The sequence below is a fragment of the Candidatus Ruminimicrobiellum ovillum genome (genome assembly GCF_002392975.1).
GTDB classification, from domain to species: domain Bacteria; phylum Elusimicrobiota; class Endomicrobiia; order Endomicrobiales; family Endomicrobiaceae; genus Ruminimicrobiellum; species Ruminimicrobiellum ovillum.
Genome location: NZ_DGIC01000002.1, coordinates 115,344 through 230,686, shown reverse-complemented (window position 1 = coordinate 230,686; position 115,343 = coordinate 115,344). Strand labels below are relative to the sequence as shown.

The following is a 115,343-nucleotide window of genomic DNA, read 5'->3' as shown; positions in this document are numbered from 1 at the left end:
AATAGAAATGCATATTGATGCCGTCAATGAGAAAGATAATGTTCTTATAGTAGATGATTTGCTTGCTACCGGCGGAACATCTTATGCAGCCGTAGAATTAATAAGAAAAATGAATGCAAATGTTGCTGCATGTGCTTTTGTTATAGAATTAACATTTTTAAACGGCAAAGACAAATTAAAAGATATACCATACTCCTCGATAGTACAGTATTAATTTATAATTTATAATGTACAATGTATAATGTCGGTAAAAAATTGCTTTGCAATTTTTGTTTTAAATTGTTAATTGTAAATTGTCGTTAAGTGCCCTGATAGCTCAACTGGATAGAGCAGATCCGTCCTAAGGATAAGGTTGGAGGTTCAACTCCTCTTCAGGGCGAACAGAGCAAAATAAAGTATCATCTCGATTATATAATCCAAAATCAATTATTTCACACACTGTAACATTTTCAAAAAATAACAGTCAAAATATTGTATACGAAATTTTTGCAGTAAAAGGAGATTATTATGAAAAAAAGTACAATGTTGTTAAGTTTGGTAATGATGTTAAGTTTAACAGCTTCAACATTTGCAATGCAGCCTAAAGACAAGAATAAAGGTTGTTTTATTCCCCCGCAACCTCAGCAAAGAGAATTTGTTGATGATGAAATAATGAATGCCTGTGATGCAGATATCGATCAGTCGGAATGTGAACCTTGTGATCAAAAATTCGTGGGGCAAAAAAAGTTCTTCAACAAAAAACCATGGGAAAACAAATTTGAAAAATTAAATCTTACGGACAAACAAAAAGAAGACTTGAAGACACTTAAAGACTCCACAAAGAAAGAAATAATTGAACTTAAAACAAAATGTCAGGCAAAAATAAAAGATTTAAATAATGAACTTTTTAAAGAAAAATACAGTTCAAAAGAAGTCAAAAACATATCTAAAGAAATAAAATCAATATCTTCAAAAATAATAGATTTGAAAGTGGCTAAAAAAGAAGGTATGAGAAAGATTTTAACTTCCGAACAATACAATAAACTTTTCAAACCTAAAACAAAATATGATATGTTGGCAAAAAGGTTAGGTTTATCGGATGAACAAAAAGAAAAATTCATAAAAATTCTTGATACAAAAAAAGAAAAAGAATGTAATCTTACACAACAGTTAAGAGAGAAAGAAAGATTACTAAACGAAGAATTTAACAAAGAAAATATCGATACAAATGCCATAACCAAGTTATCAAACGAAATATCAAACATATCTAAAGAATTGTTGGATTTGGATATAAATACAAAAATAGAATTAAAATCCGTTTTAACTGCCGAGCAATATAACAACTATATAAAGCCTCGCCCTAAACCTGTAAAGCCTGTAAAACCTATAATCTATGAACCGACGGATTTTAATAAAAGCATTGACAAAAAGTAGTTGATGGTCTATAAATAAATATGTCGGGTGTTATGGTCACAAATCCTGCGGGAGAAATCACCATAAATCACCCGACATTTTTTTATTTTTTCTTAAATCTTGTATAATAGCTTCTTCTTGAACCGAATTTCTTTTTGTAATGAAAGCCGTGTGAATCGGTATTATGTCTACTCAAGGATTGAGTTATTATAAGTTTCTGTTTCATTCTTGCATTTCTGTCTTTTTCAACAAAAATATCATTACCGTTCAAATCCTGTTCGGTATAATACATAAGCGTAGAAAAGGTTGACGGTGTCGGAGTAAAAACTTGAACCTGTTCGGGACGAAATTTTAAGTTTTGATTTATAAACAACAACAAATCTTCGGTATCATACAAACTGCAACCGGGATGATCTACCATAAAATAACATGTTAAAAATTGATCTAACGGTTGATTTATTCTGTTAAATTCATTCATAAAATCCAAAAATATCGTCTGTTTGGGTTTTCCCATACTTTCCAATACATTATCTGATGTATGTTCCGGAGCAATTTTTAATTGTCCGGATATATTGTTTTTAGAAAGGTATTCCAAATATCTCTTGCCGTTTTGTTTATCTGCCATTATCAAATCGTGTCTTATACCTGAAGACACAAAAACTTTTTTTATTTTATTGTTTTTAGCAACTTCCGATAATAAATCTACTTGCTTATCATGAGAAAAAACAATATTTTCACAAACTTTAGGATATAAGCATCTTTTATTTTTACAATTACCTGTAGTTCCGTGCACTTTGCATGATATTTTATACATATTTCCGGTAGGTCCGCCTATATCGGAAATATAACCTTTAAAATCGGGTTTTTGAACCAGTTTATTAATTTCTTTTATTATAGATTCTTTACTTCTTGATATTACGGATTTCCCCTGATGAACGGCAATCGCACAAAAGTTGCACTCACCGCAACATCCTCTGTGAGATACTACGGAAAACTTTATTGTTTCCTGAGCTTTCACATTGCCTTGTTTTGCATAATACGGATGAACTTCCCTTGTAAAATCCATATCATAAATTTTATCTAATTCTTCTTGTGTCAATTGCGGTTGCGGCGGGTTATGAATTAAATATCTTATATCATGTTTTTGATTTAAACCTTTAGAATTAACATAAGCGGAATTTACATAAAAAGCTTTAAACATTTCTCTAAATAAAGATTTATCTTGAACACATTCTTCATATGACGGTATATTTATATAACTTTCTTTAGGTGTCTTTGATATATAGCACAAACCTTTTATGTCGTGATAATCTTTATTGTCTCTTAAAGCATATGATAATTCAAGCATAGTTTTTTCTGCCATACCGTAAGCCAGAATATCGGCTTTGGCATCAAATATTAAAGATCTTCTCAATTTTTTATCTTTTATATCATAATGCACTACTCGTCTTAAACTTGCTTCAATTCCGCCTAAAACTATAGGCTTTGTATTTTTAAAATATCTTCTTATAAGGTTTGTATAAACCATACAAGCTCTGTCCGGTCTTTTGTTGTTTATTCCGCCGGGAGTTAAATCGTCTTCATTTCTGAATTTTTCGGTAGCCGTATAATTTGCAACCAAAGAGTCCATTGCACCGGCACTTACCGCCCAATATAAAGAAGGTTCCCCTAATCTTGCTATATCATCACTGTTTACATCAGGTTGAGCAATTATCGCGACTTTAAATCCGTGCAATGTTAACCAGTTACCTATAACGGCACTTCCGTTAAAAGGACTGTCAATGTATACATCTCCCGATATAAGTATTATATCCGGCTTTTCCCAATGCAGTTTATTTATTTCTTCTTTAGTTGTAGGCAGAAACATTTATCACCATTTATGAAATATAAAAAATACGGCAAGAACTATAAAAACAAAACCGACAATATAATTCCATTTCATAGATTCATGCAAATATAAAACGGAAAAGAAAGAAAAAACTACCAACGATATTACTTCTTGTATTGTCTTTAATTGTGCGGCATTAAACTGACCATATCCTATTCTGTTGGCAGGAACCATAAAACAATATTCCAAAAAAGCTATCGCCCAACAAATAAGAACCAACTTCCACAGCTTTATATTGTCAAATTTTAAGTGCCAATACCATGCGAAAGTCATAAAAATATTTGAAAAGCACAACAAAACAATCGTTTTCATATCTGTAAAATGATTTAAATTTAAGAATTGAAACTTCCTTGGCGGAGAGAGAGGGATTCGAACCCCCGGTAAGGAAACCCTACGCTAGTTTTCAAGACTAGTGCCATAAACCAACTCGGCCATCTCTCCATATACTATAAATAAATAATGGAATTCATTATACATTTTTTTTGAATTTGTATCAAGCATATTTATTTTATAAAATTAGATTTATGTTGATAAAAAGAAATTTTATTTTTAGTATAGTTATAACTGTTATATTTATCTCTTTATGCACAGTATATTATGAACAACAAAACAAGAAATATACGATTGACGGATTTATTCATAAAGCTACTCACTATTTTAATAATGAAGAATATATTCAATCATTAAGATACTACAAAAAACTTATTTCTATGTCTGTACCCGACGAAAAAGTTTATATAAATGCGGCAACGGCATTAATCAGAACGGGATATTACCAAAAAGCCGTTGACTTATTATCTAAAATGGAAAAAGAACTCCCTCCCTCTTGCGAGATGTATTATTTACTTGCATATTCCAACTACTTAAAAACAGTTAACGATACAGGTAAAAAAGATTTTAGAACTTCTATAGAATATTTACAAAAAAGTATCGTATTGGATTCGAGAAACAAAGATTCATATAAATTGCTGGGCTCCATTTACGAGCAAAAAAGACAATTTGAATTTGCAAGACAATGGTACAAAAAAGCTTCTATGGAAGACATTGATAATTCCGGTGAATTTTACGGATTTATAGCAAATACATATTTTAAGCAAAGAAGATTCGAAGAAGCCACAAAATATTATGAAAAAGCGTTAAAAGAAAATAAAAATTATATATCCGCATATTATAATATTGCGGAAATATACAAAGAAGAAAGTAACTTTGAAAAATCCGAAGAATATTATAAAAAAGCAATAGAAATAAGCCCCGATTACATTTATCCCTACTATCAAATAGGAAATTTATATTTTGAGAATAATGAATATGCTACGGCTATTGAGTGGTACAAAAAAGCATTAAAAATAGAACCTAACGAACAAAATATTAATTTTTTTACGGGAATAGCCTACAAAAAAATTAACGAACCCGAAAAAGCGGAAGAGCATTTAAAAATTGCGGCTTATTCGGGCAATGATGATGCATTAAAAGAATTAAAAGGAGCATTATAAATTAACAACCATGTTTTATAAACACAAATATCTGTTTTTTATAATTCAATTCATATTTTGTATGATTTTGGTTTATTTTATAAGCCAACAAATTTTTTTGGTGGGTATTATCGGTAATTTTTTTATTGATTCTTTTATTTTGTTTTTATTAATTATTTTTTTGTCTTATATTTTATCAAAGATTATCACTCAATTTTATATTCTTTTTGTTCATTTACTGAAATTTAAAACTTACAGACGTTTTTTTTCTTGGTTTTGCTTTACAATTCTTTGCTATATATCGACTTTTATATTATTTGCACTTTCTATTGAATACTAAATTTTTTCTTTAAATGAAAGGTTATCGTTAATATTACAATTTTATACACTATATCACACATTGCAAAAAATAAAACATTTATAACAACATAATTTTGAATTCCGAAAAGCAATACAAAAACCACTAACATTAACTCCGTAAAACTGCCGAGTTTTGAAAAATTCAAAATAAAAGGCTTACCGTGTTTTTTATAAAAGAAAAAAGCGATTATATATACGGCTGTTACTAAAAAGATTAAAAGAAGTATATTCGGAAAAACATCTCCGATTGTTGTTTCATTGCTTAAGAATATCATTAAAGACAAAAGTATTAAAAAAAATCTGTCCGCACAAAGAATAAAAAGATTATTCTTGTAATAATTTAAACTTATAACGATTATATAAAAAAACAAAATCCATAAAAGATATTCGTTTAATACCGTCATTCGGTTAAACAAAAGACTTACAATAAAACACGGTACAAGATATATAGTTAAACTTTTTTTTAACAGTATCCAAATATTATTAATTTTCTTTTCTCCGGTATTTATTTGTCAAATTAAAAATGGTATAATTTTTCCAACTTAATGATATTTTTTTTTGCAAGATTTATCAACATAAATCTTGTGTTATTGTTTTTTATTTTAAATATAATTAAAGGAGTAATATAATGGTAAGTTTTATTCTTCAACTTCTTGCGGTCATTTTCGGCCTGGGCTTTTTGGTGTTTATACATGAACTCGGACATTTTTCCGTTGCAAAATTTTATAAAGTTAAAGTATTAAAATTTACTCTCGGTTTCGGCAGAGAAATATGGGGTTTTACGAAAGGCGAAACCAGATATTCGATTTGTTTATTTCCGTTGGGCGGTATGGTTGCAATGGCGGGAGAAAACCCCGATGAAGCAAAAGGTGAAAAAGATGAGTTTTTATCACTTCCTTTTTACAAAAAAATTATGATAATTTTTGCCGGACCTCTTATGAATTACATTCTTGCCATAGTTATGTTTGCATTCATTTTTTATTTATGGGGAGTAGCAACAATATCCGACAAATCTTATGTCGGAGCATTGGCAGAAACCGGTTGTGCAAAAACGGCAGGTTTGGAAACTAATGATAAAATCACATATATCGACGGCGTTGAAATAAACGATTGGAATGCTTTACTTGAAAATATAAAAGATAAAGCCGAGCAGGAAATTAACTTAAAAGTTTTGAGAGATGATAAAGAATTAGAGTTTAATTTTGTATTGGATAAAAACCCTGTAACGGGATCCGGTATGTTGGGGATACAACCTCTTATCACAAAAGAAAAATTGCCTTTTTTTAAGACAATTTCTTTTGCCGGTTATACTGTAGTATACCAAACAACTTTTACGTTGCAATACCTGTGGGACAAATTAATAAAATGGGAAAAGCCCGAAGTTGCAGGACCGATAGGTGTTATACAATTTATGGCAAACTCCGCCAAATCCGGTTTTGAAAGTTATATAAGACTCTTAGCTGTTATTTCCGTTGCTTTAGGACTTTTCAATTTACTTCCTATTCCTATGGTTGACGGCGGAATGATAGTTTTGTTTTTATTGGAAGGTATTATAAGAAAAAAAATAAGCACGAAAGTAATAGCTATATATAACTACATCGGTTTAGGATTAATATTATTAATATTTTTATTTGCCACATACAGCGATTTAATAAGATTAGGATTAGGAAAATTGTTCAAATAGAAGGTAGAAAATGTTTACAAGAAAAGATACAAAAGTAATAAATGTCGGAGATGTAAAGATAGGCGGAGGAAATCCCGTTGCAATTCAGTCGATGACAAATACAAACACAAGAGATTGGAAAGCGACCGTTAAACAAATAAAAGAATTGCAAGATGCAGGATGTGAAATAATAAGAGTTTCCGTTCCGGATATGGAATGTGCAAAGAATATAAAACTTATAAAGAAAAATATTAAAATTCCGTTGGTTGCCGATATTCATTTCGATCACAGATTAGCGATAGAATCAATAAAACAAGGTGTTGATAAATTAAGAATAAACCCGGGAAATATAGGGTCTAAAGAAAAAGTTATGGAACTTGTAAAAGAAGCAAAAAAAGCTCATATTCCCATAAGAATAGGTGTCAATGCCGGTTCTTTAAAAGAGGTTCATAATTTTTCAACGGTAAAAGATAAAGCTAAAGCACTTGTAAAAGCAGCAATAGAACATGTAAAAATATTGGAAGATTGTGATTTCGGTGATATAGCGGTATCACTTAAAGCTTCGGATGTGGAAACAACTGTTGAAGCATATAAACTTTTTGCTTCAAAAAGAAATTATCCCACGCATTTGGGAATTACCGAGGCAGGCTCTATTTTCAGAGGGACGATAAAATCTTCCGTAGGTTTAGGTATTATGCTTGCTCAAGGTTTGGGAGACACTATAAGAGTATCTCTTACGGCAAACCCGGTAGAAGAAGTCAGAGTTGCTTATCAAATATTACAATCTTTGGGATTAAGATCAACCGGAGTTGAAATAATATCTTGTCCGACATGTTCGAGAACAAAAGTTAATTTAATAAAGATTGTAGATGAACTTGAAGCTGCATTATCAAAAGTTCACAACAAAAACACAAAGAAAAACATTAAAATTGCCGTTATGGGATGTGTCGTAAACGGTCCGGGAGAAGCAAAAGAAGCGGATTTCGGAATAGCCGGAGGAATAGGCGAAGGAATTTTATTTAAAAAAGGTAAAATTATTTGCAAGGTTCCCGAAGATAAATGGGTAAAAAAACTTTTATCAATGTATAAAAAATCAATTTAATTATATTAGGAGAAGAAAATGAGTGAAATTTATTTAACCAGAGAAGGAAGAAATAAATTAATTGAAGAAATAGACAGATTGCAAAAGAGAAAACCGCAAATTCAAGACGAAATTGCGAGAGCAAGAGAGCACGGCGATTTAAGAGAAAATGCGGAATATCATGCAGCAAAAGAAGCATTAACAAATCTTATGCAAAGAATTGCGGAAATAGACTCAAAACTTTCAAGAGCAAAAATTATTGAAGAATTAAATATCGATCCGAACAAAGTATTCATCGGAGTTACCGTTACAATAAAAGACGAAGACGGTGATGAATATGAATACGCTATCGTAGATGAAGAAGAAGCAAACCCTAACGAAATGAAAATTTCTATCGGTTCTCCCCTCGCACAAGGATTGTTGGGACATGTTGCGGGAGATAAAGTTGATGTAGAACTTCCTGCGGGAACAATGAAATTCGAAATAGTAAAAATAACGAGATAAACACTACGGAAGAATAGAAGATTGGAAGATTAGAAGATTTGCAACGGCAAAGAAATCAAACTATAAGCAAAAAAACAGTAAAATGCTTGTTAATTGTCGCTTAGCATTTCTTCGGCATGTTTTATGGCATGTTCCGTTACTTTTTCACCGGAAATGATTTTTGCTATTTCTTCTACTCTTTCTTTATCGTTTAAGACTTTAGCTTTTGTTATATTTCGGCCGTTTTCCGATTCTTTATATATTTTTATATGGTTATCCGCATTTGAAGCAATTTGAGCCAAATGAGATATGGAAATAATTTGCCTTTCTTTTGATAAACTTTTTAATTTTTTACCGATTTTTTCCCCTGTTTTTCCGCTTGTTCCCGTATCAATTTCATCAAAAATAACGGTATCGACATTATAATTATTAGATACCGTTGTAGATAATGCCAACATTACCCTTGATATTTCTCCGCCGGAAGCAACAAGTGATAAAGGATAAAGTTTTTCCCCTTTGTTTGCACTGAACATAAAGTCCAAATCATCAAAACCCGTTCTTGTTATTTCACCTTTTTTTATATCAATTTCAAACTGAGAATTTTTCATATTCAAATCTTCAAGTTCCGATATTATATCCTTTGATATACTCTTTGAAACTTTTTTTCTTTTATCGGAAATTTGTTCACATAAACTTGTAATTTCTTTTAATATTAAATTTATTTCTTTTTGGAGTTTATCCATATTTACTTCATAGTTTTCAAGATTTTTAACTTTATCTTCCAATTGTTTACCGTAGTCGATAATTTCTTGTAATGTTTTACCGTATTTTGATTTTAATTTTTTTATCAACTGCTGTCTTTCCAACATACTATCTAATTTTTCGGGTGCAATATCAATACTGTTCGATAAATCTTCGACTTCTCTGTAAATATCATCTATTTGACTCATTGACGAGGCTAAATTTTTGGAAATATTTTCAACATTTATTCCGTATTTTTCCAACAAATCAACTTGTTTATTTATTATTGAAAGGTTATCCGTGACGGAATGCTCCTGTTTATATAATATCGACAACATTTCACCTGTAACCGTTTTTATTTTCTCGGCATTTTTTAATTTGGGAAGTTCCTGTTCTATTTTTTCTTCTTCGTCAGATATCAAATTTGCTTTATTTATTTCGTTTATTTGATATTTATACAAATCCAATAATCTTTCTCTGTCTGTATTTGCTTTTTCTATTTCTTCTTTCTGCTTTTTTAAACTTTCATATTTATCATATTTAACGGAAAGTTTTTCCAATAAAGAATTGTTGTTTGCTATACTGTCGACAATTTGTTTTTGATAATTTTGTTCAAACAACATATTGCTTTTATGTTGAGCATAAAAATCTACCAAATATTTTCCTATATTTGAAAGAGTATTTATACTAACCGAAATATCGTTAATAAAAGCTTTACTTTTTCCGGAGGAATCTATTTGTCTCCTGATTATTATTTCTTTTTCGAAATCTATTGATAAATCGGAAAGAATACTTTTTACATTTGTATTTTTTGAAATATTAAATTCCGCGGTAATAGTACAAGATTTCGTTCCTGTTCTTATTATGCTTGTGCTTGCTCTTGCACCCAACAATAAATCTATTGAATCTATAATTATAGACTTTCCGGCACCGGTTTCACCTGTTATAACGGTAAGTCCTTTTTCAAAATCTATTGTTATATTTTCTATCAGGGCATAGTTTTTAATAGATAATGCGGTAATCACTTAAAACTACACTCCCCATTTTAATTTTGTTTTCAATGTATCAAAATAAGAATAGTTTCTGTCTCTTATAAGTTTTGCTTTTTTTGAAAACATTTTTATTTTTACTTTTTTATTTTTATCCAATATATAACTTTCCTGTCCGTCGACAGAAACAACCAAATCCGATTTTTTGTTATCGTCGGTGGAAGTAAATTCCAAAACATTATTGCAATCCAAAATCATAGGTCTGTGTGTTAATGTGTGCGGAGATATAGGTGACACGATAAACAATGATAATGTAGGATAAATTATAGGACCTGAAAGAGCTAACGAATATGCCGTAGAACCTGTAGGTGTAGCTATTACTATACCGTCACCTTTATAACTCGACAAAAACTTTTTGTTTATAAAAGAATCTATGGAAGTAAGTCTTCCGTTATATATCGACCTTATAACACAATCGTTTAATGCCGTTGTTTTTACCGTTCCGTTTTTGGTTGTAATTTCGATATCCAACATCATTCTTTCTTCGTATTCAATGCCGTTATTTAAAATATTTTCCAATGAATTAAAAACATTTTTTATATCGGTATCGGTTAAAAACCCCAAAGTTCCCATATTTACACCCATAACCGGAATAGAATATTTCGAAACAAGTCTGCTTATTCTTAACATTGTTCCGTCGCCGCCGAGAGAAATTATAAAATCCACTTTAGGATTTCCGTTAAGTTTATATGAAATATTTTTAACCTTTATATTCTTGTTTTTTAACCAATCGGAAATTTTAGCACAATACTGTTGTGCATTCGGTTTTAAATGATTGTATATTATTCCTATTATCATTTTATTTATGCCTTTTTAATTTTAAATGTGCTATAATTAACTATTATATTAAAATTGTATTTTTTTTAAAATATTTACTACAGGAGAGATTATAAAATGTTTTGGCAAAAAGACATTGAAACGATGGACAGGAAGGATTTAAGGAAATTTCAGTTGGATTGTATCAACAAACAAATCGCTCTCGCAAAAAAATCACAATTCTACAAAGACAAACTCGCAAAAATAGGCGAACTAAAATCATTGGATGAAGTAAGAAAACTTCCTTTCACGACGAAACAAGATTTAAGAGATTCTTTTCCTTACGGCTGTTTGGTAACGGATTTAAAAGATGTAGTAAGAATGCATTCTTCTTCGGGAACTACAGGTAATCCTACAGTTGTGTTCCACACAAAAGACGATATTGCAAATTGGGCCAATATATCTGCAAGATCAATGTATTGCGCAGGTGCAAGAAGCACCGATGTGTTTCAAAATACAATGGGATACGGTTTGTTTTCGGGAGGACTCGGCTTTCATTACGGCGGAGAAAGATTAGGAATGATGACTATTCCTATAGGTCCGGGAAACAGTAAAAGACAACTTTGGTTTATGCAACATTTTAAAACGACTGTTGTCCATATTTTGCCGAGTTATGCATTAAGATTATCCAATACGGTAAAAGAACTCGGAATAGATGTAAAAAAAGATTTGAATTTAAGAATATTTTTTATAGGTGCGGAACCTCACAGTGAAGCAATGAGAAGAAAAATAGAAGAATTATATAATGTTAAAGCTTACAATTCTTACGGATTATCCGAAATATCAGGTCCGGGAATTGCTTTTGAATGTCAATGTCAACAACATTTACATATTTGGGAAGATTATGTATATCCTGAAATCGTAGATCCTAAAACATTCGAGCCTTTACCCGACGGCGAAGAAGGAGAATTGGTATTAACGACATTACAAAGACAGGCAATGCCTCTTATGCGATACAGAACAAAAGATTTAACAAGAATAATATCCGAACCTTGTGCCTGCGGAAGAACACACAGAAGAATCGCAAGAATAACGGCAAGAACGGATGATATGATGATTATTAACGGAGTAAACATTTTCCCAATACAAATAGAAAAAACAATCTTATCGATACCTGAAGCAGGTAAAAATTATGTTATCGAGTTGATTGATCACAATTGTATGGATAAGTTAAGAATAAAGATAGAAATCAACAATGACACTTTCAAAGGAACATTGAAAGATTTGGAAAAATTGCAAAACAAATTAATAAGCGAATTGAAGCAGGAACTCGATGTTACTCCTATAGTTCAATTCGTCGAAGCAGGAAGTTTACCGGTCAGTGAAGGTAAAGCAAAAAGAGTAATAGATTTAAGAGCAAAAAAGTAAAAATCAACAAATCGCGAAGCGATTTCGGAGACCTTAAGATTTGATATGAAACGAAGAATTTGCCGACTGCAGTGTGCAAGAAGTATAGCGGAGCGGCAAGCACATAAGGAAGGCAAATTCAAAGTTACAGAGCAAATATTAAGGCCGATATAAAAAAGAAAAAAGGAGATAAAAATGGCATACCATATATCAGTATTTTTAGAAAACAATCCCGGAAAATTGGAAAAAATAACAACCATTTTATCCGAAAACAACATTAACTTAAGAGCAATGTCTCTTGCAAGTTCGGGTGATTTCGGTGTAATGAAATTGTTGGTTGATGACCCTGATAAAGCTTTTGATGTTTTAAAAGAAAACAAAATAGCCGTAACAAAAAGACAAATTATAGGTGTTGTCGTAGATAATATTCCGGGAAGTTTTAATAAATTATTGTTAACATTAGCTTCAAACAAAATAAATATAGAAGATTGTTACGGATTTTTGTTAAGTAACGGAACAACGGCAGCAATAGTATTGGAAATAGAAAATTATCCCGATACGGCAAAATTCTTGTGCGATAAAGGTTTTGATGTATTAAGTTCCGAAAAGATTTATAAATATTAATTCTTTTTAATATAAAAAAAATAACCGCCGGAACAAAATTCCGACGGTTATTTTTTTATAAGAATTAAATTATATTAACAAAACATAGAAATATATTCTTCATAATCATCGTTATCTATATCATCACTGTCGTAGTAATTGTTATAACCGAAATAATATTCCATACCTGCCGAAGCATAATTGTCACTGTTCTGTTTGTTTATACCTGTTTCATGCATAAAGAAAAAAGATGAAGATGCCACTATAAACAAAAATCCCGCAGCCATTACTATTTTTTTCTTAAAAGAATTAAAGAAAGAACCGAGCATTACAACATTATCATCTTTTTTAACATTTTCACTTTTTATTTTGTTCATAACCGAAGCCGTAAAATCGGAACTCAATTCTTTTTTCGGAGCTTTGGACAAAACCGTTTTTATATTTTTAAGCATAATGTAGTCTTGTTTACATTTATCACATTCTTCAAAATGTTTCAATAATTCGGAAACAGATTGAGCGGATAATTCATTATCTATGTATTGAGAAATTAATTCTTGTGCTTTATTGCAGTTCATTTTAAATTACCCCCTTCCGTTAAAATTTCTTTCAATCTGTTTCTTGCTCTGAAAATCCAAATTTTTACATTTTCTACCGATGCATCCATCATTTTTGCTATCTCTTCGTAAGAATAATCTTCTATATCTCTTAAAGTTAAGACCATTTTATAATTATCTTTCAGTTTTCCAAGAGCTTCTTGTACCATTTTCTGTGTCTCTTTTTGCATCAACTCTCTTTCCGTATTATCATTAGACTTCAAAAAATCAATTAAGTTACTCTTTTCTTCATCTTCGCTGTTATTTATATCTAAAGGAACAACATTATGCTTCTTTTTCTTAGATATCGTTATCGTTTCGTTTATAACTATTCTGTACATCCAAGTAGAGAATTCAGACTCGAATTTGAATTTCGGTAAAGCTTTGAAAATCTTAATAAAAACATTCTGAGCTATATCTTCACAGTCGCTTGTCTGCCCGCAAAACGAATAAATTATGCTAAAGACCTTGTTTTTATACTTGTCTATTATAATACTGAAAAGATCTTCTTGACCTTGAATAATTTTTTCAATCAGCTCTCTGTCTTCCATAAACTATAAATTAGACTCCTTAGTATTAAAAAAAGTTACACCTATTTTTTTGTTACGGTTTTAGTACTCTTTTTAACAGTGTTTGTTGCCGGTTTTTGTGCCGGTTTTGTTGTTTTGTTTGCAGAAGTTCCGACAGGCTTTTTTACGGCACCGTTATTTGCCGGTTTATTAACATTATTTGCTCTTGTTTGCATTGAAGCATTTGGATCTTTATACTTTAACAATTCTTTTATTTTTTCATCCGAAGTTTTTGTATAAGAATATTGATCTTTTTTAGATTTTAAGCCACCTTTAGTATACTTACAAGCGGCATTCCATAATAACCACGTTTTTACACCGCAATCATAACAGGCTTGAATTTGAGCCCTTACCTCTGCAGGACCATAAGGAACACCTTTCATGGAAAAGTCTTGTAACCATGGTCTCAATTTTTCAACAGGAATTCTCTTTTTTGCACCCTGCAATGCAATATAAACCGTTCTGTAAGGTTCTTTGTTCGGATTAGGTATTCCATATTCTCCGTTATTATAATGAGAAGGATATATCATAGGGCTTACATAATCAACCTGTTCCGTCATTTCCACAATTTTTTGTCCTATTCCCATATCCGTTTTTTCCGTAGTTGTAAGACCGAATACATCTATAGATACTTTTACGCCTTTCGGAGCCAATCTTTCTTTTGCTTGTTTTAAAAAGTCTACTATTTTTGCGGATGCTGTCGTAGAAGAGTGCTCAACTCCGTATCTGCAATTTTTCGTATTTCCGTCTGAAGGGAATCTTATATAATCAAACTGTATTTCATCAAATCCCATATCTGCCGTTTTTTCCGCAAGTTCAAGAATATAATCTACGGCTCCCTGTTTATAAGGGTTCAACCAAGTAAGCTGTTTTCTGTCCTGCCAAAGAGAACCGTCGGGATTTTTTACTGCAAGTTCAGGCCTTTTTCTCGGCATAACATTATCTCTGAAAACTACAATTCTTGCTATTGCATACATTCCTTTTTCTTTAACTGCTTTCAAATATGGCAATACACTGGGAACACTCTTGGAATAAGTCACCCCTCCCGCAACATCTTTAACGGAAATATCACCGTCTATTTCTTTTATATCGATAACAACGGCATTCATTTCGGTATTATCCAACAAATCATTTGTTCTTGTTTTATGAAATTGAGAAGCAGCGGCATAAATGGTTAAATGCATACCTTTTGCCTGATCGGCTGAAACCTGTTCTACCTGCGGTTTTTCTTCTTCTTGAGGTTGTTCTTCTTTAATTTGCTCCGTTTTTTGTTCCTGTTCAGAATCAACAATTTTATCTTGTTGAACAAGTATTTCTACAGATTCTATCTCTTGTTCTTGCGCGAAACAGCTTGTTGATATAAAACAAATTGATACAAAAATTGAAAGTAAAAATATTTTTTTCATTTCCTAATTTCCTCTATATTAAGTTTTTTATAACATTTTCAGCTTGTTGCCTTGCCCATAAATCCGCTTTTACATATTTCGATAAATCTTTTGTCTTTATAACTTTATGTTTATTTATTACTTTTTCAACAACAACGGGAATCATATCGAATCCGATTTTTCCGTCAAGAAAATATTTTACGGCTATTTCGTTTGCGGCACTCATTACGGCAGTCATTGTGCCGCCCACTTTCGCACATTTATATGCTATATTCAAACATTTAAACTTCTTAAAATCCGGCTTAAAAAATTCCAACTTTGAAACTTCGGTTAAATCCAATCTTTTTATATAACAATTCGTTCTGTTAGGATAAGATAATGCATACTGTATAGGTAAAGTCATATCTGGATTTGATAATTGTGCCATAACACAACCATCGTTAAATTCCACCATTGAATGAACTACGGATTGAGGATGAATAATAATATCTATTTTATCTATCGGGATATCAAAAAGAACGGATGCTTCTATTGCTTCCAACCCTTTGTTCATCAATGTAGCGGAATCTACGGTTATTTTTTTACCCATTTTCCATGTAGGATGAGCAAGAGCATCTTCTACTGTTATATCTTTAAAATTTTTGTTTGATTTATAAAAAGGACCGCCCGATGCGGTAAGAAGAATTCTTTTTATTGATTTTTTATTTTCTTTTCCTATACACTGAAATATAGCGGAATGTTCACTGTCTACGGGAAGAACGGCAACACCTTTTTCTTTTGCTTTCTTCATTATTATGTTTCCTGCCATAACCAATGCTTCTTTGTTTGCTATGGCAACATCTTTACCGCTGTCAATTGCAGCAAGTAACGGTTCAAGTCCTATGGAACCGACCACCGACGATAAAACCATATCTGCGGCTTTTATCGTAGCAACTTTATTTAATCCTTCTTTACCGCAATAAACTTTTATTTTAAGTTTTTTATCGTTACACCATTTTTGTAATTTTTCTGTATTTTCTTTATCGAATACAGACACAACCGAAGGTTTAAATTTAATTATTTGTTTTTTTAAAAGTTCCGTATTTGAATGAACGGATAATCCGCAAACTTTAAATTCATTTTTTGTTTTTGAAATAAGCTCGAGAGCTTGTGTACCTATAGAACCCGACGACCCCAATATTGAAATATTTTTCATGTTGTTCCTTCAAAAATAAATTTTGTTTATTATACCATTTTATGATTTTATTGTATATTGTTATTTATCTTTATTTTATGAGTATCGGTATAATTTTTAAATATATTTATTGAAATGAACAATAATACCGCTATGGTTATCATTAAATATCTGCTGAAAACGACAAAGCCGAAAATATTCAAAAGTGTATTTGTAAGGACTATTAAGGTAACTATTGCAAAACTTTTGTTCACATATTTACCATATCCGTTGGCAAGGATTGTATTATGAATTTTTATTCCCAGAGGAAAACCTATCATACCGCCTGCCGCAATTATTAAAGACATTATTATTATCGTCCAATCAGGCTTACCGTCGGAAAAAGTGTAATACATACCGCCCGTAAAAGTTGTCACCAGTAAAAGTATTCTTATCGATTTTGCCGTTATCATTTCGGGAACTTTAAAAATATTGGCAAGTGTAGGTCTGAAAAATATCGCGCCGCCTACTCCCATAATAGAACTGCACACTCCAACAACCATACCTATAAAAAATGCTATTATCGATTGTGTATTTGAAATTTTCGGAACATCCGTTTCATATTCCGTAGTTTTACCGAACAGAACAAGTGAACCCAATGTAACCATAAATATACAGAATATTACAAGTAAAGCAATAGAGCCGAACCTTTCATAAAAGAATTTATTCACTATTTTTCCGCTGAATGCAAGTAAAAAAGCTCCTACTCCCAACGGAATAACAAGTTTTACGGCAACGGATTCTTTGTTCCATTCCAAACTTTTTATATCATGAACGGTAGTCATAAGAATTGACGGAACCATTTGCAATAATCCCACACCGACAGCTTCATTCGGAGTAAAACCGAAAATCAGCATGGTAGGAACGATAAGCCAACCGCATCCTACCCCCCAATATCCGCCTGAAAACATTCCTATAAAACCGATTAAAGGCATTAAAAAATAAATATACATAACGGTTGATATTTTACATTTTTATAGAAAAGCATTCAACACGGCAATTTATAATTAACGAAAATAAAATACTTTAAAATTTTCGTTTACAAGCAAGATTAAAGCCGTCTATGAACGCAGAAATTTTTAAAGTAAAAAGCTATAAATTCAAAAAGCTTTTTAGTGCGAACATGATTGAAGATTTTTCCGTTACATTAGGTCGTTAGGAAAAATCAAGTTGGAGCACGGCTTTAAAAATTTCAAGTGAATGGCTTTTTTGCTTGTAAATGAGAAATTTTAAAGAAGTATTTTTTATAGATTGCCACGCTCCGCTCGCAAAGACAAGCTACTTATTTCAGTTTCTAAATAGTGAGTTTAAAGTTTGGTTTTATACGGATATTGTCTATGAAAGAGGTTCCGTAACAAACATCAAAAAATTCTTCTTTAAGTTTTGATGTTATTTTGTTTATAACGGATACATTTTGAGGTAACGAAATGTTTTTATTTTCTTTATCGGAAATATACAAAGTAAATACGGATAAAGGATATTTTTGTTTTAATTCGTTTATTTTATCTATACAAGCATTTATGTTGTTTTTACACTTTATAAATATTTTCGGTTTGGGATGATGGCTCAAATATTCGTTTATATCTTTAGACCAATAATACTTATTTGCAAATTCGCTTAATTTGTTCAATTCTTTTTCAACCGTTAAAGCTTTTTCTTCCAAATTATCATCTTTTCCTATTACTATAGGGTTACCGTAAACGGCAACCGTCTTTGAAAAAGGTAAAGGAACTTTAAATTTATCCCAAGCTTTCTTAAATGTTAAAGAATTTTTTGCTATCGCGGATATAGGTATCAATCTTATACCTATTTTTTGAGACACCAAAAGAAGTCCCGATTTTACTTTATGTATAGGTCCTCTCGGTCCGTCAACGGTAAATGCAACAAAATGTCCTTTTCTTGCATATCTTATTGTTTCAATTAAAGCTCTTTCCGCTCTTTTCGACGAAGAACCTCTTACGGCTATAAAGTCGAAATCTTTTAATACTCCGGCTTGAATTTCCCCGTCTTTAGACATACTGCACATAGCAACAATTTGTCTTCCGGAATTAAGGCACAAAGGAAGAATTTGTTCTCCATGCCAAAGTGCATACACACTTTGTTCTTTAAACCTTCCAACCAAATCTATACTTCTTACTCTTAACGTACTTTTGGTAAAAGCAATATAATAATATGCTATTTTTGATAATATTTTTCTTGAATCCATTTTTGTTTTAAAACCCGATTTTTTTACTTACCGCTCGGTAGACAATATAACATAAAACTACTTTATTGTCAAACTTAAATCTACTCTATATTTCTTTGACTATTCTCGTAAAAAATAATAAAATTTATACTTAAATTATATTATAAAGAAAAGGTATTTTTTAATATGAAAAAATTTATAGTAATATTATTTTGTGCATTTTTTACTTTTAATTCAACTTTGTATGCTGAATATTCTTTAACTTTAACCGAAGCATTAAAGTGTGCTATTGCAAACAACGAATTGATAAATGCTGCGGCAAAAACAAAAGAAGTTTCGGAATATCACTTAAAATCCGCAAGAGGAAAACATTATCCCAATGTTTATGTCGAAGGTTCGGTAAATAAAATAAACGATTCGATATCGTTAAATTTGAATGATGCAAGATCTGCGGTTATAGGTGCAAGCGTAGCATCTTTTCAAACTGCGACAATGTACTCTGAGCATCCACAGCCCGAACAAGTAGTTGCAGGTTTCAAACAACAACTCGAACAGGCAATTCCCGATTTCAGTATGAAATTTCAAGACGATATTTTTTATAAACTTACGGCGGCTGTTGTTTGGCCGTTATATACCGGCGGAAAAATAGCGGCAAACTCTCAAGCAAAAAAGGCTGAACTTGCTATTTCCGAGATGGAATACACAAAGACTCTAAATTCAACTATAACTTCCGTAATAGAAAGCTATTTCAGAGCTAAACTTGCACAAGAAGCAAGAAACATAAGACAAGATTATTTAGATGATATTATCCAACATAAAGATAATGCGGAAAAACTGTTTAAGGTTGGTATGATATCAAAAGCAAACAAATTAAGAGCGGAAGTTGCTCTTGCGGATGCAACAAGAGAATACCAAAAATCAGAAAGAGATTTGGAACTTGCGGTAGTAGTATTATCTAATATAATAGGTGTGGAACTCGACAAAGTAAATCTTTGTACCGATTTCAAAAAAATCGATTATGTCAGAGAAGCGGATTACTTCAAAGATATTGCATACTCAAACAATATAACATTAAAAGATATGCAACAAAAAAAAGATATGCTCAATCAAAAGAAAAAGGCTATCAGAGGTAATTTTTTGCCTACGGTAGCTGCATTCGGAAAATATGAAATATATAAAGATGATCTTACACTTTTTGAACCGGAATGGGTTGCCGGTTTAAATGCAAGACTTGATATTTTTAAAGGCGGAGAAGATTACGGCGAATATAAAGCTTATTCAAAACAAGTTGAAGTTTTAGATTTATATATACAAAATGCAAACAAAATGATTGATACAGCCGTACAGAAATATCATCATGAAGCGCAAGCTGCACTTGAGCAATACGAAAGTTTGAAAAGTTCTCAAGATTTAACCGAAGAGAACTTGAATCTTTATAAAAAATCGTTTAAAGAAGGTCTTGCAACATCAATAGAAGTAATCGATGCCGAACTTGCTTTGGAAAAAGTAAGATTGGAACAGTCTCAGGCCTTATTTGATTTTAATGTTGCTTATGCAAAACTTATGGATATATGTGGTAATTCACAAATACTAATGGATAATATTATAGGAGAAAGTGAAAACAATGAAGAATAAAATTTTATTATTTTTGTTACTGTCTTTAACAACGGTATGCATGGTTTCTTGCTCTAATAGGCAAAAACAAACCATTTCGGGAGAAGTTGATGCCACCGAAATTGATATCGGAGTAAAAGTTCCGGGAAGAATAGCCGAAATATTTATTACCGAAGGACAAACCGTTAAAAAAGGTGATATTTTGGGGAGACTTGAAGGAAAAGAGCTTGATGCAAAATTAAAAACAATTAATGCGGCACTAAAAGAAGCTCAAGATCAATTTTTACTTGCCGAAAAAACTTATAACAGAATAAAAACTCTTTATAATGACGGTATTGTTCCTAAACAGCAATATGATGAAGTTGAATACAAATATAATGCCGCATTACAAAAAATAAATGCAACTCAAGGTCAAAAAAATGAGATTATGGCTTATTACGACGAACTTACGATTGTTGCACCTATCGACGGTGAAGTAACACAAGTAATATCTAATCCGGGAGAACTTGTTGCTACGGGTTATCCTATTATTACATTGCTTAACACAGACGATATGTGGGTTGTATTTAACATAAGAGAAGATCTTTTAAATAATCTTCAAAAAGACAAAGAAATAAAAGTTTATATTCCCGCGATAAAAGAAACATTAAACATGAAAATCAGTTATGTTTCCGCTATGGCAAGTTTTGCTTCATGGAAACCGACTAACCAACAAAACAATTACGATTTAAAAACATTTGAAGTGAGAGCAAAGCCAAACGAAAAAATAGAAAATTTAAGACCGGGAATGACAGCAGTTTTAAAAGATTAGAAGATTGTAATGAGTTATCTTATTGATGTAATCATAAAAGAACTAAAACATATATTTACGAGCAAATATTATTTGTTTTTAATATGTTTGTGGCCGTTTATAGATTTTATTTTCTTGGGCGGAATATATTATTACGGCAATGTTCAGAATATGCCTATTGCCGTAATAGACAAAGACCATTCCAAAATATCAAGAACAGTTTCAAGATTTTTCGATACATCTTATGCTTTTGATGTTAAATACAAATTAGATGATGTGGAAGATTTCAGATATTTGATTGCCGAAAACAAAATATATATGGGTGTTTATATACCTAAAGATACTCAAAAAAATATAAAAAAATCTTTACCTGCGGAAATAAGTTTTTATATAGACGGTTCAAATTATCTTACGGCAAATCTTTCGGAAATCGAAGGTGCAAACATTTTAGGAACAATAAATGCCGGGCTCAAAAACACAATGATGAAAAAGAAAGGTATCCAGTCCAAACAGGCTAAAGCAATGATGTTGCCTATACAGAATGACACCTCAAAGTTATTTAATCCTACGTATCATTACGGATACTTTTTAACCCCGGGATTATGGATTTCAATTTTAGGACAACTCTTTTTAATATTCGGAACTTTAACCATAGGCAGAGAACTCGAACGAAAAGAAAAAATTTCAAACTCCGTATTTTTATTTATATTGGGAAAACTGCTCGTTTATACAGTGATATCGGTTATATATTTTGAAATATTGTTTAGAGCCTTTTTCCCCGCTTTTCAAATTCCTTTCGACGGAAACACTTCAGGTGCAATAATTTTAAGTGTACTGTTTATAATTTCAACAATCTTACTCGGTATGCTTATGCCTGCAGTGACGGGTAACAGACTCGATGCTTTAAAAGGTTGCCTTTTAATAGGTGCTCCCGCATTTTTGTTATCCGGTTATACATGGCCTTTGGAACAAATGCCTATATTAATGTCAACTATTGCAAAATTTATTCCCCTGTCCGCTTATTTGGAAGGTTTCAGAAAAATATTTCAACAAAATATGCAACCAGAATATATAATACCCTTTGCTAAAATATTAATAACATTACTCATTTTATATTTCTTGATTACTTATATATTTTTGAGAATACGAAACAAGACGATAAAAAACAACGGCAAACAGGTTAACGGGTAAAACAAAAGATGAAATTGTTTAAGCAAATATTATTACGGGAATTTAAAAGATTTTTCACATCAAAAGATCTGATTTTGATATGTATTATCGCTCCTATCGTATATTCATTCGGTATAACATACATATATCACAAGCAAAATCCGAGAGATATAAAAATCGCACTTGTAAATCAAGATAATTCCGCAATATCAAGGCAATACGGCAGAATGATAAATTCCACACCGGAACTTAATATTGTCGACTATTTCCCATCTACATATGCGGCATATAATGCTATTTTTACAAACAAAATTGATTTGTTTTATTTTATCCCGAGCGATTTTTCAACGAACTTAAAAAGAGCCAAAAGCACCTTTGCTTTTATCGGTGCAAATGCAAGCAATTTCATGGTTTCAAGTACCGCAATAAAAACGATAGTTATGACTTCACAATTTCTGGCAGCTCAGGTGTCCGCAAGTTTTCTGATAAAGAACGGAATTTCAAAAAATTCGGCGATGCAAATGATACAGCCCATAAAAGGTAATTTTAAGTGGATGTTTAATCCTACAAAGACTTATGCGAACTTTTTTGTTCCCTTTGTTTTATTTGCAATATTTCAACAAATTCTTATAGTAGCCGTTTGTCATACAATGAGTTTGGAAACGCAGGAAAAAACATGGAAAGATTTATATAAAATAACAAACAACAAAATTATGCCTATTCTGTTCGGAAAGGCTATTCCTTATGTATGTGCCGCCCTTTTTATGGTATTATTGTTCATATTTTTTGTTTTCCCGTTCAATTCCATATTTCAAACTTCAATAATAAATCTTTTATTATTATCGTTAATATATTCTTTTGTTATAGTATTTTTTGCCATGTTAATATCCCACTTATTTAAAAGCCCCGTAGTATCTTTATGCGCTTTAACATTTTATTCTATGCCGGTTCTTTTAATTTCGGGTTTTGCCTGGCCGATATATATGTTACCTTCGTATTTAAAGATAGCAGCTTATATTTTTCCTTCCACTTATTTTATAAATATTTTTAGAATTTATTCTTTAAATACCATTTGGATAGGGTATGCGACATATTGTGTATTAAATTTAACCGTCTTCTTTTTGATTTGTCTTATATTAAATTTTGTAATATTCAAGTTTAAAATCGCATATACAAAAAAAACAGACAGATTATAAAAACAATCTGCCTGTAATCAAATGTATTAAAAAATTTATAAACTTTTATTCGGAAAACAAATCTCTTTCGTCGAGAATACCTATCGGTTTTCCTGTTTCATCCACCACAGGTATATTATCTATATTTTTATTCTGTAATATTTTTTCAGCTTCGGCAACAAGCATATCCGGTGATAATGTCGATGGATTTTTCGTCATAACTTCCGATATTTTTTTCTTTAACAAATTATCGTGCAACTGAATTTGTCTTCTTAAATCACCATCGGTAAAAAATCCTGCAAGTTTACCGTTTTCATCTACAACACTTGTTGCACCGACTCTTGTTCCCGTCATAATTAAAAGAGCATCTTGAACGGTAGCATTTTCTTTTACTACAGGGTTTGCTTTACCTTGTCTCATTATTTCTTTAACTTTCATTGTTAATCTCTTGATTTTATTACCTATAGCACCTAAAGGATGAAATATTGCGAAATCTTCTTTTTTAAAACCTTTCCTTTCGGATAAAACAAGCGCCAATGCATCACCCAAAGCAAGTAATGCCGTTGTGGATGATGTCGGTGCCAAATTATAAGGACAAGCTTCTTTTTCCACGGAAGAATCTATAATAACATCACAATTTTTCCATGTAGGAGAATCCGTTTTACCGGTAATTGCTATAATTTTCAAACCCATTTTTTGTAATACAGGTAAAACTTGTTTTATTTCTTCCGTTTCGCCGGAATATGATAACATAACGACAACATCACCTTTCATTATCATACCCAAATCACCATGTAAACATTCTGCAGGATGTAAATATATTGCAGGAACACCTATAGAAGCCATTGTGGCAGCTATTTTTCTGCCGATATGTCCCGATTTTCCAAGTCCTATAATAACAACCCTTCCCGATGATTTTTCTATTAAAGAAACGGCTTTTATAAACTGATCGTCTAAATGTTTTATTTGATCTTTTACGGCTTGTGCTTCCAAATTTAATGTATCTATAGCTCTTTGTATGTTAATTTGTTCCATTATAATTACCTTAAACTGTGAGCATTTTTTATAAAATCTGCCATTTTATTAAAATCTTTTCTTCTTTGTAATCTTTCTATACTCGTGTCGGCTTCAACACCGAACGGTTTTGATTTTTCCATAACTTCGCCGACATTTTCGGAAGAAATATTTCCTGTTATAAAATAAGGAACGGATACTTGTTCAAGTGCGGAAAGAGCATCTAAAGCAAGAATATCGTTACCTTGTTCATCTTTTGTTGAAATATCCAATACAAAATAATCTACGTTACCTGTGTACGGTTGTAACTTTATTACATCGGCAACACTTGTAAATTTCATATATTTAAAAACTTTTATACCTAATGATACCGCTAAAGCTTTACAAAATTCGGGAGTTTCCGAACCGTTTAACTGAACAACTTTTATTCCGGTCTTTTTAACAACTTTTGTTATAGCTTTACTGTCTTGATCTACAAATATTCCCACTGCCAAAACAAAAGGCGGAAGTTTTTCATTAACTTCTTTTAACATTTTATCGGAAACTTTTTTAGGAGAATCTTTTATTATTTGAAAACCTAAATAATCCGCACCCAAATTTGTTGCATTTAAAGCATCATCATAGTTTGTTATACCGCAAATTTTTACTTTTAACATTATATCCTCAAACACTTAAAATAAATTTCGAGATGACAAGAAATGTCGTTTCTATACTTCCATACTTCTATACATCCATGCCTCAAATTTTTGCTTTGCAAAAATTTTTATTTCCCGTAAACTTTTTTTGGATCAAAAACTTTTTTACCTACTATTCTTGTATTTCCCGTAAAAGATAATTTTCTGTAGAAACAACTTCTGTATCCCGTATGACAAGCCGAACCGCCTACCTGAATAACCTTTAACAATATGCAATCGGCATCACAATCATAATAAATTTCTTTTACTTTTTGTATGTTTCCGGATTCTTCACCTTTTACCCAGAATTTTTGTCTTGATCTGCTCCAATATGTAGCTTTTTTTGTTTTTAATGTTTTTTCGAATGATTCCGCATTCATATATGCAACCATCAAAATCACACCGTCGTTATAGTCTTGAACAACAGCCGGTATCAATCCGTTTTTGTCAAACTTTAATTGTTTTGTAATTTCCAACATATTTACTTTCCCCCGCAACTTCTTTTTATTTTTTATTTAAAACTCTTATTGCTTCTTCCAACTTAAAATCTTCAGTGTATAATGCTTTACCAACAATAGCACCGGTTACGCCGTATTTTTCAAGTTTAGCAATTTTTTTAACATCATCCACCGTTGTTACTCCGCCGGAAGCTATAACATTCATTTTACTTGCTTTTGCAATTCTTTTTAATCCGTCGATATTAGGACCTTTTAACATTCCATCTTTTGATATATCGGTATAGATAATTTCGCTGACACCCATATTTTTTAATTTTTCCAACATTTCTTCCGTCGTTACAGGTGTAATTTCTTTCCAACCGCCTATAGCAATTTTCCCCTCATAAACATCAAGAGCAACTATAATTTTTTCCGGACCGTATTTTTCTATTGCTTGTCTTACTATATCGGGATTATAAATTGCAACCGTTCCCAATATTGCATAAGATGCGCCCAAAGTAAAAATATCGTCTATTCTTTTCATGTTTCTTATTCCGCCGCCGACTTCAACCGGAATATCAACACTTAAACAAATATTTCCTATGATTTGATTGTTCGATTGATTACCGGAAAAAGAGCCGTCCAAATCGACGACATGTAATCTTTCCGCACCTTTTGCTTTCCAAAGTTTTGCCATAAAAACAGGGTCTTTGGAATAAATAGTTTCGTCGGCTATTTTTCCCTGTTTAAGCATTACACAATTTCCTTGTCTGATATCTACTGCAGGTATTATTATCATTTTTATCTCATCCTTAAATAGAACCTTTTGTCGAAGGTATCTTATTTTTTATTTTTTTATTTATACTTATTGCTATTGCCAATGCTCTTCCGAAACCTTTGAATATGGATTCGGCAATATGATGGTTGTTCCTTCCTTTCATCATTTTTATATGGAGTGTGATTGCCGCATTGTTAACAAAAGCAATAAAAAATTCCTGTATTAAATCGTAGTTAAAACCTGTTTTTTGAAACTCTATTTTAGCTTCATAACTTAAAAAAGGTCTGCCAGAAATATCGAGAGCAATATAAGCTAAAGCTTCGTCCATAGGCAATAAAAAATGCCCGTATCTTACTATACCCTTTTTATCACCCAATGCCTGTTTAAACACTTGCCCCAAAGTAATACCCATATCTTCAACCAAGTGATGGTCGTCTATTTCCGTGTCACCTTTGGCATTTATTTTAAGATATACTCCGGCATGAGCGGAAAACAATGTAAGCATATGATCCATAAACGGGATTGTTGTATTGATTGAAGATTTTTTGTTTGAATCCAAATTCAACTCAATATCTACATCCGTTTCAAATGTTTTTCTGTGAATGTGTGCTTTTCTCATTTTTTCTCTCTAATTTAAATATTTTGTTTTTTGTGTATCTTTTGTTTCCGTAATACCGTCCAAGTCTTTTAATTTTAAAGCTTGGTCCAATTTTTCCAACAAAATAACTTCGTCAACCGAAAAGTTTAATTTAGCTTTTCCGTCGCTAACTTTAGTTACTTCTTCAGTAAGCATATGTATTATTAGTTCAATTTCCCTTTCGGAAAGTTCTACTTGCATTATATTTTTCTTACCTCTACGGATTTTTTATGATTTACCAACCCTTCGGCTGCAGCAAAATCGGCAATTTGTTTTTTTACCGAAGATGTAACTTTTTTCAGTTCAATATAACTGCTTCTTTTCATAAATGTCATAACGGAAAGTCCGCTTGAATATTTTGCAGATGCATTCGTCGGTAAAACATGCGAAGGACCTGCCCAATAATCTCCTACGGCTGTTGCCGTATTATACCCTACAAAAATTGCTCCGGCATTATAAATTTTTGTTACCGCCTGTTTTGCATTCTTTATTAAAAGCTCCAAATGTTCAGGGGCTATATCGTTAACCATATCTATGGCTTTTTTTGTATCTACATTATAAATTTTTATTTGATTTAATTTTTCTTTATCGAAATTTTTCTTTATATAACTTATAATTTCTTTTGAACTGCACAACAAATATGCTTTTGCCATTGTATCATGTTCTGCTTGTGCCAACAAATCGTATAAAACATAATCTTTATCGGCTCCGCTGTCGGCGATAATTGCAACTTCACTCGGTCCGGCCAACGAATCTATACCAACTTTACCGAAAACAAGTCTTTTAGCTTCGTTTACATAAGCATTTCCCGGACCTACTATCATATTTACAGGTTTTATTGTTTTTGTTCCGTAAGCAAGAACCGCTATTGCCACCGCTCCGCCGATTGTATATATTTCTTTTATTCCGCAAATTTTTGCTGCAAACAAAACTTCATTGCTCATTTTCTTGGGAGGAGTCATCATAACTATTCTTTTAACCCCTGCAACCTTAGCTGCAACAAAATTCATAATAACGGATGACGGGTAAGAAAATCTTCCGCCCGGCACATATATACCTACAGCTTCTATAGGTCTGTATATTTGTCCTACGGATTTTACACTGTCCGTTATTAACCATTGTTTTTTTATGTTTGAATATTCTTTCTTATGAAATGCCAAAACATTGGCATAAGAAGCTTTTATTGCTTTTTTTAAAGCAGGGCTAACCTTTTTAACCGCTTCGTTTATCTGTTTATCGGTAACTCTTAAATCTTTAGCGGATTTAAAAGATACCCCGTCAAACTTTTTAAGATAACCTATTACGGCACTATCCCCTTTAGTTTGTATATTACTTATAATATCCGTAACTGCATTAATTATATCTGTATTCATAGCTTAATAATTTTATCAAAAAGGAAATACCTTTTCAATTAGGAAGTATTAGTTTTAATAAAACTTTCGAAATTTTCTTTTTCAAGCATGATTAAAGCTGTCTATGAACGAAGAAAAATTTAAAGCAAAAAACTATAAATCAAAAAAGTTTTTTAGTGCGAACATGATTGAAGATTTTTCCGTTACATTAGGTCGTTAGGTAAAATCAAGTTGGAGCACGGCTTTAAATTTTTCAAGTGAATGGCTTTTTTGCTTGAAAAAGAGAAATTTTAAAAGACTATTTAGTTGCTAATTTGTTTAAATATTTCGTACAGGATTACTGCACTGGCACAAGAAACATTTAAAGAAGAAATTGTACTTTTTTGTGGTATGGTTATAATAAAATCACACTTTTCTTTTATTTTTTGATGTATTCCAAACCCTTCACTGCCCATAACCAAAACCGCGGGAAACGGAACTTTTGTATCGGTTATTGAATTGTTTCCGTTTTCGGCACCTAATATCCAAAAACCGTCATCTTTTAATTTTAGTATTGCTTGTGATGAGTTTGTAACTCTTGCTATTTTTATGTGTTCTATAGCACCGGCAGATGTTCTTTCCACCGTTTCGTTTATTGTTGCACTTCTCCATTTAGGTATAATTACCCCGTCTACACCGAAACAAACGGCATTTCGTATTATTGCGCCTAAATTGTGCGGATCTTCTATCGAATCAAGAAGGAGTAACAGTCCGTTTTGCTTATTTTTTACCGTATCCATTAAATCTTCAAGTTCAACATAATTTGTTGCGGAAACTTCGGCGACAACACCTTGCGTATTTTCCTGCTCGAATTTATCAAGCTTTTCAGGAGGAACATTGTTTATAACAATACCTTTTGCTTTGGCAAGTTTAATAATTTCACTTATACTGCTGCCGTGAGCGGTTTTAGAAATAAGAATTTTATTTATTGTTCTGTTACCGGACTTTATTGCTTCAAGCACGGCATTTCTACCGAATAGTTTATCCATTAAAAATTACTCCGTAATTTTTTAGTTTATAGTTTATAGTTTAAAGTTTATAGCTTATAGTTTTCGGTAAAATTTTGTTAAACAAAATTTTCTAATTAAATATCAAAAATTCATTTCATGAATTTTTACAACAAACTTTAAACTTTAAGCTTTAAGCTATAAGCTGATTTTTACCTTGCAAAAATCATTATATCTTTTTAACAAGAGTTGAGCTTCCGTCTTTATTATCTATAATTTTGTAACCGAGTTCGGAAAGTTTGTTTCTGCACTCATCGGCAACCGCCCAATTTTTTTCTTTTCTTGCTTGGTTTCTTTTATTTAACAATTCCTGTAAATCGGATGATGCCGATTCTTCCTTCGAAACTCTTACACCTAAAGCACCTTCCAAAATATCTTCAAAAAGCCATTTTGCTTGTTTTAACAAATCCTGTTTATCACCGGATAAGTTGTTTAATATTATGTTTTTAAGCTCGTGCAAATACGATAATGCTCTTTCAAAATTAAAATCGTCGTCCAACGAATCTTTAACTTGTTTTTGTATTTTTATTAAATTTTCGTCTTTTAAATTGTTATCACTGTCTTTAACTATTGCAACAAGTCTTGAATATGCCTCATCAAGTCCTTGCAATGCGGCTTTTGCACTGTTTAAATTGTCGTGTGAAAAGTCGAGCGGTGTTCTGTAATGTTGTGTAAGCAAATAGTATCTTACTACTCTGGGATCATATTGTTCAAAAATATCTTTTAATGTAAAAAAGTTTCCCAAGCTTTTAGACATTTTTTCTTTATTAACCGTAACAAATCCGTTATGTATCCAATAGTTTGCAAATTGTTGTCCCGTGCAACTTTCACTTTGTGCAATTTCGTTTTCGTGGTGCGGGAATATCAAATCTTGTCCGCCGCCGTGAATATCTATAGTGTTACCCAACAATGTCGTAGACATTACCGAACATTCTATATGCCAACCCGGTCTGCCTTTTCCCCAAAAACTGTCCCAGGAAACTTCTTGAGGTTCGTTTTCTTTTGTTTTTTTCCACAATATAAAATCGTAAGGATTCTTTTTCTTGGAATCTTTTTCTACTCTTGCACCTACTCTCATCTCTTCAAATTTTCTTTTTGAAAGTTTTCCGTAATCTTTAAATTTATCTACCGAGAAATAAACATCTCCGTCAACATTGTAAGCATATCCTTTTTCTTCAAGTTTTTTTATAAACTCCACTATTTGAGGTATCATTTTCGTAACTTGCGGATAAGTGTTTGCTTTTATAACATTAAGTTTATCCATTTGCATAAAATAATCGTCAATAAATTGTTTTGCCAAATCTATAGGAGAAATTTGTTTTTCCAATGATCTGTTTATAATTTTATCGTCAACATCGGTAAAATTTTGAACATGGTTAACGGTATACCCGCTTCTCATAAAATGTCTTTTGATAACATCAAAAGTTACATAAGCTCTTGCATGTCCCAAATGACAAACATCGTAAGGTGTAACTCCGCAAATATATATCGATACATTATTTTCTTTTATAGGTTTAAATTCTTCTACTTTGTTTGTTAATGTGTTATAAAATTTTATCATCTTCTTTTCCTTAAAAGCTTATTTTTTCAATGAAGCGACTGCCATTGCACAAATACCTTCGCCTCTGCCGATAAACCCCATTTTTTCGTTAGTGGTTGCTTTTATTGCTATTCTTGCTTTAGATATACCCATTGTTTTTGAAAGAATATCTTTCATTTGGTCTATATAAGGATATATTTTCGGCTTTTCGGCAACAATTGTCATATCAGTATTTATTATTTTAAATTTCTTTTTCTTTAAAGTTTTAACTACAATTTTTAAAAGTTCTATGCTTGATATGCCTTTATATCTGTCATCGTTTGTAGGAAAAAAATGTCCTATATCGTTTTCCCCCGCAGCACCGAGCAAAGAATCCATTAATGCATGAACCAAAACGTCGGCATCACTGTGTCCGTCAAGACCGTTAGTATCCGATATTTTTACTCCGCCTAAAAAGAGTTTTCTTGATTTTTTAAATCTGTGAACATCGTATCCGAATCCTACAAACATTTTTCTATACCTCTATCCCTCAGTAATGCTTCCGCTAACTTAAAATCTATCGGTTGAGTTACTTTAAAATTTTCGTAACCGCCGTCAACCAACATTACTTTTTTACCGAATTTTTCCACAAGTTGTGCATCATCGGTAACATTTTTCGGTATTTTACCCGAATAAACTTTTTTCAATATTTTAGTTTTAAACATCTGCGGAGTCTGAGCCTGCCAAATATTGTTTCTGTCTATAGATTTCGTTATGTTTTTACCGTTTTTGGAAAACTTTATTGTATCTCTTGCAACACTTGCCGCTATTGCTCCGCCGTACTTAACCGCACTGTCGAACACTTCTTTTATTATTTTAGAAGTTATAAGCGGTCTTGCCGCATCGTGAACGGCAACAATATCCATATTATCTTTAACAACTTTTAGTCCGTTCTGAACGGAATTATATCTTTCTTTACCGCCGCATACAACATCAATTTTATATAACTTTTTATACTTTTCCATTTCGGAAAGTTTGTATTCGGGAACAACAAGTATAATTTGTTTACATTCTTTAACTTTTTTAAATGCAAGTATGCTCCATACAAACATTTTCTTTTTGTTTAAAAGCAAAAACTGTTTCGGTTCCTTTGAACCGAATCTTTTACCTGCGCCGCCTGCAACAATAACAGCTGCAAAATTCATATTATAGTTTTCCTTCCAAAATATCTTCGTTCGGTATTTTGCCGAACAACATTTTATTATCGGACGAATGTAACATTGATGTTATTTTTAAGTTAACTCTTTTACCTACAAAATTTTTTCCGTTTTCGGCAACAACTGTTGTACCGTCATCCAAAAAGCCTATCGCCTGATTTTTATCTCTGCCTTCTTTAACCAAGAAAATCGTAATTTTATGTCCGGGCAAAATCGTAGGTTTCAATCTTTCATACATATCGTTCAAGTCTATAACTTTTACTCCCTCTAACACAGACATTTTGTTCAAACTGAAGTTTACCGTTACTATTTTTGCATTCAGAGATTTTGCCAATTTTACTATTTTAAAGTCGGACGACTTTATCTTATAGTAATTTCTGTAAAGAACTTTTACTTTTTTATTTTGTTTTATTTTTTCCAAGTTCTCTTCCAAATGTTTATCTTTTAAACCGTCTATTTTATTTTCTATTTCTCTTATTACAAATCTCGGTAACAAAAACTGTTGGTATACATTGGAATTGATAAAATCTATAATTCTGTCATCGTTTATAACGGTTGTATCAAGCAACACTATTTCTTTTCTGTTGCTTCTTCTTATAAAAATAAAAAGAAGAACCGCTAAACAATAAGAAACGATTATTGCATTTATCGTATTAGATACTAAAAAAAATATAACTGCAGGAAACAATATAAATAAAACTAATAATATTAACAATTTTTTTACCTCATAAATTTTTTGATAAGCGGCAAAGTCTTTTTGGTATCGGGAAATATCCCTGTCCACTTATCAAAAGAAACAGCACCTTGATATATTAACATTCCTTCACCGGAAAAATATTTTATTTTATTTTTTGCGGCAAACTTTTTAAACGGTGTTTCTTTGTTGTATATAATATCATAAAAAACAATTTTTTTATTAAATTCTTTTATTGTGAAAGGAAGTTTATCTTCTTTTTTCATTCCGCAAGTGGAACAGTTAACCAAACAATCTATATCTTTTAAAAAACTTGCAGATACTTTATTGATATCAATAACGGAAATATTTTTATACTTTTCGGCAACAAGTTTGGCTTTATCAAAAGTTCTCGATGTTAAGTAAACATGTTTAACCTTTAATTTTGTTAAAGCATAAAGAATTGCTTTTGCCGCTCCGCCCGCACCCACGACAAATATTGTTTTGTTTTTTAAATTTATATTTTTAGACTTTAAATCGGTAATAAAACCTTGCCAATCTGTATTACAGCCATACAATTTGCCTTTTTTATTAACGATTGTATTTACACTGCCTATAGTTTTTGCGGCATTATCAACACTGTCAATATATTTCATAACCTCAATTTTATGAGGCACGGTAACATTTACACCCGTAATATTTAAACTTCTTATCGATTCCACAGCAGATTTCAAGTTTTCAGGCAAAACATCAAAAGCAACATATAAACAATTCAGTTTATACTTTGCAAACCAATCGTTATGCATTATCGGTGATAGAGAATGGTTAACAGGGTTACCGAAAATGCCTAAAAGTTTTGTATCTGCCGTAACATTTTTACTCATACAATTTCTCTCTAAAAAATAACAGATTTATTTTATTAAATATACACTAAAAAGGCAATAAAACTACAGAAGATTGGATGATTGGAAGATTGGATGATTGGAAGATTGGTTTTATTTTAGTATAATGCTTCTTGTTCAATTTACAATTCTTTAATTTATAAAGGAGCATTTTATGATTTTGATTTTAGATTTCGGTTCACAATATACTCAAGTTATCGCAAGAAAAATAAGAGAATCACATGTTTATTGTGAAATTTTTCCGGGAAACAAGAAACTTGATGAAATAGAGAATTTAAGCACGGTTGAAGCAATAATTCTTTCCGGCGGTCCTGCAAGTGTATACGAAAAAGATGCTCCCAAGCCGGACTCAAAAGTTTGGCAAATGAATGTACCTATTTTAGGTATATGTTACGGTATGCAATTAATTGCTCAACAATTGGGCGGAAAAGTTCAACATTCAAAGAACAGAGAATACGGTTTAGCCGATATCGTTATAAAATCAAAATCATTACTTTATGCAGGTTTAAAGAATAAGATGCCTGTATGGATGAGCCACGGCGACAAATTAACAAAACTTCCTAAAGGATTCAAGGTTGTTGCAAGTTCAAAGAATTGTCCTAATGCAACAATAGTAAACGATAAGGGAACGATATACGGAGTTCAATTCCATCCTGAAGTTCACCATTCACCTTTCGGAAAACAAATATTGGATAATTTCTTGTTCAAAGTTTGTAAAGTAAAACAAGATTGGACAATGAAAAATTATATAAAAGATGAAATTGCAAGAATAAAGAAACAAGTAGGTAAAGGTAAAGTTTTATGTGCATTGTCCGGCGGAGTAGATTCTTCCGTTGCGGCAATAATGATGCACAAAGCCATAGGTAAACAGTTGGTAAGTGTTTATGTTGATCACGGTTTACAGAAACTCGGTGAAACGGAAAGAGTAAGAAAGATATTCGGCAAAAAGTTCGGCAAGAATTTAATAATAGTGGATGCAAAAAAATTATTTTTAAACAAATTAAAAGGTGTTACCGAACCTGAACAAAAAAGAAAAATTATCGGTCACACATTTATAGATGTTTTCGAAAAAGAAGCAAAGAAAGTAAAAAACATCGACTTTTTATTACAAGGCACAATTTATCCTGATGTTATAGAAAGTGCAAAAATAGGCAAAGCCGTAACGATTAAGAGCCATCACAATGTTGGCGGGTTACCTGAAAAAATGAAGATGAAATTGGTTGAACCTTTAAAATCTTTGTTTAAAGATGAAGTAAGACAGTTGGGAAGAGAATTAAACATTCCTAACGAAATTATAGACAGACAACCTTTCCCGGGACCGGGACTTGCAATAAGAACACTCGGCGAAATAACCGAAGAGAAGTTAAGAATAGTTAAAGAAGCGGATGCAATAGTTGATCAAGAAATAAGAAAAGCCGGATTATACGAAAAAATTTGGCAATCTTTTGCAATAATACTTCCCGTAAAAACGGTAGGTGTTATGGGCGATCAAAGAACATATGAACATGTTATCGTTATAAGAGCCGTAAACTCGGTAGATGCAATGACTGCAGATTGGGTAAAATTGCCTTACGAAATTTTAGGTAAAATATCTTCAAGAATAATAAACGAAGTTAAAGGTGCCAACAGAGTTGTTTACGATATTTCTCAAAAGCCGCCTGCGACAATTGAATGGGAATAAAATTTTGCGGAGCAAAATTTTGAAGTATAGATGTATGGAAGTATAGAGGGATTGAAACGACAATTTAACGACAAGATCCCGTATCAAGTACTGGATGACATATAATGAGAGCCAAGGTATAAATTTATACTTTGGCTTTTTTATTGAAGAATAAAAGAGTTATAACAAATAAAGTTACGCCTATACATACACAAGAGTCTGCAACATTGAATGCAGGCCATCTGTAAACTTCTTTATATCCTACATCTATAAAATCTACAACCGCACCTCTGAAAAGTCTGTCTATAAGGTTACCTATTCCCCCCGACAATATCAAAAGCAAAGAGTGTGTTTGTAATTTTGTAAGTTCTTTTTTATTTTTATAAATAAACCATATTAAAAATATTATTACCAATGATACCAATACAATAAAAAATATATTGTTGTTTTGAAACATACTAAATGCTACACCGGTATTAGATACATTTACAATGCTGAAATAATCGTTAATTTTTATGGATGAATAATAAGGTATATTTTTTATAACAAGGAATTTTGTTATATGATCTAATGCCACATAAATTAAAGGTAATAAGAAATACAAATATTTTTTCATGATGATTTATTTTATCAAATTATAACTTTTTTGTCGTTAAAGGCCTTAAGATTTTCAAAATAAAAAATAAATTTTAAGTTTATCAGTTAAATGTAACGAGCAAGAGAAAAACATGCAAATTTATCTTTTAAAATTGCAGAACACCCGTCCTTGTCGTTAAAGACCTTAAGATTTTGTGTTAGAATGAAGAAACTCAGGAATGAAGTGTATATGGATCCCGTAAGGGCATACTCGATTTCCTGAGTTTCAATATTATAACCAAAATATTAAGGTCGCTATATTATCTATTTTACGGCTTCGGCACATCTTTCACACAAGCCGTTTTCTATATGATCAATATGTCTCCAACATCTTTCACATTTGCCGTAAGAAGATTTTCCCGCAACAAAGGAAATTTCTTCCTCATTATCGGATTTTTCCAACTTAATATCCCAACTGCCGAATACAATGTTTATCAAATCGATATCGTTCAATGCTTTCTCATACTTTGAACCATACTTTATTGTTAAACTTGATTCCAAGTTGGAACCGATAATTTTGTCCTTCCTTAATTTTTCGGTTTCCGCCAAAACCTGTTGTTTTATTTTTACAAGAGTTTCCCACTTTGCAAGAACATCTTTTTCCAACTTATATTCTTCGTTTACCGCAGGGAAATCCACCAATGTTACAAATTCAGGTAAATCTTGTTTTATTTTCTTTATTTCTTTCCATGCTTCGTGCATCGTAAATGTTAATATCGGTGACATTACTTCTACCAATGCAGTAACAATTTCAAGCATTGCGGATTGTGCACTTCTTCTTGCTTTACTGTTAACTTTATCGCAATATAAAATATCTTTTAATGCATCAAGATAAAATCCGCTTAAAAATACCGTGCAGAAATCGTTTATAACTTTAACTGTTTTATGGAACTCGTAATTTTCAAAACCGGTTTCAGCCTGTTTTACCACTTCGTTTAATGTCCATAAAGCATATTTATCTATCTCGTTCATATCTGCAAATTTTACTATATCTTCTTTTTTCATATCACTGATATTTCCGAGCATAAATCTTATTGTATTTCTTATCTTTCTGTAGGTGTCGGTATGACCTTTTATAATTTCGTCTGAAATTCTTACATCTTCTCTGTAATCGCAGGATGCAACCCACAATCTTAAAATATCCGCACCGTACTTATTTATTATTTGTAAAGGATCAAGTCCGTTACCCAAAGATTTAGACATCTTTCTGCCTTGACCGTCAACCAAAAATCCGTGAGTAAGAACGGTTTTGTAAGGTGCTCTGCCTTTTATTGCAACTGCAGGAAGCAACGAACTTTGGAACCAACCTCTGTGCTGGTCGCTGCCTTCAAGATATAAATCCGCGGGAAATTCCAAAGAATCATAGTTTCCGCTCGACAATACGGCTTCACTTGATACTCCGGAATCAAACCAAACATCAAGAATATCTTCTTCTTTCTTAAATTCAGTTTTACCGCATTTCGGACATTTTACATCAAAACCTTTAAGCCAATCCTCTGCGGATTTTTCGTACCAAATTCCGGCACCGTGAACTTTGAATTCTTCAACAACTTTATCTATGATTTTTTTATCAAGTATAGGTTCACCGCACTCTTTACAATAGAATATCGGTAACGGAACACCCCACAATCTCTGACGACTCAAACACCAATCGGGTCTTGTTTGTATCATTCCGGTAATTCTGGATTCTCCGTATTTAGGAACCCAATTAACATTCTTAATTTCTTTAAGAAGATTTTGTCTTAAATCGTTCAAATCCACACCCATAAACCATTGAGGAGTTGCTCTGAATATCACAGGTTTCTTACATCTCCAACAATGAGGATAAGAGTGACTTATTTTTATACTTGCAAGAAGTGTTCCTTCTTTCGTAAGTTTTTCGATTATTAAAGGATTTGCTTTAAATACGTTTATTCCTTCAAATTCGGGAACTTCTTTTGTAAATTGTCCTCTGTCATTTAAAGGTGAAATAATATCAAGTTTATATGCTAATCCCGCTTGATAATCTTCTTGTCCGTGTCCCGGAGCAATATGAACTATACCGGAACCGTCTTCCATACTGACATAATCCGCCAAAATACCGAGTGATTTTCTGTCTACTATAGGATTTTGACATTTAATATATTCCAAATCTTTACCGTCAAATTCCGCTTTTACGGTAAAACTTTCCGCAGAGATTTTATTCTTAACATTTTCCGCCAAATCTCTTGCAACAATTATTTTTTCAACTTTACCGTTTAATATATATTCGCAGGCAACATATTTTGCTACAGGCGAAAATGCAAGCGCCACGTTGGACGGTAATGTCCACGGTGTTGTCGTCCATATTAATACGGAATAATCTTTCAAGAAATCTTGTTTGTCTTTTAATGCATCACTCAATTCAACAATTTTAAATTTTACAAATATTGAATCGGATGTAACATCCGCATATTCAACTTCAGCATCCGCGAGAGCTGTTTCGCACGATGAACACCAATAAACAGGTTTTTTCTTTCTGAACAAATAATTTTTTTCTACAAGTTCACCGAAAACTTTTACTATTGATGCTTCATATTTAGGATCCAATGTAAGATAAGGTTTCTCCCAATCTGCAAATACTCCCAATCTTTTAAACCCTTCTCTCTGTATAGAAACGAATCTTTTTGCAAAATCACTTGCCTGTTGTCTGAAAACTTTTTTATCTACTTTATGTTTATCGGTTTTTAATTCTTTTAAACATTGTGTTTCTATAGGAAGTCCGTGACAATCCCAACCGGGTGTGTAAGGAGTGTCAAAACCTTTCATGTTTTTATATTTCAAAATAAAATCTTTTAAAATTTTATTCAAAGCATGTCCGCTGTGCATATTTCCGTTGGCATACGGAGGTCCGTCGTGAAGAATAAATTTTTTCTTACCTTGATTTTTTGCTCTCATCTTCTCGTAAATTTTAGCATCGTATAACTCTTTTAAAAAGTCCGGCTCTCTTTGAGCTAAATTTGCTTTCATTTGAAAGTCTGTTTTAGGTAAATTAACAGTTTTTGAATAATCTTTTTTTTCGTTTTCCATTTTCTTGTTTAACCTTTTTTATATTTTTATTTAATTTTTTTCAGTGTAGAAATTTTGTTTGGCTTGAAAACACCTTTTTCCGTGATAATCATTGTAATGTTTGATGCCGGAGTGATATCAAAACCGGGATGTCTTACCTGTGTACCTTTAGGAGCAATTTCTTTGCCGTTTATTTTTAAAACTTCTTCGGCAGATCTTTCTTCTATTTTTATCTTTGTACCGTACAAAGTTGAAAAATCTATTGTAGAACTCGGGGCCACAACATAAAAAGGTATCTTATGATATTTTGCAAGTATCGACAACGAATAAGTTCCTATTTTATTTGCAACATCACCGTTTGAAGCAATTCTGTCCGCACCGACAATAACGGCATCTATTTTTTCCGTCTTCATTATATATCCTGCCATATTATCGGTAATTAAAGTATACGGAATCTTTTCTTGTTGAAGTTCCCATGCGGTAAGCCTTGCACCCTGCAAATAAGGTCTTGTTTCATCAACAAAAACTTTTTTTATTTTCCCGTTCTTATAACCCGTTCTTATCATTCCGAGTGCCGTTCCGTAACCTGCAGTGGCAAGTGCACCGGCATTACAATGAGTAAGAACTACGGAATTCTTTTTCAATAATCTTGCTCCGAAATCAGCCATAATCTTATTACATTCTATATCTTCGTCGTAAATTTCGTTTGCCGCAGATTCCAAAACAGCAACAAAATTTTCGGGATTTAATTTTAAAGAACTTTCTACAACTACACACATTTTATCTACAGCCCACTTTAAGTTAACGGCTGTAGGCCTTGCTTGTATCATTTCTTCGGAAACTTTTTTAATAAATTTAATTTTTTCCGTGGAAGATAACTTTGCAGCCTTTGTTCCTGCCAGAACCATACCGTAAGCCGCACTCACACCTATAGCCGGAGCACCTCTTACAATCATATTCTTAATCGCTTTTATAACATCGGTATATGTTTTACATTTTCTGTACACAACTTTACTCGGTAATTCCAGTTGGTCCAACAAAAAAAGTGTACCTTTTTCCCAATATAAAGTTTCCGACATTTTATTATTCATATTTTTCTCTTAAAGTCGATTTAATCTCTACGGTATAGTATCTAAAACTTCTTCCAACTCTTCTTCGGTTCTTCCTGTAATTTCTATGGTTTTTTCTCTTCCTCTTTCACCTTTTCTTAAGAGGACATGAGATCTATTAACATCAAAAAAATCAGATAAATATTCGCACAATTCTTCGTTAGCTTTTCCTTCAACGGCAGGAGCAGCAATTTTTACTCTTAAAATAGACCCAATTCTGCTTACAACATCATTTCTTTTTGAATTAGGAATTACTCTTACTTTAATAATCATTACTTTTACCTCTCTACTTATTACTTATTATATATTAAAGTTCTTCCGCTCTTTGTTTAGCTTTTTCAATAGCAGAAAAAACTACTTGTTTAAAATCACTGTTTAAAAATTCTTCCATAGCTTTTTCTGTTGTTCCTCCGGGAGAAGTAACATTCTTTCTTAAAACGGTATCATCAAGTCCGCTTTCTATAAGCATTTTTCCGGAACCGAATATCGTTTGATAAACCAATTCTTTAGCCATATCGGACGGAATACCTAAATTTTCGGCAGCTTGTCTCATAACTTCGGAAAAATAAAATACATAAGCAGGACCGGAACCGGAAACGGCTGTGATTGCATTTATCAATTTTTCTTTTACTACAACAACTCTTCCGATAACGGAGAATAAGTCCGCTATATCGTTAATATTTTCTTTTGTTGCATTTTTTCCGCCGCAAACGGCCATAGCACCTTTTCCTACCAAAGCGGGAGTATTAGGCATAACTCTTATAAGAACGGTTTTCTTTGAAAGATATTTTTCCACAAATTCCGTTGTTATACCGGCAGCAATTGTAACAACCATTTTAGCTTTTCCGATTTGTTTGCCGTATTCTTCCAATACATTTTTAAAAGTTTGCGGTTTTATGGTTAAAAAGACTATATCTGCTTTATTTAAAGCTTCACTTTTATCTTGTTGAGCGGATACCGCATATTTATGAGCCATATATTGTAATCTGTCTCTTGAAATATCGTTACAAACAATATTTGAAGCTTTTACTATATCATATTTTACAAATCCCGATATTATAGCTTCAGCCATATTACCCGAACCGATAAAAACGACCTTTTTGTCGTAAAACTTTTTACTTATCATAATTTCTCTCCCCGAATATGGCTGTTCCTACTCTTACCATATTCGAACCTTCTTGTATTGCAATTTCAAAATCATCGGACATTCCCATTGATAGAATATTGAAATTGGCATCTTTTTTCGTATTTTTTATATTTTCAAATACTTCATAAGCTAATTTAAAATATGGCCTAACCAACTCTTTATCATCAAAAAAAGGTGCTATTGTCATTATTCCGCAAATAGAAATATTCGGACAATTTAAAGCACAATAATCGTATATTTCGTAAACTTTTTCTTTTGATGCACCATACTTTGTTTCTTCGGTTGAAACTTTAAATTCAATTAAACATTTTTGAACTTTGTTTATATCTTTCGCATGTCTGTTTATATCTTTTGCCAAATCTATGCTGTCCAAAGACTGTATCAAATCAAAATTTAATACCGCTTTCTTGGCCTTATTTGACTGCAAATGTCCTATAAAATGTTTATTTATACCGTTTAAACTGTTAGAAAGAACTTCGAATTTAGGTAATGCTTCCTGTATTTTACTTTCGGCAATATCTAAAATTCCCGTATCTATAGCCTGTTTGGCACATTCCGCAGAAAAAGTCTTAGTAACGGCAAGTAATGTTATCTTCCTGCCGTTTGATGCTTTTTCTATTCTCTTTTTTATATCATTAATATTTTCAGCTATAGTATTCACAATTTATCTGTGTATTATACCATATTTTGTGGCAGTTGTTAATAATATTACTAAATATCTACCCTTTTATATAATATTTTTGTATAATATCGGAATGAACTTATCTACGGATATCAAATACATCAAAGGTATAGGTCCTAAAAGAGCTTTGGCATTATCAAAACTTTCTATAAATAATGTTGAAGATCTTATAACTTTTTTTCCGAGAACATACCAAGACAGGACTGTAATAACAAAAATATCAAATATACTTTTCAGTCAGCATTACTGTATATTCGGTAAAATTGTAAACACTTACACAAAAAAGTTATCCATGAATTTATCCGTATTTTCGGCAGAAATAGATGACGGTTCCGGTACCATTACCGCAAATTTTTTCAGGAAAGTTAACCCTTACTCAAAATTTGATATCTTTGCAACAATAAAAAACTCTTTCAAACCAAATTCTTTTGTTTATATATATGGTATATGTGAACTGAAATTCGGACAAAAACAAGTTTCGGTTGAAGATTACGAAACAGTAGAAAACAAAGATTCCGTTAGTGAACAGTTTAATAAACTTGTTCCTGTTTACGATTTAACGGCAGGAATAACACAAAAAACAATTTTATCGGCACTAAAACTTGTTTTAAACGATATGGCAAACATTTATCCCGATATAATATCAACCAACGATAAATACAAAACAAAACTTATGCCGATAAGTCAGGCAATAAAAGCAATACATTTCCCGAAAACATTGCAAGAAGCGGAACTTGCAAGGCAATCTTTTGCTTTACAGGAATTTTTGTTATTACAGATAGTTCTCAGCAAAGCTAAACAAAAAAACACGATAAAACAAAAAACAAGCAAATATAAAATAACAAAAGAATTGTTGACTCCGTTTAAAAATCGTCTTAAATTTGAATTTACAAGAGCACAAAAAAAAGCAATAAACGAAATTTTCAATGATATGATGAGCAAAAAAGCAATGAACAGAATGCTTATGGGTGATGTCGGTTCAGGTAAAACAGTCGTTGCTTTAAGTGCAATTCTTCTTGCCGTAGAAAACGGATATCAAGCTGCTATAGTTGCACCGACGGAAATTCTTGCGGAACAACATTACCTTACATTTAAAAATATGCTTGAAGGTTTAAATGTTAATATTGAACTTGTTACTTCTTCAAGTTTAAAAACAAAAAAGAAACAAACGGAAATTTTGCCTTTAATAGAAAACGGAACCACAAACATTATTGTAGGTACACATTCGGTAATGCAGGAAAGAGTTAAATTTAAAAATTTAAGTTTAGTTATTATAGACGAGCAACACAGATTCGGAGTTTTACAAAAAGCTTCGGCTCTTGCAAAAGGAAACAACCCCGATGTGCTTATGATGACAGCCACCCCTATACCGAGAGGTCTTGCAATGACAATATACGGCGAAATGGCGGTAAGTGTACTTGACGAATTGCCGCCGAACAGAACACCTGTACAAACTTATTGCTTATCGGAAAACATTGCCTACGATTACGCTTTGGAAGAAATAGAAAAAGGTAACCAAATATATATAGTTTATCCCCTTGTAGACGAATCGGATAAAATCGAACTAAAATCCGCAACGCAAGAAGCGGAAAAATTGTCGCAAACTGTTTTCAAAAATAACAAAGTTGCATTATTGCACGGCAAGATGAAACCGAAAGAAAAAAATGATGTAATGTTAAAATTTAAAAATAAAGAATTTGATATTTTGATATCGACAACGGTTATTGAAGTAGGTATAGATGTACCAAATGCAACAATGATAATAATACAACATGCAGACAGATACGGACTTGCGACACTGCACCAATTAAGAGGCAGAGTAGGCAGAGGACAAAAGAAATCTTATTGTATACTTGTTTCAAGTGCAAAAGGTCAAACAGCAAAACAAAGGTTACAAATAATGACAACTACTACCGACGGATTTAAAATAGCATCCGAAGATTTAAAAATGAGAGGGCCCGGTGAATTTACAGGCACTTTACAACACGGTTTTCCCGAATTTAAGGCAGGCGATATAATAAAAGATGTAAAACTTATTGAATATGCAAAGCAAGTTGCCGTTGATATTATCGCAAAAGATCCGGAACTTATTGCCCCGGAACATACAAATATCAACAACTTAATCAACACAAAATATTCTCAACTTTCAAAAATTATTCAAGTCGGATAAAGTTTTATAAACTGATACACTCTATATCTTGAAGTTTATCGTACTCATCAAGAGATTTTAAATATGCAATAACTTTTTCCATATTTGTAAGCAAAGAGCAACCGCACTTAATTGCAGCTTTTCTTATTGTTGCATTTTCCTTTCTTTCCGTAATATCAAATGTTTTATGTATATTTATTACAAAATCAACTTTGCCGTCTTTTATAATATCTATGGCTTTGGGGTTTTCCGTCCAGTTAACCATATGAACATTATAGCCTCTTGATCTTAAATAGTTTGCTGTTCCAGTTGTTGCATATACAGGCACATTTAACTTATATAAATTTTCCACAACTTCCATAAACTTTATTTTATCTCTTTCTCTGCCGGAACTTACCAATATTCCTTTAACCGGTTTTTTTATTTGTGTTGCTTCGAGTGACAATATCATTGCCTGATTAAAATCTTTTCCCAAGCAACCGACTTCACCGGTTGAACCCATTTCCACACCTGTTACAGGGTCTGCACCGTCGAGCCTTTGATAACTGAACATCGATGCTTTCATTCCCACAAAAGGAATTTCGCTTTCGTCTATCATTATTTTACTTATCTTTTCGTTGTTCATAACTTTACAGGATATTTCCGCAAGGTTTTTCCCCGAAACTTTTGAAATAAAAGGGAACGACCTTGACGCTCTTGAATTACATTCTATAACTTTAACATCGTTATCTTTTGCAATAAACTGAATATTGAAAGGTCCGTTAAGATTTAAACCTTTTGCTATTTTTCTGACAATATCTTTTATTGTGTTAACTGTTTTTACATAAAGTTTTTCCGGAGGAAACACAAGTGTAGCATCGCCGCTGTGAATACCCGCGTTTTCAACATGTTCGCTTACCAACGAAATTATTACTTCCCCGTTTTTTGCAACTCCGTCACATTCAACTTCTTTAGCATCAAGAATAAACTTGGAAATTACTACCGGGTAATCATCCGAAATATCTTTTGTTAACGAAAGGAAATAATCCAAACTCTTTTCATCTCCGGCAACATTCATAAGTGTTCCCGACAACACAAAACTCGGTCTTATAAGAACAGGATAACCTACTCTGTTAATAAACTCGTCTATTTCTTTTCTTGATGTTGCCGATATCCATTCCGGTTGATCTATACCCATTTTATCGAGCAGTGCGGAAAATTTGTTCCTGTCTTCCGCCATATCTACGGTTTTTGCGCTGTGTCCCAAAATTTTAACTTTGGCATCATTTAACGACGGTATAAGGTTGTTGGGATTTTGTCCGCCCATACAAGCTATAACACCTTTCGGTTTTTCCATATCTACAATATCCAACACTCTTTCAAAAGAAAGCTCTTCAAAATACAGTCTGTTGGAAGTTGAAAAATCCGTCGATACGGTTTCAGGATTACAATTAATAATTATACTGTCTGCTCTTTTTGTTTTGAAATATTTACTTGTCATTACGGAACACCAATCAAACTCGCAACTGCTGCCGATTCTGTAACTTCCGCTGCCAAGAGTTATAATACCTGAATTTTTCTTTGTTAATTCTATATCGTTGTGTGTTCCGTCGTAAGATAAATACAAATAGTTTGAACTTGTAGGATATTCGGCGGATGTCGTATCTATTTGTTTTACTACGGGAACTATATTTAATTTCTTTCTTAATTTTCTTATTTCAAGTGAAAGTTTTTTTATTTCTTTCTGTGTATGCTTTTTGCCGGGTTCTTTTACGGTAAGGAAAAATTTAACCAATTGATAGTCGGAAAAACCGAGTTTTTTTAAATTTCTTATATATTCTTTACCTAAATTATTAAATGTATCGTAAACTGTTTTTGTTTTACTCTTTTTTATTAACTCAACAAGCTCATTTTCGGTATCGGCAAGATGTTTTACATGTGCTAAAAACCATTTTGAAATTTTTGACAGGTCTGCAATTTTATCTATGGAATAACCTCTTTTAAATGCTTCATATATTGCAAACAATCTTAAATTTGTAGGGTTTGCTATTTCGTATTCAAGTTCTTTTTTAGTTGCATTTTTAAATATACCTACAGTTAATCCTTCATCGTTTTCGTTTACCATTCTTATGGCTTTTTGTGTTATTTCACAAAAGTTTCTGCCGATAGCCATAACTTCACCGACGGATTTCATTTGTGTTCCCAAAAGTTTTGATACACCGGTAAACTTTGTTAAGTCCCATCTCGGAACCTTCAATGTCACATAATCCAACGACGGTTCATAAAATGCGGAAGTTGTTTGTGTTACCGGGTTTTTAAGCTCAAGCAAATTAAACCCCGACACAACTTTTGCGGCAATGTATGCTATAGGATATCCCGTAGCTTTTGATGCAAGCGCCGACGATCTCGAAAGTCTTGCATTTATTTCTATTACATAAAATTCTTTTGTGTAAGGGCTTAATGCAAACTGAACATTACATTCCCCTATTACACCTATATTATGAACAATTTTTATTGCGGTATCTCTTAACATATTGTTTTCTATGTTATCTATCGTTTGGCACGGAGCAACAACTATCGAATCGCCGGTATGTATTCCCATCGGGTCAAAATTTTCCATATTACAAATGGTTATACAATTTCCCTGTCTGTCTCTCATTACTTCATATTCTATTTCTTTCCAACCGTATAATGATTTTTCTATTAAAATTTGAGGAACGCTCATCAATGCCGCAGATGCGAGTTGTTCAAGTTTTTCTTTGTTTTCCGCAAGACCGCTGCCGAGTCCGCCTAAAGCAAATGCTGATCTTGTTATTACCGGATAACCTATTTCTTCTGCAACTTTTAATGCTTCTTTAACGGTAGATACTGCTTTACTTGCAGGAATAGGAACATTTATTTCTTTCATCTTCGCGGCAAACAAATCTCTGTTTTCCGACATTTCAAGAGAATTTACGGATGTTCCCAAAACTTCAACTCCGTATTTTTGTAAAACTCCGCTTTTATAAAGATCTATAACACAGTTAAGTGCGGTTTGTCCGCCGAAACTAGATATTATTCCTACAGGTTTTTCTTTTTCTATAACTTTTGTAACCCAAAACGGTGTTACAGGATACAGATAAACTTTTTTATCGATATCTTTGTTTGTTTGAACGGAAGCTATGTTTGGATTTACTACTATAACTTCAAGATTTTCTTCCTGTAAAGCTTTTACGGCTTGTGAACCGGAATAATCAAATTCTCCGGCTTGACCTATAGATAATGCTCCGGAACCGAGCAGAATTACTTTTTGTTTTTTATTTCCTTTGGTTTTCAAAAAATTTAGTATCATAAAAATTTTCTCCGAAAATTTTTGATGTATGGAAGTATGGAAGTATGGAGTAAAAATTCTACGGAATTTTGATGACCGGAAGGTTGTTTGGATGTATAGAAACGGACTAATTGCACTAAATAACTATATTGCATTCGCAACTTTGTTTTGCCTTTATACCTCTATACCTCTTTCCCTCCATACTCTATACTTCTATTCCTCTATACCTCAAAATTGCCTTTGGCAATTTTATAACTTGTTTATAAATTCCGTAAGTATCCAAGCGGTATCGTTAGGTCCGCTTGATGCTTCGGGATGAAACTGTACCGACATAAACGGTTTTGTTTTATGTTTTATACCTTCAACACCTTTATCGTTTGCATTTTCAAACCATAAAGACCAATCTTTTGCAATTGTTGACGGATCCACAGTATAACTGTGGTTTTGGCTCGTCATAAATGCTTTTTGTTCCGGTATAATAAATACCGGCTGGTTATGACTTCTGTGTCCGTAAGGCATTTTCTTTATTTTTGCACCGCTTGCAAGGGATATTATTTGATGTCCCAAACAAATACCCAAAACAGGTTTATTACCGTTTAATAACTCTTTTACTCTTTCTACAAGGTCCCCTGTATTTCTCGGATCGCCCGGTCCGTTACTTATAAGCCAACCGTCTGCTTCAACGGTTGAAAAATCAGTATCCCAAGGTATCAACTCAATTTGGCAACCTCTGTCTACAAGCATTCTTAATATATTCCATTTTACACCGCAATCTACAACGGCAACTTTTTTCCTGCCTGTTCCGAACACTTTTCTTTCTTTTGCAGATACCGTCGGCATAAGATTAAATTTCGAAGGATCTATATATTCATCTTTTTTAAAATTTTCTATAAAAGGGAATTTCTTTATAGTATTTTCTTTTTTACAACCTTCCGGAACTATCCATCCGAAAAGGTTTCTTGTGTTTCTTATTGTTTGAACCAAATACCTTGTATCTATACCGGCAATTCCAGGAACTTTTTGTTCTATCATCCACTGTTCAAGAGGTATCATACTACCGTAATGATAACTTTCGTCGAATATTTCGGAAACTATAATACCTTGAGTTTTTATGGATGAACTTTCATGACCGAGAGCCGTTAAAAAATCGTCGTTTGTTAATTTAGGAACTCCGTAATTTCCTATAAGGCAAAAACTAAAAACAAGAATTTGACCTATATAAGACGGATCCGACATTGATTCGCTGTAGCCGAGCATTCCGGTATTAAAAACCATTTCCCCGCTTACAGCGGCATCATAACCGATAAGTTTACCTTCAAACTTCATCCCGTTTGAAAGTTCCAGTACCGCCTTTTTCCTTTTTAAATTGTTTATCATAAAATTGCTCCGCAATACATCATTCTTCTTTAAACTTCTCGAATAACTGAATTATTGTCTTTGCTATATCGTTTATTGTTCTGCCCGAATCCATAGCTTTTTTTCTTAAATTGTTATAAGCCGACTCTTCGTCCATATTAAATTTTTTCATTAATATGCCTCTTGCTCTGTCAACATTTTTTCTTTCTTCTATTTGATATTGAAGATTTACAACTTTCTGTTCCATATCACGAAACTTATGAGATAATCTTACGGCAAGTTCGGCAGTATGAATTAAAACTTGTTTATTTACAGGTTTTGTTATACAAAATATATCCAATGAACCTTTTTTCAACTCGTCTATATTATCACTCTGAAAAGAATTTGCAAGAATTATTGTCGGACATATTTTTAATTCTTCTATTTTTACGGCAAGATCGTAACCGGTCATATCTTCCAAAGCATAATCGGTTATAACAATATCAGGCAAAACCTGATTAACTTTTCTTAAAACTTCGTTTCCTGATTTTTCTATATGTGTAATTACAAAATTATTTGCGGATAGTGATAGAAGTGCCTTTAATTCTTCTGCTTGTTTTTGTGAACATACCAACAATAAATTTGTTTCGTTCATAAAGGTACCTCCTTAAACCTTATAAATTACAATTTACAGGTTTAAAACCAAATTTGATATTGTGCTTTTGTAAGAACTTTGGTCTATTCACAGATAAAGGTGCTTAAAGACTTTAGCTTTAAGCACCTTTGCTCAATATCTTTATTTAGTTTTTATCAATTATATTCTTTTTTTTTGTTAGTGTCAATAAAAAAAACAAAAAATATTTATAAAAACACTTAACATTTTTCGTTTTTTATCCTATTTTCAAGAAGATAATCAAACAAGTTTTATCATTAAAGATAACAATTTAAGTTTGTTTGATTAATCGTTTTATATATCAAGAAATTTATTTTTAATAAGAGAAAAACAAACCATTTGACTTTTTATTTTTAAAAAGTTAGAATAATCTAAGAAATTTAAATAAAACTAATAAAATCAATACAATCAAACTTTAAAAAATTATATTGGTATATTGGAGAATTAAGATATGGGAATATTTAAGAAGTTTTTTACCAACTGTGCACATCCTAAAGGGAAAATGGGACGAATAATGTTAACTATGATGAATTTATCCCATGCACCGATTACCAATTGGGGCCTTAAGCTCATAAATTTTCAAGACAGATGGACAATGTTGGATATCGGTTGTGGCGGCGGAGCTACCATTAAAAGATTGCTTAAACATAGTAAAGACTCTCAAGTTTACGGTATTGATATTTCACAAGAAAGTGTAGCAAAAAGCAAAAATAACTGTATAGATATGCTTGATAAACAAGTATTTGTTAATCAAGGTTCTGCAGAAATGTTACCCTATGAAACGGGAAAGTTTGATCTTGTAACGGCAGTAGAAACAATATATTTTTGGCCGAATTTGCAAAGTTGTTTCAAAGAAGTATATCGTGTGCTAAAAACGGGCGGAAGATTCGCAATTATAGTAGAAGCCGCCGATCAAGATTCCATGTGGACAAATATTGTAGAAGGGATGACCACTTATTCTTCCGATCAAATTTTGACTATGCTTCGTAATGCAGGTTTTATCCAAACGGAAACTCATCAAAAAAAACCTATGTATAATTTTATCACGGGAGTAAAAGCATAAGCTAAAATGAATAATTCTTTTGAAGAAATTTTTATAGAACATTGTGCACCTCTTTTAGCGGGAATAAAAACATCTAATTTGTTTTCTGTAAAATGTGAGAACTACCGAGACCTTTATTATAAAGTAAATATGTTAAATAATACTTTAAATAAAAAAGATATATATATAAATATTTTAAAAAATTTTATTTGTTCCGATACTCATTATTTAATTTTTGCATACAGAAAAACAAAATTAGAAAACAGGATAAAAGAAAAACTTATAAACGAATTCCTTAAACAATACGGTTATTCAAACTGTAAAGATTTAAAAGATTATTTATCCGTTTTAAAGAACAAATTAATCTGCTATAAAATTTTTCCCCACGAAATAGGAATTTTTTTAGGATATCCTTTAAACGACGTTAAAGCTTTTATAAAAGAAAAAGGCAGAAATTTTATATCTTGCGGAACGTGGAAAGTTTATTCAAATAAAATTCACTACGAAAAAGTTTTTTCGATATACAAAAAATGTAAAGAGTTATATACCGAACTTTATAAAAACGGTCACTCTATAGAAAAACTTGCTATGGCATCGTAAAAGGTGTTTATATGAAAAAAATTTTATCATTAACATTATCTTTAATTTTTTCTTTAACTACATTACTTCCTCAAAATGTAACGGCGGCACAAATAGCACAAAATATTGTATTATTATTTCCGCAAAATAATATTACCGAACAAATTACTAAAATAAATTCAAATTCTTTATCTGCCGGCTTAATAGATGCCGACATAGTTATGTTTCTTACCGAATATGCAAAAACCTTAAGAGAAACCAACCCGAACTTTTCGGATAAAGATATAGAACAAATTATTAAAACATATCTTAAAACATGGAAAGATACTCACAATAACAACAAAAATGATGAGCCGGATGATAAAGTAAACATTGAAGAAATTGTTTCAAAAACAAAAAAATTCAGCATAAAGGGGCTGTTCTATAAAATCAGAGATTCAATAAAAGCGAAAATTCAACAAGCACAAGATAAAGCCAACAGTAAAGAAAGAATAAGAAAGAATATGGAATCAAATATAAAGTTTTTCCCCTTCATACAATTTATGTTGGGTTTTGAGTTGGCAGAAGCTTTTGCAATGATATATATTATAGGTTCCGGCTATACCGCCGCGTTTCTTACCGCTTTAACGGCTTCTTTGGGTATAATCTCTTTTGCTTCGTCCGCAATAACAGGTTTTATAACATCTAAAGTTTCTAAAAGAACAATTGTCGTAGTTTCTCTTATAGTTCACACTTTGGGAAGTATTTCTTTGGCATTAGTTCCATATTCGACGATATTTGTCGTTCTTTCACAGATATTACCTACAATAGGTGTTGCAGGCCTTGCGGTGAGTTTGTGTCCTTTCTTCTATTCTTCCATGGAAGCATTGGGTGAAGACAGAGAAGTAATAAAAAAGAAGTATAGTGCAAACGATTCTTTCTTTTCTATTGTAATGGCATTTTCTTCTCTTGTAGGCGGTGCCCTTGTTGTTCTGTTTGCACATTTAGGAACGGGCTTTGAAGCAATGGGACAACACATTGTTGTTATTTTGGCTGCAACAATAGACATTTTTGTAACAACGGGAGCATTATTTAAAACGCATAAAGAAGCTGTAGAAACCACCATAGAAGATGACGACGAAGAAACGGCGGCTTTCAGAGAAATGAAATCCAACGAAAAAGGTGTTAAAGCGATAAAATCTTATATCCAAAAGATTTTTGCACCGGTAAAAGATGTCGCAAAAGATAAACAAACTTTTTCTTTTGTTCTTACAAATTTACTTGTAAACAGTGTGTTCTTTGCAATAACAACATTACTTTTACAACCTATAATGAGTATATTAATACCAAGCAACCAAATGTTGGAATTGTATCTTGCAATAATTTATTTTGTAGCAAACGGTTTACAATCCATTTCAAAAAAATTCGCTTTAAAATTAAACCCTGTATTACAAAAACCTATTACAAGAGTGTTCTTCTTTGCCGGTATGGCTGCTCTTGCGGCAGGTTTTTTAATGACCGCAAACCCGTTGTTTTTAATAACATTGTTTGTTTCCGTTAATTTCTTCTACGGAGCTTCTTCCGTATCGGAAATTATGGATGTTCACGATATCTTACCGGACAAAGCAAGACCTCAATGGCTTGCTTTAAAGACTATAATGGGTATACTTGTCGCATCGGGAGTTCAAGCTGTTTCTGCCGGAATGTTAGCAAGCAATATGACGGAAAGCATGGTTGTAGGTATTATTGCAATCGCCGTTTCCGGCGTTGCAACTCTCATTTCCCTTGTTGCAACAGGAGACAAAATAAGACATTTCAATTTTGGAAAAGTAAAAGAAACCGCAGGAAAAGTTATTTATTCTATCGGGCAACAAATACCAAAACCGTTTACTTTTATCTTCACAAGACCTGCAATATTATCTATAATTCCTATTATCGGAGATAACAGAAATAAAGAAGAACAACAACTTATTCCCGAAGATATTAACCTAAATGCGGTGAGAACTCTTCTTGCTTCTGCTTAATAATATGATGATTAAATTGAGAACATATACAATTACTCTTTTTTTTATATTATCTTTTGCGGGTTTTATATATGCGGACTCTGTTGATAACGGCCAAACAAATTTATACAAAATTGTAAAAAATATTCCTTCTTCGTTCGGTAAAGTATTTGAAACAAATATTAACAACGAAGAAAATCCCGACATTATTATCATAAATGATATTCATTCTCAATCTTTTGCACAGAAGAACATTTATTCAATAATAAAGCACATTAAATCCGAAATCGATATTGATAAAATATTGGTGGAAGGTGCGTCTAAAGGTAAAGTAAACTCTTCGGCAATTACGGATATAGACAAAAATACCAGAGAAAAGCTGTTAAATAAAATGTTAAATGAAGGTTTGGTAAGCGGAACGGAATATTTTTGTTATATAACAAATACGGAACTTTACGGAATAGAAGATTCCGTAACATATATGGAAACATTGAAACAAGCATATATGCTTATAAGAAATGAAAATTTTTTTTCCATAAGGTTGGAAAAAGCAAAAAAAGATTTAAAGAAATTAAAAAAAAGATTTTATTCTAAAGATATGTCGGATTTCGAGTATTTGTTTTTTAACAGAACAAATATTGAACCTGAAAAACATTGTAAACTTTTACTTAATATTATAGACACATATTCCATAGACATAAACAAATATTCGGAAATTCATAATTTTATAAATATTACAAATTGTAATATAAAACTTGAACCTTATCAAAAAAACTTTTCAAAAGATTTCGGTTATCTTGTTCAAAAAATGAAAAACTATGCACCGTTCAATGTTTATGAAAAGTTTATTAAAGACTGTAAAACAAAAAACATTGAAGAAAATCTTATAATTTCTTATAAATTCGTTAACAAATTTTTAAGTCAAAAAGAAAACGAATATTTTTCTTATATAGATATATTGGAACAAAAATATAATCTTGTAAGAATTTTCAACATAAACAAATATTTAGACGAAGAAGAAAATTTTTATAATGAAACTTTAGATAAAATTTTTCAAACAAAGCAACAAAAGGATATAGCTTTTATTAATCAAATGATTTTTTTAACGGAAAAATATACGAAATTGAATATAGATTTTTATAGTTTTGATAATTTTTCAAAAAACAAAAATAAATTTATTGAAACATTAAACAATACGGATTTTATAAAAAACAAAGATGAACTGATTGAAATATTAAACAATGAAGAGCTTTCAAATTATTATAACAACAATATCAAAAGAGATTCTATTTTTTTTAATAACATAAACGAATTAATAGAAGAAGGCACGACAAATATTTTAGTTATAGGCGGATTCCATAAAACCCTGTTAGATTTATTTAATGAAAACGGTAAAAAATATATTGTAATTTTTCCGAATGCAAACGGTAATGACAATAATATTTATAAACAACTGATTTTAGATATAGGTTCTTACAATTTCACAACCAAATAAAAATATAACCTCTTGAAAAATTCACAAATTTTATAGATAATAAATAATTATGAAAACAAAACAAATAACAAAAACAAATGCTGATGACGAGCAATTAAAATCGCTTTATCAAACGGCATTCCCTGAAAACGAACAAATTCCTTGGGACGATTTAATTCGTCTTATAGATAAAATGCGTCTTGATTTTACGGCATATTACGAAGATGATAAATTCGTCGGTTTTACCATTGTCTTTCCGCATGAGCCGTTCAATTGGTATTGGTATTTTGCGGTAGTACCGGAATTAAGAGGTCAAGGTAAAGGACAAAAAATACTTAGTGCTCTAATAGAAAAATATAAAGGAAAAACCTGTGTTCTTGACATGGAATCTCCTAAACAAGAATGCGATAATATAGAGCAAAGAAAACGCCGTCATGCTTTTTACCTTCGTAACGGCTTTCGAGATACAAATCTTTACAGAAAATACGACAATCTTGAAATGACAATAATGATTATGGGTGATGCTGTTTTTACCATGCAAGACTGGGATAACATCGTAGCGGAATTAAGAAAATTTTGGACTTGGGATTAGATTGCTTTTTTTTAAAATATCATATCAAATAAATATTTTGAACTACACTTTTGTATTTTAAAATCTTATGTACCGTTTCACTTATGTACACCGCAATTTTAAAATACTTCAGTTCGTTTCAAACTATTTATTCTTTAACAGCATAACGACAAAGAAAAAAAAAGAAAATCTTTAAATTCTTTGAATACCAAACAACAACAAAACAACTATTTTTAATTCCACCTTTTTTGTCAACAATAACAACTTTGTCGTTGCTTGGCAAAACAAGAGTTTCTGAGTTTTTACTGTTTGTCATTTGTTTTTAAGGCCTTAAGATTTTAGGTTAGAATGAAGCAACTAACGAATGAAGTGTATATGGATCCCGTAAGGGCATACTCGATTGAGTTAGTTGCAAAATTATAACCAAAATATTAAGGTCGCCATTAAAGTGTATCTAAAATTACTTGTCAGTAATTTTAGAAGGATATATCCCGTCAAAACAGGCACAACAAAATTTAGTAGTATCATGTTCATCGGTACAACAAGCTTTTTTCATATTGTTAATATCAAGGAATGTTAAACTGTCAACATTTAAAAATTCTTTTATTTCTTCGTTACTTTTCATTGCAGAAATAAGTTTATCTTTGTTTGGTGTATCTATACCATAAAAACAAGGCGATATCACCGGCGGGCAGGACAATGCAAAATGAATTTCTTTTGCTCCTACATCTCTTAAAATTTTAACAATTTTTTGTGCCGTTGTTCCCCTTACCAACGAATCGTCTATAAGAACAATTCTTTTACCGTCAATAACATCTTTTATAGGAAATAATTTTAATCTTGCCGTTACTTCTCTCATTTTTTGTGACGGTTTTATAAAACTTCTGCCTACATAATGGTTTCTTATAAAACCGGTTTGAAATTTTATTCCGGACTCTTCGGAAAAACCTTGTGCCGAAAATATTCCCGTGTCGGGAACAGGAACAATAATATCCGCTTTTATATCTTTCATTTGTTTTGCAAGATATTTTCCCATTTGCACACGTGCATTTTTAACACTTTTGTTACATAACACACTGTCCGGTCTTGAAAAATATACTTGTTCAAAAATACAAAATTTTTCTTTCTCTTTTTTATCAAGATAAATATCTTCTGTAATTTTACCGTTTTCCATTACAATAACTTCACCCGGATTAACATTTCTTATAAAACTTCCCCCTGCAGCATCTATTGCCGATGTTTCCGATGCAAGTATATAAGAATCTCCGTTCTTTCCCAAAACAAGAGGCCTGAAACCAAACGGATCTCTGACACCTACAAGTTTATTACCGATAATAAATATTAACGAGTACGCTCCTTCCAACTTTGATACCGAATTTTTTATAAGGTCTCCTGCGGAAAAGCCCTTACTTTTTGCAACTAAATGTGCAACTATTTCGGTATCGGATGTATGGTTAAAAATTGAACCGCTTTGTGCAAGTTCTTTTTTTATTGTTTCACAATTTGTGATGTTTCCGTTATGAGCAACGGCAATGTTACCATGAATACAATTAAAAACAAAAGGTTGAGCATTTAATAATGTACTTTCGGAATGAGTGGAATATCTTACATGACCTATACAAACTTTACCGGTTAATGTATTTAATATTTTTTCTTTAAATATTTGTGATACAAGTCCCATAGATTTATGTGTAATGTAGTTTATGCCGTCATTGTTAGATGTTATTCCTGCAGACTCTTCTCCTCTATGCTGTAATGTTAAAAGACCTACAAATGTAAACATTGAGGCTGTTTCGTTGTTTTCTATTCCGAATATTCCACACATATCTTTTTCCTCCAAAGAAATGATGACCGCATATTTTAAACTGCACCTTTGTATTTGGCTCCCTTATGTACCAACCGCTACCGCTTTCTTTTTGTACACCGCAGTCACCAAATACTTCGTTTCGTTTTAATATCTGCGGTCTTAACGGCTAAGCGGCAAACCGCTATATAGCGGATTCACCTTCTTCACCGGTTCTGATACGAATTACCCTTTCTACGGGATAAACAAATATTTTCCCGTCGCCGATCTCACCTGTTCTTGCTTTTTTGATTATAACATCTATAACTTTATCAACCATATCATCTTTAACAATAACTTCTATTTTTGCTTTCATGATAAAATTTACACTATATTCTTTACTTCTGTAAATTTCTTTATGTCCGCCCTGTTTTCCGAACCCCTCAACATTGGATTTGGTTAAACCGTTCACTCCTATTTCCGTAAGAGCATTTTTAATATCTTCAACAATGTAAGGTTTTACTATTGCACAGATTTTTTTCATTTTTTCCTCCCTTCTGTTTTCTTTTTTATTGCGATCACATATTTTGAACTACACCTTTGTATTTGACTCCCTTATGTACCAATTCGTTACCACTTTCTTTTTGTACACCGCACTCGCCAAATACTTCGGTTCGTTTCAAACTCTGTGGTCTTAACTACTAAGCGGTAAAAATTGCTTTGTGATTTTTGACATGTTTTTTTACTATTTGTTTTTTCCCATACATCCATATCTCTAATCTTCTATACATCATCGTTTTTTGTCGTTAAACTTATAATCCTATAACCTTATCACCTTATAACCTGCTGTTAAAATCGGTATCCGCTTTCACCGTGTTGCGACAAATCAAGACCTTCCAATTCTTCTCTGTCGGATACCCTTAATCCCATAGTCTTGTCTATAATCTTTAATATAATAAACGATACAACAAAAGCATAAACTATCGTTGCAATAACACTTATTACTTGAATTTTTAAAAGTGTTACTCCGCCGTCTGCACCGTCGGGATTAACCAATGTTGTTGCAAAGATACCGGTAAGTAAAGCTCCTGCAATTCCGCCTACGCCGTGGACACCGATAACATCCAAAGAATCGTCGTAACCGAATCTTTCCTTTAAGTTTACGGCAAAAAAGCATATTGCTCCTCCTGCCAAACCTATAAACAAAGCAGAAACAGGAGTAACAAAACCTGCCGCAGGTGTAATGGCAACAAGTCCGGCAACAGCACCTGATATCGAACCTAAAACCGTCGGTTTACCTCTGTATATCCATTCACTTAAAGACCATGAAATCAGTGCCGCACCTGCCGCAATGTGAGTAACAACAAATGCAGAAACTGCAAGTCCGGATGCAGCTAATGCACTTCCTGCATTAAATCCGAACCAACCTATCCACAATATTGCCGCTCCTATAAATGTCAACGGTAAATTGTGCGGAGGCATAGCTTCGTGATGATATCCTCTTCTTATACCCATTATAAGTATTGCAGCAAATGCAGATGTTCCGGAAGCAATATGAACTACAAGCCCGCCCGCAAAATCGAGTCCTCCTAGATTTTTTATCCATCCGTCTTGTCCCCAAACCCAATGTGCTATAGGGCAATAAACTATTGTAAGCCAAATAACTATAAACAATATAAAAGATTTAAACTTAAACCTTTCCGCAAATGCACCTGTAATAAGAGCAGGTGTTAAAATTGCAAACATCATTTGAAAAGCCATAAATAACTGATGTGGTATTGTTGATGAATATGTCGGATCCGGTTCAAAACCTACTCCGTCAAGAAATGCCCACTTTAAACTGCCTATTACATGACCTATATCAGGACCGAAAGCCAAACTGTATCCGTAAACAAGCCAAATTACCGTTGCAATACCTAAAACAACAAAACTTTGCATTAATGTACCTAAAACATTTTTTCTTCTTACCATACCGCCGTAAAATAGTGCTACTCCCGGTGTCATTATCATAACAAGAGCGGCACAAATAATTATAAATGCAGTATCCGCACCACTGATATTATTTACTTCCTGAACTGCAACTTCTTGTGTTTCTTGTTCAACTTCCTGTGCATATACGGGAGTAAACACAAACAAAGAAATTAAAAGAAAGAACATACTAATTAACAACTTTCTCATTTTCTCCCTCCTTTTTTTTATTTTTATTTTTTTAAAACAGAAAGAAGCCCGAAAGATTTTTCTTTCGGACTTCTTTGCCCTTATGTTTTAAATCTTTAATACATCCGTTTCGCTCAAAAATTTTTAATTTTTCGTATATAATAGGTGGTACGGATTCTTATCCGCAGCAATATATTTCGAAAAATTATCAATATTTATTGCTTTTGTATAATTAAAATATTTCTTATACTGTTTTATATATTTATTCAATATTTTCTTATCCTCGTCGTTCATTTCAACTTTTTTTATTTCTTTTCCCATATTTTTTTTAGGTATGGAACCGTTAATATACATTACTCCGCCATGCATTCCGGTACCAAGATATTTTCCCGTCAAGTTTTCCGCTTTTGTTATTCCTATACCGAGCAATATTATTATTCCTCCGGCCATATACTCACCCAAGAAATCACCTGCGGATGATCCTATAACTATTACCGGTTTCATATCGAGATATTCTTTCATATGAATACCTACTCTATACCCTACACTGTCTTTAACAAATATTTCTCCGCCTCTCATTGCATAACCTGTAGTATCTCCGCAACTTCCGTGCACAATAATTCTTCCTTTGTTCATTGTGTTGCCGATAGCATCCTGAGCATTTGAAAACACTTCAAGTTCGGGACCTGCCATATATGCCCCCAAATCGTTACCGGGAACACCATCTATATTTATTTTAATGTCGTGATCTATTCCACACCCGATATATCTTTGTCCGCATACACCGTGAAGATTTATTTCGTCGTAATTTAAAGCAAATTGTCTTATTTCTTTATTCAAATCTTCGGCTAACTTGTTATTAACCTCTAAATCTATCTGCTTCATTTTATATCCCTCCGAATATCTTATTTTCTCTTATATCTTTAGAAAAAACATTTAATCCTATATTTTGTTTTGTTATATCGTAATTTAAACTGCTTAAAGGTGTTTTATCATTAATTAAAGAAGTGTATATTCCCGCTCTCTCGTTTGTATTTATAAAAACAAATCCTTCAAGTTTATCATCTTTTATTACGAGTTTTTTTAATAAATTTTTATTATCATCTTTTTGGATATAAACTTTATATCCGTCCTGTTTTGTATCAACAATACCTGCAGAAATTAAATGTAGTCCGAAAAATCCTATAGCATTTAAGGGAAAAGCACCTGTAAATTCTTTTGTTACTCCAGCCATATTAGAACCGGCAAGTTTACCTTGAACAAAAGCATTCGGCCATAAAGCAAGAATCTTGTTTTGTTCCGACAAAACATCAAAACTTTCTACACAATCACCTGCAGCATAAATATCTTTTATAGATGTTTGCATATATTTATCTACAACAATACCTCTGTTTATTTTTATGTTTATATCTTTTGCAATAGAAATATTAGGTCTTACACCTACCGCCATTATCAAAACATCAGAATTTAATTCTGTCCCGTCGGCAAGTATTACGGAATTTTCTTTAACTTCTTTTGCCGTATTTGAAAGGTAAAAAGTAACATTATGTTTTTCTATATGGTTTTGAATAACAGATGCCGTATTTTTATCCAACACGGAAGCCATAACTCTGTCTGCCATATCACAAACTTTAACGGATTTAACTTGTTCTGCCAATGCTTCAGCTGCTTTTAAACCTATCAGTCCCGCACCGATAATAACCACATCTGAATTTTTATTAACAACTTTTTGTATATTTCGAACAGATTCAATATTTAAAAAAGTATAAACATTTTTATGTTTTTCTATTCCGTTTACAGGCGGAACAAAAGGAACACTTCCCGTCGCAATAAGAAGTTTATCGTATTTATAAGTTTCTTTGTTTACACAAACAACTTCTTTCTTTGTTGTGTTTATACTTTCTACTTTAGAATTTAATTTAACCGTTATTTTGTTTTTTGTATAAAAATCGTCTTTTTTATACTTTATTATTTCCAAAGTCTGTTTTCCCTGCAGGAAATAAGAAATTAACGGTCTTCCGTAAGCAGGAAAGTTTTCTTCCGACAATATTGTTATATTGCCTTTTTTATCGATGTTTCTGATTTCGGCAGCGCAACTTGTTCCCGCACAGCTGTTTCCGATTATTACATAATTCATTTACTACTCCTATATCGACCAAATTAGTTTTTAAAATTTTCATTTTACAAGAACATTATTTATAGATTGCCACGACAATTTCATTGTCTCGCAATGACCAAAAAAAGAACAACTTACTTCTTCTCTTCCAAATCCATAAACTTTAGGGCACCGTTGGGACAATTCTTTGCACAAGCAGGTTCGTTTCCGTTTTCCGTACACAAATCACATTTTGAAATAACTGTTCCCGATACCGACATTTTTATTGCACCGAACGGACAAGCCATTATACACGACTGACACCCTACACATTTTTCTTTTATGTTTCTGACTATACCGTTTTCATCTTTATACATCGCACCAGAAATACATGCCTGTACACATTTCGGTTCTGCACAATGTCTGCACTGAAGAGCAAAAAAAGTTTTTACTCCGTTCTTTTCTATCTCTTCAATAGTTATTGCAGAATCAACATTTTCTTTTTTATATGTTTTTATGATATCTTTTGATTTTGAATGTGCTGTTCTGCAATAAACTTCGCACAACCCGCACCCTAAACAATTTTTTTCAAAAGCATAAACTTTTTTCATTTCTTTTATTATTCTCCTGCATGTTTTATTCCGAGTATTTCCAATTCTTTAAGGTTAAGACCTACTCCTCTTAACATTAATCTGTTACCTCTTAAACTGTCTATTGCATTTATTCCCATTCCGCCCAACATTTCTTTTATTTCGTTGTTCCACGCAGTAAGTAAATTTATTAATCTTTCATAAGCAATATCGGGATTTAATCTCTTTACAAGTTCGGGATTTTGTGTTGCTATACCCCAATTACATTTACCGGTAGAACAACTTTGACACATGTGGCACCCCATAGCAATTAATGCCGCGGAAGCAATATATACGGCATCCGCACCTAAAGCTATAGCCTTTACTATATCCGCGCTGTTTCTTATTGAACCTGCACATATAACGGAAATATGGTTTCTTATACCTTCATCTCTTAATCTTTGATCCACACTTGCCAATGCAAGTTCTATAGGTATTCCCACATTATCTCTGACTCTTGTAGGGGCTGCTCCCGTTCCGCCCCTGAAACCGTCTATAACAATAGCATCCGCTCCTGCTCTTGCAATACCCGATGCAATGGCTGAAACGTTATGAACCGCAGCAATTTTAACAAAAACGGGCTTTGTATAATTTGTACTTTCTTTTAAAGAAAGGATTAATTGTCTTAAATCTTCTATTGAATATATATCGTGGTGCGGTGCAGGTGATATTGCATCTGAACCTTCCGGTATCATTCTTGTTGCCGAAACATCGGGACCTACTTTTATTCCCGGCAAATGTCCACCTATTCCGGGTTTTGCACCTTGTCCGATTTTAATTTCTATTGCCGCACCTGCATTCAAATAGTCCAAATGAACTCCGAATCTACCTGAAGCAACCTGAACGGTAGTATTTTTACCGTACTTATAAAAATCTTTGTGAAGTCCGCCTTCACCGGTATTATAAAGTATTCCCAACTTTTCTGCGGCTCTTGCAAGAGCTTCATGAGCATTTTTCGATATTGAACCGTAACTCATTGCAGAAAACATTATCGGCATATTTAACTCTATTTGCGGCGGAATTTTTGTTATCATATTACCGTTTTTATCGTACTCTATTTTGTCCGGTTTTCTACCTATCATAACTTTTGTTTCCATAGGTTCTCTTAAAGGATCTATGGACGGGTTTGTTACCTGGCTTGCATTTAACAATATCTTGTCCCAATAAATAGGAAACGGTTTAGGATTTCCCATACTGGATAACAGCATACCGCCCGTTTGTGCCTGTCTGTAAATTTCGTCTATTGCCGTGCCTGTCCAGTTAGCATTTTCTTTAAACTCTAATGTGTTCTTTCTTATTTTAATTGCTTTTGTCGGGCACATTGCAACACATCTGTGACAACATACACATTTTGAATCGTTAGACAAAACAATATTATCTTCTTCATCAAATATATGAACTTCGTTGGAACATTGTTTTACACAAACTTTGCACCTGATACATTTTGTATTATCTCTTAAAACTTCAAATCTGTCCGATACTAAATTTAAACTCATTGTCTTGCCTCCAACTTAACGATTACCGGTTCTCCGCCTTTCGGATGATAAATGTTTTCAGGTTCCGGGCAAATTACTCTTATTGCGCTTTCTTCACTTGCAAAATATACTTTACTTCCTTTTGTTGCACTTACCATTGATCTTAATTTTATTCTGTCGTTTAATGCTATAAGTCCGTCTTCGTATCCTATAAGGATAGAGAAAGGACCGTTTATAAGAGCGGATGAATATACCGTTCTTAACGCTTTTAACTCTTGTGCTTTTTTAGGATTTTCATTTTCAATATCTTTCCAAAAAGGTGCTACCAACACCTGTAAAGCTTTTTCCATAGGGAGTTTATGCTTCCTGACGAGCAAATCAAGCAAATATGTTATTACTTCCGTATCTGTTTGAAGAGAACAATTGTATCCGAACATTTCCACAAATCTTCTGTTGGCATCATAAGAAGATATTTCTCCGTTATGAACTATAGACCAGTCAAGCATAGTGAAAGGATGAGCTCCTCCCCACCATCCGGGAGTGTTTGTAGGAAATCTTCCGTGTGCTGTCCAAATATAACCTTCATAATTTTCAAGCATATAAAAATTCCCTATATCTTCCGGGTAACCTACACCTTTAAATGCGCCCATATTTTTACCGCTTGAAAATACATAAGCACCGCCGAACTCTTTATTTATTCTTATTACACATCTGGCGGTAAATTCGTCTTCGTCCATATTTAAGTTTCTGACTTTATAAATTCTGGGCAGAACAAAATATCTCCATATTAAAGGTTTGTTTTTTATCGACGGAACTTTTCTTGTAGGAATATTTCCCGCACTTTCTATTTCAAAGTGTTCGTTTAAAAATTCTTCCGTTTTAGCTTTTATTTGATTGTTATCATAAAAAATGTGTAAAGCGAAAAAATCTTTATATTGAGGATATATTCCGTATCCTGCAAATCCGCCGCCTAGACCGTTAGATCTTTCATGCATCAATGCAATTGATTTAATAATATCTGTTCCGTTAAATCTGTTACCTTTTTTATCTATGATACCGCTTATTGCACATCCTGCCGGTATTCTTACTTGACCTTCTTTCATGCTTGCTCCTTTGCAACCTATATCGACCGAAATATTTTTACTGCGACCTTGAGTTTTCGAACCTCATGTATGTTTCACCAACTTTATACACTTCGGCTCGAAAACTCTTTTGTCTCGTTTAAAACCTTTCAGTCTTGGAAATCGCTTTGCGATTTTTATTGTATTTTTGTTTCGCAAAAACGCATTAATTTCTAATTGCTAATTTATAATTACTAATTGTAAACTATCAACTTCAGTTAATAGTTCACTAAGTATTCGTCTATTTCCCATTGATGAACTTTCGTTCTGTAATTATCCCATTCTTCAGTCTTTGCCTGTGTATAAAGGTTGAACGAATATTCACCTAAAGTCTGTTTCATTAAATCGCTCTTTTGCATTGCTCTTACCGCATTTATTAAGTTATGCGGTAAATTTTCTATTCCCGCAGCATCTCTTTCTTCTTTTGTCATCTTGAATATGTTCTTATCGGTAGAATGTTTTACTTTAAGTTTATTCTTTATTCCGTCAAGACCTGCAGCCAAACATGCGGAAAGCAAGAAATACGGATTTGCTGCCGGATCCGGACATCTTAACTCTATTCTTGTAGATGCTCCTCTTGCAGCAGGTATTCTTATCAACGGACTTCTGTTACTTGCAGACCATGCAATATATACTGGAGCTTCATATCCTGGAACCAATCTCTTATAAGAATTTACAAGCGGGTTGGATATTGCAGCCATTGATTTTATATGTTTCATTATACCTGCAATGTAACTGTATGCTGTTTTTGAAAGGCCTATTGAATCTTTAGGATCATAAAATGCATTTTTACCGTCTTTAAACAATGACTGGTTTGTATGCATACCCGAACCGTTTATACCGAAAATAGGTTTAGGCATAAATGTTGCATGAAGTCCGTGTTTTTGTGCTATTGTTTTTGCTACCAACTTAAATGTATTGATATTATCTGCAGTTTTAAGTGCTTCCGCATATTTAAAATCTATTTCGTGTTGTCCTCTTGCAACTTCATGGTGAGAAGCTTCAATTTCAAATCCCATTTGTTCAAGAGTTAAGCACATATCTCTTCTTACACTTTCACCTAAATCTATAGGTGCCAAATCAAAGTATCCAGCATCATCGTGTGTTACTGTTGTAGGTTTACCTTTTTCGTCGGTATGGAATAAAAAGAATTCAAGTTCGGGACCGACATTAAATGTGTATCCGAGTTTTGCCGCTGCTTTTAAATTTCTTTTTAAAATATTTCTCGGGCAACCTTCAAAAGGTTTTCCGTCGGGCTTATAAATATCGCAGATTAATCTTGCAACTTTACCTGTTTGCGGTCTCCAAGGGAAAATTACAAATGTGTCCGGATCCGGATAAAGATACATATCACTTTCTTCAATTCTTGTAAAACCTTCAATTGAAGAACCGTCAAGCATACATTTGTTGTCTAAAGCTTTTTCTATTTGGCTTGCCGTTATTGCAACATTTTTTAATTGACCGAAAATATCGGTGAACTGCAACCTTATAAACTGTACATCCTGCTCCTTAACAATTTTGATAATGTCTTGTTTTGTATACATTTTTTTCTCCTTTTTTTATAGCAGTCGGCTTTGCCTTTTTGCTTACAGCTTCGAATTTGCATCCTTCATGTGCCGGTCACTCCGCTATTACTTCAGCACACTACAGTCTGCAAATTCTTTGCTTCAGCTGAAAAATCAAAGCCTTTAACGGCTATAAAGTATTTTTTTTGCTTCGCAAAATTTTATATTTTCAAAGAAAAAGAGGCTAAAAAGATTTTAAAATCTCATTAGCCTCTTTGCTAAATACTTATTTATCTATTTAAATTTACTTAATAAAAAAGGTGCTTAAAGATTACAGTTGAATCTTTAAGCACCTTTGCTTAACTCTTATTTAGTTTTACTGCTTTAATTCTGTTCTTCTAATTTTCTAAAACTTGCAATTTTTTATTCTTGCTAGTGCTTCCTTAATTCTCGGAACCGGGACCGTCAATGCAAATCTGACATACCCTTCACCGCTTTTTCCCATACCGTTACCGGGAGTACAAACTATTGCACATTCATCCAAAAGTTTTGAAACCACTTCAGACGATTTATATCCTTTTGGCACTTTTGCCCAAACATAAAATGATGCTTTCGGTTTTGTTACGTTCCAACCGAGCGCATTTAATCCATCACACAAAGCATCTCTTCTTGCTTTATACATTTTTCTCATTTCTTCTACACATTCTTGTGAACTTGTTAATGCCGTAATTCCGGCTTCCTGTACTGCTTGAAAAACTCCGGAATCATAATTATCTTTTACTTTTGCAATTGCTGCAACAATATCTTTGTTACCGCAAACCCAACCTAATCTCCAACCGGTCATATTGCAAGTTTTTGATAACGAATGAAATTCCACACCGACTTCTTTTGCTCCTTCAAATTCCAAAAAACTCATAGGTTTTTCGTTGTCATCATAATAAATTTCGGAATATGCATTATCATAAGCAACTATAATGTTATACTTTTTGGCAAATTGTATAAGTTTAACATAAAATTCTTTAGGTGCAATTGCTGCCGTAGGGTTGTTGGGATAATTAACAAATATTATCTTTGCTTTTTTAGCAACATCTTCAGGAATTGCATCTAAATCGGGCAAAAAGCCGTTTTTTTCAAGCAAAGGCATAAAATAGGGGATACCATCGGTAAATATTGTTCCCGTGTTATAAACGGGATATCCCGGCTCGGGAATTAAAACTACATCACCCGGGTTAACAAAAGCCAAATGCATGTGTCCTATACCTTCTTTTGAACCTATCAAAGCACAAACTTCATTGTCAGGGTTCAAATCTACGTTAAATTTCTTCTTATACCAACCTGCGACCGCTTTTCTGAAAGAAAGCATACCTGCACCGAACGGATACTGATGGTTTTGCGGTTTTGCCAATGCTTTTTGCCCTGCTTCAACAATATGCTTTGGTGTAGGCATATCAGGATCACCGACACCCAACGATATTATATCTGCACCTCTCTCTATTGCTTCTTTTTTCTTTCTGTCTATTTCTATAAAAAGATACGGTGGCAACTTCTTTAATTTTTCACTCGTTTCAATCTTCATTTTTATTCCTCATTATAGTTTAAAAACAACTGCGAGATCCCGTATCAAGTACGGGATGACACAAACTCTTGTGCCTTTGTCGTTTCCATACATCTATACATCTATCCATCTATACCTCTGCTTCTCCGGTAAATGCAACGACTGCCGGTCCTTCCAAATATACTTCAGAAATATTTTGTCCTTCTGTTTTACAACTTACATAAAGGTTATCTTTACCTCTTGTAATTACATGTACCGGTGATTTAACTTTGTTTAACAAAACGGAAATTATAGACGATGCAGTTACTCCAGTTCCGCAAGCTAAAGTTTCTCCTTCCACACCTCTTTCATAAGTTCTTACAAGTATTGTGTTATCTTTATCCACTTTAACAAAATTTACATTTGTTCCTGCAGGTTCAAAATGTTTATGAAACCTTATAATGTTTCCATACTTTTGAACACTTACTTTTTCTATATCGTCAACATAAACTACTGCATGAGGAACACCCGTATTTAAAGAATGAATCGTCCAAATATTTCCTTCAACATCAATTTCTTCGTTAAGAGCCAAATCTTTCGGATTATACAATGCAAGTTTTACAACAGTGTCACTTTTTATTTCTGCCGTAACCAAGCCTGCATCTGTTTCAAATTTCATGTTTTTGCCTGCAATACCTAACTTATAAGCAAACATTGCAATTGATCTTCCGCCGTTACCGCACATACTTGCAAAAGATCCGTCCGAATTATAATATCTCATTCTAAAATCGGCTTTTGAAGACTTTTCCAAAAGGATAAGTCCGTCTCCGCCTATAGAATATCTTCTGTCGCAAAGTTTTGCGGCAAGTTTTGAATGTATATTTTCAGGAACAATGTTTTCTCTGTTATCTATTAAAACGAAATCGTTTCCCGCTGCTGTTAACTTATAAAAGCTTAAATTCATTTAATTTCCTTAAAGACTACATGTTTTTTGTTTTACAAAAAATCTAATATTAAAATAAAAAAAGAGTGCTAAAAAGATTTTTGTCTTTTTAGCACCCTTGCTAAAAGTTTGTTGCTGTATTGTTGTGCTTTAATTGTATAACAAAAAATTTTTTTTGTCAACTACAAAAATTATCGACGATAATTTTTAGTTTATAGTTTGTGGTTTATGGTTTAATGATAACAACGAGATCCCGCATCAAGTGCGGGATGACAAGTTTGTTGAATGGTTGAATGTTTTAAGGATTTAAAGTTCGTTGTCGTTTAAGGCCTTAAGATTTTAGGTTAATAAAGCGTTTACCACAGAATGTAAGGACAGAGAAAAAACTGCAAAGTTTGTGACGAAAAGAAGAAACTCGCAAATGCATACATTTCAAAAAATGCAAAAATATCAATTGCATTTTTTGACAAGACTAGAAAGGTTTTAGATACAAAGAAAAAACGCAAGAGTGCGGTGTACAAACCCGTAAGGGGTACATAAACTCTTGCGTTTCAAAGTTGTAGCTAAAATATTTCGGTCGCTATAAGTCGTTAAAATTTGTATTTGATACCCAAGTTTCCTGAAAATCCGTTTCTTCCACCGCTTCTGCCGGTAACCTGCGCATAACAACTCCATACCGTTCCGATGAAATCTTTATTTACACCTGCTCCGTATTCTACATAACCGTCTATACTGTCAAGTTCTAGTTCTACACCTTCAGCTTTTACCGTCGGTTTACTGCCTAAATTTGCCGAATATCCCAAAAGTCCATACGGTTGCCATCCGTTTCCGATTTCAAATTTCGCTTTTACTTGCGGTTCTACCGATATATTATTTACACTTTGGCTATCTATTTGAGCTCCCTGCGATGTTTCATATTCTTGACTGTTTACTACTCCGTATACCAATGTTAAGTTAGGTTCCAATACAAAATTATCACTTATGTTAAAATTATATCCTGCTTTTGCACCGATACTAAACATATTCATATCTACATCATCTGTTCCGAAATCAGTATCTATTGATGCTTTATTAAACATTACATTTGCCGTTAATCCCGTATACCAATTATCTTTTATCATCATTCCGGTTGCACCCAATACATATCCGGTTTGATTGGATTTTACATCTTCTACTTCCTGTTTGCTTCCCGCATATCCTAAATAAAATGATACTTGTTTATCTTGTCCTAACGGAAAATCTATTCCGGCAAGTGTTCCGTACAAATTATTATCTACATCGGCATCACCGATTTTTACCGTTTCTTGTGACATAAACGGTTTTAACCATAACCCTCTTTCTATTTTTCCACTGTTATCAAACACTTGGTCTCCTGCGGAAACATATAAATTGGAAGGATCTATACTTGCTTTTTTACTGCTTGACACTTTTCCGTCCATACTTGCAAATACTTGGTTTGCCACCAAAGATTGTGTTGCCGCACCGCCTGCACTTGCTGATACTGCACTTGCTGCGGTTCCCATATTTTTTGTTGAAGCCCCATTTATAAATCTAAAATATCCTGTATTTTCATCGTATTTAACTCTATAATTATACAATACTGAACTCGCTTTATTTACAGATTCAACTTTTCTTTTTAATACATCATCTGCAAATGCTATTTCTACCATTTCATTTTTATCAATATCACTTAATATATTTATTCCCTTTACTTTTATTTTCCCGGAAGAATTTCCAAAATTTGATGCAGATATTGTATCCATTTCACCATTTGCCAAATCGGCATCAACATTCAAATTCAAACTATTATTTATTGTTAAATTATTAAAATTGTGTTCGGAAATAACATCGTTTGCCATATTTATTACAGGTGAATTCGAAACTGTCAAATCTCCACCGAACCATTTTCCAGCTGATTTTAATTCTATTGTTCCATTATAAAAATTCACGGTTCCTTTATATCCGCTCATATCTGCATTCAAATTTATTATACCATTTGTGGGAAGTGTTCCGGATGATTGATTTATATTTATTACACTTAAATCATCTCCTTCTATTTTATCATTAAACATCATATATGTCTTTTCACTGACCCACAAGTTTGTTGTTCCACCATCACTGCATATTGCAATCGGATCACCGCCGCTCGTGTTTCCGGTAAATTCCACATAGCATGTATCCGCTACAAAATTCAAAGTGCCGTTATTTAAAATTGCTCCGGCCTCACCAATTTCTGAAGTGTTGTCTCTAAATATTGCTCCATCGGTAAAGGTTATTGTTCCATTATTCTCAATTGCTCCGGCAAAATTTGATGCGTTACCGGTAAACATTACATTTTTATCTATCCTAATTGTTCCTGTATTATCATTATATATTGCTCCACCGCCATCTTCGGACAAATTATTTATAAATTTTCCATTATTCTCTAATATAATGGAACCTGTATTATATATTGCTCCACCTTTACCGTTTGTTGCAACATTAGAAGAAAATATAGCATTAGATGCGATAGTGATTTTTCCATATGTATTTGAAAAACTGTCGTTATATATTGCCCCACCTTTTTCTTTAGCAATATTCCCATAAAAATTTGCAGAATATGAAATTACAAGATCTCCGGCAAAATTTGCTATTGCGCCACCGGAACCATTACTTACCACATTCGAAGAAAACTTCACATCTCTACCGATACCAAAACCACCATTCGTAATTGATATTGCTCCGCCGTAATCACCTGCTGAATTTTTCATAAAAGAAACATTCTCTCCGAGTGTAAAACTATCGTCGGTATCGGAATGTATAGCACCGCCTCTGCTTTTTGCTGCATTGTTTGTAAAGCTTGCTCCGGCATTTATCTCCATTGTTGATATATTATCTCTGTCCGCATGTTTAATTGCACCGCCTTCTCCGGCTGTATTACCGTCAAAAACAGCATTAGTACCTATTTTCATTTTACAATCATAGTTATATATTGCACCGCCGCTGTTATTCTCGGATGCCTTATTGTTATTAAAAGCCGCATTACTACCTATTACAGATATGTCTGTTGAAGAAGAATGATTATAAATTGCTCCACCGCCATTACTTGATGTGTTAGAATAAAACTTAACTTGGTCACCAAGATTAAGTGTTCCGGCATTAGTATTATATATTGCACCACCTTCTACAGCAGAATTTTCATTAAACATAACAGATTTACCAAGTGTAACAGAACCGTTATTATTGTATATTGCACCGCCTCTGCCATTTCTCGTGTCTGTACACTTATTTGAATTAAAACTTGTATATAATTCAATTATAAGTTCTCCTGAATTACATATTGCTCCGCCATAATACTTCGTTTTATTTCCCAGGAATTCTGCATTCTCATCAACACTCATATATCCATCATTATATATTGCTCCCCCTCTACTCTCAGTTGAATTATCAATAAACTTTGAACTTTTTCCAATATTAACTTCACCGTCATTTTCGTTATAAATTGCTCCGCCTGAACCCTTTGCCGTGTTTGTTGAAAAAAACACACGAAGGTTTGAATCTATTCCGATATTTACTTCACCGCCTTTTTTGTTATAAATTGCTCCGCCATTTTGGTTCGCAATATTTTCAAAAAAAGATGAACCGCCATCCAATATTACTTCTCCTCCATAATTATAAATAGCACCACCGTCTCCTTCTGTAGAATTTTTCACAAATTTTGACCGGGACTCGATATAAATTGTTCCGTTTGTATCAAGAAATTTGTCGTTATGTATTGCACCGCCGCTTTCTTTGGCAGTATTTTCGTTAAAATTTGCATCTGTTCCAACCATAAAAGCACCACCGAAATTAGCTATTGCTCCTCCGGATTTATTTGTAGCTGTATTAGAAAAAAATTCTACTCCGTCACCTACAATAAAATTTCCTCCGTTTTCTATTGCACCGCCGTAATCACCTGCGGAATTATTTGTAAAATCTGCATTTTTACCAAGTATAAATGTATCATTTGTATCTGAACTTATAGCGCCGCCTCTACTTGCTGCAGTATTATTTATAAATCGTGAACTGTCTCCTATTATCATTGCTGATACATTATCTCTGTCTCCATGTGCAATTGCACCGCCATATCCGGCACTATTATCTTCAAAAACAGCCCTATTACCTATTTCCATTTTAGAATCATAATTATATATTGCTCCTCCGGAGTTATTTACGGATGCCTTATTATTATAAAAACTTGCATCATTACCTATTGTGAAAGTAGACGTTGAAGAAGCATGATTATATATCGCTCCGCCGGCAGTACCTGCTGTGTTAGAAGAAAATTCAACTGAAGAACCAATATTAAATTTCCCGCCGTTAGTATTATATATTGCTCCGCCTTCTCGTGCAGTATTTTCATTAAATTCTATAGAACTATCAAGAGTAACAGAACCATTATAATTATATATTGCTCCGCCTTTACCATTACTCGTATCTGTACTCTTATTTAAACTAAAAATCGTATAGCTGCTAATTGTAAGTTTACCTGTAGTATTATGTATCGCTCCACCGGAATACCTTGTTTGGTTTCCTTGAAAATTTGTGAACGCACCTATGCTCATATTTCCTTTATTGTATATTGCTCCACCCATACTCCCGGAAGAATTATCAATAAATTTCGAATAATTATCGATTTCAACTTTACCATTCTGCCCGTTATAAATCGCTCCGCCAAAAGTCTTTGCCGTATTTGTTGAAAAGTTTATATATTGGCCAATTTCAGTTCCGGCATTATCACAATTATATATTGCTCCGCCGGCTGTTCCTGCCCTATTAAGACGAAAAGATATTGTTCCTTTATCTGTTTCTGTACCAATTATAAGATATTTACTGTTATTATATATTGCACCACCTTCTTCGGTACTGACATTGGCGCCGAAATCAGTTTTTTCTGGTCCAGATGAGTGTATACTTACAAATCCGGTTGATATATATATCGCTCCACCATCAATTGCAGAATTAGCAGAAAAATATGTGTCAGTAAAATAATCCTGCAAATAATGGAATTTTGTTATTGCTACTGCTCCACCGTTTTGTGCAGCAGAGTTTCCGTAAAAGCTCACCCATCGTGTATGAAGGCTCATATTGTTATGCTCTACAAGAATAGCACCTCCACTCCCGCTATTCTCGTGATAATTGTCTATATTATGATAGTGACTACTATCATTACCCTTAAGATAAACGTAGTTGTTCCCACTTCCATTTGCATAATTCTCGTCAATTGTCATATACCTTCCGGTTGCAAATGCAGATACATTTAATAACATTACAGACAACATCACAGAAAAAACTTTCATAAACAACTTGTTTAAATTTGTCATAAATACCCCTTACAACAATAATTTATAATTTAAATTTTATAATTAACGAATGAACTGTGATTAGAAATTAGTAATCAGTAATTTTGGAAAGCATACGGACTAATTTCTATAAAATTCATATATACTTTTTGATATAGAACTCTTTTATTTTAATTTTGTCTTTTAACTCTTTTTGTTGTTATTTCAAATTGTACTAAAATTTTATACATTTTTCGATGCTTCATATAAAAACTTGTGCATTTCAACTAATGCAAGAGTATCTTGCTCGCAATATTTTAAAAGGTTTTGTTTTGTTTCTTTTACTTTTTCGTCGTCGTATAAACCCATAGCCATATATGCAAATGCAGACAATGCAACATCTCCTTCACCTATTTCCAATTCGCTATAATTCATTTGCGGTATCATTACCGGCAAAACTTTTTTTATTGATGTTCTGCCGTGAAACCGTTTATCGTAATAGTTTGTTCTGAGTATTTGTTCAAAATCTACAATTCTTTCCGTTATTGCTTCCAACTGTTGTGCAAGTTCAGGATAAAGAACAGCAAGTTTTTCTATTATTTGTTTTTCTGCGGAAGAATAAGTAATAATGCTGCCTTGCGTTCCCAATATTTCTATAAGTTTTTTTGCAATTTGTTTTCTGCAATCCTGTTTGTGGTCGGCAATATATTCGAAATGGTCAATAATATGTTCTATTGCATCACACTTATGTATTGAATATTGTGTTAAAACCTGAGTATGCGGAGCAATATTGTTATATAAAGGATATATCGTCATAACAGATTCGAAATCCAAGTAATAACACGGAAACACTATTTTTTCAAGTTCCGTTTTTAAATCGAAACTTACATATATTTTATCGTTAATAACACAATCTTTTACAACTTTTTGCATTTGTGTCAGTTCTATGTCTTCGGGTAAATTTTTGATATCGTATATTTTATTTTCACATAACTTATTAAAAACAAGTTGAGAAAGTCTCGGTAAATCAAAAATATGATATTCTATCCCTTCTCCCGTGCATTGCTTAAACAAAGAACAATTTTTGCAAGGCATTTTAAGTTTTTTCTTTTTCGGAGCTTCGGCGAACAAAACATCTTTTACGGTATCCAACAAAATGGAATAATCTTCCGCTTTGGTAAACACATCGAAACTGCAATCCACTTCATTAAAAAGTTCCTCAATTGAATTTCCCAACCTGAAATCTTTTGATAATAAATATAAAGTTGCCTTTGATATCGACGGGATTGTTTTTGATGCAATTAAACTTATATAAGCTGTATCGGATATATATTTATGTTTCCACTTATTTCCCGACTTAACTTCTATTATTTCCCATAGATTATTTCCCGTTCTGTGCAAAATATCCGCTTTTGCGACAAAACCGTCGTATTCGAAAACAGGTTCGAAAATTGTTTTTACTGTTTTATCTTTGATTAAATCTTTTGTTTGCTGCAATGCTTCTTCGAATTTTCCCGAAACTTGTATTCCGTCGGGGAACAACATTTTTGCCATATCGTGAATTTTTTTCGCTTCCATTATTAAAAAATCGTCGGTTAAAGAATTATCTTTAGGAACAAGCCCGCGATACAAATGCCATGCAAACACGGGACATTCCAAAGTTTTTAAAAAAAGATTTTTGTTTATAGATTTCATAACTATATGATTAACACCTACAGAAGTGTACTGTTTTTTTCTTCTATTTGTCTTTTCTTTGCTTCCAATGCTTCCAAAACGGTGTAAGGAACTTTCATTTTTCCGATTAGAGGAGCAGCATTTTTACCGTAAGCTCCGTGACAATCCGAACCGCCGGTCGCTATCAAATTCATCTCATCCGCGATTGATAAAAATTTCTTAACGATATGCGGAGGATGACTTGTATGCCATGCTTCTATTCCCATAAGACCGTCATTGATAAGTCCTTTAAAAATATTTTTGTTGCTGTAATGTCCGTAATAAGGATGTGCCAATACGGGAATACCGCCTGCTCTTATAATAAGAGAGATTGCATCTTTAGGTGATATATAATGTTTCGGAACATAAGCGGGTTTATCCAACCCTAAATATTTTTGAAAAGCTTCCGATATGGAAGAAACATAATTTTTTTCAAGCATTGCTTTGGCAAAATGAAGTCTACCGATAACCTTATCACCCACACCTGAAATTAATCCTTCCGGATCCAACTCAATATTTAATTTCTTTAATTTCTCGAAGATATCTTTTGCTCTTTGAATTCTTACTTTTTTAAATACGGAAAGTGCTTCATTAAAAGATTTTGATTTCCAATTTACATAATATCCCAAAATATGCATTTCGGTTTTGGTTACATTATCCAATTCGGCAGACAACTCTATACCGGATATAACTTCCATCCCGTATTTTTTGCCTGCATCAACGGCCTCTTGTACTCCGTCAACCGTATCATGATCGGTAATACTTATTGCCGAAAGTCCGACTCTTGAAGCATATTCTACTACTTGTTCCGGTGTAAAAATTCCATCTGAAAAACATGTATGTATGTGCAAATCAACAAAATATTCTTTTTGAGACATTTTTTATAACAACTCCGATGACAATGCAGCAAGGACACTTCTTTCACTCTTAGAGAACATTAAGTGCCCGAATACCGATTGTCCTTTAAATCTGTCAACCAAGTAAGTTAACCCGTTAGATGATGCATCCAAATAAGGGCTATCTATTTGGTAAGGATCTCCCGTTAAAACTATCTTAGTTCCGTTACCTGCTCTTGAAATAATTGTTTTTACTTCATGAGGCGTTAAATTTTGAGCATCATCTATTATTATATATTGTTTCGGTAAAGATCTTCCTCTTATGTATGTAAGAGAATCCACTTCTATCTGCCCCGACTCAAACAAATAATCTATCTTTTCATCTACCTTAGAATCTTCGTGACCTTTATCCATTAAGAATTCAAGATTATCGTTTATTGCACCCATCCAAGAAGAAAGTTTTTCTTCTTTTGTTCCGGGCAAGAAACCGATATCTTTACCCATAGGAATTATAGGTCTTGCGATATAAAGTCTTCTGAATTGTCTTTCTTCAACCGTTTTTTGAAGACCTGCAGCAAGTGCAAGCAAAGTTTTTCCCGCACCGGGCAAACCTATAAGAGTAACCAACGAAATATCGTCGCATAACAAAAGCTCAAAAGCAAATCTTTGTTCGATATTTAACGGTTTTAATCCCCAAGGTTGAGAATTTATATGAAATAAAGGTTGTATAATTTTTTTATCGGCAACATATTTACCTAAAGCACTTTTTGATGTTCCGTTTTCGTCTTTTAAATATACAAATTCGTTTGCATAAAATTCTACATTTTTAGGAACATCAACTTTACCGTTTTTATAAAATTTATCTATTTTTTCAGGCGAAACCTGAATTTCTTTCCAGCCTCTGTAAATTTCATCTATTTTAACTTTAGATTTTTCGTAATCTTGTGTTACAATATCCAAAATTTCGGCTTTTATTCTTAAATTGATATCTTTTGTTATGAATATAACATTTTCGCCTTTTTGTTTAAGGTATAATGCTATAGACAATATTTGATGATCCGATTTGGAAACGGTAAACTCTTCCGGAAACTCTACTTTATGTATCATTTCTATAACGAGAGTACCGCCGTTTTTTAAAGGAACACCTTGCGTTAATTTTCCTTTTGATCTTAAATCGTCCAATCTTCTGGAAATTAATCTTGCTCCTCTACCTCTTTCATCGTTAAGTTTTTTAAAATTATCTAATTCCTCAATTACCGTTAAAGGAATAACTACTTTATTATCCTTAAAAGCAAACATTGAGTCAGGGTCGTGCAACAAAACATTTGTATCTAATACAAAAGACTTTATAGCCATACTATCCCCCTTTATATAAACAACATTTTTTTTAATATTCTTACTATATATTATAGTCAATTTGTATTGAAAAATCAAATAATAATTAAATGCACCATATACAGCAATATATTACCTTTTATTATTAAAAAAATTTTTTATTTTGTATAATACCAAGAAAATTATTCGGAGTATTATCATGGAAAAACTTATTAAAGAACATACAATATCAAACTATGAATGTGACAGGAACGAACAACTAAAAATTATAAGTATATTTCACTTGTTACAGGATATGGCGGACGCTCATGCCGAAAAACTTAATGTAGGATACACTTTTTATAAACAAAATCATTTAGCTTGGATAGGCAGAGGTTATCACATAAAAATATTTTCTTTACCGAAAATTTTTGACAAAATAACACTTGAAACATGGCCATGTGCAAGAACGCCCATACTTGCAATAAGAGAGTTTCTTATAAAAGATGTTAACGGAAATATTTTAATTGCCGCTTCAAGCCAGTGGGCAATGATAGATACAATAAAAATGAGACCTATAAAATTCGACAGTTATAACCTCACTTATGATGTTTTACCGGAAAGAGCAATAAATACGGATTTTGCAAAAATTCATTCTCCCGAACAAATAAATTCGGAAAAGCAAATACAAATAAGAGAAGATGATATAGACAGTAACGGACATGTAAACAATTGTGTTTACCCTATGTGGGCAATGGAAACATTTACTCAACAATTTAAACAAGATCATATTTTAGATGAAATGGAAATAAATTTTAAGAAACCCGTTTTTATACAAGATAACATTGTAACGGCAAAAGTTCAAAACAATTCAGAAACAGATTTTACGATTTCCATAGGAACACCGGAAAAAGAAGCTGCATTGGTGAAAGCAAGCTTTAAGAAAAACAATTAGTAATTAGCAATTAGTAATTTTGGTATCCTTCGGACAGATTTTTAATAGATTCCGGATTGAAGTCCGAAATTATACAATGGTATGGTAATTAGTATATACATACAAAAAAAAGGAAGAAAATATTCTTCCTTTTTTTTATTAATTATAAATTATAAATTGTAAATTATAAATTTTTTTCAAAAACGTAGTCGTCCATAACAAAACCGTTACCGATGTCGGCAACTTGTTTTCTTATCACAACAAAACCTTTATGTTTATAAACTTCTATTGCATGATTATTGTTTTTGTTTACCGTCAACCAAACGGATTTTAATTTTTTTTCCTTTGCTAAATTTTCAATAAATTCAAAAGCTTTTGATGCAACTTGTTTTCCCCTGTATTCTTTTAAAATATAAAGTTTACTTAAAAACATTTTTCCGTTTTCTTCGTGAAGCCCGGTATATCCGGCAACATTATTATCTGCTTTTATTAAATAATATTCATATCCGTTTTTATTTATTGCTTCAGTCAATGCATTAAAAGATTGAAATTTTTCTATCATATATTCAATTTGTTTCAATGTTAAAATTTCTTTAAATGCATCGTGCCAAACGATATTTGCCGTATCCGCCAAAACTTTTATTTGTTCTTCCGTAACTACTTGTTCAAAAGTTATATTCATTTTATTTTCCTTGTTTTACAAGTTTCTTTGATAACCAAAACATACTTATTCCTACAAGAATCAATGCAATTATACTCGAAAGAGTATAACTTAAATTAAAACCGATTTTTGCATTTAATATAAAAAGCATATCTATGTAAACAAAAAGTAAGCCCGGTAATAATGTAATGAAATAATTCTTTTTGTTTCTATATAAATATATAGTTGCATAGAAAAATGTAGGTAAAACTATCAACTGATTAACAAACATAAAATATCTCCAAACAAGAGCAAATCCGTCGGGTTGAGATTTTACTACATATAATAAAAATAAAACCGCACAAAATACCGGAATATTTATTAAAAATCTTCCGGCAACTTTCGTTTGTTTTATTTTAAATGCATCCGACAATGTTAACCTTAAAGCTCTTAAAGAAGTGTCTCCCGTAGTTATCGGCAATACTACTATTGCAATTATAACTATAAAAGCCAAATAAGAAGGAACAAAATGTTCCGTAATAATTTGTATTGCGGGAATTTGACCTATAAATTTTTCCGGAACAATATTTAAGCTGTAAACCGTCATTGATGCGGCAGCCCAAACCATAGCGATAAAAGATTCCACGCACATCATCGCATAAAAAACTTTTCTCCCCTCTTTTTCGTGCTTAACCGTTCTTGCAATTATTGTTGATTGTGTGGAATGAAAACCCGATAAAAGTCCGCAACTGATTGTCATAAAAAATATAGGTATCAAATAAAGTTTTTTAGGATGCATATTAAGATGAGTAAAATCTATTTCCTGTAAATTTACCCCTTTTATAAAAAAGCCTACAACAACAAGAAGAGTTCCGATAATTAAAATAAGGCCGAGTACAGGATAGAGATTTCCTATAATTTTATCTATCGAAAACATTGTTGAAAACATATAATAAGCTATTATCGCACCGTAAATATATAAAATTGTATTATTACTTAAAGAAAAATCCGAAACATTAAAAAACTTTGAAGCTATTAAATCTCCGGAAGTATAAACAAAAACTACAGCGACAAGAAGCATCATTATTGCAATTATTCCGAAAAATATGTAATACCAACTTTTGCCTAAATATTTTTGTATTAATCCCGTAACCTGCATTCCGTTATTTCTCATAGATATCATACCTGCGGCATAATCGTGAACCGCACCCATAAGGATACAACCTAACGGAATTAAAAGAAATGCTATCGGACCGAACAAAATTCCCTGTATAACACCTACAATCGGTCCCATACCCGCAATACTTAACAACTGTATCATTTGATTTCTTTTGGTGCTTAACGGAACAAAATCCACACCGTCGTTTATTGCATAAGCCGGTGTTGGTCTGTCGTCCGGTTCAAACTGTTTTTCAACATATTTCGAATATGTAAGATACCCGACAAATAAAATTAAAAGTCCGACTAAAAAAGTAATCATTTCATACTCCAAATAAAAAAGCTTACAGCTTATAGCTTAAAGCTTATAGTTTAACGACTATTTTAACTAAGAGATCACGCATCGAGTGCGGGATGACACAACGATAAAATAATTATACCAAAAAAACAGGTAAAAGAATCATTTTACCTGTTTTTTTATCATTACACATCTATTCTTCCATTCTTCTAATCATCCAATCTTCTGCCGTTAGGCGGCGGCTAACATTGCTCTGCAACCTGTAATAAGATCTTCTTTTTTCTCTAAGGTTACCTGTTTGTTCTTATAATCGTCACCGTATATTAATATTATTTGTATTATAGTATTTATTGCAACATCCCTTCTTGCACTTTTTTCGGAATCAACTATTTTCCTTTCTGCCGTTATCTTACCTGCAATATCTTCTTTAGTTCCGTTCATTTCCCTTTCTTGTTTATCATCTTTGGATTTATACATAAAATTAGTTCCGTTTTTATCGCTGTTATCAAGTTGTAACATCAACATATGTCCTAACAATTTCTCTAAATTCTTATCTTTTAAACCGAACTCTTTATTCTGTTTCGACAAGGCTGTTTTTGCCAAAATTCTTTCTTTGATTATTTCCGTAAGCGGTCCCTCTTTCAAATTTTTACTTCTGCGAATAGTATTTAATATTATTCCTATTTCACTGTTTTCATCTATATTCATAAGCAGAGAGTTTAATTTTATTTGTATATCTTCTTTACTGTATTCCTGTAACGGTTCCGATAAATTTAATTCGGGAATTTTATTATAATCTACATTGTATATTATCCTTTCCATATCTTCCGATGTAAGTTCTCCCAATTTCAAATTCATTTTTATTTTTCCTAAGAATAATGCCGCAAATTCTCTTTGAACGGTCTTTATATTTCTTTGTTTAACAAAATGTTCTATTAAAACATCTACACCTATCATTAACGGCTTATCGGAAGTTATTATTTCTTTTTCTATGTTATCGGGATTCGTTAAAATTTCTTTAATTTCCACCTCATCACCAATACCGTAATCTTTTATTTTTATACCGTCTTTATCTCTTATTATTTCTCCTGATATTCCCATTGCTTCATAATTGGGCATATCCTCTTTTGATTTATCTATTTTATCCAAATAGATTTCTATACCGTTTTGTCTTAAATCGGATATATATTCTACACTTAAATTTAATTTTTTGAATTGTGCTTCCGTTATAACTTTTCTCATTCTTCCTTTTTCCAATGCTGTTTTCAACTTATCTAACTCTGTTTCACCCATACTTTCCAATCCGATTATCGTCTTTTGTCCGAACATTATTCCCATTGCTCTGTTTATTTCTAAGCACGACAACATAAAATCTTTTTCCTCTTGTTCGGTTTTCCCGTATAATTCCATAGCACCTATTTCCAACAGACCTTCATTTAATCCTATACCTTCTCCGTTTCTTACTATTATTCCGTCGGTTTCTATTTCTCCGGTTATGGAAAGTATCGATTTCACATCTTCTTTTATTTGTTCCGTTTCATTTATTGTTTTAACCGTTTTCAGTCTCGGAATACCTTTAGCACCATATACCAAAGTTCTTCCCACCTTTATTTTATATATACTTACGCCATCTGCTTTTATTCCGGTGTTTATCAATTCATACCTATCTTTTAACTGCTCTATATCTTCGATAATGTAAACATCTATTAAATTCGATTGTTCTGACTGTTGATCAGCTCTTTCCAAAATATTCGTCAATTGTTCTATATCCGAAGACTTAATATCTTTATAATTTATAGACACATGTTGTGTAATTTTTGATTTTATTCTCATAATGGCAGTTGCTATTTTATCCAACTTCAAAACAGACACGATATTGAATAATGAATTGTCGAAGATACTGCTAACCAATTTAACCATATCTGCTTTGGATATTTTTAATTTTTGCGGATCCGGTAAAGCATCTTCTTTAAATTCGGGATCAAGATCCGAATATAAAAGAATTTTATCCGGACTGATATTGTATCTTTCCATTAACACATTTTTATGCTTTTGACTTACAACAATGAAATAGTCGGAAGCTGCATGCTTTTTGGAAAATTCTTCCGAACGGAAATTTTCTATAAGATCGGGATCGACATCAAAATCTTCAAGTATTTTTTTGTAATCTTGTCCTAAAGTAAGCATTGCGTCCGTACTCTTTTCGGACACAGGTAATAATCCCGCGGAAACCACGGAAATATTATCCACACCTAATTTTGATAATCTGTCTTCAAATAACAAATGAGAAACTGCACTTCTGTTTATATTTGCCGTACATATAAAGCATACCTGTCTTCTGTTATTTTCTTCAATATCGGTTCTTAATCTTGATACGGCATCGGTATTTTCTATACCGTTTTGTTTTTTAGAATATTCAAGTTCTCTTAAAACTTCTACAGTCTTAATCATTCCGTCTAAAGATAAAGAAAATGTATTTTTGAAAAATTTCATAAGTCCTTTGCTTTCTAACTTTGTAATTAAATTATTTTTCCTTTCCATAAAATGGTTGGGAGTCGAAAGAAGTCTTTTCATTGTAGAAAAGAATCTCATTTCATCTTCAACGGTGCCGTTATCATTAAAATACTTATTAAAGACATCTTCACTTTGTATATTCAGACAATCGTATGTTCCGAAAACAAAAACAACATGTTCCCAAAGTTCCGGATGTTTTTGTATATACTCAAGTTCTTCTCTTGTTTTAAACGAAAAATCGTGCGAAAATAAATTTCTCGGCAAGAAGAAAACTATTTTTTTATTATATTCCAAAGTTAATGCTCTTACTTCATCCATATACTCTTCTGTTCTCTTTGCGGAATACTCCTTCCCGTAAAAATACTCATAACCTCTTTCCCAAGAAACCAAATCGTTTCTTTCGCAAATACCGCGAACTAAATTTACTTTTCTTTTTGATCCTTCAAAAACAGGAACATAACTTAATCCCAAAGCAAATCCGAAACTGTTTTCAACAAATTTCTTTTCATTTTCAAAAGCCTGTCTGTGCATAAAATGAACATATCCGATCGGTGATCTGTATTTTTCAATTCCTTCATTATTTCTAAAATCTTTTTTCTTTAATTTTCCAAGATATCTTACAAGATCGTAAATCGAAATAAATTGTGCACCGCTAAGTTTTGCCTGTTCAACAAAAGTCGACGGTATTTCACTGTCTTTAATTTCTTTACTTAAATTTATCGGTTTTAAAATTTTAGACAACGGATGATTAAAAAACTTTCCTTTTTCGGAACTGTCCGTTGCATACATATCTGTTTGGAGAACAAAATTTTTATTGTTTGTTTTAACGGCAAGAACATTCCATAAGAAATGCATTGATAAGCTTGAAATTAACGCAGATACTGCACCGACAGCCGCAGATATTGCCGCATAAATAACCGGTGATACCGACATAAATGCGGAAGGTATAACAGCTGAAAAAATCTCGGGCAACAAAGAGAAAGCAAATTCTGTAACTACCATTCCGACACCTATCGACAACAATCTTATTACCGTAGCAGCCACTATCATTGGTATTGATGCTTTGCTGTGGGCGGGCAAGAAATTTTTTGAAAAGAACGAAAACTTTTCTAATCCTACACCTTTGATTAAACCTTCAAAAGTGTATCTGTATTTTTCTGCTTTTTCATCTATGGATATCAACTCTTCAAATGTGAGTTCGATTTCCGTTTTGCCTGTTTCGGATAAATATTGTTTTTTATATTTTTCAAAGCCCAATCTGTATAATTCATTAACAGTAGTATCGGATTGTAAAGCTATATCTTTAATGGAAACATTTTCTTGAGATTGTTTATAATCTTGTTCCAAGTGATACAATTCCATATCAATAACATCTCTTAAAGAAACTTCCGCTTTTTTGAATTCCGTTCCGTTTATGGCAACTTCATCCAAAGTATACTTTCTTACCGGGTTGTTGAGCATTATATCGGTACTTCTGCTATCACCGGTAAACATAAAATGTGATGCTCTTGCCAAAACTTCTTTATGTTTATAAATTTGTCCCTCATTTGACTTATTATAAACCGAAAATCCTGACAAATTAGAATCTTCATCCAATTTAATATGCAAAGCTACAGGCTCTTCGAACATTCCGAAATTTCCGCGAATTAATGCATTTTTTAATATTTCTTCAAAGAAGAAATCTATACCATAGTCGGTATATTGAGAATCGTCAAAAGCATGTGAAAAAATATCCGATAATTGAAACCTGTTTGAAATTAATGACACCGCTTGTTTATATACATATAAAAGTTGACTTGGAGTTAATTGAGAAGTTTTAAATCCTTCTTTAAACAAATGGAAAACCGCTAATTTGTTTTCTGTTGCGGCTTTCTTTATCAAATGACAAATTTCATCAACATCTCCGTCGAGATATACATCTATATATCCTTCCGTTTGTGTATCTGCATTCAAACCCTCGATTTCATCCGAAAAAGAAACATTGTTTTCTTCCGAGCCTTTAGGCATTCCGTCAATCGTCAAATTGCTGAATGTAACTCCTTCTTTAAATGTCACATAAGCAACATTCCCGTTTTCATCATATTCAACATTTTCTATACCATATAGAGAATAATCTTCTTTCGGAATTTCCTTTTTATCTTCTTCATTAAGAAAAATTTGTCCGCCATCAATATATAAAACATCTATTTGTTCGGAATTTACATTTACAACTATATCCTGATTTACAACAATGTCTACATTTATTCTTCTCGGATTAACATCTATTACTTTATTTACCGGAATAACTCTCGTGCTTGTTTTTGTTTTTTTTGCGACAGTTGTTTGATTTTTGTTTAACAAATCCAATAATTCATCAACAGTCATGGGATTTTCGGTATCAAAACCTTTAAAGTTATCGATTAATTCCGAAAGTTTTAAATTTCTTATTGCAGGATTACTTCTCTTAAAGGCAATACCATGCAAAGCGGAAACAAATTCATGAGCAAACTTTGTTACGGTTTCCGTAGTAACATCCATACCTTGAACTCTGTTATCTCTTGAAAAACTATTATTTTTTACATTTTTTGTGGTTATTACAGGTATTGCAATCATACCTTGTTCGGTACTTCTTGAAGACGGAGCCCAATACCTGGAGAAATGATGACGAACAATTTCGCTTCCGCCCGTTTTCACTTGTATTTTAACTCTGTTTATATCATATATATCAAATCCTCTTCCTGTATTATCGGAAGGTAACTCCGGTCTTATTATTATAGGTCCTGCTCTTTTATCGGGAATTATTCCCGCTATTAAAGTGTTTATCAAATATATTTCACCGAAATAACCTCTTAAATCGGTACATGTTGCCTCATAAAGTCTTTTAGCATATCTTAGTTCTATATAAGACAAAAGATCTCCGAAAGTTGCATTATCTCCAAGGGCTTTATCGTAAACTCTCATAAAAGTTTCTACAGCCATAGCAAACAATATAGGATGTTCTTTTAAATTTTCCATCAAACTCTTTCTCGGATCTATCGTTGTTCCCGTAACTTGAGAATTTCTGTTTTTCAATAATGTAACGACATAATCAGGTAACCCTTCACTAAAATCTATTTTATCTATTTCTTGTTTGGATAAACCTGCTCTTGAAAGAACTTCTTTTATTTGTTTCTCGCTTATCTCTAAAGAACTGTCAAAAGAATCTTTAGATTGTGCTAATTTTGTAAAACCGTCTATTATATCATCTAAAGAATATCCTGCAGGTTGACGAATATCATTGTCGTTTACGGAAGAAGAAGAACTTGATGTTGTTCTTACGGATCTTGATGACGATTTACTTCCTTTCTTTTTACTTTTTTTATTTTTCTTTTTTGATTTAGATGATTTTGATTTTTTCGAGCTTCCTTTTGCTTTCGGATAACCGTCATCTTCTTCCTCTATAAAATCTTCTTCATCGCTGTCTGTTTCTTCCGTTAGTTCATCTGTTCCGGAAACTTTCTCGACGGGTTCTATAACTTCAAATTGAGAAACATATTCTTCATCGGAACCGGCTGAGGGTATTTTCGTATCCGATTCGGAATCATCGGTTATTTCTTCTTCTTGTTCTTCTCCCAAATCCAAATCATTTTCAAGTGTCGTTATCGGTCTTACCTGAACTATATATATAATATCATCTTTTATTAAAAATTCTATATCTACCGGTACACCTTCAACCTGCTCCAACCATTTCATTATTTTGGTTAGGTTCGAAACCATATCGGAAGTTAAGGTTTCTTTTCCGGTATAATTACCGTCTATTTTTTCACCGCTTTCAATATCTATTACAAAAGAATACGGAGTTTTTCTTCCGGAAACGATATCTTCTCCAATCCCGTTTACAACTTGTATTATTCCGTTACCATCGGAATTTTCACTCATTATAATTCCGGCTTTATCGGATTCAACCCATTCTTCAATAAGAACGGCAGGTTTTATAACATTCCCGGAATTCATCATATACCCGGTTGCTCTTTGAGAGAAGAAAGATTTCAAAACATCTCTTATGGCACGAGGAATATTTTCCGTTTCAACTTGTCCGTAACTTTCGGCTATTCCGGCCGCAGAATATGCTTTTCCGTCTTCACCTACTCCGGAAGATCTTACTATTGATAATTTATTTTTAAGAGATTTTAAATTCTTTTTACCGATATAATCTTTTATTTTACTGTTGCTTATACCGTTTATTAAATCAATTATTTGAGAGATAATTTCTTCAAGTTGTTGTAAATCTTGTTCGTTTTTGTTTTTATTTTTTATAATTGATTCGAATTGGGCATACAGGTCTGCATATTCTTGGCCCAGTAAATCTTCTAAAATCGTATAATCTATTGCAATACCGTTAGGAACTCTTACATTATCTATGCCGGTTTCTTTTTTTAATTGTTCTACGGCTAAATATAATTTGGATTGATTTGCGGATTTTGTTCCTACCTTTGAAACATCAAGAGATTCTTTTTCTCCGAATCTGTATACTTTATCAGAAGCCGAATGAGGTAAAAACCAGTTAAACTTTAGCTGAATTTGATTGATAATTCTTTCTGCTTTTTCCGACGAAGCTATATTGCTTAGTCCTTGTCGATTGTAATCGGCAAGTATATCGTTAATCCATAAATTATCGGCCGACTGATAATATATGTATTCTATAATTTTATCTATTATGCTGCTGTTTTTGTATCTGTTAAGAAATTCTTTTACACTTTCTATATTTTGTTCATCTATATATTCCTGTAATTCAAATAAAATATTTCCTGTTTTTCCGTTCTTAAACACTTTGGATTCAAACAATATTATTTTATTGTTTAGAGTGTCTGCCAATACTATGTCATTAGGTTGTAACTCTATTTCATTTTCTTGCAATTCCCTTGTTTCCAATTCTCCGTCTTTATCTATACCACCTTTGGGTTGATATACTTTTATTCTCATTTTACCGTCAACCAGTCTGGAATCATTTACTATCATTGCCGTCTTTCCGTATTCTCTTAACACTATTCCCGCATGACTTGAATAAGAACCGCCCGTAAACAACGACATATCGTATTGAGAAGCTTCCGTAATATTTTCGGGACTTGCATATTTGTCGATATATAAGCCGCCATTATCCGCTTCGGCATTAACAATTCCTACAACTGTTCTCTGTTCCTGCGAACTTGATATCATTGCTCCGTATGCTGCAGGAGTTGCTGTATTTACTATACTTTCTTTTAATCTGTTTCTGTAAGTTACAAGCTCTCCGTTTGTGAATTTTTCAGCAAGATTTATTGCATAACCTTCGTTTTCCAATATTGTTTTCAATTGCCTGTAATTTAAACTTATTCTTCCGGATTTACTGTTTATACTGTCGGTAAAGCCGACAAGTTCGCTTGAACTGTACCTTATTATTCCGTTATTATCCGTTAGTATGGTTACTGCTAAGAATTCTCCTTTATTTTTACTTCCGAGTATCCCGTTGCTTAACTTCATATATCCTGTTTTTACTACATATCCGCCTATTTGCCCGACACTTGTAAAATTCATTTCCCTTTCCGGTATCTGACTTATAATCGCTCCCTGATTTAACATATCGCTTTCTTGTGTCTGCCCCAACGGTGCATCAAGTATATCTTTTATTTTATCTTTCATTGACGATACGGGATTGTATTCCGAATTTCTTTCCAATTCACCGTTTTCGTTTATTCTTAAATATCCTGAGGCAAAAGCCTGTTCTATCGGTTTATTTACATATTTATCTATTGTGTTTTGACCGAGCGTTCTTACTTTTCTTTTAAACAAAAAGCCCGCTTTAACTCTTGAAGCCATACTCGGTTCGGATTGCGGAATTTCAGGTAGTTGTAAATAATTCAAAATATTGTTAAAGAATTTGATATCGTTAACCCTTGTTTGAACAATGTTGTTATCCGCAGATACAAAGAAACATTTACGATAAAGATCCATAATTCCCATACTTGCCGTTTCTATTACCTGAACCGGAATATGTTCTCTGTATAAAGAAGCGGCATTACTTAAAAGAACCATTGCTCTTTGTGCCATTTCACAGATATCCGTATCATTTGCCAAACCTGTATCTTTGCTTACTGTTGCAACCAAGTTGTAATCGCCGTTATATAAGTTTGCCGAAAATCCGAAACTGCTCAATATTTTTCTTAATGTTAATATTCTTGATCTGCTTTGAGGTGTTTTTTCCGCTTCCGTAAAATCTATAAAGATATTTTCATTTTCTCTGTTAAAATCAATTAAAACTCTTGCGGAATGGTCGCCTAATAAACCGTTCCACAAGAAAACATTGTCTTTAATAAATATTTGAGAATTGTCACGAGTTGAAAAATCCGGATTTTCAGCCAACAAAAGCAGCAATCTTTTAATATTGGGATTTATTTCGTTTTCGGATAAATTATATGCTTTAACGGTTCTATCACCTTTTGTAACAAAAACATTTTGAACTTTACTCATAGATAAACTTGCGGTACTTCTTATATTCTTAACAAAATCCATATTAGCCTGTTGATGAATACTGTTAATAAGTCTGTTTATCGTCGTAATATCGCTAACATCTTTTCCTCTTCCGGTTGAGAAAGTTTTCTGTTCGGCAATCGTTGTTCTTTCGTTTCTTATTTCGTCTAAAATAGTTCTTAATACTCTTCTGAAATAACTTGCATCGGCAGCATCAAAAGCAGATAAATAATCTATCATTAAGTTTATGTGATTTACCACATCATCAAATTGAGAATCAAAAGCCGTTACATTTGTAAACTTATTTAAAACATACATATTTTCATCAAGAAGTTTCATATATGAGTCAAATTTTTTCAATACGGTTTTTAAACTTTGTTTTTCAAGTTCCGCTCTTTCTATGAAATATGTCGGTGCAAGTTTTTTTGTTTTATGTTTTAATACTTTTGACGGAAACAAACTTAATACTTTTGTAAAAGAATATCTGTCGCTATCGAAATATACATTCGGTGTTTGTTGCAAAACATTAAATCCGTATTTTGCAGCAAAATCTTCTATTGTTACTTCTTTAGCTCTCATTCTTTCAAAATAATCTATTTGTTCCGTTAAACTTGTAAAATTGGCAATCGTTTGTTTTGACAATATGCTTTCAAAATTTGACAAAAGATTTTTCATTTCGATTAAGGCTTCAAATTCCTGAGGGCTTATTAAATTCACTATCATTTTATCGTCTCTTGCTTCGACATTGTTATTCTGTATATCGGTTAACAAGTCCTGCATATTCAATATTAACTCGTCTGCAAGCAATTGAAGGATATATTTTTCTTTATCAGTCATATCGGAAATGTTAAATGTGTCGATTTTATCTTTCAACTTTCTATATTGAACGATATGAGAATCTCTCGTGTTTTTTGCAAATATGTTCTTACACAATTCTTTTAATATTATTACATGTTCTTTATTGTTCAAATTCAAATATTGTTCAATTAAATCGAGAACCTGTATTTCCACATTACTTTTACTAACAATGTTTTTCACCAGGTTTATATGATTTCTGTCCGAAAAATCCAAAACTTTAAAAACTTTATCTATAACAGACGGATTAATATACTCTTCTTTTTCAATCATATCCGATAACATTTTAAATTCGGACGGATTTCTTAAATTCAATTTACTCAATATTAATTCAAAAGTATTCGGTTGATGTAATATATCGGTTCTTTGAACAGATTTAAAAAATATTTTCGAAGCATTTTCGTCACTGAAATTAAATTTTGATACAAAAGAATATAAAGTTCTGTCACTTATATACGAAAACAACTTAAATAATTCCAACTGTTTGGTGTCGTCAGCATCTATTTTTTCCACAATTTTATTATTGATACTCACATTTTGAAAACTTCTATCATATGTTTTGGATTTTAAAAGATCCGTTAAAAGTTTTAAATGTTCGGCATTATGAAAATCCAATTTTTCCAACAAAACAAAAAGCATATCCAAATCAACGCCGTAAGAATGTTCATCCAATATAATATTACGGATAAACGCAAGTTGATTTTTATTGTTAAAATCGACTTTTTTAACCAAAGTTCTGACTATCATTCTTCTGTTTTCTGTCGACATTGTAAGTTGTTCCGCAAACATACTCAACAAATACGAACTTTGATTTATATCTTCTAAATTAATTTTGTTTACGAAATCTTCGGCTTCTTGCTCTGACAAAGAATATCTGTCAAATATTTTAGATAAAAGTTCCTGTTCCTGTTTTTCTTTTAAATCCAAAATTTCTCTTTTCGATAAATATTGAGTAAATGTGGGAACATCTTGATCTTCCAATGATGACAATTTGTCCCAGAAAGCATCATATCCTCCGTCTTCTTCAACAATTTTTGTTTTATTAAACAGCGAATTTAAAGCAGTATGCAACAGCATACCGATAACAAAAGATAAAACAAATCCGAATATATTTGAAGCAAACAGTATTGAATAAATATACGGAACGGACAATAATATCGCAGGCAAAATTCTTCCTTTTGTTTGTTCATCGTAATTTATTCTTTGCTCAAAATCGAAATCTCTTTTTAGCTCTTCCGAAGGGAACACATTAAACAAAGTTGCTTTTAAAATGTCCGATGTTGTCCACTTGAAACCGTTTTGGCTTGAGGCATTTTGCTTTATCCATAAAGTTACATTATGTGCTTTAACAAACTGCACTTGAAGAACAGCAAATAATATTAAAGCTACCGGAACAACAAACACAGACATAAACGGCAACAACGTTAAACTCACAGGAAGAGCTTTAAAAAAGAGTTCTTCCCATACAGGCGCGGTTTTATCCAAAAAGTTAAAAATCGCATTCTCGTCTTTTAACGGTTTAAAAACAGATAATTCGAAAAAGCTAATGTGATTATTATGCAGTTTCTTTGCTTTAAAAAGTTTTTTTAACCTTTCGCCTATCGTTAAAGATTGTTCAAATGTTTTATTTCCGCTGTCTATCTCAAGTATTTGTTCGGTTCCTCTTTCAATAACCTTTTGAACAAAATCACTATATACAAACAATGTCGGGTTTGAATATCCCACAACCGTCATTGCCTGTAAAAGATTTTTAACCGTTATATTTTCCGGTTTAGTTTGTGATATTGAAGTCAATAATCCGTTCCATTCGTTACTCATTGCCGTAAGTTGACCGTTCTCTCTGTAATATGTGGAGTAACCATATACCGTTTCATGACCGGCAGAAGCCCAAATTACAGGAAACTGTCTGTTTACCGCATTACCTTTTTGTTCTAATCTGTCGAACTCCTTATTTAATGCATCATAAATATTATCTGCAAAATACCACGAAAAACATGAACTTAAATTAATCGTTATTTTATTTAAATCCATTCCGTTGTTATATGCTTGAATTAAAGCTTTTGCAAATTCTTCACTCGATATCTCGGAATTAAAACCTACCTCAAGAGAATTAGGAAATCCGTGTCCGTCAAAAGAAATGAAAACCGATTCTTCGGATTTTAATGCGGATATTTGTTTTAGAAATTCACTTTTCGCATCTGTTGCGGGAACAAAATCCGAATTAATAAGAGAAATTTTATCGGAATCAAGCGGTATTTCCATTACTTCCAATAATTTTTTAAGTCCGGCATCTTCAAAAGGTTGATCATAACTTGAAACCGCAGAAAGAGAAATAAACCTTGTGTTTTTGTCGGCTACAACTCTGTCTTTTTGATTTTCCAATGCCGATATATACATTTCGGCAGCAACTTTAACAATATCATTAAATTGTGCAACATCGTAATCCCGGTTACTTATATCAACTATACCGCTTAAAAACCTTGATACGGATAATGCTATGTAATATTTTTGAACAAACGATATTGTTTTATCAAAAAAGCCATCCAAGTTTTCATTTATAATACGATTGAAATCCGGGTTTAAAAATATTTTCAATCCAAACATATTGTTATCGGTTTCCAATTTGGTTATTTTTAATCTCAACAGTTCTTTTACTAAAGTTGTTATTCTAACCAAATCTTCTTTTGTTTTTATAAGAGAGGTTAAATCAACATTATAATTTTTATTATCGGCATCCAAAAATTTTCTCTCTGCTTTAACAAAATCTCTCAACAAACTTTCAATTTCATATTCATCATACTCATATTGTCGAAAACTTTGTTTTACGGTTTCTATATCTTTAGACAATCTGTTTTTCTGTTTTAAATTTAAAGATTCATAGGCAGATTCTACACTTTCAAATAAACTTCTCGGCAATTCTTTTAAATTTTGTCTTTTTAAAGTTGTAACAGGTCTTACTTGGACTATATAAATAATGTCATCTTTTATTAAAAATTCTATATCTACCGGAACACCTTCAACTTGTTCAAGCCACTCCATTATTTTTGTTAATTGTTCAAGTCTTTCTTTTGTTAATGTTTTTTTATTCGTATAATTTCCGTCGATTTTTGTTCCGCTTTTCATATCCATTGTAAAGGTATATGGTGTTTTTCTTCCGGAAACTATATCTTCACCTTGTCCGTTAATAACCTGTATTATTCTATGTCCGTCATTATCTTCACTCATCATAATGCCGGCTTTATCGGCATCTATCCATTCTTCTATTAGTACCGCAGGCTTTATAACATTTGAAGATTTAGACATATAATCCGCAGCTCTCTGTGAAAAGAAAGACAATAATGTATCTTTTACGGCTTTAGAAATATTTTCGTATTGTATGGAACCGTAGCTTTCAGCTATACCTGCCGCGGAATATTCTTGAGAATCTTCCCCCACTCCCGATGATCTTACAATTACCTTTTTGTTTCCGAATATTTCTAAATTTTCTTTTCCTATATAATCTGCTATTTCTTCTTCGGAAAGATTTTCAACTACAAACTTTAACTCTGTCATTACATCCCGAATATTTACCGCTTTTTCTTCTTCCGTGTAGAACTCATCTTCAACAATTGCTTCCAATTCTTCATACAACTTCACATATTTTTCACCGAGCAGTTTTTCCAATATATCAAAACCTATAACTATTCCTTCCGGAACCGCAACATTTGTTATTCCGGTTTCTTTCTTTAACTGTTCCAATGTTAAGAATAATTTTGATTGATTTGCAGACTTTGTTCCTACGGTCGAAGCATCCAAAGACTGTTTTTCTCCGAATCTGTATACAGAGTTTTTACTTGTATGTTTAACAAAGTCCGTTATTTGCAAAACTTTTTTTGCAATGGTTCTCTGTGTTATTACGGAAGGTTGTTTTCTGTATGTTTCGGTTTCAACATCCAACAAACTTTCAAGCCAAGAATTATCTGCAGACTGATAATATATGTATTCTATAATTTTATCTTTTAAAGTACTATTTTTATATTTGTTAATAAATTCTTTTACTTTTTCCGCATCTTTTTTATCTATATATCTTTGTAATTCAAATAAAATATTTCCTGTTCTTCCTTTCTTAAATATTTTACTTTCAAATAACATTATTTTATTGTTCTGTGTATCTATTAACAATATATCATTCGGTTCTAATTCTATTTCTTTTTCTTCCAATTCCAATGTTTCCAACTTTTCATCACGAACAATCTCGCCTTTCGGCTGATAAAATTTTATTTTCATTTTTCCGTCTACTATTACGGAATCATTTACTATCATTGCCGTCTTTTCATATTCTCTTAAAACTATACCGGCATGACTTGAATATGAACCTCCGGTAAATAACGACACATCGTATTTGGCGGCTTCCGTAACATTTTCCGGACTTGCATAATTATCAACATATATACCGAATGAACTTTTCTTACCATACATTCTTGCAAATATTGTGTTTTTTTGTTGTTTCGGCAAAGAAATTATTGTGCCGTATGCAACGGGAGAAATATTTTCTATTATTCTTTCCGACAATTTCGTTCTGTAATTTAAAATTTCAGAATCGGTTAATACTTCTGGAGAAGAAACTTCGTATCCTTCCGCCGTAAGAAGTTGTTTCAATTGCTGCATATTTAAATTTATTCTGCCGGATTTATTATTCATTGTTTCGGGATATCCCGCAATTTCACTCGATGTATATCTTATAATTCCGTTTTTATCGGTCAATGTTATTACGGATAAAAATTCTCCTTTTATATTTTCATCCAATCTTCCGTTATTTAGTTTTATATATCCGGTCTTTAACACGTAGTCGCCTATTTGCCCGACACTTGTAAGATTCAATATTTGTTCCGGCAGCTGTGATATTATCGCACCCTGATTTAACATATCCGTTTCAACTTCGTTTCCGGTATTATCTTCAAATATTTCTTTTATTTTGTCCGTCATGGATGAAACAGGATTATAATCTTTGTTTCTTTCAAGTTCGCCTTTTTCGTTTATTTTTAAGTATCCTGCGGCAAATGCCCGTTCTACAGGTTTATTTACATATTGGTCTATTGTGTTTTGACCATATGTTTTTATAAATCCCAGTCTAAACATTCCTACTTTCAAAAATGTCCAAAAACCGTTTTCTTTTCTCGGTATCAGCGGTAAACCGAGAGATTTTAAAATTCCGTTAAGGTTTCTTCTGCTGTTAAAAGCAGTTCTGACAAAATTACTTCTTATCGGCCCCAATGCATAATATCTCGAATATATATCCATTATTGCTTGTTTTGCCACATCGACATTTTGTTTAATTTGGAAATCACTATGTATAAGATTATTCAATGAAGCCGCATTATTAAAAAGTATTATTGCCTGCTTTGCCAAATTATTAAAGTCGGTATCATTTGATAATCCGGTATCCTTATCAAGTCTTGCAACTATACCTACGGGTAATCTTCTGTTTTCGAAATCTTGAAGAGACTGTGAAACTTTAAATCCCTTACTTCCTAAAATGTCCGTCAACATTTTAATTCTGATTGTACTTCCGTCATCTATCGCACCTTCATGAAAATCCACAAGTATGGATTTTGTATCTTCGTTAAAATCTATAAGAATTCTAACCGAATGTGCCCCTAATTTAGCTACCCACAAGAATATATTATCTTTTATAAAAATAGGAGTATCCGTATTGGTTGAAAAATCCGGATTTTCAGCCAAATCGGACAACAGGCTGCTTATTTGAGGTGTTATTGTTTTCGAAGACAAATTGTATGCGGATATTAAATTATCGTTTTTGGAAACCAAAATATTATGCCCAGCTTGTTGATAATCTCCTATCGTTCCCATAGCTTTCGATAAGAAAGAGAAATTTGCCTGCTGATGTATTCTGTTAACGAGAGTATTTATTGTGGTTACTCCGTCTGCAAAATTTCCTCCGGATTTATATTCTGTAAGCTCCTTTTGCTCTGCGATATTGGTTTGATTATTTTTAACTTTATCCAATATATTTTTAAGTGATGTTTTAAAATAACCGACATTATTCGGACTTATTTGCTCCAAACAATTTATCATAATATATATATGTTGCACGACATCGTCAAATTGCGATGAAAAATCATTCACTTGTGCAAACTTACTTAAAACATACAAATTTTCATCCAAAAGTTTCATATAAACATCGAAACTTTTAATAATACCGTCAAGATTTTCGGCATCTACCGTATCTGTTGTCATAATATATGTAGGATTGTGTTGTACGGGTTTCAATCTGTTTCCCGCAAGAAAATTCAGCACACCCGTAAAAGAATATCTTCTGCTGTCGAAAAACACATTGGGTGTTTGTTTTATTACAGATAAACCTTTTTGCTCACAAAATTCTTCCAATGTTATGTTATCTTCGGTAGAATCGGAAACTTTTGTCCTTCTCGAATAAAGTCTTCTCGGTGTTTTCGATTCCATTTTTTCGCAAAATTCAACATCTGCCATTAATCCATCAAAAATTGTTTTTAACTCATCATCAAATAAATCTCTATGTGCAGCCAAATCTTGTGTAAAAGCATAAATATTTTCAAAAATCGGATCCGTGCCGTTTTCATTAACTCTTAACACAATATGACCGTTAACAATTTTTAAATATTTATTTTGGTGAGCAATCAATTTAGAATGTATTAAATCTATTAATTTAGTTAGGGCATATTTTCCCTGATATGTATTTGCCGGCAGCTTTAAGATATTAGTTTCGAAATATTTTTCGGCATTTCTGTAAGAATCGTATTTCGATACTATCACATCTATAAGAGTTTTAAATACGATATTATATCTTTCGTCGTTAAGATCGATATTTCTTTCCATCAAATAATTAAAAATCACATCTGCAGCAGTCGAATTTTGTTTTGAAAGAATTTCCGATAATTTGATATGTTCGTTATTATTAAAATCTAATTTTTTAAGAATCAATATAATATTTGTATCACTTAACATATTAGTCTTGCTCGATAAGAAATCGGATAAAACTTTTAACGTATCTTCATTTTCAAAATCCATTTCCGATATAAGTTTAGAAAACAATCTTTGAAAATTAAGCAAGTATCCCGCCTTTAATGCGGATTGTAGTATTAAATCCAAGTGCTTTACATTTTTTAAGTCGGATTTTGACGCAATTTGAGATAATATTTCATCGTTTACAAGTTGTAAGTCATATAATAAATTAAATTGAGCTTCATCACTAAAATCAACTTTCTCAACAACCATGGAAGAGAGTTTACCGTTATATTGATGTTGCGATATCATAGTTCTTATAATCCGTAAATTATTTTTATCGTTAAAATCCATATCTTTTATCTGTTCATAATTTATACTCTCACCGAAAACACTTAATTTGTTTTTAAGTATTAAATTTAAATATCTGTGAACAAATACTCCTACAATTGTTGCTAAGCCGACTACCGGAATACTTGATGCAAAAAGTAAAGAATATAAATAAGGGACGGATAATAGCAGTGTAGGTAAAAATCTTTCTCTTGTTTGAGCTTTTATTTCCGTTCGTTGTGCATAATCTTTAAAATCGTTTTTTAATTCTTCATTCGGAAAAACATTAAATAAAGTAGCTTTTAAAATATCGGTTGTTTTCCATGTAAAGTTGTTTTGAGAAATCCAATCGCTTATATTATGTGCTTTTATAAATTGATTTTGACATACCGTAAAAAATATAAGTCCCAAAGGAACACTTAAAAAGGATATCGCAGGAAAAGACATTGAAAGTATAGCCAAACTTACCGGAATTACTCTAAATGCGATTTCTTCCCAAATATGAGGTATTTTGGATAATCCGTTAAAAAATGCATTCTTATATTGTAATGAATTAAAAATCGAAAAATAATTTACGGAATTTCTGTTTGCGCTTAACCAGTTTGCAGCCTGCTCATCATAAAAGGGCTTTATGTCACTTGAAGTTCTATAAAATTTACCCTTAAAATTGCTATCGACTTCAAATGTTCTGTAAGGATTTTGTTTCATTAAAACATTACTTTTGTGCTGTCCTCCGAGTAATGCCAATTTCATTCTTATAATTCTCATTTGAGCAGAATCATCTTGCGGATTATTTCTGTTATATATTCTCAAAGTTTTTATTTCGTTTTGTTCGTTTTTATCCATATAAACATATATCGGTTTATCCAAGCCGATATTACCGTGCATAAATGAATTTTCCAATATTTCCAACAAAAAGAAATGAATATCGTAGTTCAAATAATCCGTATTTTCTGGAAGAGAAACAAAGTTATTATTATTCAACGGTTTATCGGTATATATTTTAAAGAACATATCTCTTATGGCATGATACAGTTTTTGCTGTTCTTCTCTGTCAAGACTTCCGATATCAACCGGATTTCTAAACACATGCAAAACTATAAGTTTTTTGTCGGTTATTGCTTCTTTTAAAGAATCAATAAAATTTTGCGGATTTTTATTTATGTCCTCAAGATACACATATTCACTTTGCACAGCACCGGTATCTTCATACAAATATTGTATATCCTGTTCGATTTCTTCGGATTTTTCCGAAACTTCAACTAAGGCTTTCTGTAAGCTCGGTAACATTCTTGAATAAATTTCAGCAGGAATACCTTGTATGTCTCTACCTCCTAAAATTTCCAAGTCCAATACCATTCCTTTGCTGAAATATATTCCGCTTTTTACCAATTGTTCCGACATAGACAACATTAATTCGTCAATATCCGGTATTACAATATCCTTAAATCCGTTTGTCGGAACGGATTGAAGCAAACGTTCGACAGTTGTGTCCAATACTTTTTTCACTTCATTTTTTGCTTTCATATCGACGGAAGTTTCATCCAACAAACTTAAATCTACTTTTGTTCCCAATACCTTTTCCAAAGTTTCCGTATTTTCGCCTACAATATCTTTTACTGCCGACAATAACAATTTTTGTTTATCGATATCAGATATACACGATGCGATAGTGTATGATAATGCCTGAGATTGCACTCTGCTTTGCAATCCTATGAGTTCGATATATTTATCGTTTGCTTGTTTTATATCTTCATATATTTTCGGAGTTATTACAATTGTATTTACATCGTTTTTTGCCAAAATTTGTTCCAATTCTGTGCTATGGAAACCACCTGTTACGGCTATTATCACTTCTTTTGAATTTTTTAATATTTCTTCTTCTTGCCTTACCTGATTATCGGAGATTAAACTTATTTTCTCGTCTTTCAATAAATTTTTTACAAATATATTATTTCTTTTATCGTTTATGTCGTAATATTTATTTATTTCTTCAAAATCATCTTCTATCTCTTTTATTCTATCCACGGCAGCATATTTGGCATAAATCTGTCTGAACATATCATAATTCTTTTCAAAATATTTCCAACTTGCATCTGTTAACTTATATTCCAAATAATCTTTAAAATACTTATTAAAATCAGATATAAAAGTTATTTCATACTCATCATTATTATAAGAAAGAGCTTTTCTTATCTCTAATATTAATTCACTTTCTTCCTGAACAAGATCTATAGGATTGAGTTTTTTCGTCATGTAGTTTGTTTTAAGAAAATTGTTTAATGATTTATAATTTTCTAAATTTATATTTTCTTTATCACTCAACAAAGTTATCAATTCCAAAACTTTTTGACTGTTACTTAAATTTTCGGTTTCTTTCAAAAATTTTGTGTATATAACATACGGCAATCTGTTTTTCAATTCGTTTACCACTATTTGCAATTGTTGAGTAACTTCTTTTAAATTAATATCTTTTGAAACTTTTCTTAATGTTACGAATTTAGAAATATTAGGATACTTTTCCAATCTTATGGCGGTAATATTATTATATCTGTTCGGATTGGCATTAATATCTTTCACATATTTCAACATTTGTTTATAGAATGTTTTGCTGTCTGTTTTGTTCGTCGAATAATCTTCTATGTTCTTACTGAATCTTTTATTTCTGTTATTTACATATATATTTTCCAATGTATCTATTTCGTTTTCTACCTTTTTTATTATATCTTCGTATTTCGCTTGATTTGCTATAATCCATGATAACCTTCTTACATTATCTTTATGAATTTGTTCTTCATCTATACCCTTCAATTCCACTTCAGTGTCATTTGTTAACTTATAATATTCGCTTCCGGTAAGAATGCCTTCGTTCAACAATTTTTCCACAACTTGTTTTCTTATATTTTCGTCTTTTACAGAATTCAACCAACCCGTATCTATATCTCCGTATCCGCCCTCGACATAAATCTTTTTTAAATTATATTTTTCCGCAATTTCGGCAATTATTTTAGATATATTTCTTTGCGTTTGAGGATGACAATGCAAATCTTGTATATTTATTACCGTTATATCACTGTTACTGTCTCTGCTTGATGTTATTTTTCCGTATTCCGTACTTACGGCATTTGCTTTGTTAAACAGATTTTCGTATTTTTGGTCGGATGTTTCCGCCAGGGGAACAGCGTATAAACTTGAACCTGCGGTTGATATTAAAAAACACAAAGCGGTTGTTACCGCACAGATTTTTACCGAACTAAACTTCTTCTTCAAAAGATGTGTTATCATATTTTTTCTCCGTAACAAATAAAAAAGACATACATCATTTTTAAATGATGTATGCCTTTTTATATTGTTGATAGACAACTATTTTACCGAAAGTAAACAATAATCCTAAATATCTTAATATAAACAAAAATATAAAGCCAAAGAAAAATAACATCAGTTTTGTGTTATCCAAAACGAAACTTACATTTGTTTGTAAGACGGGCAATACAAGCTTAACATAATTAAAGCAATTGTCTATATATATTCTTTTATCGCTCTTATCCACATCAAAAAAAACTTTGTTGTTTTGTGTCGGTGCAAACAAAAACAAAACATCTTTTGCAATATTATTACATACCGTTTTTACTACATTTTTTGCATGATAAAACAAATCGCACTCTATTTCCATAATTTCAGAAATAGATGTTTTATTTCCCATATCCGAATAAAATTTATCAAATAAATTTATAACAGATAAATCTATCGTCGAGAAAAGGATAAAAAACGATAAAGCACATTTTAAAATACTTTTCATACATTTTAAGTATAGCACTTGAAAGCATTTTTATCAATATTTTTTATTGATTTTTCACATATTTTTTTTCAAAATAAAAAGCACTCCTTTTTTTTGTAAAAAAGAGTGCCTTTTTTCAGCTTTTTATAAAACTTTTTATTTTTTGTTAATAAGAGCCGCTTTTATGAAATTCGCAAATAATGGATGCGGTCTTGTAGGTCTTGATTGGAATTCGGGGTTAAACTGAACGGCAATAAACCAAGGATGATCTTTTATTTCAACAATTTCAACATATTTGTTTTCATCAGAGGAATAACCGGATACTATAAGACCTTTTTCTTCCAAAGTTTTAATATATTCTTTATTTACTTCGTAACTGTGTCTGTGTCTTTCGCTTATAACATCTTTTTTGTATATTTCATAAGCTTTTGAATCTTTTGCTATATCACATTTCCAAGAACCGAGTCTCATTAAATGACCGTCTTTGTTTTTTGCATTTGTGTGTATTATAACGGGTGTTTTTGCATTTTTATCGATATTCAAAGAATTTGCATCTTTTAATCCGCAAACATTTCTTGCGTATTCGATAATAACACTCTGCATACCTAAAGATATACCGAAGAACGGAATTTTGTTTTCTCTTGCATATTTTATTACATTAAGTTTTCCTTCCAATGTTCCGCCGCTGTCTCCGTCCGGAGAAATAATTGCATTCACATCTTTCAAATCGTGTTCCAAGTGTTGAGAATCGGTATCAACATATTTTATTTTAACTTCCGTAACATTTATTGCGCCGCCGTGTTTTAATGCTTCAAAAACACTCTTATAAGAATCTTTCAATTCTATAAATTTACCTGCAATTGCAACGGTAACCTGATGTTCCGGACATCTGCAGTTATGTATCATATCGTTCCATTGTTTCAAATCAATCGGTTTTGCATCAAGTTTTAAATATTTTACTATTAAATCGTCTATTTTGTTCTCGTGCAATTGAACCGGAACTTCATAAATTGATGTTTGAACATCTCTTTCTTCGATTACGGCATCTCTTTCCACATTACAGAACAATGAAATTTTATCTCTTATTTCATCCGTCAAATGCTGATCCATTCTGCAAAGAATTATCGAAGGTTCTATTCCTATTTCTCTCAATTTTTGAACACTGTGCTGTGTAGGTTTTGTTTTAAGTTCTTCGGATGCCTTTATATACGGAATTAATGTTACATGAACATAAAGAACATTTTCTCTTCCGATATCGTTTCTGAATTGTCTTATTGCTTCCAAGAAAGGTAATCCCTCTATATCTCCGACTGTTCCCCCTATTTCCACCATAACAACATCACTGTCACCTGCAACGGCTTTTAATCTTTCTTTTATTTCATTTGTTATATGCGGAACAACCTGAACGGTTTTTCCCGCAAATTTTCCTTCAATTTCGTCGTTTAAAACTTTTTGGTATATTCTTCCGGATGTAACGGTATTTACCTTTGTCGTTTCCTGGTCTATAAATCTTTCATAATGTCCCAAATCCAAATCGGCTTCCATACCGTCTATGGTAACAAAAACTTCTCCGTGTTGCATAGGAGACAAAAGTCCGGGATTTATGTTCAAATAAGGATCACATTTTAAAATATTTACTTTTAATCCTCTTGCTTTTAACAAGCACGCAATTGATGCTGCGGTAATACCTTTTCCGACGGAAGAAATTACTCCTCCGGTAACAAAAATGTATTTCGTCTTCATTTTATAAGCTCCTTTTTTACTCTTTTATATATTTAATTATTTAAGTGCTTTTTTTACTTTTGCAACATCTTCAAGCACATTGACATCTTGAAGATCTTTACTCGATATAATAACTTTTATTTTTTTGCCCTGTTCCAATGCTCTTAATTGTTCCAAACTTTCAACAATTTCAAGTTTTGTTTGTTTTGATTTCGTAAATTCGCAAACAAACTTTTTTGTATATCCGTATACACCTATATGTTTATAATATTCGGCTTTACTCTTATTTTTTTCGTCTCTTAAAAAAGGTATAGGATATCTTGAAAAATACAGTGCATAGTGATTCTTATCGAAAATTACTTTTACGGTGTTCGGATTTGCAATATCATCCGTCGGTTTCATTTTATAAGCAACAGTCAAATATTCAAGTTTTTTGTCTTTTTTAAATTCTTCAACCATTTTTTCTACAAGTTTTTTATCTATTAAAGGTTCATCACCCTGAACATTGATAAAAACATTGCAGTTTTTCAAATATTTATTTGCGACATAAGCAACTCTGTCTGTTCCGCTTTTCAAATTTACCGGAGTCATAAACACATTATAACCTGCGGATTTTACCGTATCAAAAATTCTTTTGTCGTCGGTAGCAACGGCAACACAATCCACTCCCTTACATTTTGAAACTTTACTTACAACATGAAGTATAAGAGGTTTATTGTTTATTAAAAACAAAGGTTTGCCGGGAAATCTGCTTGATGCATATCTTGCAGGAATTACAACTGCCGTCTTCATATATTTTTCCTTTCTCTAATTGCTAATTAATAATTTCTAATTACTAATTACTAATTGTCTTTGTTATTTTCTGTTAAAATTTTTTATCGTTTTTATAATTTCTTCTATTGTAACCGTTGCCGTACCTACTTTACCCACAACAACGCCTGCAGCGAAATTTGCAATTTCGGCTGCTTCGACGAGTTTCCATTTTGCTGCCAATGCAAGTGTCATTGTTGCAATAACAGTATCTCCGGCACCGGTAACATCGTAAACTTCTTTTGCTCTTGTAGGAATATGTGTAATTTTACTTTTCTCTATTACAGTCATACCCTTTTCACCTCTTGTAATAAGAACTGAATCCGATTGTAACAATTTCAATATTTTTTTACCGAGATTTGCAATATCGGCATCCGTTTTTATTCCCTGATGTTGAGCATTCATACCTTCTATGGCCTCTTTTGTATTAGGAGTCATACAAGTTATATGTTTATATTTTTTGAAATTTTCTACTTTAGGATCAACAGTTACGGGAATTTTTTTCTTTTTTGCAATGGTTATAATTTTTTTCAACACTTTGTCGGTTACTATACCCTTTGCATAATCGGAGATAATTACTCCGTCTACTTGTTTCATAACATAATCGATACTTTTTAAAATATTTTCTTCTGTTTTCCCGGAAAAAGCACCTTTTATTTCTTTATCCACTCTTACAACCTGCTGATTTGATGCAATTATTCTTGTTTTTAGTGTGGTGGGTCTTTGTTTATCTACAACTATATAATTTGTGTTAATTTTTTTATCTTCGAGCATTTCTTTCATATGTAAACCGTTAAGATCGTCACCTATAACAGTAATAATATATGCTTTTGCCCCTAAAGATGTTATATTGCTTGCGACATTTCCCGCACCGCCCAAAGTTTCGGTTTCACTTTTAACTTCTACAACGGGAACAGGTGCTTCGGGAGAAATTCTTGAAACTTTTCCCCAAATAAATCTGTCGACCATTGTATCACCGACAACCAAGATTGATTTATTCTTTAAACTTAACACTTTTTTTAGCAAATCCATACATACTCCTTAAAAACTCTCAAAGCGATTTTTCTATACCTCTATTCCTCTAATCTTCCATTCCTCAAATTTTTGCTTTGCAAAAATTTAAAGGTAGCTTTTGTTTTTCAAATAACTGCAATAATCTTTTATGGAATCTTCAAGTTCCATAAATTTATGATTGCAACCTGCTTTTCTTATTTTATCCATTTTTGCTTCGGTAAAATATTGATATTTTCCTCTTAAAATTTCGGGCATATCAAAATATTCTATATTGGTTTGTTTACCTACCGCAGCAAACATTGATCTTGCAATATCGTTCCAACTTCTTGCTTTGCCCGTTCCGATATTGAACAATCCCGTATTTTTAGGATTATTTAATAAGAACATCATAACTTCAACAACATCTTTTATATAAACAAAATCCCTTAACGAATCACCGTCACCGTATTTACTGTTATAAGATTTAAATAATCTTATTATTCCTTTCTGCGCAACATCGTCATAAGTTTTACAAATAACACTTTTCATTGTTCCTTTATGATATTCGTTAGGTCCGAACACATTAAAAAATTTTATTCCGGTAACTTTATCGTTGTATTTGTTTCTTAAAAGCCATAAATCAAAAAGTTGTTTCGAATAACCGTACATATTAAGAGGAGCAAGTTTGTCTATATCGCATTGATCGTCGTATCCGTTTTCTCCGTTACCGTAAGTTGCCGCGGATGATGCATATATAAAAGGAATTCCCAGTTCCATTGCCCACAATGCAAGAGTTTTAGAATATTCAAAATTATTATGAATATAATAATTCGCGTCTGTTTGTGTAGTTGAACTGCATGCTCCGAGATGAACTATCGCCTGCGGTTTTTGAATTTTTTTATCTTTTACGGCTTGAATAAAATCTTCTTTTTGCATATAATCATAAAATTTTTTACCTACGAGATTTTTCCATTTTTCGCCGTTATCAAGATGATCTACGACTAAAATATCGTCTATCTTTTCTTGATTAAGTTTCCATAAAAAACAACTTCCTATAAAACCTGCACCACCGGTAAGAATTATCATACTAAAACCTCATTTTTTATTTTATAAAGAATATTTATATAAAAAACTTAAGAAATTTACAATGCTTTTCCTTGAGCAAATTTTTCTATAACTTTTTGTGTGAGTTTTACACCTTCTTTTAAATCGTTTATATCAAATACCGATGTTGAAGAATGAATATACCTTGTGGGAACACTTAATATTGCGGTAAGTATTCCTGACCTGTTCATATAAATAACGGCACCATCTGTCATACCGCCGCTTACAATATCTACCTGATGTTTTATATTATTTTCTTTTGCGGTATCTATCATAAGTCTTCTTACTTTGTTGTTAACTATCGTTCCCCTGCCGCTTGCCTCTATCATAGTTATTGCTATACCGTCTCCTATTTTTAAGGATGAAAGTTTATCGTCTATTCCCGGAACATCACCGGCAATTGTCGTATCGAGAATTATCGCAAAATCCGGATCTATAGCAAAAGAAGATGTTCTTGCACCTTTTAACCCTACTTCTTCCTGAGCTGTTGCAACCGCATAAACTTCGGCATCTACGGGAGCAAGAGTTTCCATAACTTTCAACATTTCATAACAACAAGCTCTGTTATCTACGGCTTTACCGTAATATACATTTTTATTTAATTCTCCGGAATTCGGTTCAAATATTATTTGGTCTCCTATTTCAACTTTTTCCAAAACTTCTTCTCTTGTTTTACAACCTATATCGATAAACATATTTGTATATGAAACTAATTTCTTACTTTCTTCTGGAGTCATCAAATGCGGAGGTTTTGTACCGATTACACCTACAACATCACCTTTTTTGGCTTTTATTACAACTCTTTGTGCAGGAATAACCATATCGGCAATACCGCCGACTTTTATAAAGTATATAAATCCTTCTTTCGTCACATGTTTTACAGCAAAACCTATTTCATCCATATGAGCGGCAATCATTATTTTTTTACCGCCTTTACCTTTTCTTGCGATAACATTGCCGAAATTATCGATTTTTACCTCATCACAAGATTTCGATAGTTCCCTTTTCATAATTTCCGCAACAGCTTCTTCACATCCGGAAATTCCCGGAGCTTCCAACAGTTCTTTCAATACTTTGTCCATTTTAGTCCTCTATATTTATATTTCTAATTGCTTTTATTCTGTCCAAAACAGGCGGATGACTATATTCCATAAAAACTTTCATTTTATGCGGAGTAAGATTAGAAAGATTATCAACAGAAAGTTTTTTTAATGCTTCTACCATCGCTTTAGGATTTTTATAAGTCGTTACAGAATATCTGTCTGCTTCATATTCATATTTTCTCGATATAACATTTTGTATTACCGATAAAAACATCGATATCGGTGTGTACAAAAATCCGAAAAATATTAATGCTCCGTAAACGGAAATATGTTGCATTTTAAATGCCGCAAAAAGTCCTTCGTTTCCTATAAACAAAGATAACAAGAAAAATATTATTACTGTGTTTACAAACGACATAATCATAAATTTATGAATATGACCTTTTTTATAGTGTCCCATTTCATGTGCCAAAACAGAAACAAGTTCTTGTGTTGTATGTTTCGCTATTAAAGTATCAAACAAAACTATTCTTCTGAATTTTCCGAAACCCGTAAAAAATGCATTTGTTTTATTTGATCTTTTTGAACCGTCCATTTTATAAAGACCTTTCATTTTAAAGTTTTGCTCTTTTGCATATTTTTCAAGTTCCGTTTTTAATTCTCCGTCTTCCAGCGGCACATATTTGTTAAATAGCGGCATTATAAAAACAGGAGCTATAAATGTAATTAAAAGTTCAAACAAAATAACGGTTATTGAAGCATATATCCAAGCAAGAGAACCGTATTTAGCAAAAAACATTACAATAACGGCAAATATCGGTAAACCTATAACAGCGGTCAAAAATAAATTTTTTATTATATCGGATATAAATGTTTTTATCGTTGTTTTATTAAAACCGTATTTTTCTTCTATAACGAATGTATTGTATGCCGAAAAAGGGATTCCTGTTATTTCAAGCAACAAATATAATACGGCAACAAATATAAGTCCAGTAAGTATTTCACCAAAACCGAAACTTCTTGCGAATAAATCAACATAATTAAATCCGCCGACCAAAATAAAAACTATTGATATTATTAAAGATATTGTTGATGAAACAAAAGAAAATTTTGTTCTGTCTTTTAAATAATTTTGAGATTTTTTATATTTCTCTTCGTCGTAATATCCGATAAACTCTTCCGGCAAATCTTCTTTTAAGTTTTTTGCATTAAGATAATCCGATATCGAACTTATTGTAAAAGATAACAACAAAAAAACAATTATTATAATCAAGTACATATTTTATTCCAATCTTCTATTCTTCCAATCTTCTAATCTTCCAACCTATCCTTCATACTTAAAAAATACCGCTGCCAAAGGAGGCAACGCAATTTCTATTGTATAAGGTCTTGCATGCGTGGAATAATCTTTTGTATTTACTCCACCCAAATTTCCTATATTACTGCCGAAATATGCTTCGGAATCACTGTTTAAAATTTCTTTCCAATATCCCGCTTTGGGAACACCAACTTTATAACCGTATTTCGGAACAGGATTAAAGTTGCAAACACAAACTATCACATCTCCCGTAGAAGGAGATTTTCTCAAGAAACTTAAAACGGTGTTTTCGGAATCGTTACAATCTATCCATTCAAAGCCGTTCCAACTGTTATCGTCTTCAAACAATGCCAATTCGTTCTTATAAACGGCATTTACGTCTTTAACCCATCTTTGCATACCGGAATGTTGCCAGAAACACAAAACATGCCATTCCAAACTCATATCGTGAGACCATTCTCTTTTCTGTCCGAACTCTGCTCCCATAAACAAAAGTTTTTTGCCGGGATGTCCGAACATATAACCGATTAAAAGTCTTAAATTCGCAAACTGTTGCCACTCATCGCCCGGCATTTTACCGATAAGAGAACCTTTACCTTGCGTAACTTCATCGTGCGAAAAAGGCAAAACAAATTGTTCGGTAAACGCATACAACAAACTGAAAGTTAAATTTGTATGTCTGTATTTTCTGAATATGGGATCTGTTTTAAAATATCTTAAAGTATCGTTCATCCATCCCATATTCCATTTAAAACCGAACCCCAAACCTCCCAAATACGTAGGTTTGGAAACCATCGGCCATGCGGTAGATTCTTCGGCTATCATTTGAACATCGTTATGATTTTCATATACAACATGATTTAATCTCTTCAAAAATTCTATTGCATCGATATTTTCTTTTCCGCCGTATTTATTCGCCACCCATTCACCGTCTTTTCTCGAATAATCAAGATAAAGCATTGATGCAACAGCATCTACTCTTATACCGTCGACATGATATTTATCCAACCAAAATAATGCGGACGATATTAAGAAATCTTTTACTTCATTTCTTCCGTAATTAAATATTGCACTCTTCCAATCGGGATGAAACCCCAATCTTCTGTCGGAATGTTCGTATAAGTATGTTCCGTCAAAGAAAGAAAGTCCGTGCTGATCCATAGGGAAATGCGACGGAACCCAATCCAATATTACACCTATACCTGCCTGGTGCAATAAATCTACCAAATACATTAAATCCTGCGGAGTTCCGTATCTGCTTGTAGGAGCGAAATATCCGGTAGTTTGATATCCCCATGAAGCATAAAAAGGATGTTCCATTACGGGCAAAAACTCGACATGCGTAAAATTCATTTCAACACAATAATCTCTAAGTAACGGAGCTATTTCCCTGTAAGATAACATTCTGTTATTTTCTTCCGGCTTTCTTCTCCAAGAACCCAAATGAACTTCATATATCGACATAGGAGACTTCATACTGTTCTTTTTATATCTTGTATTCATCCAATCTTTATCGTTCCATGTATAAGAAAGATCCCAAACTTTAGAACCCGTTTTTTGAGGAGTTTCGCAATGGAAAGCATACGGATCGGCTTTTTCAACGGAATAATTGTTAAAGTTGGAAACTATGAAATATTTGTAAGTATCACCTTGTTTTAAGAAAGGAATAAAACCTTCCCATATACCGGAAGAGTCTCCTCTGGGATTTAACGGATGTGAATATTTATCCCAATAGTTAAAATCACCTATTACGGAAACATGTTTTGCATTAGGTGCCCAAACGGCAAAATAAACACCGTCTTTTCCTTCGTAATTTACGGGATGAGAACCCAACAAATTATAAAGTTGAAAATGGCTCCCTTCTTTAAAAAGATAAATATCCTGCTCTGAAAACAATGAAAAAGGTCTTACATAATTTTCCATAATTTTATCCTTTATTAATAAATTTGTTTATATCTGTTTATCAACATAACACAAATGTTTTTCATTAAAGCTAAAACAGGAACCGCCAAAAACATTCCTATAATTCCAAAAACATTTGCTCCCGCAAGTAATGCAAACATCATCGCTACAGGTCCTAAATTTACATTTTGACCGACAACTATCGGCTGAACTATATTATTATCCAACTGTTGAATGATTAAAAATACGGCGGCAACTTCAATTACCGGAATAATTGCATGAAACTGAAAAGCCGCAACAATAACTCCCAAGACAAAACCTATCGCAGGGCCCAAATAAGGAATTAAATTACATAAGCCGGCAACAATACCTATAAGCAAAGAATATTTTATGCCGATTACCGACAAAGCAATAACAGCACACAATGAAATAAAAAAGATCTCTATAATTTGTCCCCTTATATAACCGCCCAGCACAAAATCAATTTCATGTTTTAACGATATACAAAATTCAACATATCTTGATGGTATAAGTTGAATAACGGATCTTGAAAAATCGTCGTATCCCAAAAGCATAAAAAATGTTATTATAGGTACCAAACATATAATGGATATCGTTGATATTATACCGGTAATATATACAGGTATTTTTGAAACTTCCGTCGTTATAAAAGCCGTCGATTTTTCCGTTAAGGTATCGGCAATATTATACTTATTTAAAAACGGAACTATCTTATCTGTATAATTTTTTTGTTTTTCGACAAAAGAAATTATACTCTGTTTATATTCCGGAAAATTTTTAATCAAAACATTTACTTCTTCCGTAACTACAGGAACAACCACGCTTATTGCAAAAGCGGAAACTATACATACCAAAAGCACAACGAACAATACAGCCACCCATCTTTTTACGCCGAACAACATTATTTTCTTTACCAACGGAGCAAGCAAATAAGCAAGCAGAGCCGAAATAACAAAAGGTATTAATATACCTCTCGTTAAATATAAAAAAAATAAAATTATAAAGAAAAATATCAGTGATAAAACAAAAAATTTTGTTATGCCGGTGTCTTTCATAAATATATTTACGCCTTACTGTAAAAATCTTCCAACAAAGCTCTTGTGATTTTAAAACCTATAGAACTGTCTTTTTCCATAAGATTTTCCAAATCTTCTTTATGCAAAATGTACAATTCGCTTTTTTCCGCCGCTTTTGCGGTATCGGAATATTGTTCAGCGGAATTAAACAAAAATCTTTTACCGAATATTTTGTTTGTTTCCACATATTTTTTATTTTTATCGTCATCCAGTTCTATTTTTCCGGACTTTAATAAACATACCAACTTTGCCGATTCGTCTTTTTTGTACAAAATTTCGTTTTTCATATATGTTCTTCTATATAAAATAGTCGTTATTTTTTTTAATTCCCTTACGGTAAACATTCTGAAAGAATCGGTTTTTTTTAAATAAATAACATCATCTTTAATTTCTCTGTCTAAAAAAATGAACGAAAACAATTTCTTTAACATAAATAATCCTTTAATTATGCCTTCTGCTTTTTAAAAGTTCTATCATACTGTGATCTTTATTTTTTATTGCATAATCCATGGCGGAAAATTCATCATTATCACTTGAATGTATTCTTGCTCCGCTATCCAAAAGTTTTTTTGCTACATCAAAATATCCCTTCGATGCAGCCAATATCAACGGAGTTTTTCCGCTTGCGTCTTTACCGTTAACTCTCGCCCCGTTATCTATAAGGAAAGAAACCATATCCAAATTATTCGTATCCACCGCAATATTCAACAATCTTGTATTATTATCGTCTTTATAATTTACGACTGCACCGTTTTTAACAAGCAAATTGGCAATTTTCAAACTTCCCATTCTTACGGCTATTCCCAACGGAGTTATTCCGTTACTGTCGGAAACATTAACATCTGCTTTATATTTCACAAGCATTTTTGCTATATCGTAATTAGATTTATACACGGCATACATCAACGGTGTAATTCCGTTACAGTCAGCAACATTAATATCGGCTCCTGTGGTAAAAGCAAGTTGAACCAAATCTACATTATTTGATGCACAAGCAGATATTAAAGGTGTTATTCCGCTATCATCTTTTGCATTAATATCCGCACCTTTGGATATTAAAAATGCAGCCATATCATAATCATTACTGTCGAAGGCTATTATTAACGGAGTTTTACCTTGAATGCCTCTTTCATCTATTTCCGAACCGTAAGCAATAAATCTTTCGGCCAAACGAATATTTGAAGTAAGAATAGATTCTCCCAATGTTCCCGGAATTGTTCCAACTTTATTAAAATATTTCACTATATCGTTATGCCCGCTTTTCATGGCAAAAACCGAAGCGGTAATTCCGTCTTTTGTTTTTGCATTTATATCGGCATTATTTTTTACCATTTTTTTAACCAATTCAAACATTCCTTTTTCCGAAGCCATCATCAAAGCCGTCATACCGTTCGGCAGTTTTGCATCTAAATCCACACCGCAATCTATTAATAATTTAGCAACATTTTCCATACCTTTGTTTATGGCTAACATCAGAGAGTTCATACCTCTGTTATACGAAACATTAACATTTGCCCCGTTTCTTATAAGCATAATCGCTATATCGGAATAGCCCATACTGATAGCTGTAAGCAAAACAGGATTGCCGACGGAGTCTTGAGAGTTCGTACTGACTCCGCGTCTTATACATTGTCTTACCAAATCGTAATTATTTTGTTTTACGGCATTTACGATTGTGTCTTTGTTATATGTAGCCGCATAACAAAAATTCGAAAACAACATTAAAAAAAGTATCAGTATTTTTTTTAACATATTATGAATTTAACTCGGCAATTTTCATATTGCATTCTTTTGCCAATTTTACATCAAGTCTTGCAGCTTCTTTATATTTTTCAACAGCTAAACCTATTTCTCGGCTTTTTTCATAAACTTCGGCTAATCCGAAATATGCAAGTGCATATTTTGGATTTATTTCTATTGCTTTTGTATAAAAAGCTTTTGCCTGTTCGAAATTATTGTTTATTTTATATATATCACCTATTTTGGAATATGCAAAAGTTGCCTTAGGAGACAATTCTATTACCGTAAGTAAATCTTTTATAGCGGAATCATATTTTTTTATTTCAACATACGCTTCCGCTCTCAATAAGTATCCCTGAGAATCTTTATAATTAAAATCTATTGCCTGGTTCAACTCTGAAATAGCTTCCTCGTATTTTTGTTTTCTAAAACTTATATTTCCTCTGTTTAAGTGTATCATACTGGCAGATACATTTATTTTTCTGTCTTCTTTTGCTATCTCGGAATTTTTACCTATATCCTCAATATTAACGCTGATAACAGGCTCAGTTTTCTGTTCAACAACAACTTCTTTATTCGGTTGTTCCGTATTCGGGGTTGCTTCCTGTTTTGTTTCCTGTTGTATTTCCGGTTGTACATCTTGTTGTATTTCTTGCTGTGAGTTTTCTTCATCGGCAACAACTTTTTCTTCAGGAACAATATACTGTTTTACATCCGTTCCTAAAGATTCCGCTTGTGCAAAATCCTTTTCGGCTTCTTTATTTTTTCCAAGTTTTTTATATAATTGTCCTCTTTTTAAATAATATGCACCGTTTTTATCGTCAAGTTGTATCAATTTAGAACAATTATTTACGGCATCATCCAATTTATCACTTTTTTCAAAGAAATCTATTTTATCCAAAAATAAGTCTTTATCTTTTGAATTTATTTTTGTTGCTTTTTCAAAATCCTGCGAAGAAAGTTTTACATTGTTCAACCCATGATATATTTTTGCTCTTAACCAATAATATCTATAATCCGATGAATCCATATTAACGGCTTTGTTTAAAAAGTCCAATGCCGCTTTTAAATTTTGTTGATAAAAACAAGATTTAGCCAACATATAGAAAAGAATTTTATTCTTGGTACCTTTTTCCAATGCTCTTGTTAAATATTTTATTGCACTATCGAAATCTCCTGTTTCGGCAAAACTTACTCCCAAATAAAAATCCGTAACTTTATCTTGTTTTTTAGCTTCATATATTGAAATCAACAAAGATATAACTTCGTGATATTTTTTCAATTGGAAAGCTACCGTAGCCAACAAGAACTTATTATCTATTTTAGTTTCAAAATCGCTGACCTGTTTTATATCATCATAGGCTTCGGAATATTTTGATTGTTTAATATAATAATTTATTCTCGACAAATAAGCTCTATTGTATCCCGGATCATAATCCAATGCGGAATCTATATCTTTGAGATAGTTTGCATAATCTTTTATTTCATAATACAGCAATGCTCTTTCAAAATATAAATCCGCGTCAACCAAATCGGAATCAATAACTTTATTAATACACTGTATTGCATCTTTATATTTTTTCAATCCGTTAAATGCTTTAGCTTTACTTCTATAAATTTCAGGACCTATATTTTTATCGTATTTAATTGCCATATCATAATCTTTAACGGCATCTTTAAATTTTGATTGTTCTAAATATAAATCTCCTCTCTTTTGGTAATAAAAGGAGTTTGTTTTATCCTCTTTTATAAGTTTATCTAACTGAGCGATACTTGTAAAAGAAACTTCTTCCTGTTTAGGTTCCCGAATATCAGAAACATTATTGTCAACAACAGTTTGTTGAACATTATTAACAACGAAATTGTTTTCTTCTTTTACAACATCCGTCGCAGCAACAGTATTTTCATTAATAGTATTAAATTTATTATTATCCGTATTTGAAGAACTCGTATTTACACTTGTATCTGCATTCGTGTCCGCAGCGGCCGTATTTATAATCGGGGTTGTATTTATGTTAACATTTTCCTGTTGCGGTATCTGTTGTATATTTTGTTCCGTCATA

The 115,343-nt window shown here is 32.3% G+C and carries 82 protein-coding genes and 2 tRNA genes (2 of these 84 cut by a window edge); 21 read left to right on the top strand and 63 right to left on the bottom strand.

The window, feature by feature from the left end; translation table 11 throughout:
- The 3 genes from B2Y85_RS01035 to B2Y85_RS01025 all read left to right on the top strand — a co-directional run.
- A protein-coding gene (locus tag B2Y85_RS01035) for an adenine phosphoribosyltransferase (protein ID WP_372518615.1) crosses the window boundary here: on the top strand, positions 1-214 show its 3' end. It extends 311 nt beyond the left edge of the window; the window shows 214 of its 525 coding nt (coding positions 312-525); its start codon lies off the left edge, out of view; its stop codon occupies positions 212-214.
- Positions 215-305: 91 nt separating this feature from the next.
- Positions 306-379: transfer RNA gene (locus tag B2Y85_RS01030), tRNA-Arg, on the top strand.
- 128 nt (positions 380-507) lie between these two features.
- Positions 508-1,413 (top strand): Spy/CpxP family protein refolding chaperone, encoded by a 906-nt coding sequence (locus B2Y85_RS01025; RefSeq protein ID WP_372518614.1) that lies wholly within the window; start codon positions 508-510, stop codon positions 1,411-1,413.
- Between the two features lie 82 nt (positions 1,414-1,495).
- On the opposite strand, the gene B2Y85_RS01020 is transcribed toward B2Y85_RS01025, so the two are convergent.
- The 3 genes from B2Y85_RS01020 to B2Y85_RS01010 all read right to left on the bottom strand — a co-directional run bounded on the left by B2Y85_RS01020 (position 1,496) and on the right by B2Y85_RS01010 (position 3,721).
- Positions 1,496-3,259, bottom strand: a complete 1,764-nt coding sequence (locus B2Y85_RS01020; protein ID WP_372518613.1) for a YgiQ family radical SAM protein — start codon at positions 3,257-3,259, stop codon at positions 1,496-1,498.
- A 3-nt stretch (positions 3,260-3,262) separates the two neighbouring features.
- A complete protein-coding gene (locus B2Y85_RS01015) occupies positions 3,263-3,592 on the bottom strand; it encodes a DMT family protein (RefSeq protein ID WP_372518612.1) in 330 nt (109 codons plus the stop codon).
- Positions 3,593-3,631: 39 nt separating this feature from the next.
- A tRNA-Ser gene (locus B2Y85_RS01010) sits at positions 3,632-3,721 on the bottom strand.
- 83 nt (positions 3,722-3,804) lie between these two features.
- On the opposite strand from B2Y85_RS01010, the gene B2Y85_RS01005 reads away from it, so the two are divergent.
- From B2Y85_RS01005 to greA, 4 genes are all read left to right on the top strand, one after another.
- Positions 3,805-4,773, top strand: a complete 969-nt coding sequence (locus B2Y85_RS01005) for a tetratricopeptide repeat protein (protein ID WP_372518611.1) — start codon at positions 3,805-3,807, stop codon at positions 4,771-4,773.
- 967 nt (positions 4,774-5,740) lie between these two features.
- Positions 5,741-6,796, top strand: coding sequence for a M50 family metallopeptidase (locus B2Y85_RS01000; protein ID WP_372518610.1), 1,056 nt, complete (start codon positions 5,741-5,743; stop codon positions 6,794-6,796).
- Between the two features lie 10 nt (positions 6,797-6,806).
- Entirely contained in the window at positions 6,807-7,877 is a 1,071-nt protein-coding gene (gene ispG, locus B2Y85_RS00995; protein ID WP_372518609.1) for a flavodoxin-dependent (E)-4-hydroxy-3-methylbut-2-enyl-diphosphate synthase, read from the top strand.
- Between the two features lie 18 nt (positions 7,878-7,895).
- Entirely contained in the window at positions 7,896-8,360 is a 465-nt protein-coding gene (gene greA, locus B2Y85_RS00990; protein WP_372518608.1) for a transcription elongation factor GreA, read from the top strand.
- Positions 8,361-8,449: 89 nt separating this feature from the next.
- Here greA and recN read toward each other — a convergent pair whose 3' ends face one another.
- Positions 8,450-10,105 (bottom strand): DNA repair protein RecN, encoded by a 1,656-nt coding sequence (gene recN, locus B2Y85_RS00985; protein ID WP_372518607.1) that lies wholly within the window; start codon positions 10,103-10,105, stop codon positions 8,450-8,452.
- 6 nt (positions 10,106-10,111) lie between these two features.
- A complete protein-coding gene (locus B2Y85_RS00980; protein ID WP_372518606.1) occupies positions 10,112-10,927 on the bottom strand; it encodes an NAD(+)/NADH kinase in 816 nt (271 codons plus the stop codon).
- Positions 10,928-11,023: 96 nt separating this feature from the next.
- Here B2Y85_RS00980 and B2Y85_RS00975 point away from each other — a divergent pair, with 96 nt between their 5' ends.
- On the top strand, positions 11,024-12,313 hold the full coding sequence (locus B2Y85_RS00975; protein WP_372518605.1) for a phenylacetate--CoA ligase family protein: 1,290 nt from the start codon (positions 11,024-11,026) through the stop codon (positions 12,311-12,313).
- Positions 12,314-12,487: 174 nt separating this feature from the next.
- A complete protein-coding gene (locus B2Y85_RS00970; protein WP_372518604.1) occupies positions 12,488-12,916 on the top strand; it encodes an ACT domain-containing protein in 429 nt (142 codons plus the stop codon).
- Between the two features lie 74 nt (positions 12,917-12,990).
- Here the strand turns inward: B2Y85_RS00970 and B2Y85_RS00965 are convergent, their stop codons facing one another.
- From B2Y85_RS00965 to B2Y85_RS00940, 6 genes are all read right to left on the bottom strand, one after another.
- Entirely contained in the window at positions 12,991-13,470 is a 480-nt protein-coding gene (locus tag B2Y85_RS00965) for an anti-sigma factor family protein (RefSeq protein ID WP_372518603.1), read from the bottom strand.
- The gene (locus B2Y85_RS00960) at positions 13,467-14,039 is read right to left on the bottom strand and encodes an RNA polymerase sigma factor (protein ID WP_372518602.1); all 573 of its coding nucleotides are present in this window, start codon (positions 14,037-14,039) and stop codon (positions 13,467-13,469) included. Before B2Y85_RS00960 ends, B2Y85_RS00965 begins: the two co-directional genes overlap by 4 nt.
- Positions 14,040-14,080: 41 nt before the next feature.
- Positions 14,081-15,463, bottom strand: a complete 1,383-nt coding sequence (locus B2Y85_RS00955) for a putative glycoside hydrolase (protein WP_372518601.1) — start codon at positions 15,461-15,463, stop codon at positions 14,081-14,083.
- Between the two features lie 13 nt (positions 15,464-15,476).
- Positions 15,477-16,637 (bottom strand): 1-deoxy-D-xylulose-5-phosphate reductoisomerase, encoded by a 1,161-nt coding sequence (locus B2Y85_RS00950; RefSeq protein WP_372518600.1) that lies wholly within the window; start codon positions 16,635-16,637, stop codon positions 15,477-15,479.
- A 47-nt stretch (positions 16,638-16,684) separates the two neighbouring features.
- Positions 16,685-17,608 (bottom strand): sulfite exporter TauE/SafE family protein, encoded by a 924-nt coding sequence (locus tag B2Y85_RS00945; protein WP_372518599.1) that lies wholly within the window; start codon positions 17,606-17,608, stop codon positions 16,685-16,687.
- 341 nt (positions 17,609-17,949) lie between these two features.
- On the bottom strand, positions 17,950-18,861 hold the full coding sequence (locus tag B2Y85_RS00940; RefSeq protein WP_372518598.1) for a lysophospholipid acyltransferase family protein: 912 nt from the start codon (positions 18,859-18,861) through the stop codon (positions 17,950-17,952).
- Positions 18,862-19,026: 165 nt separating this feature from the next.
- Here B2Y85_RS00940 and B2Y85_RS00935 point away from each other — a divergent pair, with 165 nt between their 5' ends.
- From B2Y85_RS00935 to B2Y85_RS00920, 4 genes are read left to right on the top strand one after another with little or no spacing between them, the layout of a single operon-like run.
- Positions 19,027-20,475, top strand: a complete 1,449-nt coding sequence (locus B2Y85_RS00935) for a TolC family protein (RefSeq protein WP_372518597.1) — start codon at positions 19,027-19,029, stop codon at positions 20,473-20,475.
- Entirely contained in the window at positions 20,465-21,265 is an 801-nt protein-coding gene (locus tag B2Y85_RS00930) for an HlyD family secretion protein (protein ID WP_372518596.1), read from the top strand. The genes B2Y85_RS00935 and B2Y85_RS00930 overlap by 11 nt, the downstream gene beginning before the upstream one ends.
- A gap of 9 nt (positions 21,266-21,274) precedes the next feature.
- Complete coding sequence (locus B2Y85_RS00925) at positions 21,275-22,435, top strand: ABC transporter permease (RefSeq protein ID WP_372518595.1); 1,161 nt, start codon at positions 21,275-21,277, stop codon at positions 22,433-22,435.
- A gap of 8 nt (positions 22,436-22,443) precedes the next feature.
- The gene (locus B2Y85_RS00920) at positions 22,444-23,610 is read left to right on the top strand and encodes an ABC transporter permease (protein ID WP_372518594.1); all 1,167 of its coding nucleotides are present in this window, start codon (positions 22,444-22,446) and stop codon (positions 23,608-23,610) included.
- A 45-nt stretch (positions 23,611-23,655) separates the two neighbouring features.
- Here B2Y85_RS00920 and B2Y85_RS00915 read toward each other — a convergent pair whose 3' ends face one another.
- The 13 genes from B2Y85_RS00915 to aroE all read right to left on the bottom strand — a co-directional run bounded on the left by B2Y85_RS00915 (position 23,656) and on the right by aroE (position 33,820).
- Positions 23,656-24,624: a KpsF/GutQ family sugar-phosphate isomerase gene (locus B2Y85_RS00915; RefSeq protein ID WP_372518593.1), complete on the bottom strand. Its 969-nt coding sequence runs from the start codon at positions 24,622-24,624 to the stop codon at positions 23,656-23,658.
- A gap of 5 nt (positions 24,625-24,629) precedes the next feature.
- Positions 24,630-25,259, bottom strand: coding sequence for a phosphoribosylanthranilate isomerase (locus B2Y85_RS00910; protein WP_372518592.1), 630 nt, complete (start codon positions 25,257-25,259; stop codon positions 24,630-24,632).
- Positions 25,260-25,366: 107 nt separating this feature from the next.
- Entirely contained in the window at positions 25,367-25,756 is a 390-nt protein-coding gene (gene hisI, locus B2Y85_RS00905) for a phosphoribosyl-AMP cyclohydrolase (protein ID WP_372518591.1), read from the bottom strand.
- 25 nt (positions 25,757-25,781) lie between these two features.
- Positions 25,782-26,513, bottom strand: coding sequence for a 1-(5-phosphoribosyl)-5-[(5-phosphoribosylamino)methylideneamino]imidazole-4-carboxamide isomerase (hisA, locus tag B2Y85_RS00900; RefSeq protein WP_372518590.1), 732 nt, complete (start codon positions 26,511-26,513; stop codon positions 25,782-25,784).
- Between the two features lie 13 nt (positions 26,514-26,526).
- Positions 26,527-27,111 carry an imidazoleglycerol-phosphate dehydratase HisB gene (hisB, locus tag B2Y85_RS00895; protein ID WP_372518589.1) on the bottom strand — a complete coding sequence of 195 codons (585 nt, stop codon included), beginning with the start codon at positions 27,109-27,111 and terminating at the stop codon, positions 26,527-26,529.
- Between the two features lie 9 nt (positions 27,112-27,120).
- Complete coding sequence (locus B2Y85_RS00890; protein WP_372518588.1) at positions 27,121-27,330, bottom strand: hypothetical protein; 210 nt, start codon at positions 27,328-27,330, stop codon at positions 27,121-27,123.
- Positions 27,330-28,502 carry a histidinol dehydrogenase gene (hisD, locus tag B2Y85_RS00885; RefSeq protein WP_372518587.1) on the bottom strand — a complete coding sequence of 391 codons (1,173 nt, stop codon included), beginning with the start codon at positions 28,500-28,502 and terminating at the stop codon, positions 27,330-27,332. Before hisD ends, B2Y85_RS00890 begins: the two co-directional genes overlap by 1 nt.
- A gap of 281 nt (positions 28,503-28,783) precedes the next feature.
- Complete coding sequence (rlmB, locus tag B2Y85_RS00880) at positions 28,784-29,509, bottom strand: 23S rRNA (guanosine(2251)-2'-O)-methyltransferase RlmB (RefSeq protein WP_372518586.1); 726 nt, start codon at positions 29,507-29,509, stop codon at positions 28,784-28,786.
- 187 nt (positions 29,510-29,696) lie between these two features.
- Positions 29,697-31,088, bottom strand: coding sequence for a cysteine--tRNA ligase (cysS, locus tag B2Y85_RS00875; RefSeq protein ID WP_372518584.1), 1,392 nt, complete (start codon positions 31,086-31,088; stop codon positions 29,697-29,699).
- An 18-nt stretch (positions 31,089-31,106) separates the two neighbouring features.
- Complete coding sequence (gene ispF, locus B2Y85_RS00870) at positions 31,107-31,577, bottom strand: 2-C-methyl-D-erythritol 2,4-cyclodiphosphate synthase (RefSeq protein ID WP_372518583.1); 471 nt, start codon at positions 31,575-31,577, stop codon at positions 31,107-31,109.
- Complete coding sequence (gene ispD, locus B2Y85_RS00865; RefSeq protein WP_372518582.1) at positions 31,568-32,251, bottom strand: 2-C-methyl-D-erythritol 4-phosphate cytidylyltransferase; 684 nt, start codon at positions 32,249-32,251, stop codon at positions 31,568-31,570. The genes ispF and ispD overlap by 10 nt, the downstream gene beginning before the upstream one ends.
- Before the next feature lies 1 nt (position 32,252).
- Positions 32,253-32,978: a hypothetical protein gene (locus B2Y85_RS00860; protein WP_372518581.1), complete on the bottom strand. Its 726-nt coding sequence runs from the start codon at positions 32,976-32,978 to the stop codon at positions 32,253-32,255.
- Positions 32,979-32,983: 5 nt separating this feature from the next.
- On the bottom strand, positions 32,984-33,820 hold the full coding sequence (aroE, locus tag B2Y85_RS00855; protein ID WP_372518580.1) for a shikimate dehydrogenase: 837 nt from the start codon (positions 33,818-33,820) through the stop codon (positions 32,984-32,986).
- 172 nt (positions 33,821-33,992) lie between these two features.
- On the opposite strand from aroE, the gene guaA reads away from it, so the two are divergent.
- Entirely contained in the window at positions 33,993-35,519 is a 1,527-nt protein-coding gene (guaA, locus tag B2Y85_RS00850; protein ID WP_372518579.1) for a glutamine-hydrolyzing GMP synthase, read from the top strand.
- A gap of 124 nt (positions 35,520-35,643) precedes the next feature.
- Here the strand turns inward: guaA and lspA are convergent, their stop codons facing one another.
- The 6 genes from lspA to B2Y85_RS00820 all read right to left on the bottom strand — a co-directional run bounded on the left by lspA (position 35,644) and on the right by B2Y85_RS00820 (position 42,078).
- Positions 35,644-36,114, bottom strand: coding sequence for a signal peptidase II (gene lspA / locus B2Y85_RS00845; RefSeq protein WP_372518578.1), 471 nt, complete (start codon positions 36,112-36,114; stop codon positions 35,644-35,646).
- A gap of 284 nt (positions 36,115-36,398) precedes the next feature.
- Positions 36,399-39,182 carry an isoleucine--tRNA ligase gene (ileS, locus tag B2Y85_RS00840; protein WP_372518577.1) on the bottom strand — a complete coding sequence of 928 codons (2,784 nt, stop codon included), beginning with the start codon at positions 39,180-39,182 and terminating at the stop codon, positions 36,399-36,401.
- 26 nt (positions 39,183-39,208) lie between these two features.
- Positions 39,209-40,252, bottom strand: coding sequence for an S-methyl-5-thioribose-1-phosphate isomerase (mtnA, locus tag B2Y85_RS00835; RefSeq protein WP_372518576.1), 1,044 nt, complete (start codon positions 40,250-40,252; stop codon positions 39,209-39,211).
- A 27-nt stretch (positions 40,253-40,279) separates the two neighbouring features.
- Positions 40,280-40,543 (bottom strand): DUF167 domain-containing protein, encoded by a 264-nt coding sequence (locus tag B2Y85_RS00830; protein WP_372518574.1) that lies wholly within the window; start codon positions 40,541-40,543, stop codon positions 40,280-40,282.
- 34 nt (positions 40,544-40,577) lie between these two features.
- Positions 40,578-41,396 carry a pyrroline-5-carboxylate reductase gene (proC, locus tag B2Y85_RS00825; protein ID WP_372518573.1) on the bottom strand — a complete coding sequence of 273 codons (819 nt, stop codon included), beginning with the start codon at positions 41,394-41,396 and terminating at the stop codon, positions 40,578-40,580.
- Complete coding sequence (locus tag B2Y85_RS00820; protein WP_372518572.1) at positions 41,386-42,078, bottom strand: YggS family pyridoxal phosphate-dependent enzyme; 693 nt, start codon at positions 42,076-42,078, stop codon at positions 41,386-41,388. The genes proC and B2Y85_RS00820 overlap by 11 nt, the downstream gene beginning before the upstream one ends.
- Positions 42,079-42,172: 94 nt before the next feature.
- On the opposite strand from B2Y85_RS00820, the gene recG reads away from it, so the two are divergent.
- The gene (gene recG, locus B2Y85_RS00815) at positions 42,173-44,269 is read left to right on the top strand and encodes an ATP-dependent DNA helicase RecG (RefSeq protein ID WP_372518571.1); all 2,097 of its coding nucleotides are present in this window, start codon (positions 42,173-42,175) and stop codon (positions 44,267-44,269) included.
- Positions 44,270-44,273: 4 nt separating this feature from the next.
- On the opposite strand, the gene carB is transcribed toward recG, so the two are convergent.
- The 3 genes from carB to B2Y85_RS00800 form a co-directional block, all read right to left on the bottom strand.
- Positions 44,274-47,558 carry a carbamoyl-phosphate synthase (glutamine-hydrolyzing) large subunit gene (carB, locus tag B2Y85_RS00810; RefSeq protein ID WP_372518570.1) on the bottom strand — a complete coding sequence of 1,095 codons (3,285 nt, stop codon included), beginning with the start codon at positions 47,556-47,558 and terminating at the stop codon, positions 44,274-44,276.
- Positions 47,559-47,786: 228 nt separating this feature from the next.
- Positions 47,787-48,914, bottom strand: a complete 1,128-nt coding sequence (carA, locus tag B2Y85_RS00805; RefSeq protein WP_372518569.1) for a glutamine-hydrolyzing carbamoyl-phosphate synthase small subunit — start codon at positions 48,912-48,914, stop codon at positions 47,787-47,789.
- Between the two features lie 19 nt (positions 48,915-48,933).
- Positions 48,934-49,527 (bottom strand): ANTAR domain-containing response regulator, encoded by a 594-nt coding sequence (locus B2Y85_RS00800; RefSeq protein WP_372518568.1) that lies wholly within the window; start codon positions 49,525-49,527, stop codon positions 48,934-48,936.
- Positions 49,528-49,996: 469 nt separating this feature from the next.
- On the opposite strand from B2Y85_RS00800, the gene B2Y85_RS00795 reads away from it, so the two are divergent.
- Genes B2Y85_RS00795 through B2Y85_RS00775 form a run of 5 tightly spaced genes read left to right on the top strand, consistent with a single transcriptional unit; the run spans position 49,997 to position 55,214 of the window.
- A complete protein-coding gene (locus tag B2Y85_RS00795; protein WP_372518567.1) occupies positions 49,997-50,608 on the top strand; it encodes a class I SAM-dependent methyltransferase in 612 nt (203 codons plus the stop codon).
- A 6-nt stretch (positions 50,609-50,614) separates the two neighbouring features.
- Positions 50,615-51,187, top strand: a complete 573-nt coding sequence (locus B2Y85_RS00790) for a DUF3793 family protein (protein WP_372518566.1) — start codon at positions 50,615-50,617, stop codon at positions 51,185-51,187.
- Positions 51,188-51,198: 11 nt separating this feature from the next.
- Positions 51,199-53,169 carry an MFS transporter gene (locus B2Y85_RS00785; RefSeq protein ID WP_372518565.1) on the top strand — a complete coding sequence of 657 codons (1,971 nt, stop codon included), beginning with the start codon at positions 51,199-51,201 and terminating at the stop codon, positions 53,167-53,169.
- Between the two features lie 4 nt (positions 53,170-53,173).
- Positions 53,174-54,643 (top strand): hypothetical protein, encoded by a 1,470-nt coding sequence (locus B2Y85_RS00780; protein WP_372518564.1) that lies wholly within the window; start codon positions 53,174-53,176, stop codon positions 54,641-54,643.
- Between the two features lie 49 nt (positions 54,644-54,692).
- On the top strand, positions 54,693-55,214 hold the full coding sequence (locus B2Y85_RS00775; protein WP_372518563.1) for a GNAT family N-acetyltransferase: 522 nt from the start codon (positions 54,693-54,695) through the stop codon (positions 55,212-55,214).
- Between the two features lie 439 nt (positions 55,215-55,653).
- On the opposite strand, the gene purF is transcribed toward B2Y85_RS00775, so the two are convergent.
- The 15 genes from purF to B2Y85_RS00700 form a co-directional block, all read right to left on the bottom strand.
- Positions 55,654-57,018, bottom strand: a complete 1,365-nt coding sequence (purF, locus tag B2Y85_RS00770; RefSeq protein ID WP_372518562.1) for an amidophosphoribosyltransferase — start codon at positions 57,016-57,018, stop codon at positions 55,654-55,656.
- A 163-nt stretch (positions 57,019-57,181) separates the two neighbouring features.
- On the bottom strand, positions 57,182-57,520 hold the full coding sequence (locus B2Y85_RS00765) for a P-II family nitrogen regulator (protein ID WP_372518561.1): 339 nt from the start codon (positions 57,518-57,520) through the stop codon (positions 57,182-57,184).
- A 305-nt stretch (positions 57,521-57,825) separates the two neighbouring features.
- Positions 57,826-59,154 (bottom strand): ammonium transporter, encoded by a 1,329-nt coding sequence (locus tag B2Y85_RS00760; RefSeq protein ID WP_372518560.1) that lies wholly within the window; start codon positions 59,152-59,154, stop codon positions 57,826-57,828.
- 123 nt (positions 59,155-59,277) lie between these two features.
- Positions 59,278-60,018, bottom strand: coding sequence for a hypothetical protein (locus B2Y85_RS00755; protein WP_372518559.1), 741 nt, complete (start codon positions 60,016-60,018; stop codon positions 59,278-59,280).
- Between the two features lies 1 nt (position 60,019).
- The gene (locus B2Y85_RS00750; protein WP_372518558.1) at positions 60,020-61,270 is read right to left on the bottom strand and encodes an NAD(P)/FAD-dependent oxidoreductase; all 1,251 of its coding nucleotides are present in this window, start codon (positions 61,268-61,270) and stop codon (positions 60,020-60,022) included.
- Between the two features lie 113 nt (positions 61,271-61,383).
- Positions 61,384-61,839: a 4Fe-4S dicluster domain-containing protein gene (locus tag B2Y85_RS00745; protein WP_372518557.1), complete on the bottom strand. Its 456-nt coding sequence runs from the start codon at positions 61,837-61,839 to the stop codon at positions 61,384-61,386.
- A gap of 8 nt (positions 61,840-61,847) precedes the next feature.
- Positions 61,848-63,353, bottom strand: coding sequence for a glutamate synthase-related protein (locus B2Y85_RS00740; RefSeq protein ID WP_372518556.1), 1,506 nt, complete (start codon positions 63,351-63,353; stop codon positions 61,848-61,850).
- Positions 63,350-64,435, bottom strand: a complete 1,086-nt coding sequence (locus tag B2Y85_RS00735) for a class II glutamine amidotransferase (RefSeq protein WP_372518555.1) — start codon at positions 64,433-64,435, stop codon at positions 63,350-63,352. Before B2Y85_RS00735 ends, B2Y85_RS00740 begins: the two co-directional genes overlap by 4 nt.
- 236 nt (positions 64,436-64,671) lie before the next feature.
- Complete coding sequence (gene glnA, locus B2Y85_RS00730; protein WP_372518554.1) at positions 64,672-65,997, bottom strand: type I glutamate--ammonia ligase; 1,326 nt, start codon at positions 65,995-65,997, stop codon at positions 64,672-64,674.
- Between the two features lie 367 nt (positions 65,998-66,364).
- On the bottom strand, positions 66,365-67,534 hold the full coding sequence (locus B2Y85_RS00725; RefSeq protein WP_372518553.1) for an LL-diaminopimelate aminotransferase: 1,170 nt from the start codon (positions 67,532-67,534) through the stop codon (positions 66,365-66,367).
- Between the two features lie 109 nt (positions 67,535-67,643).
- A complete protein-coding gene (dapF, locus tag B2Y85_RS00720) occupies positions 67,644-68,456 on the bottom strand; it encodes a diaminopimelate epimerase (protein WP_372518552.1) in 813 nt (270 codons plus the stop codon).
- 569 nt (positions 68,457-69,025) lie between these two features.
- On the bottom strand, positions 69,026-73,777 hold the full coding sequence (locus B2Y85_RS00715) for a hypothetical protein (RefSeq protein WP_372518551.1): 4,752 nt from the start codon (positions 73,775-73,777) through the stop codon (positions 69,026-69,028).
- A 201-nt stretch (positions 73,778-73,978) separates the two neighbouring features.
- Positions 73,979-75,430: a DUF2779 domain-containing protein gene (locus B2Y85_RS00710; RefSeq protein ID WP_372518550.1), complete on the bottom strand. Its 1,452-nt coding sequence runs from the start codon at positions 75,428-75,430 to the stop codon at positions 73,979-73,981.
- 17 nt (positions 75,431-75,447) lie between these two features.
- Positions 75,448-76,326, bottom strand: a complete 879-nt coding sequence (locus tag B2Y85_RS00705) for a PHP domain-containing protein (RefSeq protein ID WP_372518549.1) — start codon at positions 76,324-76,326, stop codon at positions 75,448-75,450.
- A gap of 3 nt (positions 76,327-76,329) precedes the next feature.
- Entirely contained in the window at positions 76,330-77,640 is a 1,311-nt protein-coding gene (locus B2Y85_RS00700) for a PhoH family protein (RefSeq protein WP_372518548.1), read from the bottom strand.
- 178 nt (positions 77,641-77,818) lie between these two features.
- Between B2Y85_RS00700 and B2Y85_RS00695 the strand changes: the two genes are divergently transcribed.
- Complete coding sequence (locus B2Y85_RS00695) at positions 77,819-78,553, top strand: acyl-[acyl-carrier-protein] thioesterase (RefSeq protein WP_372518547.1); 735 nt, start codon at positions 77,819-77,821, stop codon at positions 78,551-78,553.
- 163 nt (positions 78,554-78,716) lie between these two features.
- Here the strand turns inward: B2Y85_RS00695 and B2Y85_RS00690 are convergent, their stop codons facing one another.
- The 15 genes from B2Y85_RS00690 to B2Y85_RS00620 all read right to left on the bottom strand — a co-directional run.
- Positions 78,717-79,214 carry a GNAT family N-acetyltransferase gene (locus B2Y85_RS00690; protein ID WP_372518546.1) on the bottom strand — a complete coding sequence of 166 codons (498 nt, stop codon included), beginning with the start codon at positions 79,212-79,214 and terminating at the stop codon, positions 78,717-78,719.
- A 1-nt stretch (position 79,215) separates the two neighbouring features.
- The gene (locus tag B2Y85_RS00685; protein ID WP_372518545.1) at positions 79,216-80,652 is read right to left on the bottom strand and encodes a carbon starvation CstA family protein; all 1,437 of its coding nucleotides are present in this window, start codon (positions 80,650-80,652) and stop codon (positions 79,216-79,218) included.
- A 207-nt stretch (positions 80,653-80,859) separates the two neighbouring features.
- The gene (locus B2Y85_RS00680; RefSeq protein ID WP_372518544.1) at positions 80,860-101,058 is read right to left on the bottom strand and encodes a PEP/pyruvate-binding domain-containing protein; all 20,199 of its coding nucleotides are present in this window, start codon (positions 101,056-101,058) and stop codon (positions 80,860-80,862) included.
- Positions 101,059-101,098: 40 nt separating this feature from the next.
- Complete coding sequence (locus B2Y85_RS00675) at positions 101,099-101,572, bottom strand: hypothetical protein (RefSeq protein WP_372518543.1); 474 nt, start codon at positions 101,570-101,572, stop codon at positions 101,099-101,101.
- A 135-nt stretch (positions 101,573-101,707) separates the two neighbouring features.
- Positions 101,708-103,294 carry a CTP synthase gene (locus B2Y85_RS00670; protein ID WP_372518542.1) on the bottom strand — a complete coding sequence of 529 codons (1,587 nt, stop codon included), beginning with the start codon at positions 103,292-103,294 and terminating at the stop codon, positions 101,708-101,710.
- A gap of 36 nt (positions 103,295-103,330) precedes the next feature.
- On the bottom strand, positions 103,331-104,065 hold the full coding sequence (kdsB, locus tag B2Y85_RS00665; protein ID WP_372518541.1) for a 3-deoxy-manno-octulosonate cytidylyltransferase: 735 nt from the start codon (positions 104,063-104,065) through the stop codon (positions 103,331-103,333).
- Between the two features lie 63 nt (positions 104,066-104,128).
- The gene (gene rfaE1, locus B2Y85_RS00660) at positions 104,129-105,115 is read right to left on the bottom strand and encodes a D-glycero-beta-D-manno-heptose-7-phosphate kinase (protein WP_372518540.1); all 987 of its coding nucleotides are present in this window, start codon (positions 105,113-105,115) and stop codon (positions 104,129-104,131) included.
- Between the two features lie 87 nt (positions 105,116-105,202).
- Entirely contained in the window at positions 105,203-106,162 is a 960-nt protein-coding gene (gene rfaD / locus B2Y85_RS00655; RefSeq protein ID WP_372518539.1) for an ADP-glyceromanno-heptose 6-epimerase, read from the bottom strand.
- A 56-nt stretch (positions 106,163-106,218) separates the two neighbouring features.
- Positions 106,219-107,262, bottom strand: coding sequence for a M42 family metallopeptidase (locus B2Y85_RS00650; RefSeq protein ID WP_372518538.1), 1,044 nt, complete (start codon positions 107,260-107,262; stop codon positions 106,219-106,221).
- 1 nt (position 107,263) lies between these two features.
- Positions 107,264-108,502, bottom strand: coding sequence for a M48 family metallopeptidase (locus B2Y85_RS00645; protein ID WP_372518537.1), 1,239 nt, complete (start codon positions 108,500-108,502; stop codon positions 107,264-107,266).
- 45 nt (positions 108,503-108,547) lie between these two features.
- Positions 108,548-110,464 (bottom strand): 1,4-alpha-glucan branching protein GlgB, encoded by a 1,917-nt coding sequence (gene glgB, locus B2Y85_RS00640; RefSeq protein WP_372518536.1) that lies wholly within the window; start codon positions 110,462-110,464, stop codon positions 108,548-108,550.
- A 14-nt stretch (positions 110,465-110,478) separates the two neighbouring features.
- On the bottom strand, positions 110,479-111,519 hold the full coding sequence (locus B2Y85_RS00635; protein ID WP_372518535.1) for an AI-2E family transporter: 1,041 nt from the start codon (positions 111,517-111,519) through the stop codon (positions 110,479-110,481).
- 8 nt (positions 111,520-111,527) lie between these two features.
- On the bottom strand, positions 111,528-111,971 hold the full coding sequence (locus tag B2Y85_RS00630; protein WP_372518534.1) for a cyclic nucleotide-binding domain-containing protein: 444 nt from the start codon (positions 111,969-111,971) through the stop codon (positions 111,528-111,530).
- 10 nt (positions 111,972-111,981) lie between these two features.
- Positions 111,982-113,292, bottom strand: a complete 1,311-nt coding sequence (locus B2Y85_RS00625; RefSeq protein WP_372518533.1) for an ankyrin repeat domain-containing protein — start codon at positions 113,290-113,292, stop codon at positions 111,982-111,984.
- A gap of 1 nt (position 113,293) precedes the next feature.
- Positions 113,294-115,343: the 3' end of a tetratricopeptide repeat protein gene (locus B2Y85_RS00620; protein ID WP_372518532.1), read on the bottom strand. 2,513 nt of this gene lie beyond the right edge of the window; 2,050 of the gene's 4,563 nt are visible here — the last part of the coding sequence; its start codon lies beyond the right edge, outside the window — the gene reads right to left on this strand; it ends in the stop codon at positions 113,294-113,296.

What these genes read in the sequence shown, in the direction of transcription:
- B2Y85_RS00740 (WP_372518556.1), bottom strand. Translation starts at nt 63,353, where the DNA reads ATGAGTTTAAATTTAGTATCGGACAGATTTGAAGTTTTAAGAGATAAT.
- B2Y85_RS01000 (WP_372518610.1), top strand. Translation starts at nt 5,741, where the DNA reads ATGGTAAGTTTTATTCTTCAACTTCTTGCGGTCATTTTCGGCCTGGGC.
- lspA (WP_372518578.1), bottom strand. Translation starts at nt 36,114, where the DNA reads ATGAAAAAATATTTGTATTTCTTATTACCTTTAATTTATGTGGCATTA.
- B2Y85_RS00960 (WP_372518602.1), bottom strand. Translation starts at nt 14,039, where the DNA reads ATGGAAGACAGAGAGCTGATTGAAAAAATTATTCAAGGTCAAGAAGAT.
- B2Y85_RS00935 (WP_372518597.1), top strand. Translation starts at nt 19,027, where the DNA reads ATGAAAAAATTTATAGTAATATTATTTTGTGCATTTTTTACTTTTAAT.
- B2Y85_RS00705 (WP_372518549.1), bottom strand. Translation starts at nt 76,326, where the DNA reads ATGTCTCAAAAAGAATATTTTGTTGATTTGCACATACATACATGTTTT.
- B2Y85_RS00690 (WP_372518546.1), bottom strand. Translation starts at nt 79,214, where the DNA reads ATGAATATAACTTTTGAACAAGTAGTTACGGAAGAACAAATAAAAGTT.
- B2Y85_RS00930 (WP_372518596.1), top strand. Translation starts at nt 20,465, where the DNA reads ATGAAGAATAAAATTTTATTATTTTTGTTACTGTCTTTAACAACGGTA.
- B2Y85_RS00760 (WP_372518560.1), bottom strand. Translation starts at nt 59,154, where the DNA reads ATGAGAAAGTTGTTAATTAGTATGTTCTTTCTTTTAATTTCTTTGTTT.
- kdsB (WP_372518541.1), bottom strand. Translation starts at nt 104,065, where the DNA reads ATGAAGACGGCAGTTGTAATTCCTGCAAGATATGCATCAAGCAGATTT.
- B2Y85_RS01025 (WP_372518614.1), top strand. Translation starts at nt 508, where the DNA reads ATGAAAAAAAGTACAATGTTGTTAAGTTTGGTAATGATGTTAAGTTTA.
- B2Y85_RS00695 (WP_372518547.1), top strand. Translation starts at nt 77,819, where the DNA reads ATGGAAAAACTTATTAAAGAACATACAATATCAAACTATGAATGTGAC.
- ileS (WP_372518577.1), bottom strand. Translation starts at nt 39,182, where the DNA reads ATGGAAAACGAAAAAAAAGATTATTCAAAAACTGTTAATTTACCTAAA.
- B2Y85_RS00650 (WP_372518538.1), bottom strand. Translation starts at nt 107,262, where the DNA reads ATGGACAAAGTATTGAAAGAACTGTTGGAAGCTCCGGGAATTTCCGGA.
- B2Y85_RS00710 (WP_372518550.1), bottom strand. Translation starts at nt 75,430, where the DNA reads ATGAAATCTATAAACAAAAATCTTTTTTTAAAAACTTTGGAATGTCCC.
- B2Y85_RS00685 (WP_372518545.1), bottom strand. Translation starts at nt 80,652, where the DNA reads ATGATTACTTTTTTAGTCGGACTTTTAATTTTATTTGTCGGGTATCTT.
- B2Y85_RS01005 (WP_372518611.1), top strand. Translation starts at nt 3,805, where the DNA reads ATGTTGATAAAAAGAAATTTTATTTTTAGTATAGTTATAACTGTTATA.
- B2Y85_RS00750 (WP_372518558.1), bottom strand. Translation starts at nt 61,270, where the DNA reads ATGAATTATGTAATAATCGGAAACAGCTGTGCGGGAACAAGTTGCGCT.
- B2Y85_RS00755 (WP_372518559.1), bottom strand. Translation starts at nt 60,018, where the DNA reads ATGAAGCAGATAGATTTAGAGGTTAATAACAAGTTAGCCGAAGATTTG.
- B2Y85_RS00940 (WP_372518598.1), bottom strand. Translation starts at nt 18,861, where the DNA reads ATGGATTCAAGAAAAATATTATCAAAAATAGCATATTATTATATTGCT.
- B2Y85_RS00830 (WP_372518574.1), bottom strand. Translation starts at nt 40,543, where the DNA reads ATGATTATTAAAGTAAGAGTAATTCCTAATTCAAAAAGAAATGATGTT.
- B2Y85_RS00980 (WP_372518606.1), bottom strand. Translation starts at nt 10,927, where the DNA reads ATGATAATAGGAATAATATACAATCATTTAAAACCGAATGCACAACAG.
- B2Y85_RS00795 (WP_372518567.1), top strand. Translation starts at nt 49,997, where the DNA reads ATGGGAATATTTAAGAAGTTTTTTACCAACTGTGCACATCCTAAAGGG.
- cysS (WP_372518584.1), bottom strand. Translation starts at nt 31,088, where the DNA reads ATGATAAAATTTTATAACACATTAACAAACAAAGTAGAAGAATTTAAA.
- B2Y85_RS00765 (WP_372518561.1), bottom strand. Translation starts at nt 57,520, where the DNA reads ATGAAAAAAATCTGTGCAATAGTAAAACCTTACATTGTTGAAGATATT.
- B2Y85_RS00775 (WP_372518563.1), top strand. Translation starts at nt 54,693, where the DNA reads ATGAAAACAAAACAAATAACAAAAACAAATGCTGATGACGAGCAATTA.
- B2Y85_RS00680 (WP_372518544.1), bottom strand. Translation starts at nt 101,058, where the DNA reads ATGATAACACATCTTTTGAAGAAGAAGTTTAGTTCGGTAAAAATCTGT.
- B2Y85_RS00925 (WP_372518595.1), top strand. Translation starts at nt 21,275, where the DNA reads ATGAGTTATCTTATTGATGTAATCATAAAAGAACTAAAACATATATTT.
- B2Y85_RS00630 (WP_372518534.1), bottom strand. Translation starts at nt 111,971, where the DNA reads ATGTTAAAGAAATTGTTTTCGTTCATTTTTTTAGACAGAGAAATTAAA.
- B2Y85_RS00955 (WP_372518601.1), bottom strand. Translation starts at nt 15,463, where the DNA reads ATGAAAAAAATATTTTTACTTTCAATTTTTGTATCAATTTGTTTTATA.
- B2Y85_RS00670 (WP_372518542.1), bottom strand. Translation starts at nt 103,294, where the DNA reads ATGAAGACGAAATACATTTTTGTTACCGGAGGAGTAATTTCTTCCGTC.
- hisI (WP_372518591.1), bottom strand. Translation starts at nt 25,756, where the DNA reads ATGTTGGAAATTACAAAACAATTAAAGTTTGACAAAAACGGATTGATA.
- hisD (WP_372518587.1), bottom strand. Translation starts at nt 28,502, where the DNA reads ATGAATACAGATATAATTAATGCAGTTACGGATATTATAAGTAATATA.
- greA (WP_372518608.1), top strand. Translation starts at nt 7,896, where the DNA reads ATGAGTGAAATTTATTTAACCAGAGAAGGAAGAAATAAATTAATTGAA.
- purF (WP_372518562.1), bottom strand. Translation starts at nt 57,018, where the DNA reads ATGTGTGGAATATTCGGAATAGAAAACAACGAAACAGCCTCAATGTTT.
- B2Y85_RS00975 (WP_372518605.1), top strand. Translation starts at nt 11,024, where the DNA reads ATGTTTTGGCAAAAAGACATTGAAACGATGGACAGGAAGGATTTAAGG.
- ispF (WP_372518583.1), bottom strand. Translation starts at nt 31,577, where the DNA reads ATGTTTGTAGGATTCGGATACGATGTTCACAGATTTAAAAAATCAAGA.
- B2Y85_RS00915 (WP_372518593.1), bottom strand. Translation starts at nt 24,624, where the DNA reads ATGGAACAAATTAACATACAAAGAGCTATAGATACATTAAATTTGGAA.
- recG (WP_372518571.1), top strand. Translation starts at nt 42,173, where the DNA reads ATGAACTTATCTACGGATATCAAATACATCAAAGGTATAGGTCCTAAA.
- rlmB (WP_372518586.1), bottom strand. Translation starts at nt 29,509, where the DNA reads ATGGATAAACTATTCGGTAGAAATGCCGTGCTTGAAGCAATAAAGTCC.
- hisA (WP_372518590.1), bottom strand. Translation starts at nt 26,513, where the DNA reads ATGATAATAATACCTGCAGTAGATATCAGACAAGGAAATTGTGTAATG.
- B2Y85_RS00635 (WP_372518535.1), bottom strand. Translation starts at nt 111,519, where the DNA reads ATGAAAGACACCGGCATAACAAAATTTTTTGTTTTATCACTGATATTT.
- glnA (WP_372518554.1), bottom strand. Translation starts at nt 65,997, where the DNA reads ATGTATACAAAACAAGACATTATCAAAATTGTTAAGGAGCAGGATGTA.
- B2Y85_RS00700 (WP_372518548.1), bottom strand. Translation starts at nt 77,640, where the DNA reads ATGGCTATAAAGTCTTTTGTATTAGATACAAATGTTTTGTTGCACGAC.
- B2Y85_RS00970 (WP_372518604.1), top strand. Translation starts at nt 12,488, where the DNA reads ATGGCATACCATATATCAGTATTTTTAGAAAACAATCCCGGAAAATTG.
- B2Y85_RS00625 (WP_372518533.1), bottom strand. Translation starts at nt 113,292, where the DNA reads ATGTTAAAAAAAATACTGATACTTTTTTTAATGTTGTTTTCGAATTTT.
- B2Y85_RS00785 (WP_372518565.1), top strand. Translation starts at nt 51,199, where the DNA reads ATGAAAAAAATTTTATCATTAACATTATCTTTAATTTTTTCTTTAACT.
- carB (WP_372518570.1), bottom strand. Translation starts at nt 47,558, where the DNA reads ATGATACTAAATTTTTTGAAAACCAAAGGAAATAAAAAACAAAAAGTA.
- B2Y85_RS00735 (WP_372518555.1), bottom strand. Translation starts at nt 64,435, where the DNA reads ATGAAAGAAGGTCAAGTAAGAATACCGGCAGGATGTGCAATAAGCGGT.
- B2Y85_RS00890 (WP_372518588.1), bottom strand. Translation starts at nt 27,330, where the DNA reads ATGCAAGTAGAACTTTCCGAAAGGGAAATTGAACTAATAATACATATG.
- B2Y85_RS00950 (WP_372518600.1), bottom strand. Translation starts at nt 16,637, where the DNA reads ATGAAAAATATTTCAATATTGGGGTCGTCGGGTTCTATAGGTACACAA.
- hisB (WP_372518589.1), bottom strand. Translation starts at nt 27,111, where the DNA reads ATGAGAAAAGCACACATTCACAGAAAAACATTTGAAACGGATGTAGAT.
- glgB (WP_372518536.1), bottom strand. Translation starts at nt 110,464, where the DNA reads ATGGAAAATTATGTAAGACCTTTTTCATTGTTTTCAGAGCAGGATATT.
- B2Y85_RS00745 (WP_372518557.1), bottom strand. Translation starts at nt 61,839, where the DNA reads ATGAAAAAAGTTTATGCTTTTGAAAAAAATTGTTTAGGGTGCGGGTTG.
- B2Y85_RS00800 (WP_372518568.1), bottom strand. Translation starts at nt 49,527, where the DNA reads ATGAACGAAACAAATTTATTGTTGGTATGTTCACAAAAACAAGCAGAA.
- B2Y85_RS00920 (WP_372518594.1), top strand. Translation starts at nt 22,444, where the DNA reads ATGAAATTGTTTAAGCAAATATTATTACGGGAATTTAAAAGATTTTTC.
- proC (WP_372518573.1), bottom strand. Translation starts at nt 41,396, where the DNA reads ATGATAAGTAAAAAGTTTTACGACAAAAAGGTCGTTTTTATCGGTTCG.
- B2Y85_RS00945 (WP_372518599.1), bottom strand. Translation starts at nt 17,608, where the DNA reads ATGTATATTTATTTTTTAATGCCTTTAATCGGTTTTATAGGAATGTTT.
- B2Y85_RS00645 (WP_372518537.1), bottom strand. Translation starts at nt 108,502, where the DNA reads ATGTACTTGATTATAATAATTGTTTTTTTGTTGTTATCTTTTACAATA.
- aroE (WP_372518580.1), bottom strand. Translation starts at nt 33,820, where the DNA reads ATGAGTAAAAATGTTACGGCAGATACAAAACTTTTAGGCATTTTCGGT.
- B2Y85_RS00725 (WP_372518553.1), bottom strand. Translation starts at nt 67,534, where the DNA reads ATGAAGATTGAAACGAGTGAAAAATTAAAGAAGTTGCCACCGTATCTT.
- ispG (WP_372518609.1), top strand. Translation starts at nt 6,807, where the DNA reads ATGTTTACAAGAAAAGATACAAAAGTAATAAATGTCGGAGATGTAAAG.
- rfaD (WP_372518539.1), bottom strand. Translation starts at nt 106,162, where the DNA reads ATGATAATTCTTACCGGTGGTGCAGGTTTTATAGGAAGTTGTTTTTTA.
- B2Y85_RS00965 (WP_372518603.1), bottom strand. Translation starts at nt 13,470, where the DNA reads ATGAACTGCAATAAAGCACAAGAATTAATTTCTCAATACATAGATAAT.
- mtnA (WP_372518576.1), bottom strand. Translation starts at nt 40,252, where the DNA reads ATGAATAATAAAATGTCGGAAACTTTATATTGGGAAAAAGGTACACTT.
- B2Y85_RS00675 (WP_372518543.1), bottom strand. Translation starts at nt 101,572, where the DNA reads ATGAAAAGTATTTTAAAATGTGCTTTATCGTTTTTTATCCTTTTCTCG.
- B2Y85_RS00910 (WP_372518592.1), bottom strand. Translation starts at nt 25,259, where the DNA reads ATGTTAAAAGTAAAAATTTGCGGTATAACAAACTATGATGATGCTTTA.
- rfaE1 (WP_372518540.1), bottom strand. Translation starts at nt 105,115, where the DNA reads ATGGATTTGCTAAAAAAAGTGTTAAGTTTAAAGAATAAATCAATCTTG.
- B2Y85_RS00790 (WP_372518566.1), top strand. Translation starts at nt 50,615, where the DNA reads ATGAATAATTCTTTTGAAGAAATTTTTATAGAACATTGTGCACCTCTT.
- B2Y85_RS01015 (WP_372518612.1), bottom strand. Translation starts at nt 3,592, where the DNA reads ATGAAAACGATTGTTTTGTTGTGCTTTTCAAATATTTTTATGACTTTC.
- B2Y85_RS00715 (WP_372518551.1), bottom strand. Translation starts at nt 73,777, where the DNA reads ATGACAAATTTAAACAAGTTGTTTATGAAAGTTTTTTCTGTGATGTTG.
- B2Y85_RS01020 (WP_372518613.1), bottom strand. Translation starts at nt 3,259, where the DNA reads ATGTTTCTGCCTACAACTAAAGAAGAAATAAATAAACTGCATTGGGAA.
- dapF (WP_372518552.1), bottom strand. Translation starts at nt 68,456, where the DNA reads ATGAATTTAAGCTTTTATAAGTTAACAGCAGCGGGAAACGATTTCGTT.
- carA (WP_372518569.1), bottom strand. Translation starts at nt 48,914, where the DNA reads ATGATAAACAATTTAAAAAGGAAAAAGGCGGTACTGGAACTTTCAAAC.
- B2Y85_RS00780 (WP_372518564.1), top strand. Translation starts at nt 53,174, where the DNA reads ATGATGATTAAATTGAGAACATATACAATTACTCTTTTTTTTATATTA.
- guaA (WP_372518579.1), top strand. Translation starts at nt 33,993, where the DNA reads ATGATTTTGATTTTAGATTTCGGTTCACAATATACTCAAGTTATCGCA.
- ispD (WP_372518582.1), bottom strand. Translation starts at nt 32,251, where the DNA reads ATGAATTTTGCAGCTGTTATTGTTGCAGGCGGCGCAGGTAAAAGATTC.